This window comes from Azohydromonas lata (genome assembly GCF_034427735.1).
GTDB classification, from domain to species: domain Bacteria; phylum Pseudomonadota; class Gammaproteobacteria; order Burkholderiales; family Burkholderiaceae_C; genus Azohydromonas; species Azohydromonas lata.
In genome coordinates this window covers 1-89,247 of the sequence record NZ_JAXOJX010000030.1, presented here as the reverse complement: position 1 = coordinate 89,247, position 89,247 = coordinate 1, and the positions used below count along the sequence as shown (strand labels likewise).

Sequence of the window (89,247 nt, the reverse complement as noted above, 5' to 3'; positions counted from 1 at the left end):
TCCCGCGTGAGCGCCCCGCCCAAGCACAGCCGCAGGGCCTCGGCCGGCTGGCGGTCGGTGCAAAAGGCGCTGGCCGCCACCGCCGCCACGCCCAGCGACTGCAGCGAGGCGGCCAGCTCCCCCGCCACGCAATGGCCGTCGGCGGCCGGTGCCAGCGGCAGCCAGGCATGGAAGCCGTTGGGCTGCGTGAGCACGCCCAGGCCGCCCAGGCGCTCGCGGATCAGCGCGCTGCGCCAGGCGCACTCGGCGCGCACGGCGGTCAGCACCTCGGCGGCATGGCCCTGCTCCAGCCAGTCCGCCACCACGGCGTTGACGAAGGGCGAGGCCATCACGGTGGTAGCGCGCAAGGCGCCGGCCAGCCGCTGCGCCGTGGCCAGCGTGGGCGCCAGCACCTGGGCCGTGCGCAGGCCCGCGCCTAACCACTTGGAAAAGCCGCTGACGTAGTAGGTCAGCTCCGGCGCGAGCTCGGCCAGCGGCGGGGGCGTGGCGGCGGGCAGCATGCCGTAGGCATCGTCCTCGATGATGGGCACGCTGTAGCGCAGCGCGATGTCGGCCAGCCGCTCGCGCCGGCGCAGGCTCAGCGTCGCTGTGGTGGGGTTGTGCAGGTTGGGGCACAGGTACAGCGCCCCCACCGGCGCCGTGCGGCAGGCGGCCTCGAAGGCCGGCGGCAGCAGCCCCTCGCCGTCCATCTCCAGCGGGTGCAGTTGCACGTTCAGGTGCGCGGCAATGGCCTTGAGGCCCGGATAGACCAGCGGCTCCACGCACAGGCTCTGGCCCTTCTTCACCAGCAGCGACACCAGCGCCAGCAGCACGGCGTGTATGCCGGGGGCCACCAGCACGCGCTCGGCCGACGCCTGCGTCACCCACTGGCGCAGCCACTGCACGGCCAGCGCGCGGTCGCGCGCGGTGCCGCCGAAGTCCTGGTAGCGCATCAGGTCGTGCAGCGGCGCGGCGGCGATGGAGGCCGAGGCCGCCTCCTGCAGCGCGCGCAGCGCCGGATGGTCCTCCAGCTCCGGCGGCAGGTTCATGGTCATCTCGGCGCCCGTGCCCGCGCGCAGCGGCAGGCCGATGAAGGAGCCGCGCACGTAGGAGCCCAGCCCGGGGCGCGAGGCGATCAGCCCGCGCTCGCGCGCCTGGGCAAAGCCGCGCACCACCGTCGTGTAGTTGAGCTGCAGCCGGGTGGCCAGCTCGCGCAGCGGCGGCAGCCGCTCGCGCGGGGCCAGCCGGCCCTGCTGCAGGTCCTCGGCGATCAGCTCGGGAATGAGTTGGTAGGCCGGCAGCGTGCTGCCGCGCAAACGCGCCAGCCAGTGGGTGAAGGGCATGACAGTGGGGCCGCGCAGGCCGAATCGGCAGGGGCCCACAGCCGCACGAAGCGTGCCGGTCGCAGCCCTTGATCGCAGCGGATTTTCGCCTTGGGCCTGGTCAATCGCGGTGCATGCGCGCCCTTGATCGGATGCATTGATTGCATGGGCCCGCGTCCGCTCTTGGTGCGGCCCCCAACGCCCTGCGGCAAGCCCCGCGCATGGCCGAGCGGTTGCGGCGCAGCCCGCTTTTCACTGTGTTGATCGCATGTTGGTCGCATGGCCCGCGCGCCGCGTGGCATGCGCGTCGCAATGGAGTCCTCGTCCGGCAACCGCCGGCCAAGACGCCCAAAGGGGCCGATGTCCGGCCCGCGCGTCATTCCACACCGCAAGAGGAAGCAGCCATGCCCAAGGTCACACATCCCGCCGCCCAGAAGGGCGATTTCCTGGTCGATTACGAAGAGAAGGTCTTCGAGGACGTGAAGGCCGAGCCGGGCGAGAAGGCGCTGGTCACCTTCCACACCGTGGCCTTCGAGGGCTCCATCGGCCTGGTGAACCTGCTGCAGGCCACGCGGCTGCAGCGCAAGGGTTTCGACACGTCCGTCCTGCTCTACGGCCCGGGCGTGACGCTGGGCGTCAAGCGCGGCTTCCCCAAGCTGGGCGACGAGGCCTTCCCCGGCCACCAGAACTTCAACAACCAGATCACCAAGTTCATCGCCGAGGGCGGCAAGGTCTACGCCTGCCGCTTCGCGCTGCAGGCGCTCTACGGCCACGGCGAGGGTGCGCTGATCGAGGGCATACGCCCCATCAACCCGCTGGACGTGCTGGACCTGGTGCTGCTGCACCGCAAGGCCGGCGCCTTCATCCTCGACACCTGGACCCTGTAAGGGGAGCACCGACATGGCCGACACGAAGCGCAAGTCGGTGCGCGCCGCCGCCGCGCAGATCGCCCCCGACCTGGACAGCGCCGACGGCACCACCGCGCGCGTGCTGCAAACCATTCGCGACGCCGCACGGCGCGGGGTGGAGCTGATCGTCTTCCCCGAGACCTTCGTTCCCTACTACCCCTACTTCTCCTTCGTGTTGCCGCCGGTGCTGCAGGGCGCGGCGCACCTGCAGCTCATGGAGCGCGCGCCCAGCGTGCCCGGGCCCATGACGCAGGCCGTGGCCGCCGCCGCCCGCGAGGCCGGCATGGTGGTGGTGCTGGGCGTCAACGAGCGCGACCACGGCAGCCTCTACAACACGCAGCTCGTCTTCGACGCCGACGGCGCGCTGCTGCTCAAGCGCCGCAAGATCACGCCCACCTACCACGAGCGCATGGTCTGGGGTCAGGGCGACGCCAGCGGGCTGACGGCCGTGGACACGCGCGTGGGCCGCGTCGGCGCCCTGGCCTGCTGGGAGCACTACAACCCGCTGGCGCGCTATGCGCTCATGGCGCAGCACGAGGAAATCCACTGCGCGCAGTTCCCGGGCTCGCTGGTCGGCCAGGTCTTCGCGGACCAGATGGGCGTGACCATCCGCCACCACGCGCTGGAGTCCGGCTGTTTCGTGGTCAACGCCACGGGCTGGCTCACGCCGGAGCAGGTCCGCGCCATCACGCCGGACGAGAAGCTGCAGGGGGCGCTTCGCGGCGGCTGCCACAGCGCCATCGTCTCGCCGGAAGGCAAGTACCTGGCCGAGCCGCTGACCGAGGGCGAGGGCCTGGTCGTCGCCGACCTGGACCTCTCGCTCATCGCCAAGCGCAAGCGAATGATGGATTCGGTGGGCCACTACGCCCGCCCCGAGCTGCTGAGCCTGGCCATACGCCGCGAGAGCGCGGCCACCACGCAGCCGCTGCGGCCCGCCGCCACGGAAGTTGCGGCCGCATCGCCGGTGGCCGCCGATGCCCCCGCCGCCACGGCGGACGCCCCCCGCCTCCCGGCCTGACCCCCACCGCCCAAAGGAACCCCATCATGACCGAGCCCGCCCTGGCCCCGCTTTCCGCGCTTGAAAACGCCGGCTCCGCGCACCGGCTGATGACCGAGCTGCAGTCGCTTGGGCTGCGCCTGGCCGACCCGGGCAGCGGCGCGCCCAGCCGCCGCGGCGGCGCCGGCCCCTCGGACCACAAGGCCGTGACCGTGGACGGGACGACGCTGATGGTTCCGGTGCACACCGCCGGCGCCTTCACCTCGCCCTTCGTGGCCGACGCGCCCGGGGCCGACGGGCGCAGCACGCTGCGCCGCGGCGGCATTCCCATCGCGAGCATCGGCTTTCCCACGCAGCCGCGCTTCTACGCCCGCAGCACGGCCGACGGCATTCCCTACAGCCACATCGCCACGCTGCACGGCGCCGACGTGCTCGCCACCACGGTGCTGCAGACCTGCATCCGCTACGAGAGCCGGCGCAAGGCCTGCCGCTTCTGCGCCATCGGCCAGTCGCTGGCGGCGGGGCGCACCATCGCCCGCAAGACGCCGCAGCAGCTCGCCGAGGTCGCCCGGGCCGCCGTGGAGCTCGATGGTGTGAAGCACATGGTGATGACCACCGGCACGCCGGCCACGCCGGACCGCGGCGCCCTGGTGCTGTGCGAGAGCGCGCAGGCCGTGAAGGCCGCGGTGGACCTGCCGCTGCAGGCGCAGTGCGAGCCGCCGGACTCGGACGCCTGGTTCCGGCGCCTGAAGGACGCGGGCGTGGACACGCTGGGCATGCACCTGGAAGTGGTGGGCGAGGCGCTGCGCCAGCGCATCCTGCCCGGCAAGGCCGAGGTGCCGATGTCGCGCTACTGGGACGCCTTCGAGGCCGCGGTAGCGGTGTTCGGCCGCGGTCAGGTGTCCACGTACCTGCTGGCCGGGCTGGGCGATTCGGCCGAGACGCTGCTGGCCACGAGCCGGCGGCTGCTGACGCTGGGCGTCTATCCCTTCGTGGTGCCCTTCGTGCCCATCAGCGGCACGCCGCTGGAGGACTACCCCGCCCCGCCGGCCGAGTTCATGCGCAGCGTGCTGGAGCCGCTGGGCCGCATGGTGGCCGAGGCGGGCCTGCGCGCCGGTGACATCAAGGCCGGCTGCGGGCGCTGCGCCGCGTGCTCCACGCTTTCCCGCTACGAAACGCCGCTGGCGGCCTGAGCCCGGGGAGCACGCGCATGAACCTGGTCCCCCACGCCGACCCGGGCACCACGGCAGTGCCTGCCTGGTGCGAGCTGCCCTTCACCTTCGAGCCGCGGGAGTTCCGCATCCAGTGGGCCAGCGGGCCCTGGATGCAGGCGCAGGCCCTGGCGCTGCGGCGCCAGGTGTTCTGCGACGAGCAGCGCCTCTTTCAAGGCGACGACCTCGACGACATCGACCTGCGCGAGCCCAGCACGCAGTTGCTGGTGGCGCTGTCCTGCTGGGGCGGGCAGCCCGCGGAGGTCGTGGGCACGGTGCGCATCCACGAGGAGGCGCGCGGGCGCTGGTGGGGCTCGCGCCTGGCCGTGCGGCACGACTGGCGCCGCCACGGCGCGCTGGGCAGCACGCTCATACGCCTGGCCGTGAGCAGCGCGCACGCGCTGGGCTGCACCGAATTCCTGGCGCACGTGCAGGCGCAGAACGTCCCGCTGTTCCGGCGGCTGCGCTGGCAGGTGCTGGACGAGGTGGCGCTGCATGGCCGCACCCACGCGCGCATGCGCGCCGACCTGGCGCACTACCCGCCCTGCGACACGCCCTATGCCGGCTTCGTCCTGGCGCAGGCCGCGCGCGGAGGCCGCCATGACTGATTTACAGGCGCTTATCGCCTCGCTGCGCGCCAGCCGCGGCTTCGCGCACAAGGGCGACATCGGCACCGTGCTGCGGCGCCTGGACCCGGCCACGGACGCGGGCACGGCCGGCACCGCCATGCCCAATGGCGACGACTGCGCGGCACTGCCGGACGGCCACGGCGGCTGGCAGCTGCTGGCCATCGAGGGGCTGGTGCAGGACTTCGTGCAGGCCTCGCCCTGGTTCGCCGGCTACAGCGCCGTGATGGTCAACCTCAGCGACGTGGCCGCCATGGGCGGCCGTCCCGTGGCGGTGGTGGACGCGCTGTGGAGCCCGGGCGAGGCGCAGGCCGCCGAGCTGCTGGCCGGCATGCGCGCGGCCTGTGAACGCTACGGCGTGCCGCTGGTGGGCGGCCACACCAACCTGCGCAGCGCCGCCGGGCAACTGGCCGTGGCGGTGCTGGGCCACGCGCGCCGGCTCATCTCCAGCTTCGCCGCCCGCGCCGGCGACCGGCTGCTGATGGCCGTGGACTTGCGCGGCCACTGGCACGATCCCTATCCCTTCTGGAACGCCTCCACCGAGGCGCCCCCTGCGCGGCTGCGCGAGGACCTGGCGCTGCTGCCCGCGCTGGCCGAGGACGGCTTGTGCGACGCGGGCAAAGACATCTCCATGGCCGGCGCGCTGGGCACGGCGCTGATGCTGCTGGAGTGCTCCGGCGTGGGGGCGCGCATCGCCCTGGACCGCCTGCCCCGCCCAAGCGGCGTGCCGGACTGGCGGGCCACTGGCGAAGCCGCCGACGCGGCGCGGCAACGCTGGCTCAGCGCCTTTCCCAGCTTCGGCTACCTGCTGAGCGTGAGGCCGGCGCAGGCCGGCGCGGTGGCCCGCCGCTTCGCGGCGCGCGGCATCGCCTGCGAGGACATCGGCGCGGTCACGGCCGAGAAGCGCGTGCTGCTGAGCTTGGGCGAGACCGATGGCGGCACGCCGCAGGAAGCCGGGCTGTGGGACTTTGCTGTTGAAACCTTCATGACCGGCCGGAGGTCGGCATGAGCGCGGGGCTGCGCATCGCGCTGCTGACGCACTCGGTGCTGCCGCGCGGCGGCGTGGTGCACACGCTGGAGCTGGCTGAGGCGCTCACGGCGCGCGGGCATGCGGTGACCGTCATCGCGCCGGCCGAGCCGGGGCAGCGGCTGTTTCGCGAGGTCGCCTGCCGCGTGGCGCTGGTGGCGCAGCCGCGGGTGACGGGCCCGCTGGTCGAGCAGGTTGGGCAACGCATCGCCGCGCTGGAAGCGGGGCTGCCGGCCGTGCTGCAGGCCGGCCGTTTCGAGCTGCTGCACGCCCAGGACAGCCTCAGCGGCAACGCGCTGGCCACGCTGGCGCAGCGCGGCCCCGGCCTGCCGCCCTGGGTGCGCACCGTGCACCACCTGGACGAGTTCCGTGAGCTGACGCTCGCGGCCTGGCAGGAGCGCGCCTGGCGCGCGGCGCACGCGCTGGCCTGTGTGAGCGACACGTGGTGCGAGCGGATGCGCCATGAGCACGGCGTGGCGCCGCGGCGCATGTTCAACGGCGTGAACCTCGCGCGTTTCACGTCCGCGCCGCAGGCCGGCGACGCGGCCACGCTGCAGGCGCTTGGGCTGGCGGCCGACGGCGCGCCGCTGTGCCTGGCCGTGGGCGGCATCGAGCAGCGCAAGAACAGCCTGCGGCTGCTGCGCGCCTTTGCCCACCTGCGCACCACGGACGCGGCGTGGTCCGGCGCCCGCCTGGTGATGGCCGGCGGTGCCAGCCTGCTGGATCACGGCCCCGCACTGCACGCCTGGAGCACCGCGCTGCGCGAGCTGGGCCTGGACGAGGGCCGGCAGGCCGCCGTGTGGCGCACCGGCCCGCTGCCGGATGCGGCCTTGCCCCCGCTCATGCGCCGCGCGCGGCTGCTGGCCCTGCCCTCGCTGGTCGAGGGCTTCGGCCTCGTGGCGCTGGAGGCGCTGGCCTGCGGCACGCCGGTGCTGGTGTCCGACCGGCCGCCCTTCACCGAGCACCTGGCCGGCTGCCCGGCCGTGGCGTGGTGCGACCCGCTGGACGAGCGCTCCGTCGCCGCCGGACTGCGGCAGGCCGCGCTGCTGCCGCGCCCGCCCACGCCGCCACGCGTGTGCCTGGAACACGGCTGGATGCGCAGCGCCGCCCTGCACGAGGCCTGGTACCGCGAGGTGCTGCGGCCCGCCACCACTGCCGACGCGCCCGTGCCGGCCCACCCCCCTGCCCTTGCCTGCCCCTGAAAGGAAAAACATGCCCGCCATGCACTACACGCTGCGCTGGCCCGATGCCAGCGAAACGGTCTGCTATTCGCCCTCGCTGGTGATCCAGGACTACTTCCAGCCCGGCCAGGCCTACGCGCTGGAGAGCTTCATGGCCCAACTGCGCGAGGCCACCGCCATCGCCAACGAGCGCGTGCGCGCCAAGTTCGGCTTCGCCTGCTCGCGGGCCGACGACCAGCTCAGCCGGCTTGAAGCCCAGGCGCGCCGCTGGGCCGGACAGCCCGGCGCACGCGTCGAAGTCCTCGGCTTCGGCCCCGCGCATTGAGGCGCCGCCCGCTTCCCTTTCCGCCCCCCACCGTCCATCCCTGAGAGCACACCATGAGCAACGCCTTCGAACCTTCCACCGCCACGCTGGCGCCGCACTACCCGGTCGTCGTCATCGGCGGCGGGCAGGCCGGCCTGTCGGCCAGCCACTACCTGAAGCAGCAGGGCATCGCGCACGTCGTCCTGGAAAAGCGCCGCGTCGGCCACTCCTGGCGCAGCGAGCGCTGGGACAGCTTCTGCCTGGTCACGCCCAACTGGCAGTGCCGGCTGCCGGACTTTCCCTACGCCGGGCCGCAACCCCAGGGCTTCATGCTGCGCGACGAGATCGTGGCCTACCTGGAAGCCTTCGCCGCCAAGGTGCAGCCGCCGCTGATCGAGGGCGTGGCCGTCACCCGCGTGAGCCGCCCGGCCGCGGGCGGCTTCGAGGTGGAAACCTCCTTGGGCACGTGCCGCGCGGACCACGTGGTGGTGGCCACCGGCGGCTACGACATCCCCATCGTCCCAGCCTGCGCGCATGCCCTGCCGGCCGACATCGTGCAGGTGCACTCCGTGGCCTACCGCAACCCGCAGCAGTTGCCGCCGGGCGGGGTGCTGGTGGTGGGCTCCGGACAGTCGGGCGTGCAGATCATGGAAGACCTGCACCTGGCCGGGCGACAGGTGCACCTGGCCGTCGGCTCCGCGCCGCGCTCGCCGCGCGTGTACCGCGGCCGCGAGGCCACCGAGTGGCTGCACGAGCTGGGCTTCTACCAGCTCACGGTGGACCGCCACCCCTTGGGCGACGAAGCGCGCCACAAGACCAACCACTACATGACGGGCCGCGACGGCGGCCACGAGATCGACCTGCGCCGTTTCGCGCTCGAAGGCGTCAAGCTCTACGGCACGCTGGACGACATCCGCGACGGCCAGGTCACGTTCAAGACTGACCTCACCCGCAACCTCGACGAGGCCGACGAGGTGTACTGCAGCATCCGCCGCGACATCGACAAGTACATCGCCAACGCCGGCCTGGAGGCGCCCGAGGAAGCCCCGTTCGAGAAGGTGTGGGCGCCGGCCGCGGACCCGGCCACGCTGGACCTGCGCGCCGCCGGCATCACGAGCATCGTGTGGGCCATTGGCTTTCGCGCCGACTACCGCTGGATAGACCTGCCGGCCTTCGACGGCCGCGGCCACCCGCGCTTTACCCGCGGCGTCTCGCCCGTGGCGGGCCTGTATTTCCTGGGCCTGCCGTGGCTGCACACTTGGGGCTCGGGGCGCTTCCTGGGCGTGGCGGACGACGCGCAGCACCTGGTGGGCGTGATCGCGCAGCGGCTGGCCGCCCCGCGCGAGGACCGAGCGCAGCCGCAGCGCGCCGCCGAGCCCGCCCTGACCTGACGCGGCACGGCCATGCGCACCGACTCCACTTGGGCCGCAACAGGCGAGCGCGGCGGCACGCCGGGCCCGGCGCAATCCGCACGGGACACGGCGGAGCTGCTCGTGGGCATGCCCCAGCTCAACAGCCTGGGCCTGTCGGAAAACTGGCTGCTCAAGGAGGCGGGCCACAGGCATTGGCAGCACCTGGCCGCCGGCCTGGGCTGCCGCCCCGGCGAGCTGCGCGACGCGCAGGGCCGCCGCGTCTATGCCGCCTTCACGCAGGTGCACCTGCGCGAAGCCCGCCTGCAGGACGTGCAGGAGGACCAGCGGCTGCGCTGGCACCTGGACGGCACGCGGGTTGGGCGCTCACGCCACTACAGCCGCCACCTGCTGGTGGGCGCCGATGGCGCGCTGGCGCGGCTGGAGATGCTCTCGGCCTTCGTGGCCCGCCAACGCGAGGGCGACAACCATTCGGTGCTGCGCGTGCCCATGGCGATCGGCGCCGGCACGCCGGACCCCGGCATCGCCGAGGAGGCGGCCGCTTGCGCAGAAGGCGCACGTGCCGTGCGCGCGGGTGCCTGGCTTGAACGCTTTGCGCTGGACGCCCACGCGCAGCCGCTGGCGGCGCAGGCACTGCGCCCCTGCCCGTCCAACGACTTCAACGGCGCCGGCCTGCTCTACTTCGCCAGCTTCCAGGCGCTGGCCGACAGGGCTCACTGGGCCTGGGGGCTGGCCGATGGGCAGGCGTCCGTGCGGGAGCGGCAAATGGTTTTCCACGGCAACGTGAACGTCGGGGAAATGCTGGAGCTGCGCCTGTTGGCCAGGCGGGCCGCCGGGCGCGGCCACTGGAGCTGGACCCAGGTGTGCCGCGGCGGCGACGGCCGGGTGATCGCCGATATCGCCACGCATTGGGCCCCCTGAACCCCAGCGCGCATCTAGACCCTGTGCCGCGATCCGCGCCACCCCAGATGCAGCGCGTTCATTGACGGCAGCCCAATTGGGCATACCGGCGCTGTGCCAGGGCATTGCCGTCCATGGCCATCAAATAGCCCAGGCTTTCGCATTCGGCTTTTTTGGCAGCCACCTGGCGCCAGCGGGGCGCGTCAGGATTTTTGGCAATTTGTCTGGCCGCTGGCCTGTCGTTTTTGGGAGACGGCGGCGAATACGCCAAGTTGAGGCGGGTGGCGCCGAAATTCGCATCGCATTCGCCGGGAACGGGTGCGCACAAGGCATTTCCAAACCAGGGCGCGGGGCCGGTTTTCTGCAAGTCTGAAAAGGACAGTTTCAGTACGCCGGCCTGTTCCTGCCACCCGGCACCGGTCAAATGGCGGGCCGACCTGGACACCATCACGCCTATATCGCGCTGGCCGGCACTTCCGGCCGCCAGGCGCGGCAAGGCGTCTATTTTCCAGACTTGCCCCCGTTCCATGCGCAAAAGAGATTTATCATCGGACGGCCACAGCAATTCCAGGCGCCCGCTGCGCTCGCCGGTGGCAAATACATAGAGAAAGCCAGGCTCGCTGGCCTTGATCGTGAGTTGGTTCTTGTTTTTCTGATTGTCACCCCCCTGCGTCACGACCACGCGGATATTCGGGTCACGCGCGTTCACGAGGCCGTCCAGCGCTTTTTGAGGATTGGGCGGACTGGCAAACCGCGCAGGCATCGTCAAGGGCTGCGTCTCGGTTTCCTGGGGCAAAGGCAGGGACAGCGCAGCCTTTTCAGGCGGGGCCACGGCGGGTGCGGTGGAAGCACTGGGCGGATAAGCCGGCGGCAGCGAGGCCGCAGGGTCCACATAAGCGGGCATTCCAGGCCCTTTGCCCGCCGCATACTTTGCCGGCCCAGGCTCGAAATTCCACAACATCAAGCCGCCCAGGCCCGCACACAGCGCTGCCGAGCCGCCGACCCATGGCAGGGCGCGCTGCCGCCCCAGCCAATGGGTGATTTTCCGAAAATCATGCTTGAAAAAGCGCAGCATGCCCGCGCCCTGGCGTGCGCGCTTGGCGGCTTCTTGCTTGAGGGTTTCCTGGGCATCCAGGTGGTGCAGCAACTGCAAGGCGGCCGAAATATTCTTGGGCCGCTGCTCAGGCCAGACGGCCAGGCAGCGGTCTATGAATTTCAAAAAGGCGGCCGAATAGCGATGGCGCCCGACGCGGGCGGCGCAGACCAGGGCATCGTTATTGACACGCGCCACGGACGCAATGGGCACCCGGCCCGATATTGCAAAATATAGCAGGGCCCCCAGGGCATATAAATCGGTCCAAGGGCCCTGCTTCAAATCGGGCGAATCGCTGTATTGCTCAAAAGGCGCATAGCCTGGCTTGAGCAGGCCGGCCAGGGCCTGTGTCGCATCGCCGATGTCGTGCTTGGCCGAACCGAAATCCAGCAGCACCGGCCGGTCGCCCGGCAACAGCAGGATATTGTCCGGCGCAATATCCCTGTGCAGCCAGCCCTGCTGGTGCACGATATCCAGACCCTCCATCACGCGCGTCATCACGGCCCGCAGCCACGGTTCGGAAGGCGGGGCCACCATGCCCTCCAGGCGCTGCTTGAGGGTTTGGCCTTCGTAAAAGGGCATCACCATGTAGGCCGTGCCCATATCTTCCCAAAACCGGTAGACCTCCACCAGGGAAGGATGCTTGAAATGGGCCATGCTGCAGGCTTCGCGAACGAAACTGCGCAAGCCCAGCTCAAAAGTCGCACGGTGCTGCTCGGAGATCGGCACGACGCAATGGTCCGGCAAGCGCTGCGCCAGGGATTGGGGCATGAATTCCTTGACGGCGACCTGGCGCTTCAATTGGGTATCAAAGGCCAGATACACGACACCAAAGCCGCCCTTGCCCAGAACCCGCTCAACCCTGAATTCCGCCAACATATGGCCCGCCGGCAGCACCCCGACCGGCCCGCCCTCGTTCAGGCCAGAAACATTTTTATTCTCTTCAGCAGGAGACATTTTCTCTCCCATTCAACGGCACACTCCAGCGCTCGACACGAGCAAGCAAAAGTTCCTGTTTCATCCTCACAAATTGAACGCGATACAACATAAAATAATCGTGATTTTTGCAATTGAATGTCAGCGATACATGGTTTTGCAATATTGCTGATTCAGAAATATGGCATCAAAATTTTCTGCACAGCCTATGGCCTGCACAGGCTACCCCATATGGTGTCGCATCACCCGTATTTGAACCGCAATGGTGCCAGTTTCTAAACAATAACCCCGGCGGCCCTCATTTCCACGCTGGAAAATGAGTTTTTCAGACCGCTTTCAGACCGCTGGCCTTTCAGGCCTTTTCTGATCCTAGCCATGCCCATGACCCGAATCACCCGGCGCCAGATTGCGCTGACGCTGGCCGGCGTGCCGCTGCTGTCCGCCCTGCCCCGGACCGCCACGGCCGGCGCGGACGCCGGCCCCGATGCGCTGACGCGCGCCCTGCCCGCCCTGGAGCAACGCCTGGGCGGCCGGCTGGGCGTGTACGTGCTCGATACGCAAAGCGGGCGCCAATGGACGTGGCGGGCCGATGAACGCTTTCCGATGTGCAGCACCTTCAAGGTGCTGGCCTGCGGCGCCGTGCTGGCGCGCGTGGATGCGGGTGAGGAAGCGCTTGGGCGCCGCATCCGTTTCAAGGCCGAAGACCTGGTCACCTACTCGCCGGTGACGGAGTTGCACGCGTCGGGGGGCGGCATGCCGTTGGGTGCGCTGTGCGAAGCCGCCATGACGCGCAGCGACAACACGGCCGCCAACCTCATCCTGCGCAGCCTGGGCGGGCCCGCCGCGGTGACGGCGTTTGCGCGCACCTTGGGCGACCCGGCCACGCGCTTGGACCGCTGGGAGACGGCGCTCAACGAGGCCCAGCCGGGCGACCCGCGCGACACCACCACCCCGGCCGCCATGGGCCGCAACCTGCGCACCCTGCTCCTGGGCCCGCACCTGGCGCCGGCCTCGCGCGAGCAGCTCGCGCGCTGGCTGCAGGCCAACCGCACGGGCGATGCGCGGCTGCGCGCCGGGCTGCCGGCGGCCTGGCGCGTCGGCGACAAGACCGGCAGCGGCGACTTCGGCACCAGCAACGACGTGGCCGTGATCTGGCCGCCGGGCCGGGCGCCCGTCATTGCCAGCGTCTACGTCACGGAGTGCGGCGCCGCGTTCGAGGACCGCAACGCCGCCATCGCCGACGTCGCGCGCGCCCTGCCCGCGGCGCTGGAGGCGGCCTGAGCGTCAGTCCTGGCGCAGGCCGATGCGCCTGGCCACGGCGCCCCAGGTCTTGCTGTCCGCCGCCAGCCGCTGCGCGGTCTGCTCGGGGCTGGCGGCCACCACCTCCTGGTCCGTCAGGCGCAGCCGATCCACCACGGCGCTGTTGCTCAAGCCCTGGGCCAGGGCGTCGTGCATGGCGTTGACGATGGGCTGCGGCGTGCCGCGCGGCGCGAACAGCACGAGCGAGAAGGTGGCGTCGAAGCCGGGATAGCCGGACTCGGCCACCGTGGGAACCTCCGGCAGTAGCGGCGAGCGCTTGGCGCCCGAGACGGCCAGGGCCACCAGGCGCCCGGAGCGCACGTGCGGCAGCACCGTGGGTGCGGCCAGGAAGCCGCAGTCCACCACGCCGCCGATGATGTCCTGCATGGCCGGCGCCGGTCCCTTGTAGGGCACGTGCGACATGGTGATGCCCGCCACCGAGCTGAACAGCTCGGTGGCCAGGTGTCCCGGCGAGCCCGCGCCGCCGGAGCCGTAGCTCATGGGCTTGTCCTTGGCGCGGCGCACCAGCTCGGTCACGGACTTCAGGCCCAGCCCGGGGTGGCACACCAGGGTCTGGCCGAAGCTGCTGGCGCGCATCACCGGCTGCAAGTCCTCCGGCCTGAAGCTCAGGCGCTGGTAGACGTGCGGGTTCACCGTGACGAGCGTGTCGGTGCTCCACAGCCAGGTGTAGCCGTCCGGTGCGGCGCGCGCGGCTTCCGAAGCGCCCAAGTTGCCGGCTGCGCCGGGCTTGTTGTCTATGACCAGCGTCTGCTTGAGCAGCGGCTGCATCTTCTCGGCGGCCGAGCGCAGCACGATGTCGCTTGGGCCGCCCGGCGGCAGCGGCACGATGACGCGTATCGGCTTCGCGGGCCAGGCCGCCTGCGCTTGGGCGGCCAGCGGCAGCGCCGCGGCCAGCGCCAGCAGGACGGGCAGGGTGCGCCGGGGGGACAGTGCCATTGGGCGGGCTTGGGCTTGCATCGTCGTCTCCTGGTGTGTGTCGAGGCTGGGGAGCTCAGAAGCTGTGGCGCAGGCCCACGCCCAGGGTACGGGCCGAACCGTCGGGGGGCAGGGCGCTGTTGGCGCCGAAGGCCCCCAGGAGGGCGGCGTTGGCGCGGCCGTTGTAGCCGCCGCTGCGGTCTTGCACGCGCGCATGGCGCAGGTAGAGCTCGGTGCGCCTGGACAGGGCGTAGCTCGCGCCCACGTTGAGGTGGTTGGTCCGGCCCTCGGCCTTCACGGCGCCCGTGGCATAGGCATGGCCGTTGTCGCGCACCTGGGCCACTTGGGCCACGAGGCTGAGCGCGCCGGCCACCGGCACGCGCACGCCCAAAGCGAAGCCCTGCGTGCGCGCCGTGGCCGCGGAGGGCAGCTCGTTGCGGTGCGACCAGTAGTTGCCGCCCACCTGCACGCCGCCCGCGCGCCACATTGCGCCCAGGTTGAAGGCCTGTTGTTCTGCCTCGCCGGCCGCCAGCGCCTGGCCGCCCTGGTGGAAGGCCGCGCTGGCGTCCAGATCGCCGGACTGCCAGCGCAGCAGCGCACCCAGGCTGCGCCGGGCCGTGCCGGCCGCGGGGATCCAGCCCGTCGTTGGTCCGGGTGCGACGGCGGCGTTTTCACCCGCGGCCACCGACACCGCGCCGGAGAAGCCGGCCAGCTTGGGCGTCCACCAGCTCACCTGGTTGTCCTGCCGGCTTTGCTCGCCGTTGGAGAGGTACATCGCAAACACCGGGGAGAAGGCGGAGAAGGCGTCGATGTCGCTGCCCTGCATCGAGTAATGAATGGGTGCGTACTGGCGGCCCAGGCGGATTTCCCCAGCTGTGGCCGAGGCCAGGCCGACCCAGGCCTGGCGGCCGAACAGCCGCCCGCCCTGCAACGCCGCGCCGGTGTCGGGAGCGAAGCCGTTTTCGATCACGAAGTGGGCGTTGAGGCCGCCGCCCAAGTCCTCGCCGCCGCGCAGCCCCCAGCGCGAGGCCGCGCTGCCGCCGCTGGAGACGCGGTTCACAGTGGGCTGGCCGGCGATCCGCGCCGATTCGACATACGCATCGACGAGGCCGAAAAGGCTCACGCCGGTCTGCGCCGACGCGGCGCCGGCACCGGCAGCCAGCACCGCGGCGGTGAAGGCGGACTTGTTCATGAAGGGGTCTCCCAGAGTGGGTTGCAGGCGGCCAGGGCCCGGCGGACGGGCCCGCGCGGGCGCCGCTGGATGGACAGGCAAGGGCAGGGCGGTGGCGCGTGGGTGGCGGGCGGGCGCCCGCTCACCACTCACCACTGGCCGAAGAACACGCCGGCCTGCTTGTGGCGGTTGGTGCGGGATTCGACGAAGGCGTCGCTCACGGTGGTGCGGTGCTTGCGGCGGGCCAGGAAGTCCAGCAGTTGTCCCCGTAGCGTCTCGCGCACGCCGGCATGGCTGGCGCTGCGCCCAAGGTCGTGGAACTCCTGCGGATCGGCCTGCAGGTCGTAGAGCTGCTCCGGCGCGTGCAGCCAGTACACGTAGCGCCAGCGTTCGGTACGCAGGGAGAAGGCGCGCGCCTCCTGCGGGCCGACCCCCACGAGCCGCCGCGCCTGCTTGAAGCTGTAGTCCAGCTCGGAATAGACGAAGTCGCGCCACTCCGGCGGCTCCTCGCCGCGCAGCAGCGGGCACAGGCTGCGGCCCTCGATGCGGTGCGTGGGCAGCGCCAGGCCCAGCGCGTCCAGGCAGGTGGGCACCACGTCCACCGCCTCGACGAAGCGCTGCTCGACGCGGCCGCGCGTGGCGTCGGCCTCGCGGCGCGGATCGACCACGATGAACGGGACCTTCTGCACCGTGTCGTGGAACAGCTCCTTCTCGCCCAGCCAGTGGTCGCCCAGGTAGTCGCCGTGGTCGGCGGTGAAGACGATGAGCGTGTCCTGCATCAGGCCGCGCGCCTCCATGTGCTCGAACAGGCGGCCCAAGTGCGCGTCGAGCTGCGCAATGAGGCCCTGGTAGGCCGGGCGCACCGTGCGTATGCAGTCCTCGCGCTGGAAGCTCAGGCTTTCCTCGCTCTGGCGGTAGGCGGCCACCACCGGGTGCTCGTCCTCGCGCTCGGCGGCGCTGCGCTGCACGGGCAGGCATTGGTCGGCCGTGTACATCGCGTGGTAGGGCGCGGGCGCCATGTAGGGCCAGTGCGGCTTCACGTAGCTCAGGTGCAGCACCCAGGGCTGCTGGCCCATGCGGTCCATGAAGCCCATGGCCTGGTCGGTCATGAAGGCGGTTTCGGAGTGCTCCTCGCGCACCCGCGCGGGCAGGTGGACGTTGCGCATGTGCCAGCCGCTGACCACGCGCCCCTGCGCATCCACGCCGGAGATGACGTAGTCGCTCCACGGGTCGGCGCTGTCGTAGCCCTGCGCGCGCAGGAAGGCGGGATAGCTGCTCTCGTTGCCGGGCGGGTGGTGGCCGTCGTAGCGGTCGATCTCCGTGAAGCCGCCGCGCTCCAGGAAGGTGCCCAGCGCCGACTGCCCGTCCAGCGCCAGGCGGGCCAGCCCCTCCTGGTCGGCCATGACGTGGGTCTTGCCGGCCAGGGCCAGCGTCCGCCCGGCGCCCTTGAGGTACTCGCCCAGGGTCACTTCGCCCACGGGCAGCGGCACGCGGTTCCAGGTCGCGCCGTGGCTGATGGGGTAGCGGCCCGTGTAGTAGCTCATGCGGCTGGGTCCGCACACGCCGCTGTTGACGAAGGCGTTGGCAAAGCGCACGCCGCGGCGGGCGAGGGCGTCCAGGTTGGGCGTGCGCAGGTAGGGATGGCCGCTGCAGCCGAGATGGTCCCAGCGGAGCTGGTCGGCCATGATGAAGAGGATGTTGCGAGCGCTTGACATGCCTCAACTCTAGGAACGCGACAATCGATTGTTGAAATCAACCGATGTAGGCAATGACCCTGAGCCGCCAGGCCGAGCGCCTCGATGAAGTGCTGAACTACCGCCTGACGCGGCTCATCGCGCTCAGCGGTGCGCCGGTGATCAGGCTGTGCGAGGGGCGCTACGGCATATCGCGGCGCGAGTGGCGGCTGCTGGCCCATCTGGCGGCCCAGGGGCCGCTGTCGCCGTCCGACCTGGCCGAGCAGATCGCGCTGGATCGGGCCCGCACCTCGCGCGCCATAGGCAGCCTCGCGGTCAAAGGATTCATTCAGCGCGTGGCGCTGCCCGGCGACAGGCGCCGCGCGCTGGTGGCCCTGAACGACAAGGGGCAGGCCCTGCACGCCGAGCTATTCCCGCAGGTGGCCGAACTCAACCGCCGGCTGCTGCAGGCGCTGGACGACGGGCTGCTCCAAAGCCTGGATGCCATGCTGCAGCGCCTCACCGAGCAGGCGGGCCAGCTCAACCACAGCTTTGCCACCGAGGTGCGCGCCGACAGGCACCGCGGCGGCGGCGGACGGCGCGGTTAGGCGGCCGGCGCGCCGGCTCGCAACCGCGTCCGCTCAAGAAGCTTCAAAGCGCTGCGAGCGCTGTGCCTGGCCGCTGTACCGTACAGCACCCTCCGGTGCGCAGCGGGTGCTGTACCGTACAGCACCGTCCACGGCGCAAGGGGTGCTGTACCGTACAGCGCCCATCTCGCTGTTCGGCCAGCCAACGCTTGTTCAGGCCGACTCTGACCGGCACCAGGTACCGCCGGCCGTCCTAAGTGCTTGTCGGCCTTGACTTCACCGTTCGGCTACCACGACAAAAGCAAAATGCTGGCACTTTCTGTTATAGAAGATTATGAATGCTTATCTGCCTTAAACCTAGTTTCCAGGAACAGGCGGATCTCTTGTGCCAGCCACGCCCGCAGCACGGCGATCTTCGGGTCGTTGCCCGCGCCGACGCGGTAAACCAGGTCGTAGCCGCGCTCGGCTTGCAGCCGGACGTCGGGAAAGGGCGCCCCGAGCCGGCCTGCGGCAAGGTCGTCTGACACCAGCGAGCTGCGCCCAAGGGCCACGCCCTCGCCGCGGATCGCCGCCTCCACGGCCATGCTGCCGTGGCTGTAGGCCGGGCCTTGCCGCGCACGGTGGCTGCGCTCGACGCCCGCGCGCGCCAACCACTGCGCCCAATCGGCCAGCATGCGGTCCTCGTGCAGCAGCGTGCAACCCAGCAGGTCCACCGGCGCGGCCAGGCCACCGGCCAACGCGCGGTAGGCCGGACTGCACACCGGCGTCACGGTCTCCTCCAACACCTGCTCGGCGGCGGCATGCGGGTAGTGCCCGCTGCCGTAGCGGATCGCCGCATCCACCTGGCCGTCGCGCAGGTCCACGTTGATGTCGGTCACGTCCAGGTGCACGTCGAGCTGCGGGCAGCGTTCCTTGAGCCGGTGCAGACGCGGCGCGAGCCAGCGGCTGGCGAAGGACACGCTGGTCTCACGCATTGTGTGAGAACAAATCGGTTGTCCGGCGCCGTGGCCTGGCGGCACCATCGCGGCCCTTGCCCACTGCCTGACGTCCGAGACGCCTGCGCCATGCCGACTGACACCTGGCTCCTGTTCCTGCTGACCTCCATCGGCATGTCGCTCTCGCCGGGCCCCAACGGGCTGTTGGCGATCACGCACGGCGCGCTGCACGGCCGGCGCCGGACGCTCTTCACCATCACGGGCGGGCTCCTGGGCTTCGTGCTGCTCATGGCGCTGTGCATGTTTGGCATCGGCGCGCTGCTCAAGACGTCGCTGCTGTGGCTCACGGTGCTCAAGTGGGCGGGCGGTGCGTACCTGGCGTGGCTGGGCATCAAGCTCTGGCGCTCGCCGCCGGTGGCCATGGAGGTCCACGGCGCCGGCCCTGCGGTCGGCGGCACCGCGCTCTTGCGCGAAGGGCTGCTGACGGCCGTGACCAACCCCAAGGGCTTGCTGTTCTTCAGCGCGCTGCTGCCGCAGTTCATCGACCCGCAGCGCAACCTCGTCGTGCAGTTCGCCGTGATGGCGGCCACCTACACGGCCACGGAGTTCGCCACCGAGTACGCCTTGGCCAGCGCGGCGTACCGCATCCGCCCATGGCTTGCGCGCATGGGGCGGCGCTTCAACCGCAGCTGCGGTGGCGTGTTCATCGCCATCGGCGCGGCGTTGCCGCTGCGCGGTTGACGCTCGGGTCACCATGAGGCTGCTGGACGTCAGGCACGTCCAGTTTCCAAAAGCATGACCTGCTGTCGATTTATACCCGGGTGTTATTGACGGCAGATTTTTACCCGGGCAAAATCCATGGCATGGAGCAAACCATGGATCAGACCTACACCGCCTTTGTCGAGGGACGCCACGTGGCCACCGGACCTTTGCAGGAAGTGGCCGTGGCGGTGCTGCGTGTTCAGCAAGCGCAGCCCACTGTGAACCCGCTCGTGTTCAGCGATGCGAGCGGCCGCGCGGCCGACCTGGACCTGCGCGGCGGCGAGCACGCCGTGGCGGCGCGCTACGCCGTGGCCGAGCCGGCACAGGCCCCCAAGGGCCGTGGCCGGCCGAAGCTGGGCGTGGTCGCGCGCGAAGTGACGCTGCTGCCGGAGCACTGGGAGTGGCTGGCTGCGCAACCGGGTGGTGCTTCCGTGGCCTTGCGCAAGCTCGTCCACGAAGCACGCCGCAGCGGTGCCGACCGGGACCGCGCCCGGCAGGCGCGGGATCGCGCGTATCACGCGATGTCGGCGCTCGCGGGCGACCTAGCCGGTTTCGAGGAGGCCTCGCGCGCGCTGTACGCGGGCGACATCGAGCGTCTGCGGGCGCAGATGGCCCCCTGGCCCGCCGGCGTGCAGGCCTACGTGCTGCGCTTGGCCGAGCCCGCAGCGGGCTGAGCCGCCGTTTCCCTTTTTCTTGAGCCAGTGGGCCGCTTGACGGTCCAGGCACCGCGCTGGGCGTGCGCCGGGACCAGCAGGCATGTCCCGGCCTGTCCTGCCACCTCGCAGGCCGTCATCACCATCGAAAGGAATTCAGATGAACGATTCCATCTCCCCGGCGTCGCGCTCGGCGCGGCGCGTGGCTGCACGGCAGGCGCGCGACGCCTTTCCACCCATGGGCGTGTATGCCATCCGCGACCGGGAAAGCGGGCAGGTGCTGTTGGGCGCCAGCCGCAACGTGCACGCAGCGCTCAACCGTGCCCGCTTCGAGTTGCGCATGCGCTCGCATCCCAATCGCACGCTGCAGGCCGGGTGGGACCGCAGCGGCGCCGAGCGCTTTGTGTTCGAGGTGCTCGAACTGGTGAAGGAACGCGACGACCCGGACTTCGACTACGCCAGCGAACTGCAAGCGCTCAAGGACTTTCATCGCCTGGCGCTGGCCGAGGCGGCGGGAGCAGACCATGCATGACCCCTCGCCGCAGGCCTGCCTGGAGAGGCGACTGGAGCGGCATTTGGAGCAGGCCGCCCTGGGCAGGCGGCCCGCCCAAGGTCAGTTGCTGCCCGCAGCAGCGGCCAGCGCCTTGTAGTCCGTCTTGCCGCTTTCAGTGAGCGGCAGCGCCTGCAGCCACTTGAAGCGGCCGGGCAGCATGTAGGCCGGCAGGATGCGGGCCAGTTGCTCCCGCAACGTCGATTCATCCAGAGGCTGCGACCCGGTCCAGCAGCAGACCAGCCCGGAGGCGGCGCCCGCAGGCGCGGGCTCGGCAACGACGGCGGCCTGCGTGACCCCTTGCAGCGACGACACGGCCAACTCCACCTCCTGCAGCTCGATACGGTAGCCCTTGATCTTGACTTGCCTGTCGGTGCGGCCGAGGTAGCACAGGCCCCAGCGCGGGTCATCGCGCACGAGGTCACCGCTGCGGTACCAGCGCTGCCCGCCGATCGTTGTGAAGGCACGCAGGTCCTGCGCGGGCTGATTCCAGTACGCCGAGCAAACCTGGCTGCCAGCCAGCATCAGTTCGCCTGCGGCACCCGGCGACGGTGCGTGACCTTGCTCCTCACACAGCAGCACCTGCTGGTCTTTGAACGGCTGGCCTATGGGCACCACCTCCGGTAAGGGCTGGGACAGGTCGATGGGGAAATGGGTGAAAGCCACCGTCGCTTCAGTGGGGCCGAACAGGTTGACCAGCTGTGCGTGCGGCGCCGCCTGCTGCAGCCCGCGAGCCACGCTCAAAGGCAAGGCCTCACCACCCAGAAAAACCAGGCGCAGCGTGGACAGGCTGCCGGGCTTGAGCAGCCCCTTGGCTTGTGCCATGGCCACGGATGAAGGCACCGCCAGCAGCGAGGTGACGCCAAGCTCAGCTGCGTAGCGCGGCCACATGAGCGCCGCGCGTGTGGGCACGACGCACAAGGTCGCCCCGACCCACCAGGCGCCTACCCATTCATGCACCGAGGCATCGAAAGACAGCTCAGCCAGTTGCGCGACCCGGTCATGCGAATGCAGCGGGTAGCACTGTCCCAGGTTTTCCAAATAAGCCGACAAGTTCCGGTGCGTGACCGGCACGCCCTTGGGCTCGCCGGTACTGCCCGATGTGAAAATCACATAGGCCAGCGCCTCGCCGTCCAGCGCCTCGCAGGGTGCGGGCCATGCAGGCCCGGAGCCCACCCAAAGGCTGCGGCTGGCCAAGCCGTCAGTGCGCCCTGCCAGCACCGCCACGACACCGGCGAGCTGCAGCATGCGCTGCGCGCGCTCCGGCGGCACCTTGGTGCCGATGGGCACGTAGGCCGCCCCGGCCCTCCAGATGCCCAACATGTGCACGAAGTCTTCTGCACCGCGCTCGCCCACCACCGCAACGCGGTCGTTGGGGCGCACGCCGCGCACGCGCAGCGCGTCGGCCACGTCACCGGCTCGCGTCCACAGCTCATCAAAGGTCAGATGCCTGCCGTCGGCCACCAGCGCCACCCGCCCCGGCTGCGCCCGCGCCACCGACTCCAACCGCGCCAGCAACGGGCTCACCGCCGGCTCCGAGCCACGCGAATGGCGCTGAACAAATCGCCCACGCTGCGAATGGCATCGATCTCGGCGAAGCGGAATTCAATGCCCCAACGCGCCTCGCAGGCCAGCAGGATTTCCACGTTCGCCATCGAGTCCCAGCGCTCATGGTCCCCGGTGACCATCTGCGGCTCAAGCGTCAACGCGGGTGCCATCAATACCTCGCGAAAAATCTCCTCGACGCCGGCCTCCACGCCATCTTCGTTGTGTCCGCAGCTTTGCATTCCAGCGCTGCTCATCGCTTGAAAGCTCCGGGGACAAAATGGTCGTAGGCAGCGGCCACAATGCGATCCCACTCGTCAAAGCAGGTGTGGGGCATGTTGTTTGACAGGTATCCCACCACGCGGCACGGCGAAGCCACGCTCACGCTGCCCCCAGGGTGCTGGGCGTCCGCCCGGACCACGAACAAGAATCGCCGCGCGCCCAGCGCGCGCATGGCGTCCTCCACGGCTTGCATGTCGGCCGTGGCCAAAGGACCATCGTCCTTGCGCACGAAAATCTTGTGGCCTGCCTGGGCTTCTTCCAGAAACTTGCGCGCCAGAAAAGTCTGGCGCTTGACCAGCTTGGCCAGGAAAGCATCCGGCGAAATGTCGCTGCGCCGCACGCCGGTGTGCGATGCCGTGCCGTATCGCGACTCGTTGAGAAAATATTCCACGTCGGCATTGCCGCCCAACGAATAGTGTTCTGGCGCATCAAAACCCTGCAGGCGGTCGGCCAGGAGTCTCACCAGTTCAGGCAGCTTGACGCTGGTCCACCTGAATAACGACAGCGGCTCCGCACCGCGTTTGCGCTGCACAAAGCCGAATTCGCAATTATTTCCCAGCGCAACAAACTGCTCGTAGATATAGCGGAAGTTATAAGCCTCGGGCAAGCCGACGTTGCCCAGCCCAAGCAAATCTTGTTTGTCGAGTTGCGCCAGCTCTGCGGGGTCGTGCAAGGACAACAGCTTGGCACGGACCTCTTCCAATATCGAGTTGTATGACGCGCCCTGCACACGGCGTTGAGCACGTATGTCTGTTAGCGCTGCGAGCGTCGGCGCAGGCCCCTGCAGCGTGACCATCAGGCTCAGCCAAACGCTCAACAGCCCCGCCTCATGCGGCAGCTTTACCAGCGTGCGGGAAACAAGATCGAAGGCTCCGCGCACGTCTCCCGCACCCGCCATACAACGGGGCCGGCTGCACAGTGCCGCCAAGTGGCCGGGGTTGACGGCCAGCACGCGCTCCCATATCACCAGCGCTTGCGTGTAACGCCCCAGGCTCTGATGGCAGTGCGCCTCGATTTCAAGCACTTCGAGGTCGCCGCGAAGCAAATCCGGCAGCCTCAGGATGCGGTCCAGCGCCTCCTGAGGCTTCCACGCATCCCGCAGCGCTCGCAACTCGTCTACAGGGGCTTGCAGTTGTGCCAGGAAGTCAAAGTTGAAGTCGAAATTCATAGTCCGAATAGACCTATGTTAAGGCAGCAAAGACTACAAAAACATTCCCGCGATAGCCTTTCAGGCAGCCTTCAAACTGCGAAATTCATTGAACAAAACACAATTTGTGCACGACGCCTATGCATACCTGGTTTCTGTGGAACTATCGAATGACACACCACGTCTAGGATCCGAGGGTAGGCTGCCAAGGCATAGAAACCAGCACAATCTGTGCTTTTCAATGAAAAATAAATTAATTGGCCGGTGGGCTGGCCGCTCCTGAAGAATGGAAGAAACCTGCCAGCTGCAAATTGCGCTGTGAGATATCCAAGATGCGGGCGGTGGTTTCGCTGCGATGGTGGGAGAGATAGGAAAAATAGTAGGGAACCAGCGGCAGCTCGGGTTTGGGCCTGAGCACTTTGACCGCATTGGCGAGGACATACGGTCTTGCAATAGAGGCCGGCAGCACCGCGATGGCGTGTCCCGATACGACCAGCGAAACCATGAGCGAGAGCGAGTTGCACGCGCTGTAGTCCTCGAAGGCGTAGCCTTCTGAAGCGAGCCATCGCGACGCCGAGGCGTGCAGCGTCGAGGGTGGCGCATTGGACACGATGCGATGGCTCAGCGCATGGGCCGGCAGGAAAGCATCGCCAGCGGGCACCATGAGGTCCACGGGCGCCACCCACTGGTGCTCGGTGAGGCCCAGGAACTGGCTTGTCACGTCCGGTTGGCTGCTTTGCCCGGTGTGCAGGGCCACATCGAGTTCGTGGTGGTTGATTTTTTCCAGCAATTGGGCCCCGCCGCCAACCGTGAGGTCGACTCGCAGCGCGGGGTAGCAATCTTTGAGGTCCTTGAGTATCTGCGGCATGCCCACCGTGGCGCAGGACTCGTCCACTCCGATGCGGATCAGGCCGGTGATGGTGCGCCGCAAGTCCAGCCGCGCCATCTCTTGTGCGGAGGACATGACGCGCTCCGCATAGACCAGCACGTTGCGGCCCAGCTCGGTAACCACCAGCCGCTGGTGCTGCCGCTCGAACAACTGGATGCCCAGCTCCTCTTCCAGATCACGGATGCGATGGGACACCGCCGGCTGCGTCAGGTGAAGGTGCCGCGCCGCCGCGTGCACCGTGCCAAGACGGGCGGTCCACACGAAAGCCGCCAGTTGGTGCAGGGTGAAGCGCATTGATTAGAAATCCGAATCAACGATGCACAGAATTTATCAATATCTGTAAAGAGGCCGCCTTCATACCATTTCTTCCATTCAACAAGGGCGACGTACCAAATGAGTGGAATTGAACTGGGCACCCTGCCGGCGCGATGCGACCTGGCACTCCTCGCGACCCTTTGCGAGGCCGAGCCCGCGACCATCGGCCATTTCCATGACCTCGGCTTCCTGCACCGGCGCATTCGGACGGTGGCCGGCACCAGGCGAACCGCGGGCGTGGCCGTCACCGTTCGTTGTGAAGGCAACGATGGTTCCATCCTTCACCACGCGCTCGGGCAGTTGCGGCCCGGGGATTTCCTGGTGGTCGATCGTGCGGGCGACGAGGCCGTGGCCTGCCTGGGCGGTGCGAGCGCCCTGGCCGCGCAACTGCGCGGTGCGGCCGGTGTCGTGGTGGACGGCTGCGTCACCGACATCGACGAGCTGCGCCAGATCGGATTGCCGGTCTGGGCTTGCGGGCTGAGTGCGCGCACCACCCGAAGCGGCGGCGCGGCGGGCAGCTTCTGCCGGCCGGTGCAATGCGGCGGCGTGCAGGTGAGCGCGGGCGACCTGGTCCTGGCGGACGAAAACGGCATCCTGATCATGTCGCCGCACGAGGCCCGCGGCCTGGCCGAGCGGGCCATCGAGATGCAGCGGGCCGAGCAGTCGACCCTGGGCCGGCTGCGCGCGGGCGAAAGCTACCCGGCCATCTTGGGCACCGCGCTGCGCGGCGAGGAGGTGCAGGCATGAGCCCGAGCAATACGCAGACCCTGCCCACGGCGTTCCCGCCGATTGCCGAGCTGGCGCGCGCCCTGCGGTCAGGGGAAACCACGTCCGTGGCCCTGACGCGCGAGTGCCTGAACCGCATCGAAGCGCACGACGGCCACTTGCACAGCTTCATCGAGGTCTACGCGGCAGAGGCGCGCGCCGCCGCCGCGCAGGCCGACCAGGACATTGCCGCAGGCCGCTGGCGCGGCCCGCTGCACGGAATTCCCGTGGCGCTCAAGGACCTGATCGACGTGCAAGGCCGGCCCACCACGGCCGGATCGCCGCTGCTGCACGCCAACGTGGCCCATGAAGATGCCGAGATCGTCAAGCGCATCCGTGCGGCAGGCGGCATCGTCATCGGCAAGACGCACATGGTGCAGTTTGCGCTGGGGGCCTGGGGCACCAACGCGCACATGGGCACGCCGCGCAATCCAGCCGGCAGCGCCGACGACACCCTGGTGCCCGGCGGCTCCAGCAGCGGCTCGGCCGTGGCGGTGGCGGCCCATCTCGTGCCCTGGGCGGTCGGGTCGGACACCGGCGGCTCCGTGCGCGTGCCCGCGGCCTTTTGCGCGATCGTGGGCTTCAAGCCGACCATCGACGCGTTGCCGCGCAAGGGCGTGTACCCACTGAGCGATACGCTGGACAGCCTCGGGGTGCTGGTGTCTTCGGTAGACGATGCGCGGCAGTGTGCGATGGCGCTGCACCTGGACGTCGCCGCAGGCGAGCCGGCCGGCATGCGCATCGGCTACCTGCAAGACGACGAGCTGGCGCCGCTGGAACCCGCCGTGGCGCAATGCCTTGCACACAACCTGAAAGCCCTGGAGGGCGCGGGCTTCACGCTGGTGCCTTTCAAGTTCCCCGCGGCGCTGGCGGCCTTCAAGGCGGTGACCAACGCCATCATGATCGCGGAAGGTGCCGCCGTGAACGACCGCTTCCTGGACGACCCCGCGTTGCCCATCGATCCGTCGGTGCGGCCGCGCTTCATCGATGCCAGGTCAACCAAGGTCGTCGAGTACCTGAAAGCCCGGGACACCGCGGTCCGCTGGCAGCAGCAGTTTGCCCAGGAGATGGCGCGGCTGGAGCTGAGCGCCATCGCGATGCCGGTGACCGCCGGCCCCGCGCCGCGGATCGAGGAGGTGGACCACAACCTGGCGCCGGTGCACTTCACGCGACCGGTCAACCTGCTCGCCCTGTGCGGCATCTCGGTGCCGGCAGGGCAGGACGGGCGTGGCCGCCCCATCGGTCTGCAACTGGTCGGCCGGGCCGGCCACGACTTCACGCTGCTGGACGTCGCAGCGCAGGTCGAGGCGGCGCTGTGCGCCAGCCTCGCCAACAAGCCAATTTGCGCTTGATGCAAACAGGAGCAACGACCATGCTGAAGAAAGTGCTCATCGTGCTGCTGGCCTGCGGCGCGCAGCTCACGCTGGCCCAGGACTATCCCGGCAAGCCCGTGAAGCTCATCGTGCCGTTTCCGCCGGGCGGCAGTGTGGACATGGTGGCCAGGCTGGTGGGCAAGAGCCTGCAGGACTCGCTCAAGCAGCCCTTCCTGGTGGAAAACAAGCCCGGCGCCTCGGGCAACATCGGTGCAGCCTTCGTTGCCAACTCGACACCCGACGGCTACACGCTGCTCGTGGGCAGCGCCGGGGTCTTCGCCGCCAACCAGTACCTGTATGCCAACCCGCCCTTCGACCCGCAAAAGGCTTTCGCGCCCATCATGCGCATCGTGGACCAGCCCAACATCCTGGTGGTGAGCCCGCAGTCGCCGGCGCACAGCGTCAAGGAGCTGGTGGCGATGGCCAAGGCGCAGCCGGGCAAGGTCAGCTTCGGCAGCGCCAGCGTGGGCTCGGCCCAGCACTTCTCGACCGAGATCTTCATGCAGCAGGCCGGCGTGGAAATGCTGCACGTGCCGTACAAGGGCGGAGCTCCCGCGCTCAACGACCTCATGGGCGGACAGATCGACATGTTGTTCGACACGTCGCCCACCGCGCTGCCCTACGTCAAGAGCGGCAAGCTGCGCGCGCTCGCCATCACCAGCAGCCAGCGCTCGCCGCTCCTGCCGGACGTGCCCACCATGAAGGAAGCCGGCTTTCCCGCCTTCGAGGTGGTGACGTGGACCGGCATCGCGGCGCCGGCCGGGACACCCAGGCCCGTCATCGACAAGATCAGTGCGGCCATCCGCACGGCACTGCAGGGCAACCTGAGCCGCCAGCTTGCCGAGACCTCGCTGATTCCCGTGGGCGACTCGCCCGAGGCCTTCCGCGAGTTCATCCGCAAGGACGCCCAGGGCTACGAAGCGCTGGTCAAGTCGGCGCACATCACGCCGCAGTAAGCGGCAATCCCCTTCCTCCCCGTGTCGCCCCACCCAGCGGGGCGCGATCACGCCTGCCTGATTGGATGCACATGAAGACCGTACTGCTCTCCCTGTTCTCGGCTGCCTCACTCCTGGCGTGCAGCGCAGCGCATGCCGGCGACTATCCGGACCGGTTCGTCCGCATCGTGGTGCCGTATCCGGCCGGCGGCGCTTCCGATGCCGTTGCGCGCATGGTGGGCCAGCGGCTCGGCCAGCGCCTGAAACAGCCGGTCGTGGTGGAGAACAAGCCCGGAGCCACCGAGCAGATCGGGGCCAGCTACGTCGCCAAGTCGGCACCCGACGGCTACACGCTGCTGCTGGCCTCGACCGCGGGACTGTCCGTCAATCCCACGCTCTACAAGGGCCGGCTGCCCTATGACCCGGAGAAGGACTTTGCGCCCATCGCCATGGTCGTGACGCTGCCCAGCGTGGTCATGGTCAACCCCAGCCTGCCGGTGAGATCCTTCAACGAGCTGCGGGCCTACATCAAGGCGTCGCCGCAGCCGATGAGCTACGCGTCCAGCGGCGCGGGCAATCCCAGCCATCTGGGCATGGAGCTTTTCAAGCGGGTGGCGGGCGTGGAGCTCACGCACGTTCCCTACAAGGGCGGCGCGCCGGCGCTTCAGGACGTGATGTCCGGCCAGGTCCCGGTGATGATGGCGATCGGCCCCGAGTCCATGCCCATGGCAAAGGCCGGCAAGCTGCGGGCGCTGGCGATCACCACGTCCAAGCCGTCACCGGCCTATCCAGGGTTGCCCACCGTGTCGGAGAGCAGCGGCTTTGCCGGCTTCGAGCTGCTGCACTGGTTCGGCCTGCTGGCACCGGCGCACACGCCGGACGCGGTGGTTGCCATGCTCAACAAGAACGTCAACGAGATCCTGAACGAACCGGAGATGAAGGCCAAGCTGGTGGAGATGGGCCTGGAGATCGAGGGCGGAGCGCCTCAGAAGCTCGCCGACACGATGAAGCGCGACCGCCTGAAATGGGAAAAAGTCATCGCGGACGCCAACATCCGGCTCGACTGATGAACCGCACGCACGATTCGCAAGCTCGTATGGAGACGCACATGGTATTCGGTGGAACGGGCATCCTGATGTCCTCGATGCAGGTCCTCGCGCAAGAGGAGGACGACTTCAACCTGTGGTTCGACACGGAGCACCTGGCCGAGCGCGTGGCGATCCCGGGCTTCCTGGAGGCACGGCGCTACGAGTCGCTCAGCACGCCGGTGCGGTACCTGCAGATCTACAACGCGGTGGATTTCGAGGCCCTGGACAGCGCGCCCTACCGTGCAGCACTGGCCCATCAGACGCCGTGGTCCCTCCATCACATCGCCCGCTTCATCGCGCCGACCCGGGTGGTCGGGCGCCTGGTGCACAGCCGTGGCCAGACGCGGGGCGCCGGCGTGGCGCTGGTTCGGCTGCGGCCCAAGGAAGGCGCCCGCATGATGCCCAGCCTGGAGCCCTATCTGCGGATGCTCGACGTGCCTGGCGTGGTCTGCGCTCATTTCGTCGAAGGAGATCCGGAGCTGTCCAAGCCGGTGACGGTCACGGGCGCTCATCCCGGCAGCGGTGACGACTACATCATCATCGAATGTGCAGGCGCCGACGTGGCCCAGCGGGTCGCCAGCCAAATGGACCAGCCCAGCAGCAGCTATGGCGAGCTGGTGGAGGTCGCGGCGTACCGCTTGCGCACAGACCTGACCGCCTACGCTCTTGCTCGAACAAGGCAGGACCAGGCCTGTCCCCATCGAGGGTAGGACGCGCCATGCCGGCCAACGGCAGGCGGCTCAAATCAGCACGGCACCCCAATGCGGGTAATCCTTGACGGGCCGCGCGAGATGGACCCAGGCCGCCGCTTCCGTGACGGTGTTCCACATCAGCCAGGCAGGATCGTCAGGGCCGCTGACCGGCGCCCAAATCTCGTCGTCGATGAGGCGCGTGATGGTGAAGCCGGCGCCATCCTCGAGCTCCTGCACGTCGATCTGGCCGGTAGACAGGTGGGGACCAAAGCCGTAGCGGCTGGGCCGGGCAGAAAACTTGATGCTCATGGGCGGGCTCCTTCTGGTGCGTCAACCCTGTGTCATGGCTTGCCGGTCGGGCGCTGCAGACCCGTTCAGGCCAGGGCGGATTCTTCAGCGACCGCTGCGTCCGCCGAGGCTTGAGCCTTGCGGGTGCCCTTGGCCATGTACATGCGCTTGTCCGCGGCGTGCAGCAAGGCGTCTATGTCCTGCCCATCCTCGTGCAGCATGGCGACGCCGACGGAGGCGCCGACGCACACTTCGACGTTCGGGGCAAGCTGGATGGGCCGACACAGGCGTGCGCAAGTGCGCCGTGCGATGGCCGCAGCCTCCTGGCGGGAGGCCACGCAGGGCAGCACGGCGATGAACTCGTCGCCGCCGACGCGCGCCACGGCGTCGCCACTGCGGAATTGCTGCTGCAACCGCTGCGTGATGGCCTTGAGCACCTGGTCGCCTGCGTCGTGGCTGTAGTGGTCATTCACCAGCTTGAAGTCGTCGAGGTCAAAAGCCAGCACCGCGATACCGGCTTCTCCAGGGCCCTTCGTGGCCATCTTCGCCAACCACTTGTGCAAACCGCGCCGGTTGAGCAGGCCGGTCAGCGGGTCCAGCAGGGCCGCGTCCTGCAACTGGTCGACTTCCTGCTGGCCCAGGCGGATGAGCTGCCCCGAGTACCGCATCGTCCAGAACATGATGGCGACGAAGGCGCCGCCGACGGTCAGGAGCAGGGCCTCGCTCAGGCCCCTGCGCTCTTCCTCGACGGTGCGCCGGGCGGCCAGGAGATCCCGCTCGGTCATTTCAATCTGGTCCAGCACGGTCCTGAGCCCGGCCGTGATGTCCAGTCTTGTCTGCGCGATGGTCATCTCCCGCAGCGTTTCCGGCCCTTGCTGCTGGGCAATGTCGGCGGAGACAAGGTAGATGCTCATGACCTCGTCCAGCTCCTTCATCACCAGCTGGACCCGCGGGCCTTGCAGGGCGTCGGCAGCCGTCAGCGCCTGCAGCCGGGCAGCCGCTTCCGTTGCGCTTGCCGCGGACTTTCTGACGCGCGGCAGCATGTCCTTGGAGGCATACATGCCATAGCTGCGCAGCCACACCCCGGCGCGCAGCGAATTGGTGCGCACTTGCTCGATCTCATTGAGCACCTCGTGCGAGTGATCCACCGCTTGGCCAGCGGCCTTGTATTGCAGGAGGACGGCGTACAGCGCCGCGCCCAAGCCAATGACCAACAGCAAGGCCGCGAGCTGTGTGAGCCGCAGGATGCGGGCGATTTTGTACAGCATGTGCATATGGGCCACCGACGGCAAACAAGCGCAGCAGGCCCCAGATCGTTTGTTTTCAAAGGCGATGTACAACGCTTTGAGCCGCAAAGCATGGCGAAAACGATGCGCCGCCTTCGGCGCCCTGCAACTGCCGACCTCAAGCGTGAATTACGTCATGGACGCGCAGGCCCTGCGCCCGGCCACGGCCATGTGAACCGAGATATTGCGCAGCGCTTTTTTCCTGCGGTCACGCCGTTTGAGTCGCCTGTGTCCGCACGCTGTGCGCCAGCGCTTCGCGCCGTGAAGGGCGCGCAGCCGCAGGCCTTCGGGAAGCAAGGGCAGGTCTTCCGGGAGATGCCGTGGGCGAACCTGCCGCCTCCCCACGAGGAAACGCTCATGAAACTGCTTTTGGGCACCTTGCTGGCCGTCGCGTCCATTCCCGCCATGGCGGAGGCCTCGGCCACCGCCAGCCTCACCGAGCTGCGCTACGAGCTGGTGGACCTGGACCCCAACGACGGCATCACGCCTACCGTGAAGTTCACCGGCCAGTCCCTGGTCCGCGTCAAAAGCGGGGGTTACTGCACCGGTTGCAAGGACTTTGGCAGCTTCACGGAGCCGGCCAGCGTCAGCTTCCCCGACGGCTCGGCCGCGGCGTCGCAGGCGGGACTGTCCGCCTTCAGCCAGTCGGGCAGCTTCGGCTTCACGGCGGAAAGCCTCCCGTACCTGGGTTCGGACCGCTACCAACTCAAATCCATAGCCATCTACCAGGGTGCGCTCGGCATGCCGCTGTTCCAGTTGTCCGCGCACACCGGGCTGCGCATCACCGGGCAGTACACGCTGGATGCCGAAGTCGACCCCTACCGCAACCCCTCGCCCCTGCTGCGCGGCCTGGAATACGGCACCGCCAGCGTGTTCTTCTCCTCCCGCTTCATCGACGGGGACGACGCCTTGCGCTCCATCACGGCGAAGTCCGACTGGAAGTCCCCGGCGGACAGCGCGCACGAGAGCGGGGAAATCTCGGTGCTGATGCGCAACGACCTGAGCCACCAGGCGACGCTGTGGGGCAAGTGGGGCGTGATCGCCTCGTCCGCCGTGCCGGGCGTCCCCGAGCCCTCGACCTATGCGCTGATGCTGGCCGGCCTGGCCCTGGTCGGCGTCACGGCACGGCGGCGGCAGGAGCGGCGCGAACGCTGACGCGGTAGGCCCAGCGGCGCGGTGCGCCAAATGTCAAGTTGAGCCGCTGGTTTTGCGCCGGATGCACTGATGTAGCGGGTTCGTGCCTTGCTGCGCCCATGTCTTGCCAGTCGCTGGCGTTGCTGCGCTCTTCAGCGCAGTCCCGGCCACCAGAAGTACGGGCCGGGCCACGGAAGTTCGTTCCATCAGTTCAGGAGACCGCAAATGAAAGCCACAACTGCAATCCTGAGAGCGATCCTGGCGGCCGCCCCGGCAGCCCTGTACGCGGGCGCGGTGCTTGCCCACGTGGGCAACCTCGACGGCCGGATGACGGGCGGGGGCTCCTTCTTCTGCAATGGCGTGCGCATCACGCACGGCTTTACCTTGCATTGCAAGGAAGGAGAGGGGCCCAACCGGCTGGAGATCAACTTCAGCGGCGGCAACCACTTCCACCTCACGGAGCTCACCGACGTCAATTGCCTGGACAACCCGGCGCTGGACCCCGGCCAGCCGGTGGTGAGATTCGACACCTTGGTGGGCAGCGGCGTGGGCACCTACAACCAGGAGCCGGCCACCATCGAATTGGCCTTCACCGACGCGGGCGAGCCCGGCGGCACGGTGGGTTCATTCCCTCATGACGTGGCGGCCTTCTCCATCACGCTGGTCGGAGAAACCAAGCCCGTCATTTCCTGCGGCAAGACCCAGACGGATCCGCCCAGCGGGCCGCCGCTGCGTCAGGGCAACCACCAAGCGCATCCTGCGATCAACAAGCCTTGACGGAACTGGCCGGGCCCAAGGGGAGCCGTACCCACGGCTTGGGTCTGGCAGCACGCCGACTGTCACCGGAGTGTGAACTCCCGGGATGGACCGCTGCAGGGGTGGACATGGTCTGACGATAGTCAAACCACCACCCCAAGAAAGCAGGCTGGCCGCTTCCATCAGCACGACGTACGCCACTTGAGGTTCCAGGGGGTTGCTGCCCACGGCAGCGGCGGCCATCGCCCATGCCGGCAACGGTGAAGCCTTGGCTTGCCGACGTGGGCCGCTCCCTGGAGGCCCTTGCCGAACGACCATGCGGCTGGACTGTCGTCACACGGGGCCACCGGTGACGCAGCGGGCAGGCACGAAAACAATGCCGTCACTCGAATTTCTCCAGCCCGCCTACGACCTTCGCGGCGTCGCCTTGTCGGTGCTCGTCGCCATCCTCGCCTCCTACGTCTCGCTGGACCTGGCCAAGCGCGTGCAAAAGCGCGATCTCTACCTGCGGCTGTTCTGGACGACGGGAGGCGGCATCGTGATGGGCACAGGCGTGTGGGCCATGCACTTCGTCGGCATGCTCGCCCTGCAGATGCCCATGGAAGTCGGCTACGACCACTTCATGACCTTGTTGTCGTGGGCCTGCGCCGTCTCCACCTCTGCGCTGGCGCTGTTCATTTCGTCGCGGCCCCGCCTGGGCTGGCGCCTGCTGGTCTCGGGCGGCTTCGTCATGGGCGTGGGCATTTGCGCCATGCACTACATCGGGATGGCGGCGCTGGTGCTGGCGCCCGGCATCGTGTGGAACGGCACGCTGGTGATGTGCTCGGCGCTGGTCGCGTTCGCCGCGTCCGCCGTTGCCTTGTCGATATTCTTTCGCGTGCGCGTGCTCAACGGCCGCCAGGCCCAAGGGGCCCAGGTCGGCGCCGCCCTGGTGATGGGCCTGGCGATCAGCGGCATGCACTACCTCGGCGAAGCGGCGGCCAACTATCCGCTGAACGCGGTCTGCCTGAGCGCGCAAGCGCTGCATGGCGAGGGCCTGCATACCGTCATCATCCTCGCCTGCCTGGTGCTGATGCTGTTGACGCTCTTGGCCTCGCGGGTCGATGACCGCATGGGCAAGCAGGCCGCCAAGGTCAGCGCCGCGCTTGAAATGACCAGCGCCAGCCTCGACGGCGCCCATGCCGAGCTGGAGCGCCTGGCCATGACGGACCCGCTCACGGGGGTCTCCAACCGCACCCTGTTCCAGGAACGGCTTGAAAACGCCCTGGCGCGGCTGGAGCAGGGAACCGTCGCCAAGATGGGCGTGCTGTTCATCGACCTGGACGGCTTCAAGCCGGTGAACGACAGCTATGGACACGCCGTCGGCGACGCGCTGCTGCAGCAGATTGCCCTGCGTTTGAAGTCCGTCATCCGGGACGTGGACGCCCTGGCCCGCATAGGCGGCGACGAGTTCGTGCTGCTGGTGGACGACGTGGCCGCAGAGGAAGACGTGAGGCTGGTGGCACAGCGCATTCTCGATGTGATGTCCACCGCCTTCGAGATCGGCGCGCGAAGCGTGTCGCTGTCGTGTTCCATCGGCGCGGTGGTCTACCCCGATCAAGGCGAACGGGACCGGATCGTGGCGGATGCGGACGCGGCGATGTACGTGGCGAAGAACGGCGGCGGCAACGGCTACGCCTTCTTCAGGCCGCACATGCACGAAGACGTCTCCGAGCTGGTCGAACTGCGCCAAGCCTTGCGGGAGGCCGTGGAGACCCACCAGTTGCAGCTCCACTACCAGCCCAAGATCAGTGGACGCACGGGCCAGGTCAACGGCGTCGAGGCGCTGCTGCGCTGGATCCATCCTGTGCGCGGCCCCATCAGCCCGGCCGTGTTCATTCCGATTGCCGAACGATTCGGCCTGATCAACGCGATAGGCGCATGGGTCATTGACGAGGCCTGCCGCCAGATGGGCGCTTGGCAGGCCCAGGGCAGCAAGGTCCGGGTGGCGGTCAACCTGTCCAGCCATCAGCTTCGCAATGCCTGCATCGTCGAGCAGGTTCGTGACGCCCTGCAGCGGCACGAGGTGCAGCCGGGCCAACTGGTGTGCGAGATCACCGAATCCGTGGCCATGGAACGCAGCCAGGCTGCAAAAGGCATCATCGAAGGCCTCTCCGGCATCGGCGTGGTGGTGTCCATAGACGACTTCGGCACGGGATATTCCAGCCTGTCGTCGCTGCGCCAGATGCGCGTGAGCGAGCTCAAGATCGACCGGGAATTCGTCATGGACGTGCACACGAGCAAGGACGCCCGTGCCATCGTCGACGCCATCGTCCGGCTTGCTCACGCGCTGGACTTGCGCGTCGTGGCCGAAGGGGTGGAAACCGCAGCGCAGCGGGATGCCCTGATCGAGCTCGGTTGCGACGAGCTGCAGGGCTTCTTTTTCGCACGCCCCATGCCGCCTCAAGACCTCATGAAGCAGGGCTCGCCTTTGATGGGCGCCGCGTGCTCAGGCTCCGCCGAACAAGCGCTTTTCGCGTAGCCACCCCATCGGCCTTCCGGCGCGACCGGCGAGTACCGGCACGCCGGGCACGACCCGGCCGCCCACGGCCGGCCACGCTCACACCGCCACGCCCTGGCGCGCGAGGGCCATGGCTTCGCGCAACACGGCGATGTCGCCGACGTGGTTGCTCAGCAGCAGGATCAGCTTGGCGTTGACGAGCGCGCTTTGCTCGTCGCTGAGGTCACGATGCATGTCGATGAGCAACTGGTAGAAGTCGTCGCCCGCCGAAAAATCGCGGTAGTAGCGCTTGCCGGCTTCCGAGAAGTTGGGTTGCAGTTGAAGGCTCATGAAAATCTCCTTGGCAGTCAGGCGTTGCAGGTTGCACGGGCAACGGCTGCGCGCACATGTGCGGCATCCAGGCGGCGCCAGCGGGCGCACACATGCTGGTCGGGCCTCAGCAGGAAGGCGCTGCCGTCGCGGGCGTCGTAGCGGGCGGCCACCAGCCCCTTGACGTCCTGCAGCACGTGCACGCCCGGCAGCGTGGCGGCCTTGGGCGACACGATGAGGGGTTCCACGGGAATGGGCGCGTCCAGCAGCGCGCCCAGCAGGCTCTTGTCCACGGTGGCGGGGTCGTCCGCATACACCATCAACTGGAAGCGGTTGCCGATCTGGTCGATCAGCCAGGCCTGCCGGCCGTCGGCCACGACGGGTGCGTCCTCCATGGGCGCGCCGGGCTCCATGTCGCCGGCGAACACGTCAATGTCCGGCGTGTTGAGCGAGGAGCGGCTGTAGAACGCGGGCACGGACAGGCGCCCGGAGTTCACCAGCTTGCGGGCAAAGGCATGCTGCTGCGCGAGCTGCAGCACCGCGTTGCGGAAAGCCTTGCTGGTGTTGCTCTTGGGCGTGATGAAGTCGGTGGAGCGCGTCGAGTTCATGATGTTCTCGTCGGCGGCATGCACGCGCTCTTCGGAGTAGGTGTCCAGCAGGCGTTGCGGCGCCAGGCCGTCCAGCACCAACTTGAGCTTCCACACCAGGTTGTCCGTGTCCTGGATGCCGGAGTTGGCGCCGCGTGCGCCGAAGGGCGACACCTGGTGCGCAGCATCGCCGGCAAAGAGCACGCGGCCGTGGTTGAAGCGGCCCATGCGGCGGCACTGGAAGGTGTAGACGCTGACCCATTCCAGATCGAACTCGCGCTCGTCGCCCAACATGGCCTGGATGCGCGGGATCACCTTCTCCGGCTTCTTTTCCTCCTCCGGGTCCACGTCCCAGCCGAGCTGGAAATCGATGCGCCAGACGTCGTCGGCCTCGCGGTGCAGCAGCACGCTCTGGTTGCGGTGGAAGGGCGGGTCGAACCAGAACCAGCGCTCGGCCGGGAACTGCGCCTTCATGATCACGTCGGCGATCAGGAAGCGGTCCATGAAGATCTTGCCGTCGATGTCCAGGCCCAGCAGGTTACGCACAGGGCTGCGCGCGCCGTCGCACACGATGAGCCAGTCCGTCTCCAGCGCGTACACGCCGTCCGGCGTCTCGACCTGCAGCGTGACCTTGTCGCCCTCCGGCGCGACGGAGACGACCTTGTTCTTCCAGCGGATCTCGACGCCCATCTCCTTGCAGCGCTCCACCTGGAACTGCTCCAGGTAGTACTGCTGCAGGTTCACCATGCCCGGGCGCTTGTGGTCGGCCGCGGGCAGCAGGTCGAAGTTGAACACCTCGCCTTCGCCGAAGAAGGTGCGGCCCACGTTCCAGCCCACGCCCTTGTCCACCACGGGTTCGCCCACGCCCACGCGGTCCAGGATCTCCAGGGCGCGCTTGGCGTAGCACAGGCCGCGGGAGCCGACGGAAACGGTGTTGTCGTCGTCGAGCACGACCACGGGTATGCCGTGCAGCCGGCAGTCCAGCGCCGCCGTCAGGCCCACCGGCCCGGCGCCGACGATGACGACCGGATAGCGCCGCGGCCCGTCGCCGCAAAGCTCAGGCGGCTTGCGGTGCTCGAACTTGGGATAGGTGTAGCTCTTGAGCATGGCGTGTCTCCAAGGTTTTTGGACAAACTCATTTGTTAATAACTAACTTGTTTGCAGTTTATGGCTCAAGTTTGTTAATTGCAAATTCATTAACCTAGGGGAAACGCGCATTCGGGATGGGTGTGCCCACGGCGTGCGCCATGGCCCAAGACGTGAACAGGCAAAAAAAAGCGCCGGCATGCGGCGCAGTGGATGAAGGAACGGAGGATGGCGGTCGGCTTTGGGCGCCGGCCCGGGTCCGTCAGATTTTCGCGCCCAACTGGCGGGACAGCCCGCGCGCGCAATCGCGGATGGCGCCAGCCAAGGCGCCATCCCAGGCCGTGTCGAAAGTGGCGCTTGGGCCTATGCCGGTGATGGACAGCAGCAGCTGTCCCTGCCCATCGAACACCGGCGCCGCCAGCGCGCTCACGCCCTGGATGGCCTGGTCCACCACGCGGGCCATGCCCTGCACGCGTATCTCGGCCAGCTTGGCCTGGAAAGCCTGGTCATCCAGCCTCAGGGCGCCTTCGGCCGCCGAGGCCGCCTCCAAGGCCAGGACGGATTGCACCTCGTTGCCGGACCGATACGCGGCAAACAACCAGCCGGACGCCGTGCCGCGCAGGCTCATCACGGTGCCGTGGCGCATGGCCACGTGCACCGGGCTGGGCGCTTCGGCCACGCGCACGATGGTTGGGCCACGGTTGCCCCACACGGCAATGGCCATGGTGTGCCCCGTGGACGCGGCCAGGTCTTCGATCAGCGGCGTGGCCATGCGCACCGGGTCGAACTGCTGCAGGCTGATCAGGCCCAGCTGCATGGCCAGCGGACCCAGCCCGTAGCGGCCGCTGCCCGCCTCCTGCTCGATCAAGCCCAACTTGCAGAAGCTCACCAGGTAAGGATGGGCCTTGGCCGGTGCCATTCCCGCCTCGCGGGCCAAGTCTTTCAAGGCCATGGGCCGGCCCTGGTGGGCCAGCGCCAGCAACAACTGGCCGCCCACCTCGATGCTCTGTATGCCCCGGGAGCTTTTCTCGGCCGGCATAGCAGCCTCTTCAAAGGGTGGAATGGCTTCTTGCATAAATCACCTAAGGGTTTTCACTTGTCTAATTGATTAGACATTAGCGAAGGCTCTGACTAAGATCAAGTCCAACGTTAAACAATGCTGAATCAGTTCAGCGAAATTGATCATGAGCAAAGCGTTCGCCTCTCAAGCCGACCTGGAAGAAAAGAAGGTCAGCTTCACGCAGATTTCGGAGCATGCCTGGGCCTACACGGCCGAAGGCGACCCCAACACCGGCATCATCATCGGCGACGACGCCGTGCTGGTGGCCGACACCCAGGCCACGCCGGCCATGGCGGCGGACGTGATCCGCCGCATCCGCGAGGTGACGGACAAGCCCATCAAGTACGTCGTCCTCACGCACTACCACGCCGTGCGCGTGCTGGGTGCCTCGGCCTACGAGCCGCAGCAGATCCTGGCCAGCCAGGACACCTACGACCTGATCGTCGAGCGCGGCGAGCAGGACAAGGCCAGCGAGATCGGCCGCTTCCCGCGCCTGTTCCGCAACGTCGAGACGGTGCCCGCGGGCCTGACCTGGCCCACCATGACCTTCACGGGGAAGATGACGCTGTGGCTGGGCAAGCTCGAAGTGCAGTTGCTGCAGCTCGGCCGCGGCCACACCAAGGGTGACACGGTGGTGTGGCTGCCGCAGGAGCGCACGCTTCTGTCCGGCGACCTGGTGGAGTTCGACGCCACGCCGTATGCGGGCGACGCCTACTTCAAGGACTGGCCGCAGACGCTGGACAACATCGGCAAGCTCAACCCGCTGGCGCTGGTCCCGGGCCGCGGCGCGGCGCTGGTGGGCCAGGAGCAGGTGCAAGCCGGCCTGGCGGGCACGCGCGCCTTCGTCTCCGACCTGTATGCCGCCGTGCAGGCGGGTGCGGCCGCCGGCAAGGACCTCAAGAGCACCTACAAGGACGCCTACGCGCAGCTCGCGCCCAAGTACGGCCAGTGGGTGATCTTCGACCACTGCATGCCGTTCGACGTGACCCGCGCCTACGACGAGGCCACGCAGTACGCCGACCCGCGCGTGTGGACCGCGCAGCGCGACATCGACATGTGGAAAGCGCTCGAGTCCTGATCGCCCGCGCCTGAGCCGTGGCGCCCTGGCGGCGCCGCGGCCCTCACCGCCTTTGAACGCCATGCGTTGACCCGCAGGCCCCGTCACGCCCCTACGCCTTGCCATGCGCGATCCGCTCTACACCGCCTCCGGCACCGACATCCAGGCCACCGAGTTCGAATACCGGCGCAGCCCCGACCAGGACGCCGCCACGCCCGTGCGCCACCCGGTGGTGGTGGTCGGCGCCGGCCCCGTCGGCCTGAGCCTGGCCATCGACCTGGCGCAGCGCGGCCAGCGCGTGCTGCTGCTGGACAACGACCACAAGCTCTCCACCGGCTCGCGCGCCATCTGCTTTGCCAAGCGCACGCTGGAAATCTGGGACCGCCTGGGCGTGGGCCAGCCCATGGTGGACAAGGGCGTGAGCTGGAACGTGGGCAAGGTCTTCTTCAAGGCGCAGCAGGTCTTCCAGTTCGACCTGCTGCCCGAGGCCGGCCACGAGCGCCCGGCCTTCGTCAACCTGCAGCAGTACTACGCCGAGGCCTACCTGGCCGCGCGCGCCGGCGAGCTGCCCAACATCGAGATCCGCTGGCGCCATGCCGTGGCCGGCCTGGAGCAGGGCGGCGACGGCGCCCGCTTGGCCGTAGACACGCCGGATGGACGCTACGAGATCGTGGCCGACTACGTGGCCGCCTGCGACGGCTCGCGCTCACCGCTGCGCGGCCTGCTGGGCCTGGAAAGCAAGGGCCGCGTCTTCAAGGACCGCTTCCTCATCGCCGACGTGAAGATGAAGGCCGACTTCCCGGCAGAGCGCTGGTTCTGGTTCGACCCGCCCTTCCACCCCAACCAGAGCGTGCTGCTGCACAGGCAGCCTGACGGCGTGTGGCGCATCGATTTCCAACTGGGCTGGGATGCGGACCCGGAAGTCGAGAAGCGGCCGGAGAACATCATCCCGCGCGTGGAAGCATTGCTCCGCGCAGCGGCCGCCAGCAAGGGCGACGGCTTGCCGTTGCCCGCTCATCTGTTCACCCTAGAGTGGGCCAGCGTCTACACCTTCGCCTGCCTGCGCATGGACAGCTTCCGCCATGGGCGCGTGCTGTTCGCCGGCGACTCGGCGCATGGCGTCTCGCCCTTCGGCGCGCGCGGCGCCAACTCCGGCGTGCAGGACGCCGAGAACCTGGCCTGGAAGCTGGACCGCGTGCTGCGCGGCACCTCGCCGGAGGCGCTGCTGGACAGCTATGCCCGTGAGCGCGAATACGCCGCCGACGAGAACATCCTCAACTCCACCCGCGCCACCGACTTCATCACGCCCAAGAGCGAGATCAGCCGGCTGTTCCGCGACGCCACCCTGGCACTGGCGCGGGAGCACGGCTTCGCGCGCAAGCTCGTCAACAGCGGCCGCCTGTCGGTGCCCGCCACGCTGGACGGCTCCACGCTCAACACGGCCGACGGCGACGCCTTCGGCGCCCTGATGCGCCCCGGCGCCGCGGCGGCCGACGCGCCGCTGCGCATCGCCGGCCGCGACACCTGGCTGCTGCGCGAGCTGGGCCCGGAGTTCACCTTGCTGTGCTGGGGAATGGCCCCGGCCTGGGCCGCCGAGCTGGGCGCCAAGGTGCTGGTGCTGGACGCGCACAGCGACGCCGAAGGCCACGCGGCGCGGCGCTACGACCTGCAGCCCGGCAGCGCCTACCTCATCCGCCCCGACCAGCACGTGTGCGCGCGCTGGCGCCATCCCTCCCTGCCCGCCGTGAAGGCCGCCATGGCGCGCGCCTGCGCGCTGGCCTGACCTGCCGCGAGAACCCCGCCATGCCGCTGATCACCGAACCCAACCTGGATGCGCCCGACGACTTCTACGAGGCGCTCATCGACAGCCACCGCGACCTGACGCCGCAGGCCAGCCACGCGCTCAACGCCCGCCTGGTGCTGCTGCTGTCCAACCACATCGGACGCCTGGACGTCCTGAAGACGGCCCTGGCCCTGGCGCGTGCCAGCGGCGAAACGGCCTGAGCCCCCACGCACGCGAAAACCATCTACAACGACTGAAGGAGACTCCCATGACAACCCGACGCACTGCGCTGACCCTGCTGGCCCAGGCCACCTTGGCGACGCTCCCGCTGCTGGCCGCAGCCCAGGACAAGCCGCTGGAGTGGGTGGTGGGCTATGCCGCCGGCGGCGGCTCGGACATCGTGGCGCGCACGGTGGCCGAACAGATGGGCAAGACGCTGGGCCGCACCATCGTCGTGAACAACAAGCCCGGTGCCGCGACCAACATTGCCGCCGACTACGCCGCCAAGTCCAAGGACTTCGGCAACATCATGTTCACGGCCGACTTCGCCACGCTGGCCGTCAACCCCTTCCTGTTCTCCAAGCTGTCCTACAGCGCGGAAAAGGACTTCAAGCCCGTGGGCATGCTCGCGCGCTTCCCGCTGCTGCTGGTGGTCGCGCCCAACGTGCAGGTGAAGAACTGGCAGGAGTTCGTGGCTTGGGCGCAGAAGCAGGGCGACGGCGTGACCTACGCATCGGCCGGCGCCGGCAGCCCGCACCACCTCGCCGGCGAGCTGCTGCGCGAGAAGAGCGGCCTGAAGCTCGTCCACGTGCCGTACCGGGGCGCGGCACCGGCCGTGCAGGACGTCATGGGCGGCCAGGTCAACATCGGCCTGATAGACACCGCCAGCGTCCAGCAGTACGTGACCAGCGGCAAGCTGCGCGCCATCGGCGTGGCCAGCCCGGCACGGCTCAAGACTTTGCCGGACGTGCCCACGCTCGCCGAGCAGGGCGTCAAGGACTTCGAGGCCTACGCCTGGCAGGGCCTGGTGGTGCCGGCAGGCACGGGCGACGACGTGGTGGCCAAGCTCAACAAGGCCCTCGTCGCCGCGCTGGAGTCCACGACCGTGAAGGCCCGCTTCCAGACCCTGGGGCTGGAGCCGCTGCCGGGCACGCCGGAGCAGATGGCAAGCTACGCCCGCACCGAGCGCAGCCGCTGGGGCGCGCTGATCCAGGCCAACAACATCAGGCTCGACTGAGCCCCACCGCAACCCGCGGCGGCGCACCGCCCGCGCAAGGCGCCGCCGCATGACTTGCTGAAAGAGTTTTTCCATGACCGCATTGACGTACCAGAGCGGCTTCGGCAACCAGTTCTCCACGCAGGCCGTGGCCGGTGCACTGCCGCAAGGCCGCAACAGCCCCCAGCAAGTGGCGCTGGGCCTCTACGCCGAGCTGGTATCGGGCTCCGCCTTCACGGCGCCCCGTGCCGAAAACCGCCGCAGCTGGCTCTACCGCCGCCAGCCCTCGGTGGTGACCGGCGCCTACGTCCCCTACGAGCAGCCCTACTTCAAGACGGGCGCCAAGGACGGCGTGGCCGCGCCGCCGGACCCGTTGCGCTGGCACCCGACGCCGGTACCGCAGGGCGAGCACCTGGACTTCGTGGACGGATTGCGCACGGTGGTCGTCAACGGCGACGTCGATGCACAAACCGGCATGGCCGCGCACCTGGTGCTCATCAACCGCAGCATGCAGCGGCGCGCCTTCGTCAACGCCGACGGCGAGATGCTGGTCGTGCCGCAGGAGGGCGCGCTGCGCTTCGTCACGGAGATGGGCGTGCTGGAAGCCCAGCCCGGCGAGGTGGTGCTGCTGCCGCGCGGCATCGCCTTCAAGGTGGAAGTGCAGGGCGCCTCGCGCGCCTACGTGTGCGAGAACTACGGTGCCCCCTTCAGGCTGCCGGAGCTGGGCCCCATAGGCTCCAACGGCCTGGCCAATCCGCGCGACTTCCTCGCGCCCGTCGCGGCGTATGAGGACAGCGCGGGCGGCTACGAAATCATCAAGAAGTACGGCGGCACGCTGTGGCGCAACAGCCAGGCCGGCACGCCCTTCAACGTCGTGGCCTGGCACGGCAACCTCACGCCGCTGAAGTACGACACGGCCAACTTCATGACGATAGGGTCCATCAGCTTCGACCACCCGGACCCGTCCATCTTCACCGTGCTGACCTCGCCCAGCGACACGCCGGGCACGGCCAACTGCGATTTCGTCATCTTCCCGCCGCGCTGGATGGTGGCCGAGGACACCTTCCGCCCGCCCTGGTACCACCGCAACCTTATGAGCGAGTTCATGGGGCTGGTGTACGGCCAGTACGACGCCAAGCCCGAAGGCTTCAAGCCCGGCGGCATGAGCCTGCACAACTGCATGGTGCCGCACGGCCCCGACGCCGAAGCCTTCGAGAAGGCCAGCAACGCGCCGCTGGCGCCGCACAAGCTGGACAACACGCTGGCCTTCATGTTCGAGAGCCGCTGGCGCTTCCATCCCACCGCCTTCGCGCTGCAGGACGCTGAAGTGGACCGTGCCTACGCCGATTGCTGGGCCAACCTGTCGGACCGCTTCACGCAGCCTTGAGAGCCCATCCAGGAGTTCAAACGATGTCCCTCAACGAAACCCATGACCCGGCGCTGCGCAGCTGGGTCGCCTCGGCCCATGCGGCCGGCACCGATTTTCCGCTGCAGAACCTGCCGTTTGCCGTGTTCCGCCGCCAAGGCTCCAGCGAGCCCTGGCGCGGCGGCGTGGCCATAGGCGACCAGATCGTGGACCTGGCGGCCCTGGCCGCGGCCGGCGTGCTCAGCGGCGAGGCTGCCGCTGCCGCGCAGGCCGGCGCCCAGGACAAGCTCAACGCCCTGATGGCGCTTGGGCAGCCCGCCTGGAGCGCCTTGCGCCTGGCGCTGTCGCGCGCACTGCGCGAGGGCGCGGCCGAGCAGCCGCGGCTGCAGGGCTGCCTGGTGCCGCAGGCGCAAGCCGAGTACGACGTGCCCGCGCGCATCGGCGACTACACGGACTTCTATACCTCCGTGCACCACGCCACCAACATCGGCCGGCTGTTCCGCCCCGACAACCCGCTGCTGCCCAACTACAAGTGGGTGCCCATCGGCTACCACGGCCGCGCCTCCAGCATCGGCGTGTCGGGCCAGTCCTTCCGGCGCCCGCTGGGCCAGACCCTGCCGCCCGGCGCCACGCAGCCGTCGTTGGCCCCAAGCAAGCGGCTGGACATCGAGCTGGAGCTGGGCATCTTCGTCGGCCCGGGCAACGCGCAGGGCGAGCCGGTGCCCATGGAACAGGCCGAGGACCACGTTTTCGGCATCTGCCTGTTCAACGACTGGTCGGCCCGCGACATCCAGGCCTGGGAATACCAGCCGCTGGGCCCCTTCCTGTCCAAGAGCTTCGCCAGCACCCTCTCGCCGTGGGTGGTCACGCTGGAGGCGCTGGCCCCCTACCGCGTGCCCTTCGAGCGCCCCGAGGGCGATCCACAGCCGCTGCCCTACCTGGACAGCGACGCGAACCGCCGCGAGGGCTCGCTGGACATCCAGCTGCAGGTGGACCTGCTCACGCCGCGCCTGCGCGAGGCCGGCAGCGCCGCCACGATCTGCCGCACCAGCTACCGCCACGCCTACTGGACGGTGGCGCAGATGGTGGCTCACCACACGGTCAACGGCTGCAACCTGCAGCCCGGCGACCTGTTCGGCAGCGGCACGCTCTCGGGGCCGACGCTGGACCAGGCCGGCGCGCTCATCGAGCTCACCGCCGGCGGCAAGCAGCCGCTGGCGCTGGCCAACGGCGAAACCCGCACCTTCCTGGAGGACGGCGACAGCGTCGTGATCCGCGGCTGGTGCGAAAAGTCCGGCGCCGCGCGCATCGGCTTCGGCGAATGCGTGGGCACCGTGCTGCCGGCCTTGGCCACCGGCGCCTGAGCCTTGGCGCAGCGGGTTCGCTCCCGCACGCCGGCTGAGCGCTACTGGCCCTTGGGCGCGACCGATGCGCCCTGAATCCCGTGGCGCGCCAGGGCCTGGGCCACGAAGCCGGACGCCTTCATCTCTTCCACGAAAGCGGCCAGCGCCGCGGCCGCGGCGGCGCCACGGCGTTTGGGCACGCCCATGGCCTGGCGTATGACCATGAAGCGCCCAGGCAACAGCCGCAGGCCGCCCAAGCGCGCCGCGTCGGCCTGGAGCTGCTGCTTCACGCCGGCGGCCACGTCGGCCGCGTCACCCAGCGCCATGAAGGTGTCCACCACCGTCGGCGAGGTGGGCGAGCGTTCGATGCGCGCGTGCCGCAGCTCGCGCGTGAGGAAGAGGTCGTAGGCGCTGCCCTGGCCGACCACCACGGCGTGCCCGGCGCGGTCCACCTCCTCGTTGGCCTGCAGGGGCGAGCCCTCGCGCACGAGGTAGCAGCCCTCGATCAGCACGTAGGGCGCGGTGAAGGCGATGTCGGCGCCGCGCAGCGGGTCAATGGCGAAGAAGCCGACGTCGGCCCGCTCCTGCGCCACCACTTCCACCGACTTGCCCGCGGCGTCCACGACGACCAGCTCCAGCTCGACGCCCAGGCGCCGCGCCAGCTCGGTGGCCAGGTCCACCGACACGCCCTTGGCGGCGCCGGTGGCGGCATCGGTGCCGGCCAGGATGGGATTGCCCAGGTTGATGGAGGCGCGCAGCCGCCCCGTGGGCGTGAAGGCGGCTATGGCGTCTTGGTCAAAGGTTGGCATGTCGAAGGCCTTCAGGTTCAGGCGGCGGCGGGCTGCGCGGCGCCGCGCTGCTCGGCAATGGTCTTCTTCAGGATGGCTGGGATCACGCCGCCGTCGCGCAGCAGCGCCACTTCGAGCTGCGTTTCCACCGCGGCCGTGGCCGTGAGCGCTTCGACGCGGCCATCGCGGCGCAGCACGCGCACGGGCACGGCGCAGCGCGGCGACAGCGCGGCGGGCTGCGCATCGACCTCGATGCGGTCGCCGGGCTGCAGCGCCAGCGACTTCGGGTCCGCCCCCGCGGGCAGGCGCAGCGGCAGGATGCCCATGCCGATCAGGTTGGAGCGGTGGATGCGCTCGAAACTCATGGCCAGCACGGCGCGAATGCCCAGCAGCCGCTGGCCCTTGGCGGCCCAATCGCGCGAGGAGCCGGTGCCGTAGCGCTCGCCGGCCACCAGCACCACGGATTCGCCCGCGTCGCGGTAGCGCTGCGCCACGTCCCACAGGGGCAGCACCTCGCCGCTGGGCACGTGCAGCGTGTGCGCCACGGGCATGCCGGGCTGCAGCAGGTTCACGAGCGTCTTGCTGTGGAAAGCCGCGCGCAGCATCACTTCCCAGTTGCCGCGGCGCGAGGCGAAGACGTTCAAGTCGTTGCGCTCGTCCCCGCGCGCCACCAGGAAGTCCGCCACCAGGCTGTCCGGGGGTATGGCGCTGGCCGGCGAGATGTGGTCGGTGGTCACGTCGTCGCCCACCACCAGCAGCGGCTGGGCGCTGTAGTGGCCGAGCTGGCTGCCCGCTTCCAGCGAGGCAAAGGGCGGGCGGCGCAGCGCGGTGGACTTCGCATTCCACGGGAAGCGGTCGCCCGCGGGCGCCTGCAGCGCCTGCCACATCGGGTTGGCCGAGGCTTTTGTGAACTCGCGCTTGAAATCCGCCTTGTCCAGCGCCTGCGCCAGGTGAGCCGCGACTTCCTCGCGCGTGGGCCAGAGCTCGTGCAGCAACACCGGCGTGCCGTCGGGGGCCGTCTGCACCGGATCGATGCCGAGATCGACTTCGGCATCGCCCGCCAGCGCGAAAGCGATGACCAGCGGCGGCGACATCAGGAAACCCAGGTCCAGGTCCGGGTGGATGCGGCCGGGGAAGTTGCGGTTGCCCGACGTGGCGGCCACCGGGTGGATGCTGCCCTTGGCGCGCTCGTCGCGGATCACGTCGGGCAGCGGGCCGGGGTTGCCTATGCAGGTGGCGCAGCCGAAGCCCACGATGTCGAAGCCCACGGCCGACAGGTCGGCAATGAGGCCGGCGCGCTCCAGGTAGGCGGCCGCGGCGGGCGATCCGGGCGACAGGGACGTCTTGACCCAGTAGGGCACTTTCAAGCCGCGCTGGCGCGCCTTGCGCGCCAGCAGCCCGGCGGCGATCAGCAGCCCGGGGTCGGATGTGTTGGTGCAACTGGTGATGGCGGCCACCGCCACCGGGTGGCGCGGCATGTCGGCATGCGGCGCCCTGGGCGTGAAGCCGCGCGCGGCCAGCACCCGGGCGGCGTCGGTGTAGGCCAGCAGGTCTTGCGGCCGCTGCGGGCCGGCGATGTGCATGCCCACCGTGTCCAGGTCGATGTCGATGCCGCGGGTGAAGCGCGGCCGCGCCTCGGGGTCGAACCACAGGCCCGCGCGCTTCGTGTACGCCTGCACCAGCGCAACATGCGCCTCGGAGCGGCCGGTGGCGCGCAGGTAGTCCAGCGTCTGCCCATCCACCGCGAAGAAGCCGGTGGTGGCGCCGTACTCGGGCGCCATGTTGGCGATGACGCAGCGCTCGCCCGCGCTCAGCGTGGACACGCCGGGCCCGTGGAACTCCACGAACTCGCCGGACACGCCCAGGGCGCGCAGCCGCTGCGTCACCGTGAGCGCCAGGTCCGTGGCCAGCACGCCGGCTCGCAATGCACCGGTCAGGCGCACGCCGACCACGTCCGGGATGCGCAGCATGGTGGGCATGCCGAACATCACCGTCTGCGCCTCCAACCCGCCCACGCCCCAGCCCAGCACGCCGATGCCGTTGACCATGGGCGTGTGGCTGTCGGTGCCTATCATCACGTCGGGCACGGCCCACGTCTGCCCGTCGCGCTGCTCGGTGGTCGCCACCGTGGCGAGCTGCTCCAGGTTGATGGTGTGCATGATCCCGGTGCCCGGCGGGTTGATGCGCACGCCGCGCAGCGCCGTCGAGGCCCAGCGCAGGAAGCGGTAGCGCTCCTGGTTGCGGCGCAGCTCGTGCTGCAGGTTGACCTGCGGCGCGTCGCGGCGGCCGTACACCTCCACGGCCAGCGAGTGATCCACCGACACGTCCACGGGCAGGCCCGGGTTGAGTACGGCCGGATCGACGCCGGCCTCGGCCAGCGCGTCGCGCATGGCGGCGATGTCCACCAGCGCCGGGGTGCTGGTGGTGTCGTGCATGAGCACGCGCCCGGGCTGGAAGGCGATCTCCGCCTCGCTGCCGCCCGTCTCCAGCCAGCCGAACAGCGCCGCCACCGCCGCGTCGCGCTCGGCGCCCTGCGTGTGGCGCAGCACGTTTTCCAGCAGCAGGCGCAGCACGGTGGGCAGTTGGAACAGCCGCTGGCCGAACAGCGCGGGCAGGTCGATGAAGCGCAGCTCGGCACCGTTGACGGTGAGCCGGCCGGCGGCTTGGGGCGAATCTGTGGACATGGGACTGCGAAAGAATAGAGGTCAGGGCGCGGCGAACACCATGCACACCGGGCTGCCGGTAGACACGCGCTGGCCGGTGGGCGTGAGGCGGCCGCCGGCGGCGTCCACCGCGAAGGTGACGATGCTGTCGCTGTCCTCGTTGAGCGCGTACAGCAGGCGGCCGTCCGGCGAGAAGCTGAAGGCGCGCGGCGTGCGCCCCCCGGTAGTCATCGCTTCGAGGAAGCTCAGGCGGCCGGTGGCCGGGTCGATGCCGAACACCGCGATGCTGTCGTGCCCGCGGTTGGAGGCGTACAGGTGGCGCCCGCCGGCGTCCACGGCGATGGCCGCGGCGCGGCTGTTGCCCGTGTAGTCACAGGGCAGGGTGGGCAGCCACTGGAACGGCGTGAGCGCGCCGCTGGCCGCGTCGAAGCCGCAGGCCATGACGGTGGAATCCAGCTCGTTGACCACGTAGGCCCAGGGCTGCCTCGGATGAAAAACCATGTGCCGCGGCCCGGCGCCTTCGCGGGCTGCCACGAAAGGCGGCTCGCAAGGCACGAGGCGGCCGTGCTCAAAGCTGAAACTCCAGGTCCGGTCGCAGCCCTTGTCCGGCACCAGCACGAAGCGGCCCGCCGGGTCGAAAGCGTTGAAGTGCGGCTTGGGCTGCGTTTGCTCCACGCGGTGCGGGCCCGTTGGGCCGTCCACCTTGACGAGCTGGCTCAGCGGCTGCAGCGCACCGTCCTCGGCCACCGGCAGCACCGCCAGGCTTGCGCCCAGGTGGTTGGTGACGACGAGGTGGCGCCCGTCGGCGCTCAGCGCCAGGTGCACCGGGTTCCTGCCCTCGGTGCTTTGCGTGTTGATGAGCTGCAGCCGCCCCGTGGCGCGGTCCACCGCGAAGGCGCTGGCCTCGCTCTGGTCGCCGTGCACGGTGTAGAGCCGGGTGCCGTCGCGGCTGAGCGCGAGGTAGGACGGGTTCACGAGGCCGCTGACCAGTTGCACCAGCGCCAGCGCGCCGTCGGCGCCGACCTCGAACACGCTGATGCCCTCGCCGCGCGCGTTGCGCTCGCGCGTGGTGCGGCAGCCGACATAGGCAAAGGTGGCCATCGCTTCACTCCATGCGGATGTTCTTGGCCTTGATCAGCGCGCTCCAGCGCTTGCCCTCGGCCTCGATGAAGGCGCCGAACTCCTCCGGCGTGCCGCCGCCCACGAGGTTGCCCGGGCCAGAAATTTTCTCGCGCAGCGCCGGATCGGCCAGCGACTTGTTGAAGGCCTCGTTGAGCCTGGCAACCACGGCCTTGGGCGTGCCCTTGGGCGCGATCAAGCCCAGCCAGTTGGACACCGTGACCTGCGGATAGCCCAGCTCGGCCATGGTGGGCACGTCCGGCAGCGAGGGCAGCCGCTTCTCGCTGGTGACGGCCAGCGGGCGCGTCTTGCCGGCCTGGATGGAAGGCAGCGCGGCGTAGGTCTGCTCGAACATCATGTCGATCTCGCCGGACAGCAGCGCGGTGGAGGCGGGACCGCCGCCCTTGTAGGGCACGCCCAGCAGCTCCAGCCCGGCGGCGTCCTCCATCAGCTCGGCCGAGAGGTGGTGCGCGCCACCGGTGCCGGCGTTGCCTATGGTCAGCGTGCCCGGCTTGGCCTTGGCCGCGGCCACCACGTCCTTGAAGCTCCTGTAGGGCTTGTCGGCGCGCGTGACCAGCACCAGCGGCGCCTTCTCGATCAGCACCACCGGCACGAAGTCCTTGGGGTTGAAGTTGACCTTGGGGAACAGCGTGGGGTTGACCGCCAGCGGGCCCATGGCGCCTATGCCCAGCGTGTAGCCATCCGGCGCGGCGCGCGAGACGAACTCGTGGCCGATGTTGCCGCTGGCGCCGGGCTTGTTGTCCACGACGATGGTCTGCTTGAGCCACTGGCCCACGGGCACGCCGAGCTGGCGGGCGCGCAGGTCGTTGTTGCCGCCGGCGGAAAACGACACGATCAGCGTGATGGGCTTGCTGGGGTAGTCCTGCGCCAGGGCGGGCACCGCGGCGGTGCCCAGCAGGCTCAAGGCGGCGGCACGGGCGAGAAGGTTTCTGCGTTGCATGGTCAAGGCGGCCCTGTCGTGCGTTCAGTTTTCGGGAGTGATGTTGGCGTCCTGGACGATCCTGGCGAAGCGCCTGGACTCGTCCTGGATGAAGGCCTTGAACGGCGCCGGCCCCAGGGGCGACACCTCGCCGCCGAGCTCGTTGAGGCGCTTGACGAGGTCCGGGTCCTTGAGCGCCTGCGCCACCGCGGCGTTGAGCTTGTCGATCACGGCCGCAGGCGTGGCCGCCGGGGCGAACAGGCCGAACCAGTTTTCCAGCGCATAGCCTTCCAGCCCCTTGGTCTCGGCCAGGGCCGGGACGTCCGGCGCCAGCGGCGAGCGCTTGGGCGAGGTCATGGCGATGGCGCGCACGCGGCCGTCCTTCATGAAGGGCCGCGCGCCGGCCAGGCTCACGAAGGTCATGTCCACGCTGCCGCCGGCCGTGTCGGTGAGCTGGTTCGATGCGCCGCGGTAGGGCACGTGCGTGAGCTTCTGGGCGGACATCCTGGCCAGCAGCTCGCCGGCCAGGTGCTGCGGGTTGCCTATGCCGCTGCTGCCGTAGCTCAGCTTGCCGGGATGGGCCTTGGCGTAGGCCAGCAGCTCGGCCGTGCTCTTGATGGGCAGCGCGGGGTTGACCACCAGCACGTTGGGCACCTTCACGACCAGGCTGATGGGCGCCAGGTCCTTCTCCGGCGCGTACTGCATCTTGGCCTTGTAGACGTGCGGATTGATGGCCGTCTCGCCCGCGGTGGCCATGAGCAGCGTGTAGCCGTCGGCCGGCGCGCGCACCGCCGCGACGGCGCCGATCATGCCGCTGCCGCCGGCCTTGTTCTCGACGTTGACCACCTGGCCCAGCAGCGGGCGCAGCTTCTCGGCCAGCAGCCGCGTCATCACGTCCACGCCGCCGCCGGGCGAGAAGGGCACGACGATGGTGACCGGCTTCGTGGGATAGGCCGCCTGGGCCAGCACGGCGGCCGGGGCCGCGACGCCCAGCAGGGCCGCGGTGCCCAGCGCCCGGGCAGTGAAACGACGCCTTGTCAGCATGTGGAGGTCTCCTCTTGTGGTCCGGCCCATGCACCGGAAAGTGGCCGCATGCTAGGCAGGCGGGCAGGTCCTGAAAATTGATCTTTCGCCACGGCAGCGTTCTCCTATCGCGAACGCTGGCGGCCTGCCCCGGCTCTCGGCGCGGCCGCTGCCGCATCGCGCGCCAGCACGCGGCGGCCCGCGCAACATCGTCCTGCCCATGCCGCGCAGACCCGATGAGGCGTTGAAGCATTTTTGTATCAAAAACGCTTTTGAATCTGAATACTGCCCCTAGGCCGGCAGCAGGCAATCGCTTTTAAAACAGAGAAATTGTGCTGATGCCGGGGCCGCGGGCAAACCCCAATTATTGTATTAAACAATGCATTCATACAATCTGCGCCCAACGGCTCCTCGCGGGTGGGGCTTGCCGAACGACGTTACGGAGACAGCTCCATGCATCACTTCACCTTGCCGGCATCGCCGGGCGTGCCGCGCCGCGGCGTCCTGGCGCTCGGGGCCCTGCTGCTGGCCGGCGCCAGCGCCCCGCTGCAGGCGCAGCCGGCGTACCCGGCCAAGCCCGTGACCCTCGTGGTGGCCTTTTCGCCGGGCGGCCCCAACGACGTGATGGCGCGCATCCTGGCCGGCAAGCTCAGCGCCAACCTGGGCCAGCAGTTCATCGTCGAGAACAAGGTGGGTGCCGGCGGCACCATAGGCACGGCGCAGGTGGCCAAGGCGCCGGCCGACGGCTACACGCTGCTGTTCAACAGCGCGCCCTTCGTCACCGCGCCCGCGCTGTACGGCAGCCGGCTGAGCTACGACACGCTGCGCGATTTCACGGGCATCACCAAGGTGGCGGAATCGCCGCTGGCGCTCATGACCGCCACCCACTCGCCGCACAAGTCGCTCAAGGGCCTGATCGCCACGGCCAAGGCGCAGCCGGGCAAGCTCAACTTCGGCAGCGGCGGCGTGGCCAGCACCTCGCACCTGGCCATGGCGCTGCTGGACGCCACCGCGGGCATGGAGCTGCAGCACGTGCCCTACAAGGGCGGCGGCCAGTCCATCACCGCGCTCATGGGCGGCGAGATCGACGTGCTGCTGGACAGCATCACCGCCGGCGGCGCCTTCCTCTCCAGCGGCAAGCTGCGCGCACTGGCCGTCACGGGCAACAAGCGCTCCCCCAAGCAGCCTGACGCGCCGACCTTCGCCGAGGCCGGGTTGCCCGAGTTCCAGATGGTGCATTGGGTGGGCCTGTCGGCTCCCGCCAAGACGCCCCCGCCGGTGCTGGACAAGCTGCAGCGCGAAGTCGCCAAGGCCATGGCCGCCGAGGACGTCAAGGCCCGCTTCGCCGAGCTGGGCGCCGAGCCCGCCGTTGGGCCGCGCGAGCAGTTCGACGAGTTCATCAAGGCCGAGGTCGGCCGCTGGACCCGCGTGATCCACGACGCGCGCATCCAGGCGGAGTAATCCCATCCCTTTGAGCCCGCGCCCGGCGGGCTCCCCGCGCGCCTGCGCGCGACATCACTGCTGCCCTAAAGGAGAGGGCCCTCCATGAAAAAATTGTTCACGCACGGCGCGCTGTGCGCGGCCGCTTTCGTGCCTGCGCTGGCCTGCGCCCAGTCCAACGTCACCGCCTACGGCATCGTCGATGCCACCGTGCGGCACCAGCGCAACGCCAACGCCAATGGCGACTCGCTCACCAGCCTGGGCGACGGCGCCTACACCGGCAGCCGCTGGGGCCTCAAGGGCAGCGAGGACTTGGGGCGTGGCCTCAAGGCCGTCTTCACGCTGGAAAGCGGCTTTGACCCCTCCACCGGCACGTCGCAGCAGGCCAACTCCAGCGCGAGCAACGGCAGCACGGCCGCGCCGGGCGGGCGCCTTTTCGGCCGCGAGGCCTCGGTAGGCCTGGACTCGCCGCTGGGCCTGGTCACGCTGGGCCGGCAGTACACGCTGGCGCATCCGCTGTCCGGCCGCTTCCAGGCCCAGCCCAACCCCAACCTGGACGCCATCGCGATGTTCAGCTCGCACCACGTCTCGCGCCAGGACAACATGGCGCGCTACTACGGCCAGTTCGGCCCCGTGGGCGTGTACGCCAGCTACACCTTCAACGAGGGCAACGGCCGCGGGCGCGGCGTGGGCGCCACCTACGGTGCCGGCAACCTGGACCTGGTGGCCTACTACCAGGAGATCAACAACGCCGCCAACACCGCCACGCGCGGCATCACGGGCGTGGGCGGCAGCTACGTCGTCACCCAGGGATTCAAGACCTTCCTGGGCTACATGAAGCGCAACGACCGCGGCACCAGCGCCCAGGAAAACGACGTGTGGAGCCTGGGCGTGAACTACAACCTCACCGCCCCGCTGGTGCTCACGGTGAGCTATGCCCAGGACCGCCAAAGCAACGTCAACGCGGGCAAACGCAAGATGGGCTACGTCGGCCTGGACTACAACTTCTCCAAGCGCACCGACCTCTATGCCGAGGTGGACAACAACCGCCTCACCGGCGCCTACCCGCAGCCCGGCTTCATGGGCACCCGCAACGCCACCGGCGTGACCGTGGGCCTGCGCCACCGCTTCTGACGCCACGCGTCTTCAAGGAGGTCTCATGAGCGCATTGCCTCACTTCACGCGCCGCGCCTTCGTGCTGGGTGCCACCCTGGCCGCCACCGCCGGCCCGCTGTCTGCGCTGGCACAGGACTATCCCAGCAAGCCCATCACGCTGATCGTGCCCTACGCCGCGGGCGGCAGCTCCGACACGCGGGCGCGCCAGCTCGGCGAGAAGCTGGCCGCCCTCCTGGGCAAGGCCGTGGTGGTGGACAACAAGCCCGGCGGCAACGGCAACATCGGCACGGACGCCATCGCCCGCGCCACGCCGGACGGCCACACCATAGGCATAGGCAACCTCGCCCCGCTGGCGGTCAACAAGACGCTGTTCCCCAAGCTCAGCTACGACCCGCAGCGCGACCTCGTGCCGGTGGCGCTCATAGAGAAGGGGCCCTTGCTGCTGGTGGTCAGCGCCGACAAGTCGCCCCACAAGAGCCTGAAGGACCTCATCGCCGCCTCCAAGGCCTCCCCGGGCAAGCTCAGCTACGCCTCCGCCGGGTCGGGCGGCTCCTTCCACCTGGCCGGCGAGACGTTCAACATCGTCACCGGCACCGACGCCGCGCACATCCCGTACCGCGGCGGCGGCCCGGCGGCCAACGACCTGTTGGGCGGCACGGTGGACTACATGTTTGAGATGGCGCCGGCCGCCATGGGTTACCTGAAATCCAGCCCGCCACGCATGCGCGCGCTGGCGGTGGCCCACGACAAGCGGCTGGCCTCGCTGCCGGACGTGCCCACCTTCGCCGAACTGGGCATCCAGGACATGGTGATCTCCAACTGGTTCGGCGTCGTGGCGCCCAAGGGCACGCCACCGGCCATCGTTGCCAGGCTCAACCAGGCCATCAACCAGGCGCTGCAGGCACCGGACCTGGCCAGGCGCATCACCGATCCGGGCAACGTCATTGGCGGCGGAACGCCGGAGGATTTCGCGGCGCTGATCGCCTCGGAAGCCCAGCGCTGGGGCCAGCTCATCAAGGCGCGCGGCATACGGCCGGACTGACCGTTTGATCCAGCAAAACGGGGCCTGTCTCGCGACAGTCCCCGCCTTCTTGAGTCCCGGTGAACAAGGCGGCAGCGCTGCCGCCGCCTTCAGCCTTGCGCGTCCAAGCGTGCCTGCAGCGCCGCGATGGCCGCTTCCGGGGCGCTCAGCACCGGGCAGGGCAGCACGGCCTGGACCTGGGCCAGGGCGCGCGAGTTGGAGAAGTGCGCCAGCATCACCGCGTCGCAATGCGCCAGCCGTGCCGCCGCCTCGACATGCAGGCGGTCGTGCGTGGTCATGTCGCCCGCCTTGGCCGCGGCCAGGGCGGCGGGCAGGCACACCGTCTCCAGCGACACGTCCACGCCGCGCTCGCGTGCCAGGGCCTTGAACTCCTGCTCCATGGACGGCACGGCGGCACCGAAGGTGGCGAGCATGCCGATGCGCCGCCCGGCGCGCAGCGCGGCCTCGAACATCGCCTCGTTGGGCTTGAGCACCGGCACGGGCAGCCCGGCCGCGGCCTCGGCAATGGCGTCGCCGAAGGCCGAGCAGGTGAAGAGCACGGCGTCAGCCCCGTCCGCGATGGCGTGCTCGGCCAGGCGCCGGATGCGCGCGCGCAGGGCCTTGGTAAGCCGGCCGGCGCGCTCCAGGTCCGCCGGCAGCGCGTCGTCCACCAGGTTCACGCGCCGCGCCTGCGGCCAGCGCGCCTGGAAGGCGGCCTCCACCGGCGCCATGGCGACGTACACGGCATGGATGAGCGCGATGCGCGGGGCGCTGTCAGGGGTCGTCATTGGAATACTCCCGCTCACCATGGCGCGCCAAAGGCCTGGCGCAATTCCTCCAGGGCCGCCTCGTCCAGCGGCGCGGGCTTTGGATTCGCGAGCAACCACAGGCGGGCGGTCTCTTCCAGCTCCTCCAGCAGCGCCATGGCCGATGCCGGGGTGGCGGCCCACACGTTGGGGCCCAGCCGGTCCAGCATGACGGCCGACAGCCGGGCGCCGCGCCGGCGGGCCTGCTCGATTGCCTCTGCCACCAGCGCTGCCGCGGCCGGGTCGCCCGGCCGGTGGTAGGGGACGAGCGGCACGCGGCCCACCTTCATCACGAAGTAGGGCGTGATGGGCGGCAGGATGGCCTCCTCGCTCCACACGCCCGCCAGCGTCAGCGCCACCAGGTGCGTGGAGTGGGTGTGGATGACGCAGCGCGCCTGCGCGTCGGCGGCGTAGATGCGCCGGTGCAGCGCCAGCGTCTTGCTGGCGCGGTCGCCGCTCAATGGCTCGCCGCTGGCCGACACCTTGGCCAGGCGCTGCGGCTCCAGGAAGCCCAGGCAGGCGTCCGTGGGCGTGATGAGAAAGCCATCGTCCGTGCGCACGCTGATGTTGCCGGCCGTGGCGTGCACGTAGCCGCGCTCGAACAGGCTGCGGCCCACGCGGCAGATGTCTTCGCGCAGTTGGGTTTCGGTGGCCATGGTCAGTCCAGCAAGGCGAAAGCCTTGGTGAAGAAGTCCGCCGTGCCGAAGTTGCCGGATTTCAGCGCCACCAGCAGGCCCTGCGGCCCGGCCGCCGGCGATGGCGCGTGGCACCACGGCACGCCGGGGTCGATCTGCGGGCCGATGCGCAGGCGCTGCACCTCCAAGGCCTGCACGCAGGCGCCGGAGGTTTCGCCGCCGGCCACGACGAGCTGGCGCACGCCGCGCTCGACCAGGCCGCGGGCGATGGTGGAGAGCGTGCGCTCCACCAGCGCGCCGGCCTCGTCCACGCCCAGCCGCGCCTGCACGCTCTTGACCGCCGCAGGCTCGGCCGTGGCGTAGAAGAGCAGGGGCCGGCCGGCGATGCGGCCTTCGCTCCAGGCCAGCGCCGCCGCGGCCACGTCTTCACCCGCGGCCATGCGCAGCGGGTCCACCGCGAAGGCCTCGCCGCCGCGGCTGATGAAGTCCACCACCTGGGCGTTGGAGGCCGCCGAGCAGCTGCCGGAGACGATGGCCCGCGCGCCGCTCACTTTGGGCAGCTCGGCCGCCGCGGCGCTGGGCGCCAGGCCCTGGTTTTGCGGCAGGCCGATGGCGACCCCCGACCCGGCCACCAGCAGCGGCAGCGCCGCGAAGGCGCGGCCCATGGCCATGAGGTCGTCGTTGGCGATGGCGTCCACCACACCGAAGCGCACGCCTTCGGCCTGCAGCGCTTGCAGGCGCGCGCCAATGGCGTCGGCGCCCTGGCGCACCACCCCGTGCTCTACCAAGCCCACGCGGCCGCGGCACTGGCGCTGCATCACGCGCACGAGGCTGGCGTCCGTCATGGGCGTGAGCGGGTGGTGGCGCATGCTGCTGTCGCTCAGCAGCAGGTCGCCGACGAAGAGGTGCCCTTTGAACACCGTGCGCTGGTTCTCGGGAAAGGCCGGGCACACAGGCACGACGTCCGCGCCCAGGGCGCCGGCCAGCGCCTCGGCCACCGGGCCGATGTTGCCGCGCTCGGTGGAATCGAAGGTGGAGCAGACCTTGAAGTAGATCTGCCCCGCGCCCCGCGCGCGCAGCCAGCGCAGCGCGGCCAGCGACTGCGCCACGGCCGCGTCGGGTTCGATGGTGCGGGACTTGAGCGCGATGACCACCGCATCGGCCTCGACGGCCCTGTCCTGCCCGGGCACGCCAATGGTCTGCACCACGCGCATGCCGGCGCGCACCAGGTTGTTGGCCAGATCGGTGGCGCCCGTGAAATCGTCGGCAATGCAGCCCAACAGCATCAGCTTGCTCCAAGACAAATGGGAAAAGGCGGGCCTTGCAATGAAGCCCGCCCGTCATGCCGTGCGCCGGCGTCAGAGGGCGCGCGCCACCGCCTCGCCGAAGGCCTTGCAGCCCAGGGTGCCGCCCAGGTCGGCGGTGCGGGTGGCGGGGTTCTCCAGCACGCGGTCCACCGCGGCGTGGATGGCGGCGCCGGCCTCGAACAGCGCGGGCGCCTGGTGGTGCTCGCCCATCCACTGCACCAGCATCGCCACCGACAGGATCATGGACACGGGGTTGGCCTTGTCCTGGGCCGCGATGTCCGGCGCGGAGCCGTGCTGCGCCTGGGCGCAGCAGTGCGTGTCGCTGGCCATCATGGAGCCGGCCAGGCCCAGGCTGCCCGACAGCTCGCTGGCGAGGTCGGAGAGGATGTCGCCGTAGAAGTTGGTGGCGACTATGACGTCGAAGCGCTCGGGGCTGCGCACCAGGTGCGCGGTGGAGGCGTCGATCAGCAGGTCGTCCAGCCGCACCTCGGGGAAGTCCTGGGCCACGTGGCGCACGGCTTCCAGGAACAGCCCGTCCGTCATGTGGAAGCTGTTGGCCTTGTGCACGGCCGTGACCTTCTTGCGCCGCGTCATCGCCAGCTCGAAGGCGCGGCGCGCGATGCGCTCGCTGCAGTGGCGCGTGATCTTGCGCGTGGACAGCGCCATGTCGGGGCTGGGCATCACCTCGCCCCAGCCGCGCGCCATGTTGCGGTCGGGATAAAAACCCTCGGTGGCCTCGCGCATGATCACCAGGTCCATGGTCTTGCCCGGCTTCATGTTCGATTCCAGGAAGGGGCGCGTGCGCGCCGGGCGCACGTTGGCGTAGAGGTCCAGACCGATGCGAAAGCCCGCCGAGACGTTGCGGCCGCCCTTCTCCGGCGCCGGGTAGTCGGCGTGCGACTGCGTGCCCAGGATGATGCCGTCGCAACTGCGCGCCTTGGCCAGCACCTCCTCGCGCAGCGTGGTGCCGTGCTTTTCCAGACTGGCGAAGCCGACGTCGTCGTACTCGAACGCCAGGCCGAGCCGGTACCTGGCGTTGGCGGCGTGCAGCACGCCCACGGAAGCTTCAACGATTTCAGGGCCGATGCCGTCACCCGGCAACACGAGGATCTTCATGCTTGTCTCCAGACCGAAAGGGGCATGGCATCACCAGTGCCATGCCCGGCAGTTTAGGGCCTGTATTGCATCAGATCAACAATTAATACAAAATATCGGGTTCGTGAAACTACGCAGTCCGCAAGGGCCGGCCGCGTCATAGGTGGATCTCGACGGCCGGCTCCTTGGCGCGGGCGCGCTGGCCGGGCGTGGCGGGCGCCTTGTCGTCGGTCTTGATGGCGCGCACGACGTCCAGGTGCTGGCGCAGCCGGTGCGAGGCCTCCATGCGTTCGCCCGCCTCCAGCAGCGCCAGCAGCGCCAGGTGCTCTTCGCACTGGCGGCGCATGCGTTCGCGGTCCGGCGCGGAGTTGGTCTGGCAGTGGTATTCGATGACGCGCCGCTGCTGGTTCACGTTGCGCAGCGCGTCCATCAGGAAGCGGTTGTTGGCGCAGGCCACGATGGCCTCGTGGAACTCCGCGCCGGCGCGAAAGCGTTCCGCGGCCGTCCAGCGCTCGATGCCGCCGTCCAGCAGCATCTGCTGCTGGTGGCGCACCTTTTCGAACAGCGCGCGGTCCACCCTGAAGGTCGGCTCCAGGATGGCGGCGGGCTCGATGATCATGCGAAAGCGGTAGCTCTCGCGGTGCGAGTCCACCGTGTTGAGCACGGCCCGGAACAGCCAGCCCCGGCCCGGCTTGCGCTCGGCCAGGCCCTCGCGCGCCATGCGGTTGAGCACGCGTTGCACCTGCATGCGCGTGAGGCCGTGGCGCTCCATCAGCTCGGCTTCCGACACCTCCTCGTCCAGGGCCTCGTTGAGGCGGTCCTGCACGATGCGCATGTAGATCGCCTCGTCGGACTCGTCGTCGGCGATCTCGATCTTGCGCAGCCTGGCGGCCTCCTGCGCGACCTGGAAACCGCGGTTGGGGCTGGAGCTCAGGGCGCCCAAGGTCTCCAGGTATTGGAGCGCCTTGCGCACGGGCGAGCGCGAGACGCCCAGCGCGTCCGCCAGCGACTGCTCGGTGATGCGGTCGCCCACCGCGTAGCCGCCGGAGGTGAGCAGCTCCAGCACGCGGCCGGCCACGACGGGAACGATGCCGCCCGGAGGCGTGGGAGAGGAGGAATCTTTCATGGCCACTCCAGGGTTGCATGCCTGGGAAGCCAGGCCGTTCATCATGGACAAACCGTACTTTATAGGCTCGTGGTGCAATCTGCCGCCTGCCTGCACGGCCGTCACCATCCGCGGCTCACGTCGCGCGGCGCCCTTGCCTGCGCTTATTGGTACTTCATTGAGAAATTGTTCCTGATCTCAATGAGCCCGCATCGCAGAGCACTGGGTCAATTTCCTACGTGGAACTACGCACTTTCGCGGCAACGTTTGGTCTTTTATAGTCATACAAAACCAAGCACATGCAGCGCTTGGAATTGCAAGACACCGAGCCATCCATGCCATCACGCGTTTCATCCATGCCGGCGACCGCTGCGTCTTTGCCCGGCGCCACCGATACACATGTCCATGTGTTCGACCCGGCGCGCTTTGCCTTCGCCGTGGCTCGCAGCTACACCCCTGGGCCGGCCAGCGCGGCCGCGCTGCGTGAGTGCCATGCCCAACTCGGCATAGGGCGCGCGGTGCTGGTGCAGCCCAGCGTCTACGGCACCGACAACGGCTGCATGCTCGATGCCATCGCCCAACTGGGCCAGCATCGCTGCCGCGGTATCGCCGTGGTGGATCTGGAGCGCGTGAGCCGGGATGAGCTGCTGGCGCTGCATGCCGCCGGGGTACGCGGCGTCCGGCTCAACCTGGAAGTGCGCCATGAATCCGACCCGGCGCGCGTGCTGGCCGAGCTGCAGCGGGCCGCCGCCGTCGTGGACCTGCCGGGCTGGTGCGTGCAGATCCACTGCGCCGCATCGCTGCTGCCGGTCGTGGCCCAGGCCCTGCAGGGCTTTCGCGTACCGCTGGTGCTGGACCACTTTGGCGGCCTGCGTGCCGGCGATGCCGACACCCTGCAGCCTCCCTTGCGCACCTTGCTGGCGCTGCTGGCCACGGACCGCGTATGGCTCAAGCTCTCCGCCTTCTACCGCGCATCAAGCGACGCGACGCGCCACGCCGGCCTCGCGCCGCTGGCCCGCACGCTCATCCAGGCCCGCGCCGGGCGGCTGCTGTGGGGCTCCGACTGGCCGCACACCGGCGGCGGGAACCGCGACCGCGATCCCGCACGCATCGAACCCTTCCGAACCGTGGACTTGCCGGCCAGCCTTGCGGCCCTGCGGTCCTGGGCGCCTGACGCCGCGGTGCTGCACCGCATCCTGGTGGGCAACCCGGCCGAGCTCTACGGCTTTTCCGCGGACGCCGCGGCCTGACCCCCGCCCCGCCTCTTCTCCAACGCCTCCTTGGGAGACCTGCCATGACCCAACCCGACCCGCGCAGAGCCGCCGTGCTGCGCCCCGCAGAGATCAAGACGCACGACCGCGGCGGCGGCGCCAGCACCACGCCGCTGGTAGGCCCCTCGGTGGGTGCCACGGCCTTCATCAACGGCATCACCAGCTTCGCCCCCGGCACCAAGATCCCGTTCCACAGCCACAACTGCGAGGAAAGCGTGGTGCTGCTCGAAGGCGAGGCCATGCTCGACATCGAGGGCCAGGAGTCGGTGCGGCTGCAAGCGCTGGACACCACCTGGCTGCCGCCCAACCTCTCGCACCGCTTCCGCAACCTCTCCGACACGCAGCCCATGAAGATCCTGTGGATCTACGCCCGGCTGGACGCCACGCGCACGCTCACCGAAACCGGCGTGACCAACTTCGTCTCCGCGGAGCACGACAAGTGATTTTCGAAGTCGCCCACATCGCCGTGAAGCCCGGCATGCAAGCCGCCTTCGAGCGGGGCGTGGCCGAGGCCGCGCCGCTGTTCCAGCGCGCCAAGGGCTGCCACGGCCTGGCGCTGCAGCGCGGCATCGAGCAAGCCACGCATTACCGCCTGGTGGTGCAGTGGGAAACGGTGGAAGACCACATGGTCACTTTCCGCAACTCCGAGGACTTCCAGGGCTGGCGCCGCCTGGTGGGCCACTGCTTCGAAAGCGCGCCGCAGGTCGAGCACGTCGCCACGGTCCTGCAGCCGTTCTGACGGCAGACAGCCCCTACCTCTACCGGAGACCAGACCATGAATCGTCGCCTTGCCCTTGGGCTGGCGCTGGGCGCCCCTGCGCTCGCGATGCTGCCCGCCATGGCGTTGGCCCAGGCCTACCCCAGCAAGCCCGTGACCGTGACCGTGCCCTTCGCGGTGGGCGGCGGCAGCGACAACGTCGCCCGCATGGTCACGACCAAGCTCACCGAGCGCACGGGCAAGAGCTTCGTCATAGACAACCGCGGCGGCGGCGGCACCAACATCGGCAACGAGGCCGCCTCGCGCGCCACGCCTGACGGTTACACCTTCCTGCTGGGCCAGTTCACGCTGTCGGTGAACCCGCACCTCTACAGCGGGCTGCGCTACGACGCCGACAAGAGCTTCGTGCCGGTGGTGCACATCGCCGACGCGCCCACGGTGCTCATCGTCCCGGCGTCCTCGCCCATGAAGACCGTGGCCGACGTGGTGGCCGCCGCCAAGGCCAGGCCCGGCAAGCTCAACTTCGGCTCCGGCGGCTCCGGTACCTCGGTGCATTTGGCCGGCGAGCTGTTCAAGCTGCAGAACAAGGTGGACCTGGTGCACATCCCCTACAAGGGCAGCGCGCCGGCCATGACGGACCTCATCGGCGGCCAGATCGAGATGATGTTCGACACCTCCACCTCGGCGCTGCCGCACATCAAGGGCGGCAAGGTACGCGCCGTGGGCGTGGCCGCGGGCCAGCGCTTGAAAGACCTGCCGGGCGTGCCGACGTTCGCCGAGCAGGGCTTCAAGGACTTCGACGTGCCCGCCTGGTACGGCTTCGTCGCGCCCAAGGGCACGCCGGCCGAGGCCGTGCAGTGGCTCAACGCCGAGGTCAACGCCGTGCTCAAGGACCCGTCCGTGGTGGCCAAGCTCGACGCCGTGGGCGCCGTGGCCGTGGGCGGCACGCCGGCGCAGATGGGCGACTTCATGAAGGCGCAGTCCGGCCGCTGGGCCAAGGTCGTCAAGGACGCCGGCATCAAGCTCGACTGAAGCGGCGGCATGCCTGCCTTCCCTTTCCAAATTTCCAACATTTCCAACGTTCCACCCCAAGGCATCACCATGAAGATTCTGGTTCTCCCCGGCGACGGCATCGGCCCCGAGATCGTCGAAGCATCCGTCAACGTGCTCAAGGCGGCCGACGCCAAGTACCGGCTCGGCCTGTCCTACGACTACGAGGACGTCGGCTTCGTCAGCCTGGAAAAGCACGGCACCACGCTGCGCGAAGAGGTGCTGGCCAAGGCGCGCGGCTACGACGGCCTCATCCTGGGCACGCAGTCGCACGCCGACTATCCCGCGCCGGAAAAGGGCGGCCGCAACATCTCCGCCGCCTTCCGCGTGCAGCTCGACCTCTACGCCAACGTGCGCCCGGCGCGCACGCGCCCCTTCCTGGAATCGAACATGAAGCCGGGCAAGCGCATGGACCTGGTGATCATGCGCGAGGCCACCGAGGGCTTCTACCCGGACCGCAACATGGCCCGCGGCTGGGGCGAGATGATGCCCAGCCCCGACATGGCGCTGTCGGTGCGCAAGATCACGCGCCACTGCAGCGAGCGCATCGCGCGCCGCGCCTTCGAGCTGGCCATGAAGCGGCGCAAGAAGGTCACGGCCATCCACAAGGCCAACAGCTTCCACATGACCGACGGCCTGTTCCTGGAGTGCGCGCGCCAGGTCGCCAAGGACTTCCCCGAGGTGGAGTTCAACGACTTGCTGGTCGATGCCACCACGGCCTACCTGGTGCGCAGCCCCGAGCGCTTCGACGTGCTGGTGGCCGAGAACTTCTATGGCGACATCCTCTCCGACCTCGCCAGCGAGCTCTCCGGCAGCTTGGGCCTGGCCGGCTCCGTCATGGCCGGCGACCAGCTCTGCTGCGCCCAGGCGCAGCACGGCTCCGCGCCTGACATCCAGGGCCAGGACAAGGCCAACCCGGTGTCCATGATCCTGTCGGTGGCGATGCTGGCGCAGTGGCTGGGCGAGCACCACAAGCTGCCCGCGCTGTACGAGGCCGGCACGGCCATCGATGCCGCGGTGGACCGCGTGCTGGCCGACCCGGCCACGCGCACGGCCGACCTGGGCGGCACCATGGGCTGCAAGGCCTTCGGCGACGCGGTGGCCCGCGCGCTCTGACACAGCCGGCCGGAAGGCGGCCTGGAACGGCCTTGGCAGGCGCGCCTGTGTCGCGGGCAGCGGCCTCGCCAGGCTGCCCGCACCCCTTGGAGCGGAGCCGATAATGACGAACATGGCACGTGGACTTTCCGAACAGCTGGCAGCCAGCATCGAGACCTGGCTGGCTGAGGAGCAGGTGCCGGCGGGCACGTCCTTGCCCGAGAGGGCGGTGGCCGAGCGCTTTCGCGTCTCGCGCTCGCCGGTGCGCGAAGCCATGCAACTGCTGGCGCAGCGCCAGGTCATTGAGCGGCGCTCCGAAGGCGGCTATGCCGTGTGCGAGCGCGTGCAGGCAGCGCCGGCCCTGGCGCTGCCGCCGGTCGATCCGGACGAGCCGCTGTACCTGAAGATCGCCGAGGATCGCCTGGAAGGGCGCTTGCCCGACCGCCTGACGGAAAACGAGCTCATGCGCCGCTATGAGGTGACGCGTGCAAGGCTCAGCGCGGTGCTGCGCCGCATCACCAACGAAGGCTGGATAGAACGGCTGCCGGGCAACGGCTGGCAGTTCCTGCCGACGCTGAGCACCGGCGCCGCCTACGACCAGGGCTACCGGCTGCGCATCCTGCTGGAGCCGGCCGCCATCCTGGAGCCCACTTGGGCGCTGGATGAGGCCGCGCTGCGCAAGTGCCGCGCCGAGCAGCAGGCGCTGGTGGACGGGGCGGCGGAATGGGCCTCGCCCGTTCAGCTCTTCGACGCCAACTCCCGGCTGCACGAGACCATCGCCGGTTTCTCGGGCAACGTCTTCATGGCCGATGCGCTCAAGCGCGTGAACCGGCTGCGCCGGCTCATGGAGTACCGCAAGGCCGTGGACCGCACGGCCACCGCGCGGCGCTGCAAGGAACACCTGGCGCTCATCGACTTGCTGCTCTCCGGCCAGCGCGAGGCGGCGGCCGACTTCATGCGGCTGCACCTGCGCGACGCCGCACGCGAAAAGGCCGGCGGCACCCGGGCGCAGCCCACGGCACAGGCCGCCAAGGCCGGCCCGCTGGGCGAGCTGTTCATGCCCAAGGCCGGCTGACGCTGCTGGCGCGCGTCGCGCAGCGACGTCCCCACCCCCCTTACCGCAACACCACCAGCCGGCCCGGCCCGCGGGCCGGCGGGGCTGTTTCACCCTCACGAGTCCACGCCATGACCCACACCGTCACCACCATCAACCCCGCCACCGGCGCCGTGCTCCAGACCTACGAGGGCTGGACGCCCGCGCGGATCGAGCAGGCCGTGGCCGCCGGCCATGCCGCCGCCACGGCCTGGGGCCTGCAGCCGCTGGAAGTGCGCGTGGCGGCCGTGCGCCGCCTGGCTGAAGAGCTGCGCCGCCAGAAGGACGCCTTCGCCCGCCTGGTCACCGCCGAGATGGGCAAGCCCGTGGCCGAGGCCGCGGGCGAGCTGGAGAAGTCCGCCGTCACGGCGCTGTACTACGCCGACAACGCGCAGCGGCTGCTCTGCGACGAGAAGGTGGCCATAGACGGCGCGCACGCCTGGGTCAGCTACGAGCCCATCGGCCTGGTGCTGGCCGTGATGCCGTGGAACTTCCCGGTGTGGCAGGTCATGCGCTTCGCTATCCCGTCCATCACCGCGGGCAACGGCGTGCTGCTCAAGCATTCACCCAACGTCACCGGCTGCGCGCTGGCACTGCAAAAGCTTTTCACCGACGCCGGCTTGCCTGAAGCGCTGGTGACGACGCTGGTCGTGGCCGAAAGCCAAGTGCCTGCCGCCACGGAGCGGCTGATTGCCGACGAGCGCATTGCCGCCGTGACGCTGACCGGCTCCAACCGTGCCGGCGCGGCCGTGGGCGCGGCGGCCGGGCGCGAAGCCAAGAAGTCGGTGCTGGAGCTGGGCGGCTCGGACGCCTTCATCGTCCTGGACGACGCCGACGTGAGCGCGGCCGCGGCCGCGGCGGTGAAGGCCCGTTTCCACAACGCGGGCCAGAGCTGCGTATGCGCCAAGCGCTTCATCGTCGCGGCCTCGGTGGCCGAACGCTTCACGCAACTGTTCGTGCAGGGCACGCGGGCGCTGGTCGTGGGCGACCCCACCGACCCCGCGACGCAAGTCGGCCCGCTGGCACGCGGCGACCTGCGCGAGGCGCTGCAGCGGCAGATCGAGCGCTCGGTGGCCGCCGGCGCCCAACTGCTGGCGGGCGGCCGTGCGCTGGACGGACCGGGCTATTACTTCGAGCCCACCGTCATTGCCAACGCGGCCCCCGGGATGGCGGTGTTTGACGAGGAAACCTTCGGCCCGGCCGCGGCAATCGCCGTCGCGCGGGACGACGCGCACGCCATCGAGCTGGCCAATGCCACGCCCTTCGGCCTCTCGGTGAGCATCTGGACGGGATCTACACAGCGCGGCGTCCAACTGGCCAGGCGCATCACCACCGGCGCGGCTTTCATCAACGCCGTCACGGCCTCCGACGCGCGCGTTCCCTTTGGCGGCACCAAGAAGTCGGGCTACGGCCGCGAGCTGGCCGCCGCGGGCGTGCGCGAGTTCTGCAACATCCGCACGTACTGGGCGGCAGGCCAGGCCTGAATGCCACGCACGGGTGGGCCGTGCACGGGCCCCGATGGCGCTCGACCCCTCGCGTGAGCTTCAAGGCGTGCGCGGTAAGTTCCTTCTGCGAACGTGAGGGACCCTGTATCGGCAAGGGTCGCGGCTCGCACCACATTGAAGCGAGGACTATGCTGCCGGCCACGTTCGCCCATGGCGACCTTGGCGCCGCCACCGGTAGACGCGAGCGGTATCGGAGGCTGACATGGCCATCGTGGTTGACGACTTTGCAGTGGATGAGTCGAGCGGCCTGGCACGCTTCACCGTGCGCCTCACCGAGCCCACCACCTCGCCGGTACAGGTGTCCTGGGCCACGGCCGCCGCCACGGCCCACGCGGGCGTGGACTACACGGGCCGCTCCGGCGTGCTGGTCTTCGATCCCGGCCAGCTTTCGCTCACGGTGGACATCCCGCTGCTGGACGACGCCACGCGCGAGCCGCTGGAGCTGTTCAAGCTCAATCTCTTCGATGCGGTCAACGACACCCTAGGCCGGCACACCGCCTGGGCCACCATCGTCGACGACGACGCGCCGGCCCTGGGCCGGCCCAAGCTGCTGGTGGACGACGTGGTCGTGGACGACGCCGAGGGCCAGGCCATCTTCACGCTGCGCCTGGACCACCCCAGCAGCCAGTTCCTGGAGTTCAACGTCGCGTCCATCGACGGCGGGCGCACGCTGCATTTCGACCCCGGCGAAGTGGCGCAGACCTACACCGTGGGCGTGCCGCCGCGCACCGGGGCGTCGCAGGGGTCGACCTACTTCGACCTGTCCTTGGGCGACCCGGTGGACGTGGACATTCCCAACACGCGCGCCAAGCTCTACGTGGCGGGCGTGGCCGGCGTGAACGAGGGGGCGCAGCCCTGGGGCGGCGTCAGCGTGCTGGACGCGCAGGCCGGCGAGGCCGACGCCACGCTGAACTTCGTGGTCAGCCTCAGCGCGCGCTCGGCGCTGACGTCCAGCGTGAGCTGGCGCATCGAGGGCGTGACCGCGAGCGCGGGCAGCGACTTCCTGGCGCAAAGCGGCACGCTGGTGTTCGCGCCCGGGCAGGTGGCGCAGGTGGTCCACGTGCCCCTGCTCAACGACGGCGCGGTGGAGGCCGACGAGCTGCTGCGCCTCGTGCTCTCCAACCCGGTGAACATGGCCATCGCCGACGGCCGCGGCGAGGTGCTGGGCACCATTCGCGACAACGACCGGCCCGCGGGCACGCCCGTCATCCACATCGACGACGCCATCGTGGACGGCTGGGAGCCCTTCGCCCGCTTCAACCTCTGGCTGGACAAGCCCAGCACCGAGTACGTCACGCTGCGCTACGCCACCGAGGACCGCAGCACCCGCGTGTTCACCGACTACGAGCGGATGCTGCCGCAGACGGTGGTGTTCGCGCCGGGCGAGACCAACAAGACGGTGCTGGTGGCGCTGAACAACGTGGACGACGGCGCGGCGCACGACAGCCGCTTCCTGGACCTGCTGCTGACCAACCCCGTGAACGCCACCCTGGGCGACACGCGGGCGCACATGGTGCTGCCCTCGCACCACGACGGCAGCGCCGCCAGCCCCGGCGTGCAGGCCGCGGCACTGCACGCGCGCGAGACGGACACCACGCTGGACTTCGTGGTGACGCTGGATGCGCCGTCCGCGCGCAGCGTGAGCGTGGCCTACAGCACCGTGGACGGCACGGCCCGCGCCGGCAGCGACTACGTGGCGCAAAGCGGCCAGGTGGTGTTCGCGCCGGGGCAGACGCTGCAGGTGCTGCACGTGGCGCTGCTGGACGACGCGCGCGCCGAGAGCACCGAGACCTTCAGCCTGCGCCTGGCCAACCCCGTGGGCAGCGAGCCCGCGCCGGTGGTGGCCCGCATCCTGGACAACGAGACGCCGCCGGCCACGGGGGCCACCGTGGTCGGCACGTCCAACGCCGACAACGTGCTGGTGGGCAAGCTGGGCACCGAGACCCTCGTAGGCGGCAGCCACGACGACCTGCTCGACGGCGTGGGCGGCGTGACCATGCGCGGCCTCGCGGGTGACGACAGCTACATCGTCGAGGCCGCCGGCGACCGGGTGCAGGAAAACGCCGGCCAGGGCCACGACGTGGTCCACGCCTACGTGGACCACGTGCTCGCGCCCAACGTCGAGGAACTGCACCTGTACGAAGGCGCGCGCCGCGGCACCGGCAACGCGCAGGACAACCTCATCGTCGGCGACGACCTGCGCAACGTGTTGGCGGGCCTGGACGGCAAGGACACGCTCGTGGGCGGCCTGGCCAACGACACGCTCACCGGCGGCGCGGGCAACGACTTGCTGGACGGCGGCCAGGGCAACGACTCGCTGCAGGGCGGCGACGGCAACGACGTGCTGCACGGCGGCTTCGACCTCAACGTGCTCGACGGCGGGGCGGGCAACGACCAGGTGTGGGCCGAGGCGCGGGACACGGTCACCGGCGGCGACGGGGCCGACACCATCGTTTTCGGCATCGAGGCCGGCGGCGCCACGGTCACGGACTGGAACAGCGCCGACGACCGCATCGTCTTCACCCGCCCCATAGGCGACGGCGACGCGGTGGTGGACAACGCCCTGGTGCGCAACGCCCCGGGCGGCTTTTCCACCGCGGCCGAGCTGGTCATCTTCACCCGCGACATTGCGGGCGCCATCACCGCGGAGAGCGCCGCGGCGGCCATTGGCGCGGCCACCTCGGCCTACGCGCATGGCGACTCGCGGCTGTTCGTGGTGGACAACGGCGAGCAGGCGGCCCTGTTCCAGTTCTCTTCCAGCATGTTCCTGCCCGGCGGCTCCGACGCGGTCGTCTCCGCCAGCGAGCTGTTCCTGGTCGCCACGCTCGGCGACGACGTGAGCACGCTGGCCGACTACAGCTTCAGCGTCTAGCGCGCACGACCGCACGGCTGCGCACGGACGCCCAACGCAACTTCTCGTGGCGAGGGTTCCATGTCAATCCTGGTGGACGACATCGCGGTGGACGAATCCGCCGGCGTGGCCCGCTTCACGGTGCGGCTGAGCGAGGCCAGCGACACGGCGGTGGCGGTGCACTGGGCCACCGCCGACGGCAGCGCGCGCAGCGGCGTGGACTACACGGCCCGCGCCGGCGTGCTGGGCTTCGACCCTGGGCAGCTCAGCCTCGTCGTCACCGTGCCGCTGCTGGACAACGCCACGCACGAGGGCACCGAGCTGTTCAAGCTCACCCTGTTCGACCCCGTGAACGACGACATCGGCCGTGCCGCGGCCTGGGCCACCGTGCTCGATGACGACGCCCCCGCGGGCCGCCCAACGCTGCGCGTGGCCGACACCGTGGTGGACGACGCCGAAGGCAAGGCCCTCTTCACGCTGGTGCTGGACCGCCCAAGCACCGGCACGGTCCGCGTCAACCTCGCCACAGCCGACGGCAGCGCCTTTGCCGGCAACGACTTCGTCGCGCTGGCGCCGCAGACGCTGTCCTTCGCCCCGGGCGAGGTGGTCAAGACCGTGGCGGTGGACGTGATGCCGCGCGCCTTTTCCAACACGCCCTCGGCCTGGTTCGACCTGCAGCTCTCGGCGCCCACGGGCCTCAACCTGCCGGACACGAATGCACGCGCCTTCATCGTCGGCTCGGCCGACGTGCGCGTGTTTCCCGTGTCCGACCCCGTCATCAGCGTGCTGGACGCCCAGGCCGGCGAAAGCGACGCCACGCTGGACTTCGTGGTGAACCTGAGCGCCAAGCCCTTCCAGGACGTGAGCGTCAACTGGCGCGTCGACGGGCTGACCGCCCGCGCGGGCAGCGACTTCGTGGCGCAAAGCGGCACGCTGGTGTTCAGGGCCGGGGAGCTGGCGCAGGTGCTGCACGTGCCGCTGCTGGAGGACCGTGCGCCGGAAAGCGACGAGCTGGTGCGCCTGAGCCTGTCCGCTCCCGTCAACGCGCAGTTGGGCGACGGCGCCGGCGACGTGCTGGGCACCATCCACGACAACGACCGCCCAAGCGGCACGCCCGTGATCCGCGTGGACGACGGCATCGTGGACAACTACGAGCACTTGGCACGCTTCAACGTCTGGCTGGACCGCCCAAGCACCGCGCCCGTCACCGTGCGCTACGCCACCGCCGACGCCAGCGCCAGCTCCAGCCGCGACCAGGGCGACTTCGCCGCGCAGGCGCTGCAGACGCTGGTGTTCGCGCCGGGCGAGACCAACAAGACCGTCTACGTGCCCATACACACGGTCAACCCCTTCGTGATCCATGCCGACAGCGAGTTCTTCGACCTGCAGCTCTCGGCCCCCACCGGCGCCACGCTGGGCGATGCGCGCGCCCACATGGTGATCCCGGCGCACTATTTCGGCTCCGGCAGCGGCGGCGGCGGCGTGGGAAACGCCGTGGCACTGCCCTCGCGCGAAGCCGACACCGTGCTGGACGTGCTGCTGCTGGCCCAGCCCAGCAACCGCCTGCAAAGCGTGAGCTACAGCACCCAGGACGGCAGCGCGCACGCCGGCAGCGACTACGTGGCGCAGTCCGGCACGGTGGTGTTCGCCCCGGGGCAGACGCTGCAGGTGCTGCACATCCCGCTGCTGGACGACGGCATCGCCGAGAACACGGAAACCTTCACCATCCGGCTCGCCGGCGCCGGCGTCCCGGCCGTGACGGCCACCATCCTGGACAACGAGCGCATCGCCACCGGCCCCGTGCGCGCCGTCGGCTCGCCCGGCGGGGACAACGTGCTCATAGGCCATGTCGGCACCGACGAAGTGGTGGGCGGCCTGGGCAACGACCTGCTCGACGGCGTGGCGGGCGTCACCCTGCGCGGCCTGGGGGGCAACGACGCCTACCTCGTCGAGGCCCGCGGCGACGTGGTGGTGGAGCAGCCCGGCGATGGGCACGACGCGGTGTGGGCCTACCTCGACTACACGCTGCCGGCCAACGTGGAAGACCTCCACCTGCTCGGCCCCGCGCAGCGCGCCAGCGGCAACGCGCTGGACAACTGGATGTTCGGCAACGCCGCGGCCAACGCGATGTCGGGCCTGGACGGGCGCGACACCCTGCAGGGCGGCGACGGCGCCGACACGCTCAATGGCGGCAACGGCGACGACGAGCTGCGCGGCGAGGCCGGCAACGATGTGCTCAACGGCGGCGCGGGCAACGACCGGCTGCGCGGCAACGAGGGCGCCGACACGCTCGACGGCCAGGGCGGCGACGACCTGCTCGTGGGCGACATGGACGGCGAGCGGCTCACCGGCGGCGCGGGCGCCGACGTGTTCGCCATCCCCTTCGTCAGCCCCTATTGGGACGGCGTGCTGCCCACCGTGGTCACGGACTTCAGCAGCCCCGACGACCGCTTCGTCCTGGGCATGTACTCGTCCATAGGCGACCGCGACCTGACCATAGACAACCCGCTAGTGCGCGGCGCGCCGGGCGGCTTTTCCACCGCGTCGGACCTGGTGATCTTCACGCGGGACATCGGCGGCGACATCACCGCCGCCAGCGCGGCGGCGCAGATCGGCTCGGCCACCTCGGCCTATGCCGCCAACGACCAACGGCTGTTCGTCGTGGACAACGGCGCGCAGACCGGCGTGTTCCTGTTCCTGTCCGACGGCGGCGACGGCCGCGTCAGCGCCGACGAGCTGACGCTGATCGTCCTGGCCGACGGCGGGCCCAGTGGCCTGTCCGACTACAGCTTCGGCCTCGTCTGAGCGTGCCCAGGACGATGCCAAAACGAGGAGGAGACCCCGGTGACCATCCTGATCGATGACTTGGACGTGGACGAATCCGACGGCCTGGCCCGCTTCACGGTGAAGCTGAGCGAGGCCCATGCCGCACCCGTGAGCGTGCGCTGGGCCACCGCCGACGTCACGGCCCTGGCGGGCGTGCTCACATTCGACCCCGGGCAGCTTGTCCTCACCGTGGACGTGCCGCTGCTCGACAACTTCGCCCGCGAGCCGGACGAGATTTTCAAATTGCTGCTGTCCAACCCGGTCAACGACGTGCTGGCCAGCACCGTGGCCTGGGCCACCCTCCACGACGACGACGGCCCGCGCGGCCGCCCCGTGATCCATGCGGACGACACGGTGGTGGACGACGCCACCGGCGCCGCGCTGTTCACCTTCACGCTGGACCGTCCAAGCGCCACTTCCGTGAGCGTGCGGCTGGCGCTGGACCCCGGCTCCACGGCGCAGGGCGACCTGCTGCCCTTCGCGCCGCGCACGCTGGTGTTCGCGCCCGGCGAGGTCGTCAAGACCGTGCGCGTGGACGTGGCGCCGCAGGACGACGCCTGGCACGGCTCCACGCACTTCGACCTGCGGCTGTCCTCGCCGGTGGGCGCGGACGTGCCTGACGCCAATGCCCGCGCCTTCATCGCCGGGCCGAGCAGCGTGCGCAACGACGGCGTGGGCCTGCCGCTGGTCAGCGTGTCCGACGCCTTTGCCGGCGAGGGCGACGGCGAGATGCGCTTCCTCGTCTCGCTCAGCGCCCGCTCGGACGTGGCCACCAGCGTGAGCTACTTCCTGCGCGGCTTCACGGCCCAGGCCGGCGCGGACTTCCACGAGCAGTCCGGCACGCTGGTGTTCGCGCCCGGCGAGATCAGCCGCGTCATCACGGTGCCCGTGCTCAACGACAGCTTCCAGGAATCCGAGGAGGTGTTCACGGTGTTCCTGGGCAATGCCAAGGGCCTGGTCATCGTGGACGGCGTGGGAGACGCCCAGGGCACCATCCGCGACGACGACCGCCCAACGGGCACGCCCACGGTGTTTGTCGACGACGGCGTGGTGGACGGCTGGGAGCCCTTCGCGCGCTTTCACGTCTGGCTGGACAGGCCCAGCACCGAGCAGGTCACGGTGCGCTACGCCACCAGCGACGGCAGCGCCCGCGCCGGTACCGGCGCGCCCGTGGGCGGCTACAACGACTACGTGGACCAGGGCGTGCAGACGCTGGTGTTCGCGCCCGGCGAGGTCAGCAAGACCGTGCTGGTGCCGCTGGCCCACCAGGGCGAGCCCACCCACCAGCCCGGCAGCGAGTTGCGCGAGCCCGCCGAGTTCTTCGACCTGCGGCTCACCAACGCCGCCAACGCGGGGCTGGGCGACGGCTTGGGCCACATGGTGATTTCCGGCAACCAGACCAACCTCGGCGCGTCCTCGACCCTGCGCGTGGTATCGGCCGCCACGCGCGAGGGCGGCACCACGCTGGACTTTTTCGTAGAGCGCGACTTCGGGTCGGACCGCGTCGAATCGGTGGGCTACGCCGCCATCGCCGGCACGGCCGAGGCCAACCTGGACTTCTTCGCGCACCGGGGCGGCGTGACCTTCCAGCCGGGCCAGACGCTGCAGGTGATACGCATCCCGCTGATCAACGACACCGTGGCCGAAGGCACCGAAACCATCACGCTGCGGCTGACGACCGAGGACGGCCGGCAATTCGATGTCCAGGGCCGCATCCTCGACGACGAGCGCCCCGCCGGCGGGCAAACGCTCACCGGCGCCGCCGACGTGGACAACGTGCTCATGGGCCCGCCCGGCACCACGCTGGTCATCGGCGGCGACCACGACGACCTGCTCGACGGCAGCGGCGCCGTCACCCTGCGCGGCGGCCTGGGCGGCGACAGCTACATCGTCGACACCCCGACGACCCGCGTCGAGGAGGGCGTGGACGCCGGCCTCGATACGGTCTACGCCTACTTCGACTACACGCTGGGCAACAACCTGGAAGTGCTCGCGCTGGGCGGCGTCGCCGTGCGCGGCACCGGCAACGCGGGAAGCAACACCCTCATCGGCAACGCCGTGGCCAACGTGCTCAGCGGCGGCGACGGCATAGACGGGCTGTACGGCGGCGACGGCAACGACACGCTCTACGGCGATGCCGGCGGCGACTTCATGTATGGCGGCAACGGTGCCGACGTGCTCATGGGCGGCCTGGGCAACGACGTGATGTCGGCAGGCAACCTCGCGGCATTGCCGCCCGGCCCCGTGGCCGCCGACCTGCTCGACGGCGGCGACGGCGAGGACGTGCTCAGCGCCGACAGCGGCCGCGACACCCTGCGCGGCGGCGCGGGCAACGACAACCTCTTCGGCGGCCCCGACGCCAACGTGCTCGAAGGTGGCGCGGGCACCGACACGCTGCGCGGCGGGCCCGGCGGCGACACGCTCACCGGCGGCGAGGGCCGCGACATCTTCTACTTCAATGCCCTGGACTACGCCGCCGCGCCCACGGCCGACCGCATCACCGACTGGCGCAGCGTGGACGACAAGCTCATCTTCAACGGCTTCGGCATAGGCGACCGCGACGGCCGCATCGAGGGCGGCCTGGAGCGCGCCGCGCCCGGGGGCTTCTCCACCGCGGCCGAGCTGGTGATCTTCACCACCGACATCGCCGGCGCCCTCACCGCCGACAGCGCGGCGCAGCGCATAGGCTCGGCCACCTCGGCCTATGCCGGGGAGCAGGCGCGGCTGTTCGCGGTGGACAACGGCGGGCAAAGCGGCGTGTTCCTGTTCACCAACGAGGACAACGACGCGCGCGTGAGCGCCGGTGAGCTCACGCTGCTGGTGCTGCTGGACGGCGGCACCACCACGCTGGCCGACTACGCCTTGAGCTTCGCGTAGGACCAGGGCCTTGGCCATGCGGCGCTTCCTGGCCGACCACGCCCAACTCTTCCTGGCCGTGGCCGGGTTCAGCCTGGTGCTTAACCTCGCGCTGCTGGCGCCCTCGCTGTTCATGCTGCAGGTGTTCGACCGGGTGTTGTCCACGCGCAGCGTGGAGACGCTGGTGATGCTGGCGCTGGTCACGGCGCTGGCCCTGGCGCTGATGTTCGTGCTGGACCTGGTGCGCGCACGGCTGCTGGCGCTGGCCGGCAGCCTGTTCGAGGACGGCGGCGGGCAGACCGCGTTGCGCCGGCTGCTGGACGGCGCCGATGCGCGCCACCGCGACGCGCTGCGCGACCTGGCCTGCGTGCGCCAGGCGCTCAGCGGCGCGGCGCTGCTGGCGCTGCTGGACGCGCCGTGGATGGTGGTCTACCTGGGCGTCATCTTCGCCTTCAGCCGCATCCTGGGCTGGCTGGCGCTGTGCAGCGCGCTGCTGCTGGTTGGGCTGGCCTGGCTGGGCGAGCGGATCACGCGCTCGCGGCTGGCGGCACTGCAGCAGCGCTCGCGCGACGCGGCGCGGCTCACCGACGGTGCGCTGCGCCAGGCCGAGGTGGTGCGCGCCCTGGGCATGGGCGCGCACGTCGCCGCGCGCTGGCGCGCGCTCAACCGCACGCTGCAGGCCGGCCAGCTGAGCACCCAGCGGCGCAGCGGGCTGGTGTCGTCGGCCACGCGGGCCTTCAGGCAGTCGGTGCAGGTGGTCATGATGGGCGTGGCCGCCTGGCTGGTGATCGAGCAGCAGGCCACGCCGGGCGTGATGATCGCCGTGACCATCATCCTTGGGCGCGCGCTGGCGCCGGTGGAGATGCTGGTGGCGCAATGGCGCCCGCTGCTGGAGGCGCACGCGGCCTGGCAGCGGCTGCGCCCCTTGCTGGAGCCCGCCGAGGCACCGGCCTTCGACGGCCTGCCCGCGCCGCGCGGAGCACTGTCGCTGGAGGGGGTGAGCCACGTTCCGCAGGGCGCGGCACAGCCGGTGCTGCGCAACGTCAGCCTGGAGGTGGCGCCGGGCGAGGTGCTGGCCATCGTCGGCCCAAGCGGCGCAGGCAAGTCCACGCTGGCGCGGCTGATGCTGGGGCTCCTCCGCCCCAGCGCCGGCGTGGTGCGCCTGGACGGCATGGAAATGACGCCCGCGTTGCCGGCGCTGGCCGGCAGTTGCGTGGGCTACGTGCCCCAGGAGGTGGCGCTGTTCGACGGCACGGTGGCCGACAACATCGCGCGGCTGCAACCCGGGGCGGCGGGCGCCGCGGTGGCGCAGGCCGCGCAGCGTGCCCGCGCGCACGAGATGATCGTGCGGCTGCCCCAGGGCTACGACACGCCCGTGGGCGAGGGCGGCGTGCGGCTGTCCGGCGGGCAGCGCCAGCTCGTGGCGCTGGCGCGCGCGCTCTATGGCGGCCCGCGCCTGGTGGTGCTGGACGAGGCCAACGCGCACCTCGACAGCGAGGGCGAGCAGGCCCTGTGCGCCGCGGTGGAGGGGCTGCGCGCGGACGGCGTCACGGTGGTGCTGATCACGCAGCGCACGCAGGTGCTGTCGGTGGCCGACCGCATCGCCGTGCTGCGCAACGGCAGCATTGAGCGCATCGGCGTGCGCCGCGACGCGGCCGAGGCGGCGGCCTCCGGGGCGCCAGCCGGCACGGCCGCGGGCGTGGGCGTGCTGCACCAGGCGCAATGAGCCCCATGGCCGCGCCCGCATTCGCCCCGTCCGGCATGGAGGCCGCCAACGATGCCGTGGTGCACGGCTGGCAGCGGCAGGCGCGGCGGCTCATCCTGGCCGGCCTGGTGGCGCTGGCCCTGGCGCTTGGGCTGCTGGTGGCCTGGGTGGCACTGGCGCCCTTGGCCGGGGCCACCGTAGCCGTGGGCATGGTGCGCGTGGACACGCACCGCAAGACCGTGCAGCACCGCGATGGCGGCATCGTCCGCGAGATCCTGGTGCGCGAGGGCGACCATGTGGCCGCCGGCCAGCCGCTGTTGACGCTGGACGACGCGCGGGTGGACGCCACCTACCAGATGCTGCGCAGCCAGCTCGATGCGCAGACCCTGCGCCAGGCGCGGCTGCTGGCCGAGCGCGAAGGCGCCTCCACCTGGCAGGCGCCGCCGGCGCTGCGGCCGCGCCGCGCCGAACCGCGGCTGGCCGAAGCCCTGGCGCGTGAACAGGCGCTGTTCGAGGCGCGCCGGGGCGCCTTGCAAAATCAGCAGCGGCTGCTGGTGCAGCAACTGGCGCAAGTGGCGCTGGAACAGGAGGCGCGCGAGCGCGAGTTCACCGCCATGCAGCAGGCGGTGGCCTCCATGCGCGAGGAGCTGGAGCTCAACCGCACGCTGGCCGAACAGGCTTTCGTGAACCGCACGCGCGTCATGGCGCTGGAGCGAACCGCCGCGGACTATCAAGGCCGCATCGACGCCAACCGCGCCGAGCTGGCACAGGCGCGCCAGCGCGCGGGCGAGCTGCAGGCCCGGCTGGACGCCTTGCGCGAGGGCTATCGCCAGGAAGCCAGCGCCGAGCTGCGCGATACGCAAGGCCACATCGTGGAGCTGGAGGAGCAGCTCGCCAGCGCGCAGGACGCCAGGCAGCGCCTGGCCGTGCCGGCGCCCGTCTCAGGGCGCGTGGTGGATCTGCGCGTGACCACGCCCGGCGGCAGCATCGGCCCGCGCGATGCGCTCATGGACATCGTGCCGGACGGCAGCCCGCTGCTGGTGGAGGCGCACGTGGGCGTGGACGCCATCGCGGAGCTGCGTGCGGGCCAGTCGGCCGACGTGCGGCTGACTGCTTACCGCCAGCGCAGCACGCCCCTGATCACCGGCCGCGTGACGCAGGTGTCGGCCGATGCGCTGCGCGACCGCGACAACGGCACGCCTTACTACGTGGTGCAGGTCGCGCTGGACCCCGCCTCGCTGGCCGCCGCGGGCGAGGTGGCCTTGCAGCCAGGCATGGCCGCGGAAGTGTTCATCCGCAGCCGCGCAGGCACGGCGCTGGACTTCCTGGTGGAGCCCTTGCTCAACGCGGCGCGGCGGTCGTTGCGCCAGCATTAGAGAGGTCCTTGTCCATCAGGGCGGGAGCGTGGACGTCCGGATCGGCATCGTCTGCAGGGCAGCCACCCTGCTCAGAGAGATTCCTGACCATTTTTGTGCTGCTCCGCGCGAAGCTGGGTGCTGCCAGGCAGGCCAGGACGGAGACGAACCCGATCAACCGGCAATCATCCTGACCATTTTTGTGACCGAACGGTCATTGAATGGGCCAACGGCCTGTAGAGCAGGGCTGGGGTGAACCGTGCCCATACAGGGCGCAGCACAAAAATGGTCAGGATGCAGTAGCACGCTGCCGAGTCCGTACGGTTGCGGGCACAAAAACAGTCAGGATGACTTCAGCGACAGCGCACCGCCCATGCCACCCAGCCTGCCGGCGGATTCATCGTGCGAACGGAAAGATTGCCGGCACAAAGGCAGTCAGGATGGCCATCGCTTCTGCGCAAACCACGGAAAGCTTTCTTCCACTTGCTAGCCAGCTTTTAATAGCTTTAAAAACAAGCAAGCTTTAGAGAGTCAAAAAATCCTTTAAAAACAATAAGTTAGTGTGGGAAAAATGACTGTTTTTGTGCTCTGGCCGAGTCAACATGACTGTTTTTGTGCGCATCCTGACCATTTTTGTGATGAGCAAGATGACTGTTTCTGTGCCGCAAGCTGACCATTTCTGTGCGGCAAACTGACCATTCCTGTGAAAGCTGACCATTTCTGTGCCGGCACCGCCAAGTGGGCGCCAGCACAGCGTATTTAAGACTTGTCCCCAGCCATCATGACCATGGTTGTGCTCATGCACCGCGCGGTGCAGCGACGCGGTTGCGGGAGCATCGTGACCATTTTTGTGATGAGCTTTGCCGTGGTGTCGAGCGCAAGTGGCACAAAACTGACCATCATGGTTGACGTACAGTCAGGATAGGCACTAGCCTTGCGGCCTTCCTGACCCGTCCTCACGCCGGCGCCATGGCCAAGAACAAACTCATCACCACGGATGTCGTCGGCGAGCAGTACGCGTTGCAGCTCTTCGAGGAAACCATTGGCCGCAAGGGCCGCACCGCCACGATCGCGGATGCGGAAGGGGACCTGGCCTTTCCGAAGAACAACATCTTTGTGGACGTGTCCGGCGTCGGCGTGCTGGCCCGCCGCGGCCTCAACGTCATGAACTACCTGGCGTGCGATGCGCCGGCCGACGTGGTGGAGTTCGAGTGCGATGTGGGCCTGTTCAAGTTCCTGCTGAACTACCAGAGCCGCAACCACAAGCATCTCAACGAGGCGCTGCGCGAGGCGCAAAAGACCAGCGTGGTCGTGCGGCGCGAGCGGCCCAACGCCAACGGCAGCCACGACTTCGTCTCCATCCCGCTGGTGGGCATCGTGGGCGTGGCCGGGGGCAAGGTCTATTTCAAGTTCGATCCGGCCATCCGCAAGCTGCACAAGGACCCGCGCGGCTTCACCTTCCTGTCGCTGCGCACGACCTCGGCGTTCACGTCGGTATTCGCGCACAGCCTGTACGAAAAGCTCAAGTCGATCGCCTTTCGCGGCTCGCCCACCGACTGGCTCACGCTGGAAGAGGCCCGCAAGTGGACAGGTGCGGCAGATGCCAAGTTCATGGCGGCCTGGCCGGAGTTCCGCCGCCGCGCGCTGCTGGTGGCCATCGAGCAGATCAACGAGCTTTCCGACCTCTTCGTTGAGGTGGAAACCAAGTCGTCGCCCGGCTCCAAGAAGGTGACGCACCTGCGCTTCGTGTTCTCGGAGCAGGAAGGCAAGATGGTGCAGTCGCTGCGCCAGACCGAGACCCGCAAGAACCTCTACGAGACGCTGCGCGGCGAGTTCGGCATAGGCGCCGTGGACTTGCAGGCCATTGCGGCCAAGGCCGAGGACTACACGCCTGAGCGCATCCAAGCCGCCATCGAGTTCGTCCGCCACCGCATGGCCACGCAGCGCAAGAAGATCAGCGCGCCGGGTCGCTACCTCATGAAGGCCATCCAGGAGGGCTGGTCCATTCCAAAGGCCGAGCTTGAAGCCGGTGTCACCGAGCCCGCGGCTGTGCCGGCGCCCGGGCCTGCGCAAGCGGCCGCTGTTGCTGTGGACAAGCGCCAGCCGGCACACGAGCGGCTGGCCGGGGAGTCGCTTCAGCGCGAGTACCAGGAGCAGGGCGAGCGCGGCTATGCGCTGTACCTGGCAGCGGAGCAGGCGCAGCGTGCCGAGCTGCGCGTTTCGTTCGCACGGACGCTGGTCTTCCGTGCCCTTGGGGCACAGATGCAGCGCGCCAAGGGGCCCATCACCGAGGCCGAATTGCGCGATACGCCACGGTTGCAGCATGCCTTTGGACAGCACGTGCTCAAGGCCGTGGCCAAGGCGTCGCGTGGCGTGGCCGCGCGTTCAGACGACCAAGCCGCGCTGTTCACCCATCAGTAGACGGCCTGTGGTCCCAGCAAGAGCGCAAGCTTCATCAACTGCTGGGCGATGGCACGGGGTGCCGCGTGCTTTGATCCCTTTACGAACAACATACGCGGTTCGTTTTGAAGGCAGTAGGTTTGTGGCGGCTGCGTGTTGTTGGAGGTGGGATGGGGTTTGTGGAAGTCAGGTCAGGTTGGTGTCATTGGGAAATGACACTGGCTACAGGTATGTTGCATTTGCGGTACATCGACGGCGCTGTGGGTTCCGGTTACCCACGGATTCTGTGGACAAGTCCGTGGAGCAGCGGCACCGGAAGAACACAAGCCCTTAATTCATCAGGAAAGTTTGGCGATGCCACAAAAATAGGCAGTCGCCGTGTCTGCTGCGTGCTTGTCCCTGCGGAAGGCTTAACCGGGCACAGGGCCGTTGGGGGAAAGGTCCGGAGGGGGACCGATGTACCTGCCACGCGGCCGTACCACCTGCGGCATGTTCATCTGCTCCATGCTGTGGGCCAGCAGTCCGACACTGCGGGCGGTGGCAAACAGTGCGAAGGCGCCGTCGGCAGGCAGGCGATGGCGGGCCACCAGGGCTGCAAGCGCCACGTCGATGTTGGGTTGCAAGCCCGTCAACGAAGCAGCTTTCGCAATGAACCGGCTGATGGCCGCGGGTGGATCGAACAGGCCCATCAGTACCTGGGCCCGCGGATCACCATCGGGGTACAGGTGGTGGCCGAAGCCGGGAATCGGCAAGCCCGCGGAGAGGTAGCGGTTCACCACCTCGTCGGCGCCCAAGCGATCCACCTCATCGAAGAGAGCACGCACCCGCCCCGAGGCGTCGCCGTGTAAAGGTCCGGAAAACGTGGCGAGTCCGGCGAGCAGGCAGGCCGGCAGTGACGCGCCGGTCGAGGCTGCAATGCGGGCCGAAAAAGCGGAACTGGTCAGCTCGTGGTCCGCCAGCAGCGCCATCGCCGTGCGCAGCAGCTCTGCGTTATCCGCCGACAAGCCCCAGCCTTGCGCAAAGCGCAGATGCAGCGGCGCACCCGCGCCTCGCGCTGCCCCGAAGCAGCAGGCCACCTGGCCCACGAGGCTTTGGGCCTCCTCATGCAAGACACGCGTGAGGCGCCCCCGCGTGGAATGCCCCGTGGCGGCCAGCGTGGCCAGCAGGATAAAGGCGGCAATCCGCCCGGGGTCGCTGGAACTGGCCTGGGAAGCGGTGCCGAACGCCACGGGCTGCTCGGCGCCCCACAGCAGCCCAGCAACGTCTTCCAAGGTCGCCGCCGAGGCCAGCATCACCGCGTCCTGGCCCCGATAGCAAAGGCGGCCTCGCACGAAGGTGCTGACGGCGGTCGGGATGCTGGGCTCCGCACCGAAGAGGGTGTTGGTCGCCACCGTTTCCAGCTTGCGCCCATCCTGCTTGCGCTTTGCAAGCGCGTTCACGTCGTCCGCACGGTAGAGGCTGCGCCGGCTGTCCTGCGGATCGGGCGCGGCCTCGATCTTTCCCCGGCTCACGTAGGCATAGACCGTCTGCGGCCGCACCTTGAGCAGGCCACAGGCCTCGTCCATCGTGATCCATGTGGCCATGACCAGACTGCTCCGCTGAATTTATATTGATTTTATATATCAAGATTGACCGAAAAATCAATATAAAAACAGAATGGCTTCACATCCACCCGCGCCCGTCCAGAGTTTCTCGGCGCGCGCGCCAGCCCGCAAAGAGCCGACATGAAGCACAAGGTCCTCCAGCTCAACCCCATCCTGATTCCCGAGATCAACGAACGCCTGCAGGCGCTGTACGAGGTGCATCGGTACTTCGAAGTGGCGGACCCCGAGGCATGGCTCGAAGCGCATGGGGCGACCACGCAGGCCGTCATCACAGGCGGGCATACCGGCATTTCCAGGCAGATGCTGGAGCGCTTGCCGGCGCTCAAGGTCGTCGCCATCAACGGCGTGGGGACCGATGCGGTGGATCTGGCGTACTGCCGCGCCCGCGGGTTGCCCGTCACGGCCACGCTGGGCGCCTTGACCGAGGACGTGGCCGATCTCGCCCTGGGCCTGCTCATTGCCGCCTGCCGCAACCTGTGCGCCGGTGACCGCTTCGTGCGCGAAGGGCAATGGGAGCTGTTCCCTCAACCCAGCGCCATCCCGCTGGCACGCCGCTTCAGCGGCATGCGCCTGGGCATCGTGGGCATGGGGCGGGTTGGGCGCGCGGTCGCCGCGCGCGCCGCGGCTTTCGGCTGCCCCATCGCCTACACGGATCTGCAGCCGATGGCGGACGTGCCGCACCGCTTCGTTTCGGAGCTGATTGAGCTCGCGCGCGAGTCGGATGCCCTGGTGCTTTGCGCCGCGGCCGACAAGGCCGAAGGCATCGTCGATGCGGCGGTGCTGGAAGCGCTCGGCCCGCGCGGGTTCCTGGTCAACGTGGCGCGCGGGCGCCTGGTCAACGAACCGGACCTGGTCGCCGCCGTGGAGGCCGGCCGCATCGCAGGCGCCGGCCTCGACGTTTTCGTCGACGAGCCGCGCGTGCCGGCGCCACTGCGCGGGTCGGACCGCGTGACGCTGCAGGCCCATCGGGCCAGCGCCACGTGGGAAACCCGCACCGCCATGGGCGAGATGGTGCTGGCGAGCCTGTCCCAAGCCCTTTGCGGCGAGCGCCCGCCCATGAGCCTGACCACCTGAGACCGTGCCACAGCACGGCACCGCACAGACCCACCCCGAACGGAGACAAACCATGTTCAGACGCCGCTTCACCGCCCTGGTGGCCACCGCCCTGGGCACCTGCGTGCTCAGCCCTGCCTTTGCACAGCCCTATCCGGCCAAGCCCATCACCATCGTCATCGGCTCCAGCCCCGGCAGCACGACCGATGGCCTGGCGCGTGCCATCGGCGCGGAAATCACCAAGGCGGTCGGGCAACCCGTCATCGTCGACAGCCGCGCCGGTGCATCCGGCGGCATCGCGGCCCAGGCCGTGGCCCGTGCCGCGCCGGACGGCTACACGCTGTTCATGACCACGAACACGACACAGGCCGCCAACCCGCATCTGTTCAAGAAGATCGCCTACGACCCGATCAAGGACTTCGCGCCGGTCAGCCTGCTGGTGAAGGGCTACATGCTGCTGGTGGTCAACCCGGGCGTGAAGGCGACCAACGTGCAGGAGCTCATCGCCCTCGCGAAGAAGGAGCCGGGAAAGCTGAACTTCGGCGAAGGCAGCTCCTCCGCGCGCGTGGCCACGGAGCTGTTCAAGCAGATGGCGGGCGTTCAACTGAACCATGTGCCCTACAAGGCCAACCCGCCGGCCGTCATCGACCTGGTCTCCGGGCAGACCGACCTGATGACGGTGGACCTGACGACCAGCCTTCCGCAGGTCAAGGCGGGCAAGCTGCGCGCCCTCGGCGTGACCAGCCCCAAGCGAACGCCGCTGGTCCCCGACGTGCCGACCCTGGCCGAGTCAGGCCTGCCCGGCTACGAATCCGGCTACTGGAACGCCTTGTACGCGCCAGCCGCAACGCCGGCGCCCGTCGTGAACAGGCTCAATGAGCTCGTGCACCGGGCCATGGCCTCGGAAGGCGTCAAGCGCTTCGTCGAACACAACGGGATGGAGGTCGCGGTGTCGACACCGGATGAGCTGGCCCGCTTCCAGCAGGCGGAGCTCGACCGCTGGGGCCGCATCATCAAGGCGGCCAACATCCAGCCGGAATGAGCGCGGCCGGCGGCGTGTGCTCCGTCACCGCTCCACACGGCGTGTAGAGCGTGCCGTGACGGGCGAACCGGCCTGGGAGGCGGAGACCTGCGGCATGGCCAGCGCCCAATCGTCTCCATCGGGTGTCGTCAGCACGGCCTGCTGCGTGTCCACAGCCTTGAGCACGTAGCCCTGCAGAACTTCCCGGCCCACCAGGAACGGCTTGGGAGGCTGGTTCTCGATGCCCAGCAGTGCCATGTGCCCTTGCTGCCGATTGCCGATGACACCCGTCAGCACGAGCTTCGGCCGGGGCGTGGCCAGTCGGGTGGAACGGTTGGCGGGGGCTCCCAGCAGATGCTTGACCCGTCCGGCTTCGCTGGGCACCGGGACCGCCTGCACCGCGGCGCTCGGCGCCATGGAAGCCCCCTGCACGAGGCTCCATGCCCAGGCCACCACGGAGCCGGCCAGCAGCGTCCAGATCAGGCCGCTGACCATCCAGGTGGCGCCGCGCGCCTTCGTGCGGGAGGCGCCTGGCTCCACGCCGAAGCCCGCAGAGGTGCCGGAAGGAAGGCCGGTCGCAGCCGATGCCATGCGCGTGCTGCCTGTTGCGTCCACGGTTATCCCGCCCACTGGTTGAGCTCGATGATAGGCAGCAGCACGGCCAGCACGATCAGCATGACGACCAGCCCCATGCCGACGATCAGGAGCGGCTCCAGGATCGTCGCCATCTGCAGGGCGCGGCGCTGCACGTCATCCGAAAGCAGGGCGGCCGCGCGCTGCAGCATGAGCGGCAGCGCGCCGGTCTGCTCCCCCAGGCGCGAGAAGCGCGTCACCACGTTGGGAAAGCCTCGCTCGCCGGCCAGGGCCGCGGCCAGCGACGCCCCTTCGCGCACCTGCGTTACGGCCCGCCGGCCGCCTGCACGCATCGCGGCGTTGCCCAGGGTGTCGGCCGCGGCCTGCATCGCGTCCAGGATCGGCACGCCAGCGCCGGCCAGCAGGCCCAGCGTGGACGCGAAGCGCGCCGCGTTGAAGCTGCCGGCCAGCCGGCCGGCCAGCGGCAGCCGCAGCCACCAGGCGTCGAAGCCCTCGCGCACCCGCTGCACGCGCAGCGCCGCCCGGGCCGCGGGCACGGTCAGCAGCAGCCCGGCCACCAGCCATGGGCCGTGCTGGCGCAGCCCGGCACTGAGCCCCAGCATCAGCGCCGTCAGCACCGGCAGCGCATGCTGGCGGCCCGCGTACACCTGGGCCACGTGCGGCACCACGTAGCCCAGCAGGAATCCCACGATGCCCAGGGCCAGCAGCGTCACGATGGCCGGGTAGAGCACGGCCGCCAGCACCTTGCCCCTGAGCGCCTGGTGCTCGGCCAGGTCGCGGGCCAGCCGGTCCAGCACCAGGCCGAGCTGGCCGCTTTGTTCGCCGGCATGGACCACCGCGCGGTAGATCGCGGAGAACTCGCGGGGATGCAGCGCCAGCGCCCGCGCCAGGCTGCTGCCGCCATTGACCTCGGCGCGCAGCGCGGCCACCAATGCGCGCTGGCGCTCGTCATCCAGGTCCTCGGCCAGGGCGGCCAGGGCCTGCTCCAGCGGCAGCCCGGCGCACACCATGTCGGCGAGCTGGCGGGTCCACAGCGTCAGCGCGCCGGGGCCCAGCGCCCGGCCCCGGCCGGCCAGCAGCGCCCAGCCGGGGCCGCGTCCCGTCCCTGCACCGGAAACCACCGCCTTGACGCCCAGCGGCACCAGTGACTGCGCGCGCAACTGGTTGCGCACGGCCCGCTCCGTGTCGGCCTCGACGATGCCGCGGCGCGGGCGGCCCTCCAGGTCCAGGGCATCGAAGGCGAAGGCGGGCATGGCGGGCGGCTCCTGGAGGGTGGTCCGGATCGGGGTGGGGATGTCGTGGCGCCGCGGCTCAGCTGCGCGTCACACGCAGCACTTCCTGCAGGGTGGTCGTGCCCAGAGTGACCAGCTCCTCGCCGTCCTCGCGCATCGAGCGCATGCCCTTGGCGGTGGCGGCGGCGCGGATCTCGGCCTCGGCGGCGCCGCGGTGGATCAGCGCGCGGATCGCGTCGTCGGCCACCAGCAGCTCGAACAGCCCGGTGCGGCCGCGGTAGGCGCTGGGGTCGGCCGGCTCCAGCCGCCGCACCAGCCGCTGCGCCAGCACGCCCAGCAGCGTGGAGCTGAGCAGGAAGGGCTCCACGCCCATGTCGGTCAGCCGCGTCACGGCGCTGGGCGCGTCGTTGGTGTGCAGCGTGGCCAGCACCAGGTGGCCGGTGAGCGAGGCCTGGATGGCGATCTGCGCCGTCTCGAAGTCGCGGATCTCGCCGATCATGATCACGTCCGGGTCCTGGCGCAGGATGGCGCGCAGCGCCCTGGCGAAGGTCAGCTCGATGCGCGCGTTCACCTGCGTCTGGCCCACGCCCGGCAGCTCGTACTCGACCGGGTCCTCCACGGTCATGATGTTGGTGCTGTCGGACACCAGCCGGCCCAGCGCCGCGTAGAGCGTGGTGGTCTTGCCCGAGCCGGTGGGGCCGGTGACCAGCACGATGCCGTGCGGCTGCGCGATCAGACGCTCGAAAGCCCGCAGCACCGGGCCGCGCAGGCCGACGGCCTCCAGGCTCAGCCGGTTGCCGCTCTTGTCGAGCAGGCGCAACACGGCCCGCTCGCCGTGCGTCGAAGGCAAGGTGGAGACGCGCACGTCCACGGCGCGGCTGCCGATGCGCAGCGCGATGCGGCCGTCCTGGGGCAGGCGCTTCTCGGAGATGTCCAGTTGCGCCATCACCTTGAGCCGCGAGATCAGCGCCGCGTGCAGCGCGCGCTGTGGCCGCACCACCTCGCGCAGCGCCCCGTCGATGCGAAAGCGCACCGAGGACGCGCGCTCGCAGGGCTCGATGTGGATGTCGCTGGCGCCGTCGCGCGCGGCCTGCGTGAGCAGCGCGTTGAGCATGCGAATGATGGGCGCATCGCCCGCCGTCTCCAGCAGGTCCTCCACCGCCGGCAGCGCCTGCATCATGCGCGAGAGGTCGGTATCGGACTCGACCTCGCTGACCACCTGCGCCGCGCTCGAATCCCCGTCGGCGTAGGCCCGGCCGATCCGCAGGGCCAGCTCGGCCGGTCCCTCCTCGCGCAGGGCGTGCACCGCGTACTTGCGCAGCACCTCGCCGCAGGCGCCGGCCGTGGTGCCGGCGGCGGCATCGGCGCCTTGGGATGGTCCATGCCACAGCACCAGTCCCGCGTCCTGCGCTTCGAGCAGGACCTGGTGCGCGCGTGCAAAGGCATAGGGCAAGGGATAGCGCATGGTGCTCGGCACTGCGGCGGCTCAGGGCGCCGGGGCGGAAGGTGCGCCCGCCGGCGCGGAAGGGTCCTGCGCATCGAAGGGCGCCACGAGCGGGGCCGGCATGCCCCCCTTCGGCGCCACGGCGCCGTCCGTGCCGCTCGCGCCCAGGCCCGCATGGGGGCTGGGCGGCAGCAGCGGCGCGCGGTTGACGGCCATCAGCGCGCTGGCCGCGGGCTGCAAGGCTTCCTGCAGCCGGCGCAAGGTGTCGTAGCGGTCCTGGGCCAGCCGCTCCAGGTCCTCGCCGTCGCGCACGATCACCGGGCGCAGGAACACCATCAGGTTGGTCTTGCTGCGGCTGCGGTTTTGGCTGCGGAATAAATGGCCGACCAGCGGCAGGCTGCCCAGCACGGGCACCTGGCTGGCGCCGCTGTCGAACTGGTCCTGGATGAGCCCGCCCAGCACGGCGGCGCTGCCCTCCTGCACCAGCACCGTGGAAGCGACGGTGCGCTTGTTGGTCACCACGTTCGAGGACGTCGCGGCGCTGCTGCCCAGCCCGCCCACGACGCTGGACACTTCCTGGTAGATCTGCAGCTTGATCGTGCCGTCGGCATTGATCTGCGGGCGGATGTTCAGGGTCAGCCCCACGTCCATGCGCTCGTAGGTGGTGAAGGGCGTGACCGTGGAGGCGCCCGCGGTGCTGGAGTACGCGCCCGTGGCCACCGGGATGTTCTGGCCGATGGTGATCTTGGCCTCCTGGTTGTCCAGCGTCAGCAGCGTGGGCGTGGACAGGATGTTGGCGTTGGCGCGGGTTTCCAGCGCGCTGGCCAGCACGGCCAGCGAGCCGCGGAACAGGCCGATGTTCAGGCCCGGGTTGTAGGTGCCGGCGGCGATGCTGCCCTGGGCCTCGGCGGCGGCGATGCCGAACAGGTTGCCGCTGCTGCCGAAGTTGGTGCCGGCGCGCACGTGGCCGCTGCCGCTGCTGGTGCGTGCCAGCCATTGCACGCCCAGGTCGGTGGCCCGGTCGGCCGTGACCTCGGCGATCAGCGCCTCCACGTACACCTGCGCGTGGCGGGTGTCGAGCATCTCGATGACGGCGCGGATCTGCCGGTACTGCGGCTCCGGCGCGGTGATGATGAAGGCGTTGCTGTTCGGGTCGGCCTGGATCTGGCCGCCGATGCTGGGCTCGGCCGTCTGCGCCAGCAGGTTGCTGGTGGTGCCGCGCGTGCTGGCGGCGGCGCTGCCGGTGGCCGAGGTGGCGGACATGCCGCCAGCCGCCGCCAGGCCTGTCTCTTAT

General features: G+C 69.5%; 76 protein-coding genes. 46 read left to right on the top strand and 30 right to left on the bottom strand.

The features are described from left to right. On the bottom strand, positions 1-1,322 hold a 1,322-nt coding region (locus SM757_RS18150; RefSeq protein ID WP_322466571.1), incomplete at its 3' end, for an aminotransferase-like domain-containing protein. 383 nt (positions 1,323-1,705) lie between these two features. On the opposite strand from SM757_RS18150, the gene SM757_RS18145 reads away from it, so the two are divergent. The 9 genes from SM757_RS18145 (at position 1,706) to SM757_RS18105 (ending at position 9,846) form a co-directional block, all read left to right on the top strand. After that, positions 1,706-2,188, top strand: a complete 483-nt coding sequence (locus tag SM757_RS18145; protein WP_066332459.1) for an MSMEG_0572/Sll0783 family nitrogen starvation response protein — start codon at positions 1,706-1,708, stop codon at positions 2,186-2,188. A 13-nt stretch (positions 2,189-2,201) separates the two neighbouring features. After that, positions 2,202-3,227 carry a Nit6803 family nitrilase gene (locus SM757_RS18140; protein ID WP_322466570.1) on the top strand — a complete coding sequence of 342 codons (1,026 nt, stop codon included), beginning with the start codon at positions 2,202-2,204 and terminating at the stop codon, positions 3,225-3,227. An 89-nt stretch (positions 3,228-3,316) separates the two neighbouring features. Continuing rightward, positions 3,317-4,399, top strand: a complete 1,083-nt coding sequence (locus SM757_RS18135; protein WP_322466573.1) for an MSMEG_0568 family radical SAM protein — start codon at positions 3,317-3,319, stop codon at positions 4,397-4,399. A 17-nt stretch (positions 4,400-4,416) separates the two neighbouring features. Beyond that, entirely contained in the window at positions 4,417-5,025 is a 609-nt protein-coding gene (locus SM757_RS18130) for an MSMEG_0567/Sll0786 family nitrogen starvation N-acetyltransferase (protein WP_322466569.1), read from the top strand. Then, positions 5,018-6,052: a sll0787 family AIR synthase-like protein gene (locus tag SM757_RS18125; RefSeq protein ID WP_322466568.1), complete on the top strand. Its 1,035-nt coding sequence runs from the start codon at positions 5,018-5,020 to the stop codon at positions 6,050-6,052. Before SM757_RS18130 ends, SM757_RS18125 begins: the two co-directional genes overlap by 8 nt. Further along, positions 6,049-7,272 carry an MSMEG_0565 family glycosyltransferase gene (locus SM757_RS18120; RefSeq protein ID WP_322466567.1) on the top strand — a complete coding sequence of 408 codons (1,224 nt, stop codon included), beginning with the start codon at positions 6,049-6,051 and terminating at the stop codon, positions 7,270-7,272. Before SM757_RS18125 ends, SM757_RS18120 begins: the two co-directional genes overlap by 4 nt. A 10-nt stretch (positions 7,273-7,282) precedes the next feature. After that, a complete protein-coding gene (locus tag SM757_RS18115; protein WP_322466566.1) occupies positions 7,283-7,576 on the top strand; it encodes an MSMEG_0570 family nitrogen starvation response protein in 294 nt (97 codons plus the stop codon). 53 nt (positions 7,577-7,629) lie between these two features. Then, complete coding sequence (locus SM757_RS18110) at positions 7,630-8,946, top strand: MSMEG_0569 family flavin-dependent oxidoreductase (RefSeq protein WP_322466565.1); 1,317 nt, start codon at positions 7,630-7,632, stop codon at positions 8,944-8,946. A 12-nt stretch (positions 8,947-8,958) separates the two neighbouring features. Beyond that, positions 8,959-9,846: a Pnap_2097 family protein gene (locus SM757_RS18105; RefSeq protein WP_322466564.1), complete on the top strand. Its 888-nt coding sequence runs from the start codon at positions 8,959-8,961 to the stop codon at positions 9,844-9,846. Positions 9,847-9,904: 58 nt separating this feature from the next. Here the strand turns inward: SM757_RS18105 and SM757_RS18100 are convergent, their stop codons facing one another. After that, positions 9,905-11,875, bottom strand: a complete 1,971-nt coding sequence (locus tag SM757_RS18100; protein WP_322466563.1) for a serine/threonine protein kinase — start codon at positions 11,873-11,875, stop codon at positions 9,905-9,907. A gap of 360 nt (positions 11,876-12,235) precedes the next feature. On the opposite strand from SM757_RS18100, the gene bla reads away from it, so the two are divergent. Then, positions 12,236-13,135, top strand: a complete 900-nt coding sequence (gene bla, locus SM757_RS18095) for a class A beta-lactamase (RefSeq protein ID WP_407655772.1) — start codon at positions 12,236-12,238, stop codon at positions 13,133-13,135. Between the two features lie 3 nt (positions 13,136-13,138). On the opposite strand, the gene SM757_RS18090 is transcribed toward bla, so the two are convergent. The 3 genes from SM757_RS18090 to SM757_RS18080 form a co-directional block, all read right to left on the bottom strand. Continuing rightward, entirely contained in the window at positions 13,139-14,131 is a 993-nt protein-coding gene (locus SM757_RS18090; RefSeq protein WP_322466561.1) for a tripartite tricarboxylate transporter substrate binding protein, read from the bottom strand. Positions 14,132-14,165: 34 nt separating this feature from the next. Continuing rightward, positions 14,166-15,281 carry a porin gene (locus SM757_RS18085; protein ID WP_322466560.1) on the bottom strand — a complete coding sequence of 372 codons (1,116 nt, stop codon included), beginning with the start codon at positions 15,279-15,281 and terminating at the stop codon, positions 14,166-14,168. Positions 15,282-15,409: 128 nt separating this feature from the next. Further along, complete coding sequence (locus SM757_RS18080) at positions 15,410-16,975, bottom strand: sulfatase-like hydrolase/transferase (RefSeq protein WP_322466559.1); 1,566 nt, start codon at positions 16,973-16,975, stop codon at positions 15,410-15,412. A gap of 53 nt (positions 16,976-17,028) precedes the next feature. Here SM757_RS18080 and SM757_RS18075 point away from each other — a divergent pair, with 53 nt between their 5' ends. Then, positions 17,029-17,541: a MarR family winged helix-turn-helix transcriptional regulator gene (locus tag SM757_RS18075; RefSeq protein WP_066332433.1), complete on the top strand. Its 513-nt coding sequence runs from the start codon at positions 17,029-17,031 to the stop codon at positions 17,539-17,541. 311 nt (positions 17,542-17,852) lie between these two features. On the opposite strand, the gene SM757_RS18070 is transcribed toward SM757_RS18075, so the two are convergent. Continuing rightward, entirely contained in the window at positions 17,853-18,479 is a 627-nt protein-coding gene (locus SM757_RS18070; RefSeq protein ID WP_322466558.1) for a LysR substrate-binding domain-containing protein, read from the bottom strand. A 105-nt stretch (positions 18,480-18,584) separates the two neighbouring features. On the opposite strand from SM757_RS18070, the gene SM757_RS18065 reads away from it, so the two are divergent. From SM757_RS18065 to SM757_RS18055, 3 genes are all read left to right on the top strand, one after another. Beyond that, positions 18,585-19,196: a LysE family translocator gene (locus SM757_RS18065; RefSeq protein ID WP_322466557.1), complete on the top strand. Its 612-nt coding sequence runs from the start codon at positions 18,585-18,587 to the stop codon at positions 19,194-19,196. A 134-nt stretch (positions 19,197-19,330) separates the two neighbouring features. Continuing rightward, on the top strand, positions 19,331-19,891 hold the full coding sequence (locus SM757_RS18060) for a DUF2239 family protein (protein WP_322466556.1): 561 nt from the start codon (positions 19,331-19,333) through the stop codon (positions 19,889-19,891). Between the two features lie 139 nt (positions 19,892-20,030). After that, positions 20,031-20,402: a GIY-YIG nuclease family protein gene (locus SM757_RS18055; protein ID WP_322466555.1), complete on the top strand. Its 372-nt coding sequence runs from the start codon at positions 20,031-20,033 to the stop codon at positions 20,400-20,402. A gap of 81 nt (positions 20,403-20,483) precedes the next feature. Here SM757_RS18055 and SM757_RS18050 read toward each other — a convergent pair whose 3' ends face one another. From SM757_RS18050 to SM757_RS18035, 4 genes are all read right to left on the bottom strand, one after another. Further along, a complete protein-coding gene (locus SM757_RS18050) occupies positions 20,484-21,947 on the bottom strand; it encodes an amino acid adenylation domain-containing protein (RefSeq protein ID WP_322466554.1) in 1,464 nt (487 codons plus the stop codon). Beyond that, a complete protein-coding gene (locus tag SM757_RS18045) occupies positions 21,944-22,207 on the bottom strand; it encodes an acyl carrier protein (protein ID WP_322466553.1) in 264 nt (87 codons plus the stop codon). The genes SM757_RS18050 and SM757_RS18045 overlap by 4 nt, the downstream gene beginning before the upstream one ends. A gap of 11 nt (positions 22,208-22,218) precedes the next feature. Further along, a complete protein-coding gene (locus SM757_RS18040) occupies positions 22,219-23,415 on the bottom strand; it encodes a hypothetical protein (RefSeq protein ID WP_322466552.1) in 1,197 nt (398 codons plus the stop codon). Between the two features lie 232 nt (positions 23,416-23,647). Continuing rightward, the gene (locus SM757_RS18035; RefSeq protein ID WP_084267198.1) at positions 23,648-24,577 is read right to left on the bottom strand and encodes a LysR family transcriptional regulator; all 930 of its coding nucleotides are present in this window, start codon (positions 24,575-24,577) and stop codon (positions 23,648-23,650) included. Between the two features lie 99 nt (positions 24,578-24,676). On the opposite strand from SM757_RS18035, the gene SM757_RS18030 reads away from it, so the two are divergent. From SM757_RS18030 to SM757_RS18010, 5 genes are all read left to right on the top strand, one after another. Next, positions 24,677-25,345, top strand: a complete 669-nt coding sequence (locus SM757_RS18030) for an RraA family protein (protein ID WP_322466551.1) — start codon at positions 24,677-24,679, stop codon at positions 25,343-25,345. Continuing rightward, positions 25,342-26,715, top strand: a complete 1,374-nt coding sequence (locus tag SM757_RS18025; RefSeq protein WP_322466550.1) for an amidase — start codon at positions 25,342-25,344, stop codon at positions 26,713-26,715. Before SM757_RS18030 ends, SM757_RS18025 begins: the two co-directional genes overlap by 4 nt. A 20-nt stretch (positions 26,716-26,735) precedes the next feature. Next, positions 26,736-27,692 carry a Bug family tripartite tricarboxylate transporter substrate binding protein gene (locus SM757_RS18020; RefSeq protein ID WP_322466549.1) on the top strand — a complete coding sequence of 319 codons (957 nt, stop codon included), beginning with the start codon at positions 26,736-26,738 and terminating at the stop codon, positions 27,690-27,692. Positions 27,693-27,763: 71 nt separating this feature from the next. Then, positions 27,764-28,738 carry a Bug family tripartite tricarboxylate transporter substrate binding protein gene (locus SM757_RS18015; RefSeq protein WP_066332404.1) on the top strand — a complete coding sequence of 325 codons (975 nt, stop codon included), beginning with the start codon at positions 27,764-27,766 and terminating at the stop codon, positions 28,736-28,738. A 41-nt stretch (positions 28,739-28,779) separates the two neighbouring features. Next, positions 28,780-29,469, top strand: coding sequence for a DUF4286 family protein (locus tag SM757_RS18010; protein ID WP_322466548.1), 690 nt, complete (start codon positions 28,780-28,782; stop codon positions 29,467-29,469). A gap of 30 nt (positions 29,470-29,499) precedes the next feature. On the opposite strand, the gene SM757_RS18005 is transcribed toward SM757_RS18010, so the two are convergent. Together SM757_RS18005 and SM757_RS18000 are read right to left on the bottom strand one after the other, a co-directional pair. Then, positions 29,500-29,760, bottom strand: coding sequence for a hypothetical protein (locus tag SM757_RS18005; protein WP_322466547.1), 261 nt, complete (start codon positions 29,758-29,760; stop codon positions 29,500-29,502). A gap of 65 nt (positions 29,761-29,825) precedes the next feature. Next, positions 29,826-31,079 (bottom strand): GGDEF domain-containing protein, encoded by a 1,254-nt coding sequence (locus SM757_RS18000; RefSeq protein WP_322466546.1) that lies wholly within the window; start codon positions 31,077-31,079, stop codon positions 29,826-29,828. A gap of 303 nt (positions 31,080-31,382) precedes the next feature. Between SM757_RS18000 and SM757_RS17995 the strand changes: the two genes are divergently transcribed. The 3 genes from SM757_RS17995 to SM757_RS17985 all read left to right on the top strand — a co-directional run bounded on the left by SM757_RS17995 (position 31,383) and on the right by SM757_RS17985 (position 35,436). After that, positions 31,383-32,180, top strand: a complete 798-nt coding sequence (locus SM757_RS17995) for a PEPxxWA-CTERM sorting domain-containing protein (protein WP_322466545.1) — start codon at positions 31,383-31,385, stop codon at positions 32,178-32,180. A 204-nt stretch (positions 32,181-32,384) separates the two neighbouring features. Continuing rightward, positions 32,385-32,936 (top strand): hypothetical protein, encoded by a 552-nt coding sequence (locus tag SM757_RS17990; RefSeq protein WP_322466544.1) that lies wholly within the window; start codon positions 32,385-32,387, stop codon positions 32,934-32,936. A gap of 355 nt (positions 32,937-33,291) precedes the next feature. Next, positions 33,292-35,436, top strand: coding sequence for a putative bifunctional diguanylate cyclase/phosphodiesterase (locus tag SM757_RS17985; protein WP_322466543.1), 2,145 nt, complete (start codon positions 33,292-33,294; stop codon positions 35,434-35,436). Between the two features lie 78 nt (positions 35,437-35,514). Here SM757_RS17985 and SM757_RS17980 read toward each other — a convergent pair whose 3' ends face one another. The 3 genes from SM757_RS17980 to SM757_RS17970 all read right to left on the bottom strand — a co-directional run bounded on the left by SM757_RS17980 (position 35,515) and on the right by SM757_RS17970 (position 38,436). Beyond that, positions 35,515-35,745, bottom strand: a complete 231-nt coding sequence (locus tag SM757_RS17980; RefSeq protein ID WP_066332395.1) for a DUF2783 domain-containing protein — start codon at positions 35,743-35,745, stop codon at positions 35,515-35,517. Between the two features lie 17 nt (positions 35,746-35,762). Next, positions 35,763-37,418 (bottom strand): FAD-dependent oxidoreductase, encoded by a 1,656-nt coding sequence (locus tag SM757_RS17975; RefSeq protein ID WP_322466542.1) that lies wholly within the window; start codon positions 37,416-37,418, stop codon positions 35,763-35,765. Between the two features lie 241 nt (positions 37,419-37,659). Next, positions 37,660-38,436, bottom strand: a complete 777-nt coding sequence (locus tag SM757_RS17970) for an IclR family transcriptional regulator (protein WP_066332391.1) — start codon at positions 38,434-38,436, stop codon at positions 37,660-37,662. Positions 38,437-38,581: 145 nt separating this feature from the next. Here SM757_RS17970 and SM757_RS17965 point away from each other — a divergent pair, with 145 nt between their 5' ends. The 6 genes from SM757_RS17965 (at position 38,582) to fahA (ending at position 45,243) form a co-directional block, all read left to right on the top strand. Beyond that, positions 38,582-39,535 carry an MBL fold metallo-hydrolase gene (locus SM757_RS17965; protein WP_066332491.1) on the top strand — a complete coding sequence of 318 codons (954 nt, stop codon included), beginning with the start codon at positions 38,582-38,584 and terminating at the stop codon, positions 39,533-39,535. Positions 39,536-39,638: 103 nt separating this feature from the next. Next, entirely contained in the window at positions 39,639-41,297 is a 1,659-nt protein-coding gene (locus SM757_RS17960) for an FAD-dependent oxidoreductase (protein WP_322466541.1), read from the top strand. 20 nt (positions 41,298-41,317) lie between these two features. Beyond that, on the top strand, positions 41,318-41,518 hold the full coding sequence (locus SM757_RS17955; RefSeq protein ID WP_066332490.1) for a DUF2783 domain-containing protein: 201 nt from the start codon (positions 41,318-41,320) through the stop codon (positions 41,516-41,518). A 47-nt stretch (positions 41,519-41,565) separates the two neighbouring features. Then, positions 41,566-42,534, top strand: coding sequence for a Bug family tripartite tricarboxylate transporter substrate binding protein (locus SM757_RS17950; RefSeq protein ID WP_322466540.1), 969 nt, complete (start codon positions 41,566-41,568; stop codon positions 42,532-42,534). 73 nt (positions 42,535-42,607) lie between these two features. After that, positions 42,608-43,900, top strand: a complete 1,293-nt coding sequence (hmgA, locus tag SM757_RS17945) for a homogentisate 1,2-dioxygenase (RefSeq protein ID WP_066332386.1) — start codon at positions 42,608-42,610, stop codon at positions 43,898-43,900. Between the two features lie 23 nt (positions 43,901-43,923). Then, entirely contained in the window at positions 43,924-45,243 is a 1,320-nt protein-coding gene (gene fahA, locus SM757_RS17940) for a fumarylacetoacetase (RefSeq protein WP_322466539.1), read from the top strand. Positions 45,244-45,284: 41 nt separating this feature from the next. Here fahA and SM757_RS17935 read toward each other — a convergent pair whose 3' ends face one another. From SM757_RS17935 to SM757_RS17915, 5 genes are read right to left on the bottom strand one after another with little or no spacing between them, the layout of a single operon-like run. Beyond that, on the bottom strand, positions 45,285-46,031 hold the full coding sequence (locus SM757_RS17935; RefSeq protein WP_322466538.1) for a transporter substrate-binding domain-containing protein: 747 nt from the start codon (positions 46,029-46,031) through the stop codon (positions 45,285-45,287). Positions 46,032-46,048: 17 nt separating this feature from the next. Beyond that, positions 46,049-48,694, bottom strand: a complete 2,646-nt coding sequence (locus SM757_RS17930; RefSeq protein WP_322466537.1) for an aconitate hydratase AcnA — start codon at positions 48,692-48,694, stop codon at positions 46,049-46,051. 21 nt (positions 48,695-48,715) lie between these two features. Continuing rightward, positions 48,716-49,774, bottom strand: coding sequence for a lactonase family protein (locus SM757_RS17925; RefSeq protein ID WP_322466536.1), 1,059 nt, complete (start codon positions 49,772-49,774; stop codon positions 48,716-48,718). Positions 49,775-49,778: 4 nt separating this feature from the next. Then, positions 49,779-50,753 (bottom strand): Bug family tripartite tricarboxylate transporter substrate binding protein, encoded by a 975-nt coding sequence (locus SM757_RS17920; protein ID WP_322466535.1) that lies wholly within the window; start codon positions 50,751-50,753, stop codon positions 49,779-49,781. A 24-nt stretch (positions 50,754-50,777) separates the two neighbouring features. Continuing rightward, positions 50,778-51,776 carry a Bug family tripartite tricarboxylate transporter substrate binding protein gene (locus SM757_RS17915; RefSeq protein WP_322466534.1) on the bottom strand — a complete coding sequence of 333 codons (999 nt, stop codon included), beginning with the start codon at positions 51,774-51,776 and terminating at the stop codon, positions 50,778-50,780. A 432-nt stretch (positions 51,777-52,208) separates the two neighbouring features. Here SM757_RS17915 and SM757_RS17910 point away from each other — a divergent pair, with 432 nt between their 5' ends. From SM757_RS17910 to SM757_RS17900, 3 genes are all read left to right on the top strand, one after another. Further along, on the top strand, positions 52,209-53,216 hold the full coding sequence (locus SM757_RS17910; protein WP_322466533.1) for a Bug family tripartite tricarboxylate transporter substrate binding protein: 1,008 nt from the start codon (positions 52,209-52,211) through the stop codon (positions 53,214-53,216). 84 nt (positions 53,217-53,300) lie between these two features. Next, a complete protein-coding gene (locus SM757_RS17905; protein WP_322466532.1) occupies positions 53,301-54,329 on the top strand; it encodes a porin in 1,029 nt (342 codons plus the stop codon). Positions 54,330-54,354: 25 nt separating this feature from the next. Beyond that, entirely contained in the window at positions 54,355-55,353 is a 999-nt protein-coding gene (locus SM757_RS17900; protein ID WP_322466531.1) for a Bug family tripartite tricarboxylate transporter substrate binding protein, read from the top strand. Between the two features lie 89 nt (positions 55,354-55,442). On the opposite strand, the gene SM757_RS17895 is transcribed toward SM757_RS17900, so the two are convergent. From SM757_RS17895 to SM757_RS17875, 5 genes are all read right to left on the bottom strand, one after another. Continuing rightward, a complete protein-coding gene (locus SM757_RS17895) occupies positions 55,443-56,120 on the bottom strand; it encodes an aspartate/glutamate racemase family protein (RefSeq protein ID WP_322466530.1) in 678 nt (225 codons plus the stop codon). 14 nt (positions 56,121-56,134) lie between these two features. Continuing rightward, positions 56,135-56,794 (bottom strand): class II aldolase/adducin family protein, encoded by a 660-nt coding sequence (locus SM757_RS17890; protein ID WP_322466529.1) that lies wholly within the window; start codon positions 56,792-56,794, stop codon positions 56,135-56,137. 2 nt (positions 56,795-56,796) lie between these two features. Then, the gene (gene otnK / locus SM757_RS17885; RefSeq protein WP_322466528.1) at positions 56,797-58,059 is read right to left on the bottom strand and encodes a 3-oxo-tetronate kinase; all 1,263 of its coding nucleotides are present in this window, start codon (positions 58,057-58,059) and stop codon (positions 56,797-56,799) included. Between the two features lie 72 nt (positions 58,060-58,131). Further along, entirely contained in the window at positions 58,132-59,196 is a 1,065-nt protein-coding gene (locus SM757_RS17880; protein WP_322466527.1) for an isocitrate/isopropylmalate dehydrogenase family protein, read from the bottom strand. Positions 59,197-59,332: 136 nt separating this feature from the next. Next, complete coding sequence (locus SM757_RS17875; protein WP_322466526.1) at positions 59,333-60,301, bottom strand: GntR family transcriptional regulator; 969 nt, start codon at positions 60,299-60,301, stop codon at positions 59,333-59,335. A 335-nt stretch (positions 60,302-60,636) separates the two neighbouring features. Between SM757_RS17875 and SM757_RS17870 the strand changes: the two genes are divergently transcribed. The 13 genes from SM757_RS17870 (at position 60,637) to SM757_RS17810 (ending at position 81,026) form a co-directional block, all read left to right on the top strand. Continuing rightward, entirely contained in the window at positions 60,637-61,530 is an 894-nt protein-coding gene (locus tag SM757_RS17870) for an amidohydrolase family protein (RefSeq protein ID WP_322466525.1), read from the top strand. Positions 61,531-61,574: 44 nt separating this feature from the next. Then, a complete protein-coding gene (locus SM757_RS17865; protein WP_322466524.1) occupies positions 61,575-61,994 on the top strand; it encodes a cupin domain-containing protein in 420 nt (139 codons plus the stop codon). Beyond that, complete coding sequence (locus SM757_RS17860) at positions 61,991-62,290, top strand: antibiotic biosynthesis monooxygenase family protein (protein WP_322466523.1); 300 nt, start codon at positions 61,991-61,993, stop codon at positions 62,288-62,290. Before SM757_RS17865 ends, SM757_RS17860 begins: the two co-directional genes overlap by 4 nt. 36 nt (positions 62,291-62,326) lie before the next feature. Further along, the gene (locus tag SM757_RS17855) at positions 62,327-63,301 is read left to right on the top strand and encodes a Bug family tripartite tricarboxylate transporter substrate binding protein (RefSeq protein WP_322466522.1); all 975 of its coding nucleotides are present in this window, start codon (positions 62,327-62,329) and stop codon (positions 63,299-63,301) included. Between the two features lie 69 nt (positions 63,302-63,370). Continuing rightward, the gene (locus SM757_RS17850; RefSeq protein ID WP_322466521.1) at positions 63,371-64,435 is read left to right on the top strand and encodes an isocitrate/isopropylmalate dehydrogenase family protein; all 1,065 of its coding nucleotides are present in this window, start codon (positions 63,371-63,373) and stop codon (positions 64,433-64,435) included. 103 nt (positions 64,436-64,538) lie between these two features. Then, a complete protein-coding gene (locus SM757_RS17845; protein ID WP_322466520.1) occupies positions 64,539-65,489 on the top strand; it encodes a GntR family transcriptional regulator in 951 nt (316 codons plus the stop codon). A 110-nt stretch (positions 65,490-65,599) separates the two neighbouring features. Then, positions 65,600-66,991, top strand: coding sequence for an aldehyde dehydrogenase family protein (locus SM757_RS17840; RefSeq protein WP_322466519.1), 1,392 nt, complete (start codon positions 65,600-65,602; stop codon positions 66,989-66,991). Between the two features lie 223 nt (positions 66,992-67,214). Continuing rightward, positions 67,215-69,884 carry a Calx-beta domain-containing protein gene (locus SM757_RS17835; protein ID WP_322466518.1) on the top strand — a complete coding sequence of 890 codons (2,670 nt, stop codon included), beginning with the start codon at positions 67,215-67,217 and terminating at the stop codon, positions 69,882-69,884. Between the two features lie 60 nt (positions 69,885-69,944). Then, complete coding sequence (locus tag SM757_RS17830; RefSeq protein WP_322466517.1) at positions 69,945-72,668, top strand: Calx-beta domain-containing protein; 2,724 nt, start codon at positions 69,945-69,947, stop codon at positions 72,666-72,668. 39 nt (positions 72,669-72,707) lie between these two features. After that, the gene (locus SM757_RS17825; protein WP_322466516.1) at positions 72,708-75,566 is read left to right on the top strand and encodes a Calx-beta domain-containing protein; all 2,859 of its coding nucleotides are present in this window, start codon (positions 72,708-72,710) and stop codon (positions 75,564-75,566) included. Between the two features lie 16 nt (positions 75,567-75,582). Continuing rightward, a complete protein-coding gene (locus SM757_RS17820) occupies positions 75,583-77,271 on the top strand; it encodes a type I secretion system permease/ATPase (protein ID WP_322466572.1) in 1,689 nt (562 codons plus the stop codon). Positions 77,272-77,276: 5 nt separating this feature from the next. After that, on the top strand, positions 77,277-78,626 hold the full coding sequence (locus SM757_RS17815; RefSeq protein ID WP_322466515.1) for an HlyD family type I secretion periplasmic adaptor subunit: 1,350 nt from the start codon (positions 77,277-77,279) through the stop codon (positions 78,624-78,626). A 948-nt stretch (positions 78,627-79,574) separates the two neighbouring features. Continuing rightward, complete coding sequence (locus SM757_RS17810; RefSeq protein ID WP_322466514.1) at positions 79,575-81,026, top strand: replication initiation protein; 1,452 nt, start codon at positions 79,575-79,577, stop codon at positions 81,024-81,026. A 389-nt stretch (positions 81,027-81,415) separates the two neighbouring features. Here the strand turns inward: SM757_RS17810 and SM757_RS17805 are convergent, their stop codons facing one another. After that, positions 81,416-82,570 carry a citrate synthase family protein gene (locus SM757_RS17805; protein WP_322466513.1) on the bottom strand — a complete coding sequence of 385 codons (1,155 nt, stop codon included), beginning with the start codon at positions 82,568-82,570 and terminating at the stop codon, positions 81,416-81,418. 159 nt (positions 82,571-82,729) lie between these two features. On the opposite strand from SM757_RS17805, the gene SM757_RS17800 reads away from it, so the two are divergent. Then, a complete protein-coding gene (locus SM757_RS17800) occupies positions 82,730-83,683 on the top strand; it encodes a 2-hydroxyacid dehydrogenase (RefSeq protein WP_322466512.1) in 954 nt (317 codons plus the stop codon). A gap of 52 nt (positions 83,684-83,735) precedes the next feature. Next, on the top strand, positions 83,736-84,704 hold the full coding sequence (locus tag SM757_RS17795; RefSeq protein WP_066332364.1) for a Bug family tripartite tricarboxylate transporter substrate binding protein: 969 nt from the start codon (positions 83,736-83,738) through the stop codon (positions 84,702-84,704). Positions 84,705-84,728: 24 nt separating this feature from the next. On the opposite strand, the gene SM757_RS17790 is transcribed toward SM757_RS17795, so the two are convergent. Genes SM757_RS17790 through SM757_RS17775 form a run of 4 tightly spaced genes read right to left on the bottom strand, consistent with a single transcriptional unit; the run spans position 84,729 to position 89,216 of the window. Beyond that, complete coding sequence (locus tag SM757_RS17790; RefSeq protein WP_322466511.1) at positions 84,729-85,274, bottom strand: hypothetical protein; 546 nt, start codon at positions 85,272-85,274, stop codon at positions 84,729-84,731. Positions 85,275-85,300: 26 nt separating this feature from the next. Beyond that, a complete protein-coding gene (locus SM757_RS17785) occupies positions 85,301-86,530 on the bottom strand; it encodes a type II secretion system F family protein (protein ID WP_322466510.1) in 1,230 nt (409 codons plus the stop codon). Positions 86,531-86,588: 58 nt separating this feature from the next. Further along, entirely contained in the window at positions 86,589-87,974 is a 1,386-nt protein-coding gene (locus SM757_RS17780) for a GspE/PulE family protein (protein WP_322466509.1), read from the bottom strand. A gap of 21 nt (positions 87,975-87,995) precedes the next feature. Further along, a complete protein-coding gene (locus SM757_RS17775; RefSeq protein WP_322466508.1) occupies positions 87,996-89,216 on the bottom strand; it encodes a type II secretion system protein GspD in 1,221 nt (406 codons plus the stop codon). Between the last annotated feature and the right edge of the window lie 31 nt (positions 89,217-89,247).

Bases quoted from the DNA above. Each gene is read 5' to 3' on its own strand.
- SM757_RS18145 (WP_066332459.1), top strand. From the start codon at position 1,706: ATGCCCAAGGTCACACATCCCGCCGCCCAGAAGGGCGATTTCCTGGTC.
- SM757_RS18140 (WP_322466570.1), top strand. From the start codon at position 2,202: ATGGCCGACACGAAGCGCAAGTCGGTGCGCGCCGCCGCCGCGCAGATC.
- SM757_RS18135 (WP_322466573.1), top strand. From the start codon at position 3,317: ATGACCGAGCTGCAGTCGCTTGGGCTGCGCCTGGCCGACCCGGGCAGC.
- SM757_RS18130 (WP_322466569.1), top strand. From the start codon at position 4,417: ATGAACCTGGTCCCCCACGCCGACCCGGGCACCACGGCAGTGCCTGCC.
- SM757_RS18125 (WP_322466568.1), top strand. From the start codon at position 5,018: ATGACTGATTTACAGGCGCTTATCGCCTCGCTGCGCGCCAGCCGCGGC.
- SM757_RS18120 (WP_322466567.1), top strand. From the start codon at position 6,049: ATGAGCGCGGGGCTGCGCATCGCGCTGCTGACGCACTCGGTGCTGCCG.
- SM757_RS18115 (WP_322466566.1), top strand. From the start codon at position 7,283: ATGCCCGCCATGCACTACACGCTGCGCTGGCCCGATGCCAGCGAAACG.
- SM757_RS18110 (WP_322466565.1), top strand. From the start codon at position 7,630: ATGAGCAACGCCTTCGAACCTTCCACCGCCACGCTGGCGCCGCACTAC.
- SM757_RS18105 (WP_322466564.1), top strand. From the start codon at position 8,959: ATGCGCACCGACTCCACTTGGGCCGCAACAGGCGAGCGCGGCGGCACG.
- SM757_RS18100 (WP_322466563.1), bottom strand. From the start codon at position 11,875: ATGTCTCCTGCTGAAGAGAATAAAAATGTTTCTGGCCTGAACGAGGGC.
- bla (WP_407655772.1), top strand. From the start codon at position 12,236: ATGACCCGAATCACCCGGCGCCAGATTGCGCTGACGCTGGCCGGCGTG.
- SM757_RS18090 (WP_322466561.1), bottom strand. From the start codon at position 14,131: ATGCAAGCCCAAGCCCGCCCAATGGCACTGTCCCCCCGGCGCACCCTG.
- SM757_RS18085 (WP_322466560.1), bottom strand. From the start codon at position 15,281: ATGAACAAGTCCGCCTTCACCGCCGCGGTGCTGGCTGCCGGTGCCGGC.
- SM757_RS18080 (WP_322466559.1), bottom strand. From the start codon at position 16,975: ATGTCAAGCGCTCGCAACATCCTCTTCATCATGGCCGACCAGCTCCGC.
- SM757_RS18075 (WP_066332433.1), top strand. From the start codon at position 17,029: ATGACCCTGAGCCGCCAGGCCGAGCGCCTCGATGAAGTGCTGAACTAC.
- SM757_RS18065 (WP_322466557.1), top strand. From the start codon at position 18,585: ATGCCGACTGACACCTGGCTCCTGTTCCTGCTGACCTCCATCGGCATG.
- SM757_RS18060 (WP_322466556.1), top strand. From the start codon at position 19,331: ATGGATCAGACCTACACCGCCTTTGTCGAGGGACGCCACGTGGCCACC.
- SM757_RS18055 (WP_322466555.1), top strand. From the start codon at position 20,031: ATGAACGATTCCATCTCCCCGGCGTCGCGCTCGGCGCGGCGCGTGGCT.
- SM757_RS18045 (WP_322466553.1), bottom strand. From the start codon at position 22,207: ATGCAAAGCTGCGGACACAACGAAGATGGCGTGGAGGCCGGCGTCGAG.
- SM757_RS18040 (WP_322466552.1), bottom strand. From the start codon at position 23,415: ATGAATTTCGACTTCAACTTTGACTTCCTGGCACAACTGCAAGCCCCT.
- SM757_RS18035 (WP_084267198.1), bottom strand. From the start codon at position 24,577: ATGCGCTTCACCCTGCACCAACTGGCGGCTTTCGTGTGGACCGCCCGT.
- SM757_RS18030 (WP_322466551.1), top strand. From the start codon at position 24,677: ATGAGTGGAATTGAACTGGGCACCCTGCCGGCGCGATGCGACCTGGCA.
- SM757_RS18025 (WP_322466550.1), top strand. From the start codon at position 25,342: ATGAGCCCGAGCAATACGCAGACCCTGCCCACGGCGTTCCCGCCGATT.
- SM757_RS18020 (WP_322466549.1), top strand. From the start codon at position 26,736: ATGCTGAAGAAAGTGCTCATCGTGCTGCTGGCCTGCGGCGCGCAGCTC.
- SM757_RS18015 (WP_066332404.1), top strand. From the start codon at position 27,764: ATGAAGACCGTACTGCTCTCCCTGTTCTCGGCTGCCTCACTCCTGGCG.
- SM757_RS18010 (WP_322466548.1), top strand. From the start codon at position 28,780: ATGGTATTCGGTGGAACGGGCATCCTGATGTCCTCGATGCAGGTCCTC.
- SM757_RS18005 (WP_322466547.1), bottom strand. From the start codon at position 29,760: ATGAGCATCAAGTTTTCTGCCCGGCCCAGCCGCTACGGCTTTGGTCCC.
- SM757_RS17995 (WP_322466545.1), top strand. From the start codon at position 31,383: ATGAAACTGCTTTTGGGCACCTTGCTGGCCGTCGCGTCCATTCCCGCC.
- SM757_RS17990 (WP_322466544.1), top strand. From the start codon at position 32,385: ATGAAAGCCACAACTGCAATCCTGAGAGCGATCCTGGCGGCCGCCCCG.
- SM757_RS17985 (WP_322466543.1), top strand. From the start codon at position 33,292: ATGCCGTCACTCGAATTTCTCCAGCCCGCCTACGACCTTCGCGGCGTC.
- SM757_RS17980 (WP_066332395.1), bottom strand. From the start codon at position 35,745: ATGAGCCTTCAACTGCAACCCAACTTCTCGGAAGCCGGCAAGCGCTAC.
- SM757_RS17975 (WP_322466542.1), bottom strand. From the start codon at position 37,418: ATGCTCAAGAGCTACACCTATCCCAAGTTCGAGCACCGCAAGCCGCCT.
- SM757_RS17970 (WP_066332391.1), bottom strand. From the start codon at position 38,436: ATGCCGGCCGAGAAAAGCTCCCGGGGCATACAGAGCATCGAGGTGGGC.
- SM757_RS17965 (WP_066332491.1), top strand. From the start codon at position 38,582: ATGAGCAAAGCGTTCGCCTCTCAAGCCGACCTGGAAGAAAAGAAGGTC.
- SM757_RS17960 (WP_322466541.1), top strand. From the start codon at position 39,639: ATGCGCGATCCGCTCTACACCGCCTCCGGCACCGACATCCAGGCCACC.
- SM757_RS17955 (WP_066332490.1), top strand. From the start codon at position 41,318: ATGCCGCTGATCACCGAACCCAACCTGGATGCGCCCGACGACTTCTAC.
- SM757_RS17950 (WP_322466540.1), top strand. From the start codon at position 41,566: ATGACAACCCGACGCACTGCGCTGACCCTGCTGGCCCAGGCCACCTTG.
- hmgA (WP_066332386.1), top strand. From the start codon at position 42,608: ATGACCGCATTGACGTACCAGAGCGGCTTCGGCAACCAGTTCTCCACG.
- fahA (WP_322466539.1), top strand. From the start codon at position 43,924: ATGTCCCTCAACGAAACCCATGACCCGGCGCTGCGCAGCTGGGTCGCC.
- SM757_RS17935 (WP_322466538.1), bottom strand. From the start codon at position 46,031: ATGCCAACCTTTGACCAAGACGCCATAGCCGCCTTCACGCCCACGGGG.
- SM757_RS17930 (WP_322466537.1), bottom strand. From the start codon at position 48,694: ATGTCCACAGATTCGCCCCAAGCCGCCGGCCGGCTCACCGTCAACGGT.
- SM757_RS17925 (WP_322466536.1), bottom strand. From the start codon at position 49,774: ATGGCCACCTTTGCCTATGTCGGCTGCCGCACCACGCGCGAGCGCAAC.
- SM757_RS17920 (WP_322466535.1), bottom strand. From the start codon at position 50,753: ATGCAACGCAGAAACCTTCTCGCCCGTGCCGCCGCCTTGAGCCTGCTG.
- SM757_RS17915 (WP_322466534.1), bottom strand. From the start codon at position 51,776: ATGCTGACAAGGCGTCGTTTCACTGCCCGGGCGCTGGGCACCGCGGCC.
- SM757_RS17910 (WP_322466533.1), top strand. From the start codon at position 52,209: ATGCATCACTTCACCTTGCCGGCATCGCCGGGCGTGCCGCGCCGCGGC.
- SM757_RS17905 (WP_322466532.1), top strand. From the start codon at position 53,301: ATGAAAAAATTGTTCACGCACGGCGCGCTGTGCGCGGCCGCTTTCGTG.
- SM757_RS17900 (WP_322466531.1), top strand. From the start codon at position 54,355: ATGAGCGCATTGCCTCACTTCACGCGCCGCGCCTTCGTGCTGGGTGCC.
- SM757_RS17895 (WP_322466530.1), bottom strand. From the start codon at position 56,120: ATGACGACCCCTGACAGCGCCCCGCGCATCGCGCTCATCCATGCCGTG.
- SM757_RS17890 (WP_322466529.1), bottom strand. From the start codon at position 56,794: ATGGCCACCGAAACCCAACTGCGCGAAGACATCTGCCGCGTGGGCCGC.
- otnK (WP_322466528.1), bottom strand. From the start codon at position 58,059: ATGCTGTTGGGCTGCATTGCCGACGATTTCACGGGCGCCACCGATCTG.
- SM757_RS17880 (WP_322466527.1), bottom strand. From the start codon at position 59,196: ATGAAGATCCTCGTGTTGCCGGGTGACGGCATCGGCCCTGAAATCGTT.
- SM757_RS17875 (WP_322466526.1), bottom strand. From the start codon at position 60,301: ATGAAAGATTCCTCCTCTCCCACGCCTCCGGGCGGCATCGTTCCCGTC.
- SM757_RS17870 (WP_322466525.1), top strand. From the start codon at position 60,637: ATGCCGGCGACCGCTGCGTCTTTGCCCGGCGCCACCGATACACATGTC.
- SM757_RS17865 (WP_322466524.1), top strand. From the start codon at position 61,575: ATGACCCAACCCGACCCGCGCAGAGCCGCCGTGCTGCGCCCCGCAGAG.
- SM757_RS17855 (WP_322466522.1), top strand. From the start codon at position 62,327: ATGAATCGTCGCCTTGCCCTTGGGCTGGCGCTGGGCGCCCCTGCGCTC.
- SM757_RS17850 (WP_322466521.1), top strand. From the start codon at position 63,371: ATGAAGATTCTGGTTCTCCCCGGCGACGGCATCGGCCCCGAGATCGTC.
- SM757_RS17845 (WP_322466520.1), top strand. From the start codon at position 64,539: ATGACGAACATGGCACGTGGACTTTCCGAACAGCTGGCAGCCAGCATC.
- SM757_RS17840 (WP_322466519.1), top strand. From the start codon at position 65,600: ATGACCCACACCGTCACCACCATCAACCCCGCCACCGGCGCCGTGCTC.
- SM757_RS17835 (WP_322466518.1), top strand. From the start codon at position 67,215: ATGGCCATCGTGGTTGACGACTTTGCAGTGGATGAGTCGAGCGGCCTG.
- SM757_RS17830 (WP_322466517.1), top strand. From the start codon at position 69,945: ATGTCAATCCTGGTGGACGACATCGCGGTGGACGAATCCGCCGGCGTG.
- SM757_RS17820 (WP_322466572.1), top strand. From the start codon at position 75,583: ATGCGGCGCTTCCTGGCCGACCACGCCCAACTCTTCCTGGCCGTGGCC.
- SM757_RS17815 (WP_322466515.1), top strand. From the start codon at position 77,277: ATGGCCGCGCCCGCATTCGCCCCGTCCGGCATGGAGGCCGCCAACGAT.
- SM757_RS17810 (WP_322466514.1), top strand. From the start codon at position 79,575: ATGGCCAAGAACAAACTCATCACCACGGATGTCGTCGGCGAGCAGTAC.
- SM757_RS17805 (WP_322466513.1), bottom strand. From the start codon at position 82,570: ATGGACGAGGCCTGTGGCCTGCTCAAGGTGCGGCCGCAGACGGTCTAT.
- SM757_RS17800 (WP_322466512.1), top strand. From the start codon at position 82,730: ATGAAGCACAAGGTCCTCCAGCTCAACCCCATCCTGATTCCCGAGATC.
- SM757_RS17795 (WP_066332364.1), top strand. From the start codon at position 83,736: ATGTTCAGACGCCGCTTCACCGCCCTGGTGGCCACCGCCCTGGGCACC.
- SM757_RS17790 (WP_322466511.1), bottom strand. From the start codon at position 85,274: ATGGCATCGGCTGCGACCGGCCTTCCTTCCGGCACCTCTGCGGGCTTC.
- SM757_RS17785 (WP_322466510.1), bottom strand. From the start codon at position 86,530: ATGCCCGCCTTCGCCTTCGATGCCCTGGACCTGGAGGGCCGCCCGCGC.
- SM757_RS17780 (WP_322466509.1), bottom strand. From the start codon at position 87,974: ATGCGCTATCCCTTGCCCTATGCCTTTGCACGCGCGCACCAGGTCCTG.
- SM757_RS17775 (WP_322466508.1), bottom strand. From the start codon at position 89,216: ATGTCCGCCACCTCGGCCACCGGCAGCGCCGCCGCCAGCACGCGCGGC.